This is a genomic window from Spirosoma areae, assembly GCF_054781775.1.
Window position 1 is genome coordinate 1 of record NZ_BAAGTT010000033.1, and the last position, 113,295, is coordinate 113,295.

The 113,295-nt window shown below is 52.2% G+C and carries 111 protein-coding genes and 5 pseudogenes (1 of these 116 only partly in view); 76 read left to right on the top strand and 40 right to left on the bottom strand.

Going from position 1 to position 113,295, the window contains the following annotated elements; all coding sequences use genetic code 11:
- Positions 1–220 precede the first annotated feature (220 nt).
- The 5 genes from ACYVI1_RS17905 to trmD all read left to right on the top strand — a co-directional run bounded on the left by ACYVI1_RS17905 (position 221) and on the right by trmD (position 4,282).
- Positions 221–583: a hypothetical protein gene (locus ACYVI1_RS17905; RefSeq protein WP_460912109.1), complete on the top strand. Its 363-nt coding sequence runs from the start codon at positions 221–223 to the stop codon at positions 581–583.
- The gene (locus ACYVI1_RS17910; RefSeq protein ID WP_460912110.1) at positions 580–1,536 is read left to right on the top strand and encodes a vanadium-dependent haloperoxidase; all 957 of its coding nucleotides are present in this window, start codon (positions 580–582) and stop codon (positions 1,534–1,536) included. Before ACYVI1_RS17905 ends, ACYVI1_RS17910 begins: the two co-directional genes overlap by 4 nt.
- 452 nt (positions 1,537–1,988) lie before the next feature.
- On the top strand, positions 1,989–2,870 hold the full coding sequence (locus tag ACYVI1_RS17915; RefSeq protein WP_460912111.1) for a 30S ribosomal protein S16: 882 nt from the start codon (positions 1,989–1,991) through the stop codon (positions 2,868–2,870).
- A 145-nt stretch (positions 2,871–3,015) separates the two neighbouring features.
- Entirely contained in the window at positions 3,016–3,615 is a 600-nt protein-coding gene (gene rimM / locus ACYVI1_RS17920; RefSeq protein ID WP_460912112.1) for a ribosome maturation factor RimM, read from the top strand.
- Entirely contained in the window at positions 3,605–4,282 is a 678-nt protein-coding gene (gene trmD / locus ACYVI1_RS17925) for a tRNA (guanosine(37)-N1)-methyltransferase TrmD (RefSeq protein WP_460912113.1), read from the top strand. Before rimM ends, trmD begins: the two co-directional genes overlap by 11 nt.
- An 11-nt stretch (positions 4,283–4,293) precedes the next feature.
- Here trmD and ACYVI1_RS17930 read toward each other — a convergent pair whose 3' ends face one another.
- The 4 genes from ACYVI1_RS17930 to ACYVI1_RS17945 all read right to left on the bottom strand — a co-directional run bounded on the left by ACYVI1_RS17930 (position 4,294) and on the right by ACYVI1_RS17945 (position 8,623).
- Positions 4,294–4,662 carry a hypothetical protein gene (locus ACYVI1_RS17930; protein WP_460912114.1) on the bottom strand — a complete coding sequence of 123 codons (369 nt, stop codon included), beginning with the start codon at positions 4,660–4,662 and terminating at the stop codon, positions 4,294–4,296.
- A gap of 2 nt (positions 4,663–4,664) precedes the next feature.
- A complete protein-coding gene (locus ACYVI1_RS17935) occupies positions 4,665–6,911 on the bottom strand; it encodes a transglycosylase domain-containing protein (protein WP_460912115.1) in 2,247 nt (748 codons plus the stop codon).
- Positions 6,912–7,013: 102 nt separating this feature from the next.
- On the bottom strand, positions 7,014–7,508 hold the full coding sequence (locus ACYVI1_RS17940) for a GNAT family N-acetyltransferase (RefSeq protein ID WP_460912116.1): 495 nt from the start codon (positions 7,506–7,508) through the stop codon (positions 7,014–7,016).
- 83 nt (positions 7,509–7,591) lie between these two features.
- On the bottom strand, positions 7,592–8,623 hold the full coding sequence (locus tag ACYVI1_RS17945; RefSeq protein WP_460912117.1) for an RluA family pseudouridine synthase: 1,032 nt from the start codon (positions 8,621–8,623) through the stop codon (positions 7,592–7,594).
- A 73-nt stretch (positions 8,624–8,696) separates the two neighbouring features.
- On the opposite strand from ACYVI1_RS17945, the gene ACYVI1_RS17950 reads away from it, so the two are divergent.
- On the top strand, positions 8,697–9,650 hold the full coding sequence (locus ACYVI1_RS17950; protein ID WP_460912118.1) for a 1-aminocyclopropane-1-carboxylate deaminase/D-cysteine desulfhydrase: 954 nt from the start codon (positions 8,697–8,699) through the stop codon (positions 9,648–9,650).
- 5 nt (positions 9,651–9,655) lie between these two features.
- Here the strand turns inward: ACYVI1_RS17950 and ACYVI1_RS17955 are convergent, their stop codons facing one another.
- Positions 9,656–11,182, bottom strand: coding sequence for a sensor histidine kinase (locus ACYVI1_RS17955; protein WP_460912119.1), 1,527 nt, complete (start codon positions 11,180–11,182; stop codon positions 9,656–9,658).
- 40 nt (positions 11,183–11,222) lie between these two features.
- Positions 11,223–12,758, bottom strand: coding sequence for a D-arabinono-1,4-lactone oxidase (locus ACYVI1_RS17960; protein ID WP_460912120.1), 1,536 nt, complete (start codon positions 12,756–12,758; stop codon positions 11,223–11,225).
- A 356-nt stretch (positions 12,759–13,114) separates the two neighbouring features.
- Between ACYVI1_RS17960 and ACYVI1_RS17965 the strand changes: the two genes are divergently transcribed.
- The 3 genes from ACYVI1_RS17965 (at position 13,115) to ACYVI1_RS17975 (ending at position 16,499) form a co-directional block, all read left to right on the top strand.
- Entirely contained in the window at positions 13,115–14,377 is a 1,263-nt protein-coding gene (locus tag ACYVI1_RS17965) for an acyl-CoA dehydrogenase family protein (RefSeq protein WP_460912121.1), read from the top strand.
- A 158-nt stretch (positions 14,378–14,535) separates the two neighbouring features.
- Positions 14,536–15,327, top strand: a complete 792-nt coding sequence (locus ACYVI1_RS17970) for a porin family protein (RefSeq protein ID WP_460912122.1) — start codon at positions 14,536–14,538, stop codon at positions 15,325–15,327.
- A gap of 98 nt (positions 15,328–15,425) precedes the next feature.
- Positions 15,426–16,499: a phosphotransferase family protein gene (locus tag ACYVI1_RS17975; RefSeq protein WP_460912123.1), complete on the top strand. Its 1,074-nt coding sequence runs from the start codon at positions 15,426–15,428 to the stop codon at positions 16,497–16,499.
- Between the two features lie 13 nt (positions 16,500–16,512).
- Here the strand turns inward: ACYVI1_RS17975 and ACYVI1_RS17980 are convergent, their stop codons facing one another.
- The 4 genes from ACYVI1_RS17980 to ACYVI1_RS17995 all read right to left on the bottom strand — a co-directional run bounded on the left by ACYVI1_RS17980 (position 16,513) and on the right by ACYVI1_RS17995 (position 18,784).
- Positions 16,513–16,737, bottom strand: coding sequence for a DUF6169 family protein (locus ACYVI1_RS17980; RefSeq protein ID WP_460912124.1), 225 nt, complete (start codon positions 16,735–16,737; stop codon positions 16,513–16,515).
- A gap of 246 nt (positions 16,738–16,983) precedes the next feature.
- A complete protein-coding gene (locus ACYVI1_RS17985) occupies positions 16,984–17,175 on the bottom strand; it encodes a hypothetical protein (RefSeq protein WP_460912125.1) in 192 nt (63 codons plus the stop codon).
- Between the two features lie 60 nt (positions 17,176–17,235).
- A complete protein-coding gene (locus ACYVI1_RS17990) occupies positions 17,236–18,189 on the bottom strand; it encodes an L-threonylcarbamoyladenylate synthase (RefSeq protein ID WP_460912126.1) in 954 nt (317 codons plus the stop codon).
- A 127-nt stretch (positions 18,190–18,316) separates the two neighbouring features.
- Complete coding sequence (locus tag ACYVI1_RS17995) at positions 18,317–18,784, bottom strand: FKBP-type peptidyl-prolyl cis-trans isomerase (protein ID WP_460912127.1); 468 nt, start codon at positions 18,782–18,784, stop codon at positions 18,317–18,319.
- Positions 18,785–19,120: 336 nt separating this feature from the next.
- Here ACYVI1_RS17995 and ACYVI1_RS18000 point away from each other — a divergent pair, with 336 nt between their 5' ends.
- The 9 genes from ACYVI1_RS18000 to ACYVI1_RS18040 all read left to right on the top strand — a co-directional run bounded on the left by ACYVI1_RS18000 (position 19,121) and on the right by ACYVI1_RS18040 (position 27,243).
- The gene (locus tag ACYVI1_RS18000) at positions 19,121–19,474 is read left to right on the top strand and encodes a YciI family protein (protein ID WP_460912129.1); all 354 of its coding nucleotides are present in this window, start codon (positions 19,121–19,123) and stop codon (positions 19,472–19,474) included.
- 92 nt (positions 19,475–19,566) lie between these two features.
- On the top strand, positions 19,567–19,974 hold the full coding sequence (locus ACYVI1_RS18005) for a DUF1761 domain-containing protein (protein ID WP_460912130.1): 408 nt from the start codon (positions 19,567–19,569) through the stop codon (positions 19,972–19,974).
- A 112-nt stretch (positions 19,975–20,086) separates the two neighbouring features.
- Positions 20,087–20,722: a lysostaphin resistance A-like protein gene (locus ACYVI1_RS18010; protein ID WP_460912131.1), complete on the top strand. Its 636-nt coding sequence runs from the start codon at positions 20,087–20,089 to the stop codon at positions 20,720–20,722.
- Positions 20,719–21,975: an RNA polymerase sigma factor gene (locus tag ACYVI1_RS18015; RefSeq protein WP_460912132.1), complete on the top strand. Its 1,257-nt coding sequence runs from the start codon at positions 20,719–20,721 to the stop codon at positions 21,973–21,975. The genes ACYVI1_RS18010 and ACYVI1_RS18015 overlap by 4 nt, the downstream gene beginning before the upstream one ends.
- Before the next feature lie 42 nt (positions 21,976–22,017).
- Positions 22,018–22,143 carry a hypothetical protein gene (locus ACYVI1_RS18020; RefSeq protein ID WP_460912133.1) on the top strand — a complete coding sequence of 42 codons (126 nt, stop codon included), beginning with the start codon at positions 22,018–22,020 and terminating at the stop codon, positions 22,141–22,143.
- Between the two features lie 168 nt (positions 22,144–22,311).
- Complete coding sequence (locus ACYVI1_RS18025) at positions 22,312–24,690, top strand: gliding motility-associated C-terminal domain-containing protein (protein ID WP_460912134.1); 2,379 nt, start codon at positions 22,312–22,314, stop codon at positions 24,688–24,690.
- A gap of 139 nt (positions 24,691–24,829) precedes the next feature.
- A complete protein-coding gene (locus ACYVI1_RS18030; RefSeq protein ID WP_460912135.1) occupies positions 24,830–25,423 on the top strand; it encodes a fasciclin domain-containing protein in 594 nt (197 codons plus the stop codon).
- 221 nt (positions 25,424–25,644) lie between these two features.
- Positions 25,645–25,893, top strand: coding sequence for a hypothetical protein (locus ACYVI1_RS18035; protein WP_460912136.1), 249 nt, complete (start codon positions 25,645–25,647; stop codon positions 25,891–25,893).
- 126 nt (positions 25,894–26,019) lie between these two features.
- Positions 26,020–27,243 carry a L,D-transpeptidase family protein gene (locus ACYVI1_RS18040; protein WP_460912137.1) on the top strand — a complete coding sequence of 408 codons (1,224 nt, stop codon included), beginning with the start codon at positions 26,020–26,022 and terminating at the stop codon, positions 27,241–27,243.
- Here ACYVI1_RS18040 and ACYVI1_RS18045 read toward each other — a convergent pair.
- On the bottom strand, positions 27,213–27,932 hold the full coding sequence (locus ACYVI1_RS18045) for a murein L,D-transpeptidase catalytic domain family protein (protein ID WP_460912138.1): 720 nt from the start codon (positions 27,930–27,932) through the stop codon (positions 27,213–27,215). The genes ACYVI1_RS18040 and ACYVI1_RS18045 overlap by 31 nt on opposite strands.
- Before the next feature lie 108 nt (positions 27,933–28,040).
- On the opposite strand from ACYVI1_RS18045, the gene ACYVI1_RS18050 reads away from it, so the two are divergent.
- Positions 28,041–28,781 (top strand): EcsC family protein, encoded by a 741-nt coding sequence (locus tag ACYVI1_RS18050; protein ID WP_460912139.1) that lies wholly within the window; start codon positions 28,041–28,043, stop codon positions 28,779–28,781.
- A gap of 84 nt (positions 28,782–28,865) precedes the next feature.
- Here the strand turns inward: ACYVI1_RS18050 and ACYVI1_RS18055 are convergent, their stop codons facing one another.
- The 3 genes and pseudogenes from ACYVI1_RS18055 to ACYVI1_RS18065 all read right to left on the bottom strand — a co-directional run.
- On the bottom strand, positions 28,866–30,356 hold the full coding sequence (locus ACYVI1_RS18055) for a pyridoxal phosphate-dependent decarboxylase family protein (protein ID WP_460912140.1): 1,491 nt from the start codon (positions 30,354–30,356) through the stop codon (positions 28,866–28,868).
- A 280-nt stretch (positions 30,357–30,636) separates the two neighbouring features.
- The gene (locus tag ACYVI1_RS18060) at positions 30,637–31,071 is read right to left on the bottom strand and encodes an EF-hand domain-containing protein (protein WP_460912141.1); all 435 of its coding nucleotides are present in this window, start codon (positions 31,069–31,071) and stop codon (positions 30,637–30,639) included.
- A 295-nt stretch (positions 31,072–31,366) separates the two neighbouring features.
- Positions 31,367–31,678: pseudogene (locus tag ACYVI1_RS18065) on the bottom strand (IS701 family transposase); the annotation flags it as partial.
- A 428-nt stretch (positions 31,679–32,106) separates the two neighbouring features.
- On the opposite strand from ACYVI1_RS18065, the gene ACYVI1_RS18070 reads away from it, so the two are divergent.
- The 3 genes from ACYVI1_RS18070 to ACYVI1_RS18080 are packed head-to-tail and all read left to right on the top strand — an operon-like array spanning position 32,107 to position 34,801.
- On the top strand, positions 32,107–32,820 hold the full coding sequence (locus ACYVI1_RS18070; RefSeq protein ID WP_460912142.1) for a GntR family transcriptional regulator: 714 nt from the start codon (positions 32,107–32,109) through the stop codon (positions 32,818–32,820).
- A gap of 37 nt (positions 32,821–32,857) precedes the next feature.
- A complete protein-coding gene (deoC, locus tag ACYVI1_RS18075) occupies positions 32,858–33,655 on the top strand; it encodes a deoxyribose-phosphate aldolase (RefSeq protein WP_460912143.1) in 798 nt (265 codons plus the stop codon).
- A 6-nt stretch (positions 33,656–33,661) separates the two neighbouring features.
- On the top strand, positions 33,662–34,801 hold the full coding sequence (locus ACYVI1_RS18080) for a hypothetical protein (protein WP_460912144.1): 1,140 nt from the start codon (positions 33,662–33,664) through the stop codon (positions 34,799–34,801).
- A 63-nt stretch (positions 34,802–34,864) separates the two neighbouring features.
- Here ACYVI1_RS18080 and ACYVI1_RS18085 read toward each other — a convergent pair whose 3' ends face one another.
- The 4 genes from ACYVI1_RS18085 to ACYVI1_RS18100 form a co-directional block, all read right to left on the bottom strand.
- Positions 34,865–35,647: an AraC family transcriptional regulator gene (locus ACYVI1_RS18085; RefSeq protein WP_460912145.1), complete on the bottom strand. Its 783-nt coding sequence runs from the start codon at positions 35,645–35,647 to the stop codon at positions 34,865–34,867.
- 550 nt (positions 35,648–36,197) lie between these two features.
- Positions 36,198–36,650: a nuclear transport factor 2 family protein gene (locus ACYVI1_RS18090; RefSeq protein WP_460912146.1), complete on the bottom strand. Its 453-nt coding sequence runs from the start codon at positions 36,648–36,650 to the stop codon at positions 36,198–36,200.
- 53 nt (positions 36,651–36,703) lie between these two features.
- Complete coding sequence (locus ACYVI1_RS18095) at positions 36,704–36,907, bottom strand: hypothetical protein (RefSeq protein WP_460912147.1); 204 nt, start codon at positions 36,905–36,907, stop codon at positions 36,704–36,706.
- A gap of 89 nt (positions 36,908–36,996) precedes the next feature.
- A complete protein-coding gene (locus tag ACYVI1_RS18100) occupies positions 36,997–37,593 on the bottom strand; it encodes a Crp/Fnr family transcriptional regulator (protein WP_460912148.1) in 597 nt (198 codons plus the stop codon).
- A gap of 370 nt (positions 37,594–37,963) precedes the next feature.
- Here ACYVI1_RS18100 and ACYVI1_RS18105 point away from each other — a divergent pair, with 370 nt between their 5' ends.
- Both ACYVI1_RS18105 and ACYVI1_RS18110 read left to right on the top strand, forming a co-directional pair.
- Positions 37,964–39,715: a sulfatase-like hydrolase/transferase gene (locus ACYVI1_RS18105; protein WP_460912149.1), complete on the top strand. Its 1,752-nt coding sequence runs from the start codon at positions 37,964–37,966 to the stop codon at positions 39,713–39,715.
- A 9-nt stretch (positions 39,716–39,724) separates the two neighbouring features.
- On the top strand, positions 39,725–41,410 hold the full coding sequence (locus tag ACYVI1_RS18110) for a ChbG/HpnK family deacetylase (RefSeq protein WP_460912150.1): 1,686 nt from the start codon (positions 39,725–39,727) through the stop codon (positions 41,408–41,410).
- Between the two features lie 448 nt (positions 41,411–41,858).
- On the opposite strand, the gene ACYVI1_RS18115 is transcribed toward ACYVI1_RS18110, so the two are convergent.
- Together ACYVI1_RS18115 and ACYVI1_RS18120 are read right to left on the bottom strand one after the other, a co-directional pair.
- Positions 41,859–42,194, bottom strand: coding sequence for a transposase (locus tag ACYVI1_RS18115; RefSeq protein WP_460912151.1), 336 nt, complete (start codon positions 42,192–42,194; stop codon positions 41,859–41,861).
- A 159-nt stretch (positions 42,195–42,353) separates the two neighbouring features.
- Positions 42,354–42,866, bottom strand: coding sequence for an IS110 family transposase (locus ACYVI1_RS18120; RefSeq protein ID WP_460912337.1), 513 nt, complete (start codon positions 42,864–42,866; stop codon positions 42,354–42,356).
- Positions 42,867–43,531: 665 nt separating this feature from the next.
- On the opposite strand from ACYVI1_RS18120, the gene ACYVI1_RS18125 reads away from it, so the two are divergent.
- From ACYVI1_RS18125 to ACYVI1_RS18155, 7 genes are all read left to right on the top strand, one after another.
- The gene (locus tag ACYVI1_RS18125) at positions 43,532–44,146 is read left to right on the top strand and encodes a TetR/AcrR family transcriptional regulator (protein WP_460912152.1); all 615 of its coding nucleotides are present in this window, start codon (positions 43,532–43,534) and stop codon (positions 44,144–44,146) included.
- 50 nt (positions 44,147–44,196) lie between these two features.
- Positions 44,197–44,616 carry a DUF2147 domain-containing protein gene (locus tag ACYVI1_RS18130; protein ID WP_460912153.1) on the top strand — a complete coding sequence of 140 codons (420 nt, stop codon included), beginning with the start codon at positions 44,197–44,199 and terminating at the stop codon, positions 44,614–44,616.
- A 22-nt stretch (positions 44,617–44,638) separates the two neighbouring features.
- The gene (locus tag ACYVI1_RS18135) at positions 44,639–45,448 is read left to right on the top strand and encodes an SDR family NAD(P)-dependent oxidoreductase (RefSeq protein ID WP_460912154.1); all 810 of its coding nucleotides are present in this window, start codon (positions 44,639–44,641) and stop codon (positions 45,446–45,448) included.
- 13 nt (positions 45,449–45,461) lie between these two features.
- A complete protein-coding gene (locus ACYVI1_RS18140) occupies positions 45,462–46,226 on the top strand; it encodes a hypothetical protein (protein WP_460912155.1) in 765 nt (254 codons plus the stop codon).
- A 482-nt stretch (positions 46,227–46,708) separates the two neighbouring features.
- The gene (locus ACYVI1_RS18145) at positions 46,709–47,020 is read left to right on the top strand and encodes a hypothetical protein (RefSeq protein ID WP_460912156.1); all 312 of its coding nucleotides are present in this window, start codon (positions 46,709–46,711) and stop codon (positions 47,018–47,020) included.
- Between the two features lie 111 nt (positions 47,021–47,131).
- A complete protein-coding gene (locus ACYVI1_RS18150) occupies positions 47,132–47,461 on the top strand; it encodes a hypothetical protein (protein WP_460912157.1) in 330 nt (109 codons plus the stop codon).
- A gap of 355 nt (positions 47,462–47,816) precedes the next feature.
- On the top strand, positions 47,817–47,975 hold the full coding sequence (locus ACYVI1_RS18155; protein WP_460912338.1) for an integrase core domain-containing protein: 159 nt from the start codon (positions 47,817–47,819) through the stop codon (positions 47,973–47,975).
- Positions 47,976–48,490: 515 nt separating this feature from the next.
- Here ACYVI1_RS18155 and ACYVI1_RS18160 read toward each other — a convergent pair.
- Positions 48,491–50,674, bottom strand: a complete 2,184-nt coding sequence (locus tag ACYVI1_RS18160; protein WP_460912158.1) for an alpha-amylase family protein — start codon at positions 50,672–50,674, stop codon at positions 48,491–48,493.
- Positions 50,675–51,139: 465 nt separating this feature from the next.
- On the opposite strand from ACYVI1_RS18160, the gene ACYVI1_RS18165 reads away from it, so the two are divergent.
- The 3 genes from ACYVI1_RS18165 to ACYVI1_RS18175 all read left to right on the top strand — a co-directional run bounded on the left by ACYVI1_RS18165 (position 51,140) and on the right by ACYVI1_RS18175 (position 52,829).
- Positions 51,140–51,457, top strand: a complete 318-nt coding sequence (locus ACYVI1_RS18165) for a helix-turn-helix domain-containing protein (protein WP_460912159.1) — start codon at positions 51,140–51,142, stop codon at positions 51,455–51,457.
- A gap of 32 nt (positions 51,458–51,489) precedes the next feature.
- Positions 51,490–51,843 carry a transposase gene (locus ACYVI1_RS18170; RefSeq protein ID WP_460912160.1) on the top strand — a complete coding sequence of 118 codons (354 nt, stop codon included), beginning with the start codon at positions 51,490–51,492 and terminating at the stop codon, positions 51,841–51,843.
- Positions 51,844–52,340: 497 nt separating this feature from the next.
- On the top strand, positions 52,341–52,829 hold the full coding sequence (locus ACYVI1_RS18175) for a DinB family protein (protein ID WP_460912161.1): 489 nt from the start codon (positions 52,341–52,343) through the stop codon (positions 52,827–52,829).
- Positions 52,830–53,127: 298 nt separating this feature from the next.
- Here the strand turns inward: ACYVI1_RS18175 and ACYVI1_RS18180 are convergent, their stop codons facing one another.
- Positions 53,128–53,721 (bottom strand): dihydrofolate reductase family protein, encoded by a 594-nt coding sequence (locus tag ACYVI1_RS18180; RefSeq protein WP_460912162.1) that lies wholly within the window; start codon positions 53,719–53,721, stop codon positions 53,128–53,130.
- Between the two features lie 199 nt (positions 53,722–53,920).
- Between ACYVI1_RS18180 and ACYVI1_RS18185 the strand changes: the two are divergent.
- Positions 53,921–54,163: pseudogene (locus ACYVI1_RS18185) on the top strand (SRPBCC family protein); the annotation flags it as partial.
- A 282-nt stretch (positions 54,164–54,445) separates the two neighbouring features.
- On the opposite strand, the gene ACYVI1_RS18190 reads toward ACYVI1_RS18185, so the two are convergent.
- Positions 54,446–56,872, bottom strand: coding sequence for a TonB-dependent receptor domain-containing protein (locus ACYVI1_RS18190; protein WP_460912163.1), 2,427 nt, complete (start codon positions 56,870–56,872; stop codon positions 54,446–54,448).
- 172 nt (positions 56,873–57,044) lie between these two features.
- Here ACYVI1_RS18190 and ACYVI1_RS18195 point away from each other — a divergent pair, with 172 nt between their 5' ends.
- The 14 genes from ACYVI1_RS18195 to ACYVI1_RS18260 all read left to right on the top strand — a co-directional run bounded on the left by ACYVI1_RS18195 (position 57,045) and on the right by ACYVI1_RS18260 (position 69,440).
- A complete protein-coding gene (locus tag ACYVI1_RS18195) occupies positions 57,045–58,109 on the top strand; it encodes a sensor histidine kinase (RefSeq protein ID WP_460912164.1) in 1,065 nt (354 codons plus the stop codon).
- Between the two features lie 96 nt (positions 58,110–58,205).
- Positions 58,206–58,952, top strand: a complete 747-nt coding sequence (locus ACYVI1_RS18200; RefSeq protein ID WP_460912165.1) for a LytR/AlgR family response regulator transcription factor — start codon at positions 58,206–58,208, stop codon at positions 58,950–58,952.
- Between the two features lie 625 nt (positions 58,953–59,577).
- The gene (locus ACYVI1_RS18205; RefSeq protein ID WP_460912166.1) at positions 59,578–60,570 is read left to right on the top strand and encodes an aldo/keto reductase; all 993 of its coding nucleotides are present in this window, start codon (positions 59,578–59,580) and stop codon (positions 60,568–60,570) included.
- A gap of 84 nt (positions 60,571–60,654) precedes the next feature.
- Positions 60,655–61,614 (top strand): helix-turn-helix domain-containing protein, encoded by a 960-nt coding sequence (locus ACYVI1_RS18210; RefSeq protein ID WP_460912167.1) that lies wholly within the window; start codon positions 60,655–60,657, stop codon positions 61,612–61,614.
- Between the two features lie 246 nt (positions 61,615–61,860).
- Positions 61,861–62,190 carry an aldo/keto reductase gene (locus ACYVI1_RS18215; protein WP_460912168.1) on the top strand — a complete coding sequence of 110 codons (330 nt, stop codon included), beginning with the start codon at positions 61,861–61,863 and terminating at the stop codon, positions 62,188–62,190.
- On the top strand, positions 62,184–62,381 hold the full coding sequence (locus ACYVI1_RS18220) for a hypothetical protein (RefSeq protein WP_460912169.1): 198 nt from the start codon (positions 62,184–62,186) through the stop codon (positions 62,379–62,381). Before ACYVI1_RS18215 ends, ACYVI1_RS18220 begins: the two co-directional genes overlap by 7 nt.
- Before the next feature lie 178 nt (positions 62,382–62,559).
- Positions 62,560–63,462 carry an NAD(P)H-binding protein gene (locus ACYVI1_RS18225; protein WP_460912171.1) on the top strand — a complete coding sequence of 301 codons (903 nt, stop codon included), beginning with the start codon at positions 62,560–62,562 and terminating at the stop codon, positions 63,460–63,462.
- 20 nt (positions 63,463–63,482) lie between these two features.
- The gene (locus ACYVI1_RS18230; RefSeq protein ID WP_460912172.1) at positions 63,483–64,220 is read left to right on the top strand and encodes an SDR family oxidoreductase; all 738 of its coding nucleotides are present in this window, start codon (positions 63,483–63,485) and stop codon (positions 64,218–64,220) included.
- 119 nt (positions 64,221–64,339) lie between these two features.
- Positions 64,340–65,167, top strand: a complete 828-nt coding sequence (locus tag ACYVI1_RS18235) for a helix-turn-helix domain-containing protein (RefSeq protein ID WP_460912173.1) — start codon at positions 64,340–64,342, stop codon at positions 65,165–65,167.
- 219 nt (positions 65,168–65,386) lie between these two features.
- The gene (locus ACYVI1_RS18240; RefSeq protein WP_460912174.1) at positions 65,387–66,361 is read left to right on the top strand and encodes an NADP-dependent oxidoreductase; all 975 of its coding nucleotides are present in this window, start codon (positions 65,387–65,389) and stop codon (positions 66,359–66,361) included.
- A complete protein-coding gene (locus ACYVI1_RS18245) occupies positions 66,358–67,266 on the top strand; it encodes a helix-turn-helix domain-containing protein (protein WP_460912175.1) in 909 nt (302 codons plus the stop codon). The genes ACYVI1_RS18240 and ACYVI1_RS18245 overlap by 4 nt, the downstream gene beginning before the upstream one ends.
- Before the next feature lie 17 nt (positions 67,267–67,283).
- On the top strand, positions 67,284–67,724 hold the full coding sequence (locus tag ACYVI1_RS18250; RefSeq protein WP_460912176.1) for a luciferase domain-containing protein: 441 nt from the start codon (positions 67,284–67,286) through the stop codon (positions 67,722–67,724).
- Positions 67,725–67,745: 21 nt separating this feature from the next.
- Positions 67,746–68,636 carry a helix-turn-helix domain-containing protein gene (locus ACYVI1_RS18255; protein ID WP_460912177.1) on the top strand — a complete coding sequence of 297 codons (891 nt, stop codon included), beginning with the start codon at positions 67,746–67,748 and terminating at the stop codon, positions 68,634–68,636.
- Between the two features lie 66 nt (positions 68,637–68,702).
- The gene (locus ACYVI1_RS18260) at positions 68,703–69,440 is read left to right on the top strand and encodes an SDR family oxidoreductase (RefSeq protein ID WP_460912178.1); all 738 of its coding nucleotides are present in this window, start codon (positions 68,703–68,705) and stop codon (positions 69,438–69,440) included.
- Between the two features lie 90 nt (positions 69,441–69,530).
- On the opposite strand, the gene ACYVI1_RS18265 is transcribed toward ACYVI1_RS18260, so the two are convergent.
- From ACYVI1_RS18265 to ACYVI1_RS18275, 3 genes and pseudogenes are all read right to left on the bottom strand, one after another.
- The gene (locus tag ACYVI1_RS18265; RefSeq protein WP_460912179.1) at positions 69,531–70,412 is read right to left on the bottom strand and encodes an SDR family oxidoreductase; all 882 of its coding nucleotides are present in this window, start codon (positions 70,410–70,412) and stop codon (positions 69,531–69,533) included.
- 105 nt (positions 70,413–70,517) lie between these two features.
- Complete coding sequence (locus tag ACYVI1_RS18270; protein ID WP_460912180.1) at positions 70,518–71,447, bottom strand: helix-turn-helix domain-containing protein; 930 nt, start codon at positions 71,445–71,447, stop codon at positions 70,518–70,520.
- Positions 71,447–71,650, bottom strand: a pseudogene (locus tag ACYVI1_RS18275) (winged helix-turn-helix transcriptional regulator); the annotation flags it as partial. The pseudogene ACYVI1_RS18275 and the gene ACYVI1_RS18270, both read right to left, overlap by 1 nt.
- 17 nt (positions 71,651–71,667) lie before the next feature.
- Here ACYVI1_RS18275 and ACYVI1_RS18280 point away from each other — a divergent pair.
- Positions 71,668–72,240 (top strand): Fic family protein, encoded by a 573-nt coding sequence (locus ACYVI1_RS18280; RefSeq protein ID WP_460912181.1) that lies wholly within the window; start codon positions 71,668–71,670, stop codon positions 72,238–72,240.
- A gap of 65 nt (positions 72,241–72,305) precedes the next feature.
- On the opposite strand, the pseudogene ACYVI1_RS18285 reads toward ACYVI1_RS18280, so the two are convergent.
- The 4 genes and pseudogenes from ACYVI1_RS18285 to ACYVI1_RS18300 all read right to left on the bottom strand — a co-directional run.
- Positions 72,306–72,425: pseudogene (locus ACYVI1_RS18285) on the bottom strand (IS3 family transposase); the annotation flags it as partial.
- Positions 72,400–72,621 carry a transposase gene (locus ACYVI1_RS18290; RefSeq protein ID WP_460912182.1) on the bottom strand — a complete coding sequence of 74 codons (222 nt, stop codon included), beginning with the start codon at positions 72,619–72,621 and terminating at the stop codon, positions 72,400–72,402. The gene ACYVI1_RS18290 and the pseudogene ACYVI1_RS18285, both read right to left, overlap by 26 nt.
- A gap of 26 nt (positions 72,622–72,647) precedes the next feature.
- A complete protein-coding gene (locus ACYVI1_RS18295; protein ID WP_460912183.1) occupies positions 72,648–73,628 on the bottom strand; it encodes an alpha/beta fold hydrolase in 981 nt (326 codons plus the stop codon).
- 419 nt (positions 73,629–74,047) lie between these two features.
- The gene (locus ACYVI1_RS18300) at positions 74,048–77,881 is read right to left on the bottom strand and encodes a sigma 54-interacting transcriptional regulator (protein ID WP_460912184.1); all 3,834 of its coding nucleotides are present in this window, start codon (positions 77,879–77,881) and stop codon (positions 74,048–74,050) included.
- Positions 77,882–78,353: 472 nt separating this feature from the next.
- On the opposite strand from ACYVI1_RS18300, the gene ACYVI1_RS18305 reads away from it, so the two are divergent.
- The 12 genes from ACYVI1_RS18305 (at position 78,354) to ACYVI1_RS18360 (ending at position 87,746) form a co-directional block, all read left to right on the top strand.
- Entirely contained in the window at positions 78,354–79,058 is a 705-nt protein-coding gene (locus ACYVI1_RS18305; RefSeq protein WP_460912185.1) for an SDR family NAD(P)-dependent oxidoreductase, read from the top strand.
- A gap of 65 nt (positions 79,059–79,123) precedes the next feature.
- Positions 79,124–80,038 (top strand): SDR family oxidoreductase, encoded by a 915-nt coding sequence (locus ACYVI1_RS18310; RefSeq protein ID WP_460912186.1) that lies wholly within the window; start codon positions 79,124–79,126, stop codon positions 80,036–80,038.
- Between the two features lie 17 nt (positions 80,039–80,055).
- On the top strand, positions 80,056–80,892 hold the full coding sequence (locus tag ACYVI1_RS18315; protein WP_460912187.1) for a sugar phosphate isomerase/epimerase family protein: 837 nt from the start codon (positions 80,056–80,058) through the stop codon (positions 80,890–80,892).
- A 33-nt stretch (positions 80,893–80,925) separates the two neighbouring features.
- On the top strand, positions 80,926–81,417 hold the full coding sequence (locus tag ACYVI1_RS18320) for a nuclear transport factor 2 family protein (protein WP_460912188.1): 492 nt from the start codon (positions 80,926–80,928) through the stop codon (positions 81,415–81,417).
- Positions 81,418–81,492: 75 nt separating this feature from the next.
- Entirely contained in the window at positions 81,493–82,131 is a 639-nt protein-coding gene (locus tag ACYVI1_RS18325) for an NADPH-dependent F420 reductase (RefSeq protein ID WP_460912189.1), read from the top strand.
- 148 nt (positions 82,132–82,279) lie between these two features.
- Positions 82,280–82,858: a Crp/Fnr family transcriptional regulator gene (locus ACYVI1_RS18330; protein ID WP_460912190.1), complete on the top strand. Its 579-nt coding sequence runs from the start codon at positions 82,280–82,282 to the stop codon at positions 82,856–82,858.
- Positions 82,859–82,982: 124 nt separating this feature from the next.
- Positions 82,983–83,642, top strand: a complete 660-nt coding sequence (locus tag ACYVI1_RS18335; RefSeq protein WP_460912191.1) for a hypothetical protein — start codon at positions 82,983–82,985, stop codon at positions 83,640–83,642.
- 10 nt (positions 83,643–83,652) lie between these two features.
- A complete protein-coding gene (locus ACYVI1_RS18340) occupies positions 83,653–84,432 on the top strand; it encodes a DUF4386 domain-containing protein (protein ID WP_460912192.1) in 780 nt (259 codons plus the stop codon).
- Between the two features lie 46 nt (positions 84,433–84,478).
- Entirely contained in the window at positions 84,479–85,315 is an 837-nt protein-coding gene (locus ACYVI1_RS18345; RefSeq protein ID WP_460912193.1) for a Crp/Fnr family transcriptional regulator, read from the top strand.
- 77 nt (positions 85,316–85,392) lie between these two features.
- Entirely contained in the window at positions 85,393–85,752 is a 360-nt protein-coding gene (locus tag ACYVI1_RS18350) for a hypothetical protein (RefSeq protein ID WP_460912194.1), read from the top strand.
- Between the two features lie 53 nt (positions 85,753–85,805).
- Entirely contained in the window at positions 85,806–86,267 is a 462-nt protein-coding gene (locus ACYVI1_RS18355; RefSeq protein ID WP_460912339.1) for a DoxX family protein, read from the top strand.
- A 582-nt stretch (positions 86,268–86,849) separates the two neighbouring features.
- Positions 86,850–87,746: a helix-turn-helix domain-containing protein gene (locus tag ACYVI1_RS18360; RefSeq protein ID WP_460912195.1), complete on the top strand. Its 897-nt coding sequence runs from the start codon at positions 86,850–86,852 to the stop codon at positions 87,744–87,746.
- 9 nt (positions 87,747–87,755) lie between these two features.
- Here ACYVI1_RS18360 and ACYVI1_RS18365 read toward each other — a convergent pair whose 3' ends face one another.
- Both ACYVI1_RS18365 and ACYVI1_RS18370 read right to left on the bottom strand, forming a co-directional pair.
- Complete coding sequence (locus tag ACYVI1_RS18365; RefSeq protein ID WP_460912196.1) at positions 87,756–88,499, bottom strand: SDR family NAD(P)-dependent oxidoreductase; 744 nt, start codon at positions 88,497–88,499, stop codon at positions 87,756–87,758.
- Positions 88,500–88,541: 42 nt separating this feature from the next.
- A pseudogene (locus tag ACYVI1_RS18370) lies at positions 88,542–89,657 on the bottom strand (epoxide hydrolase family protein); the annotation flags it as partial.
- A 701-nt stretch (positions 89,658–90,358) separates the two neighbouring features.
- On the opposite strand from ACYVI1_RS18370, the gene ACYVI1_RS18375 reads away from it, so the two are divergent.
- The 12 genes from ACYVI1_RS18375 (at position 90,359) to ACYVI1_RS18430 (ending at position 104,849) form a co-directional block, all read left to right on the top strand.
- A complete protein-coding gene (locus ACYVI1_RS18375; protein WP_460912197.1) occupies positions 90,359–91,264 on the top strand; it encodes a helix-turn-helix domain-containing protein in 906 nt (301 codons plus the stop codon).
- Between the two features lie 194 nt (positions 91,265–91,458).
- Positions 91,459–94,314 carry a TonB-dependent receptor gene (locus ACYVI1_RS18380; protein ID WP_460912198.1) on the top strand — a complete coding sequence of 952 codons (2,856 nt, stop codon included), beginning with the start codon at positions 91,459–91,461 and terminating at the stop codon, positions 94,312–94,314.
- A 55-nt stretch (positions 94,315–94,369) separates the two neighbouring features.
- Positions 94,370–95,587: an MFS transporter gene (locus ACYVI1_RS18385; protein ID WP_460912199.1), complete on the top strand. Its 1,218-nt coding sequence runs from the start codon at positions 94,370–94,372 to the stop codon at positions 95,585–95,587.
- A gap of 42 nt (positions 95,588–95,629) precedes the next feature.
- The gene (locus ACYVI1_RS18390) at positions 95,630–96,706 is read left to right on the top strand and encodes a sugar phosphate isomerase/epimerase family protein (RefSeq protein ID WP_460912200.1); all 1,077 of its coding nucleotides are present in this window, start codon (positions 95,630–95,632) and stop codon (positions 96,704–96,706) included.
- Positions 96,707–96,760: 54 nt separating this feature from the next.
- Positions 96,761–97,132, top strand: a complete 372-nt coding sequence (locus tag ACYVI1_RS18395) for a C-glycoside deglycosidase beta subunit domain-containing protein (RefSeq protein ID WP_460912201.1) — start codon at positions 96,761–96,763, stop codon at positions 97,130–97,132.
- Between the two features lie 41 nt (positions 97,133–97,173).
- Positions 97,174–98,733 (top strand): GMC oxidoreductase, encoded by a 1,560-nt coding sequence (locus ACYVI1_RS18400; protein WP_460912202.1) that lies wholly within the window; start codon positions 97,174–97,176, stop codon positions 98,731–98,733.
- Between the two features lie 222 nt (positions 98,734–98,955).
- On the top strand, positions 98,956–101,808 hold the full coding sequence (locus tag ACYVI1_RS18405; protein ID WP_460912203.1) for a PQQ-dependent sugar dehydrogenase: 2,853 nt from the start codon (positions 98,956–98,958) through the stop codon (positions 101,806–101,808).
- Between the two features lie 75 nt (positions 101,809–101,883).
- Positions 101,884–102,750: a formylglycine-generating enzyme family protein gene (locus ACYVI1_RS18410; protein ID WP_460912204.1), complete on the top strand. Its 867-nt coding sequence runs from the start codon at positions 101,884–101,886 to the stop codon at positions 102,748–102,750.
- 42 nt (positions 102,751–102,792) lie between these two features.
- Positions 102,793–103,491 (top strand): 3-keto-disaccharide hydrolase, encoded by a 699-nt coding sequence (locus tag ACYVI1_RS18415; RefSeq protein WP_460912205.1) that lies wholly within the window; start codon positions 102,793–102,795, stop codon positions 103,489–103,491.
- Positions 103,492–103,911: 420 nt separating this feature from the next.
- Complete coding sequence (locus tag ACYVI1_RS18420) at positions 103,912–104,250, top strand: beta-galactosidase (RefSeq protein WP_460912206.1); 339 nt, start codon at positions 103,912–103,914, stop codon at positions 104,248–104,250.
- Positions 104,234–104,464 (top strand): beta-galactosidase trimerization domain-containing protein, encoded by a 231-nt coding sequence (locus ACYVI1_RS18425; protein WP_460912207.1) that lies wholly within the window; start codon positions 104,234–104,236, stop codon positions 104,462–104,464. The genes ACYVI1_RS18420 and ACYVI1_RS18425 overlap by 17 nt, the downstream gene beginning before the upstream one ends.
- A 166-nt stretch (positions 104,465–104,630) precedes the next feature.
- Positions 104,631–104,849 carry a hypothetical protein gene (locus tag ACYVI1_RS18430; protein WP_460912208.1) on the top strand — a complete coding sequence of 73 codons (219 nt, stop codon included), beginning with the start codon at positions 104,631–104,633 and terminating at the stop codon, positions 104,847–104,849.
- Positions 104,850–105,546: 697 nt separating this feature from the next.
- Here the strand turns inward: ACYVI1_RS18430 and ACYVI1_RS18435 are convergent.
- The 8 genes from ACYVI1_RS18435 to ccoS all read right to left on the bottom strand — a co-directional run bounded on the left by ACYVI1_RS18435 (position 105,547) and on the right by ccoS (position 112,374).
- Positions 105,547–105,957, bottom strand: coding sequence for a hypothetical protein (locus ACYVI1_RS18435; RefSeq protein ID WP_460912209.1), 411 nt, complete (start codon positions 105,955–105,957; stop codon positions 105,547–105,549).
- Between the two features lie 14 nt (positions 105,958–105,971).
- Complete coding sequence (locus tag ACYVI1_RS18440; protein ID WP_460912210.1) at positions 105,972–106,694, bottom strand: sulfite exporter TauE/SafE family protein; 723 nt, start codon at positions 106,692–106,694, stop codon at positions 105,972–105,974.
- Between the two features lie 6 nt (positions 106,695–106,700).
- On the bottom strand, positions 106,701–107,126 hold the full coding sequence (locus ACYVI1_RS18445) for a FixH family protein (RefSeq protein ID WP_460912211.1): 426 nt from the start codon (positions 107,124–107,126) through the stop codon (positions 106,701–106,703).
- Between the two features lie 134 nt (positions 107,127–107,260).
- On the bottom strand, positions 107,261–108,715 hold the full coding sequence (gene ccoG / locus ACYVI1_RS18450) for a cytochrome c oxidase accessory protein CcoG (protein WP_460912212.1): 1,455 nt from the start codon (positions 108,713–108,715) through the stop codon (positions 107,261–107,263).
- Positions 108,716–108,727: 12 nt separating this feature from the next.
- Positions 108,728–109,573 (bottom strand): cbb3-type cytochrome c oxidase N-terminal domain-containing protein, encoded by an 846-nt coding sequence (locus ACYVI1_RS18455; protein WP_460912213.1) that lies wholly within the window; start codon positions 109,571–109,573, stop codon positions 108,728–108,730.
- A gap of 15 nt (positions 109,574–109,588) precedes the next feature.
- Positions 109,589–109,840: a hypothetical protein gene (locus tag ACYVI1_RS18460; RefSeq protein WP_460912214.1), complete on the bottom strand. Its 252-nt coding sequence runs from the start codon at positions 109,838–109,840 to the stop codon at positions 109,589–109,591.
- A gap of 30 nt (positions 109,841–109,870) precedes the next feature.
- Positions 109,871–112,099 (bottom strand): cytochrome-c oxidase, cbb3-type subunit I, encoded by a 2,229-nt coding sequence (gene ccoN / locus ACYVI1_RS18465; protein ID WP_460912215.1) that lies wholly within the window; start codon positions 112,097–112,099, stop codon positions 109,871–109,873.
- Between the two features lie 62 nt (positions 112,100–112,161).
- Complete coding sequence (ccoS, locus tag ACYVI1_RS18470; protein WP_460912216.1) at positions 112,162–112,374, bottom strand: cbb3-type cytochrome oxidase assembly protein CcoS; 213 nt, start codon at positions 112,372–112,374, stop codon at positions 112,162–112,164.
- Between the two features lie 203 nt (positions 112,375–112,577).
- Between ccoS and ACYVI1_RS18475 the strand changes: the two genes are divergently transcribed.
- Together ACYVI1_RS18475 and ACYVI1_RS18480 are read left to right on the top strand one after the other, a co-directional pair.
- Positions 112,578–113,000 carry a hypothetical protein gene (locus ACYVI1_RS18475; protein ID WP_460912217.1) on the top strand — a complete coding sequence of 141 codons (423 nt, stop codon included), beginning with the start codon at positions 112,578–112,580 and terminating at the stop codon, positions 112,998–113,000.
- 41 nt (positions 113,001–113,041) lie between these two features.
- A protein-coding gene (locus tag ACYVI1_RS18480) for an acyl-CoA desaturase (protein WP_460912340.1) crosses the window boundary here: on the top strand, positions 113,042–113,295 show its 5' end (the start). 496 nt of this gene lie beyond the right edge of the window; 254 of the gene's 750 nt are visible here — the first part of the coding sequence; its start codon is at positions 113,042–113,044; its stop codon lies off the right edge, out of view.

Consider the following 113,295-nt stretch of genomic DNA (forward strand, 5'->3'; position numbering starts at 1 on the left):
TCATCAGCGTCGGTTAAGGGTGGATTATGAACGTTCGGTAAAGGTCTCCGAAGCGATGATCCAACTGGCAATGATTCGTATTATGATTCGACGTTTTTAATTTTTAGACAGCCTCTTAGAATACTGAACTTTTTTGACATATAGTTGAACCCCATAGACATGGGGCGGCTTTTTTATTGTCTCAATTTTGTCATATCATTTACACCTAAAATCTTCAGACATGAAAAAGTTACTATCCTCGCTGATGGCACTTGCTATTACTCTGGCAATTTCCTGCAACACCGACCATAGAGTTCCTAACCCAAATTCCGCTGAAACCAGCACCTATACATCGGAAGTAGCGCTGAAGTGGATGGATATGCAGTTGCGTTTATTTAGAACCAACCCCACCTTCATCGGTGGTTTTCCACCGCACCGTTTCATGGGCTATACCGCCATCGCCTTATACGAATCGGTGGTTCAGGGTATGCCCGCTTATCAAACCCTTGCCGGGCAGCTAACCAATATCCCGCCATGCCGCAAATTTCCGCTCAGGATACCTATCACTGGCCTACCTGTGCCAATGCAGCACTGGCCGCCATGAACCGAAATTTTTTCGTAACCACCACCGATGCCAATAAAGCCGCGATAGACTCATTGGAAAATGCCTTTACTGCTACCTATCAAACGCAGATTAACGATACAGGTACGTTTAACCGGTCTGTTGCCTTCGGTAAAGCGGTGGCTCAATTAATTTTTGACTGGTCAAAAGCAGATGGGGCTTCCAGTGCCAATGCCGCTTATGGGCCACCCGTTGGGCCTGGTCTCTGGGTGCCAACCCCGCCCGCCAATGCCGCACCGTTCGGGCCTTATTGGGGAAATAATCGCCTGCTGTTTCCGAACAGCCTTAATGGATCTGCTCCACAAGCACCACCTGCTTATTCGACGGATACGGCTTCGGAGTATTATAAGATGATGAAAGAAGTATATGATGTGTCCCAAGCGCTTACACCTGAACAAACAGCTATCGGTCTGTATTACCGGGATAATCCTGGCTTCGGTGGAGGGCATTATTTATCGCTTATCAGGCAAATAGTATCACAACAAAACCGCAGTTTAGATTTCTCGGCTTATTTATATGCTAAGGCAGGAATAGCCGTGGTAGATGCGGCCATTGGTACCTTCAAAAGCAAATACCAGTACAATCAGGAGCGTCCCATAACATACATAAGGAATGTACTGGGGTATTCGTCGTGGAATGCATTGTTTGCCACTCCTAATTTTCCCGATTTCCCTTCGGCACATTCGGTCATATCGGGTGCTTTTGCGGAAGTATTGAAAAAGGATTTAGGCAACAATTATCAATTTACCAATCATGCCTACGACTATTTAGGTATGGCTCCCCGTACCTATAGTTCTTTAGATGCTATGGCAACAGAAATAGGATTATCGAGATTGTATGCTGGCATCCATAATCGGATAGCCATTGATAGAGGCACTACAATGGGCAATAAGATTGGACAAAATATTAATAATGGGGTTAAATTTTTGAAATAAATTAGTAGCCTTTTCAACAAGTCCGCTCGTCAGAATATGGGGATTGCGGACTTGTTTAGATTCCTCGCCTGGCTGCTTACAAATTATGAACTGTTTATATAGCCCTTTGTATAAGTAAATATAGAGACCTTAAACAGGCTCAAAGTAAATTTAGTACAGCTTTTAAATTATTCAATTTTTATTGTTCAGTTAATCAAACTGGTTCACGATACTCTCGATCATTCGGTTGCTGACGTGCGTGTACTATCACGTTTTTGAGCAGATAGAGAAACTGAGCAAATTTACTCACGGTTGGATATGGCTGATTTCACTTCCAGCCCGCTCAACAGGCAAAAGTTGAAACCTCTAAACTATTTATAACCCTCAACAACCAGTGCACAAAGTTTTTTCGTACCTTTGCGGCCACGTTTTACGAGGGGGATGCGTCCCCCATCAAAACCAAACAAGCACAAATGGCTGTTAAAATTCGTTTAGCGCGTCGTGGACGCAAAAAAATGGCGATGTATGACATCGTGGTAGCTGAGTCAACCTCGCCACGCGATGGCCGATTTATCGAAAAAATCGGTTCGTACAACCCCAACACCGACCCTTCGACGGTCGTATTGAAGTCGGAACGGGCCGTTCACTGGCTCATGGTAGGCGCTCAGCCGACCGATACCGCGCGTTCGGTATTGTCGCACGAAGGCATCATGTATCGCAAACACCTGCAGGTGGGTGTCAACAAAGGCGCTATCTCGCAGGAGCAGGCCGATGAGAAATTCACGACCTGGCAGGAAGGAAAGCAGAACCGCAAAGCCGACACGGCCGACACCAAAACGCAGACCAAAGAGCAGGCTCGTGCCGCTCGTCTGGAAGCGGAGAAAAAGGTGAACGAAGCCCGCGCTGAAGCAATTTCTAAGAAAAACAAAGTAGAAGAGCCCGTAACGGAAGTTGCAGCCCTGGTAGTTGAGACTCCGGTAGTTGATGAAACTCCCGTAGCAGAAGCTGCTGTGGCTGAAGAAACGGCTCCGGTTGTTGACGAAACGCCGGTTGTTGACGAAACGCCCGCAACGGAGGCTGTTGCCCCGGTTGCCGAAGTAGCGGCTCCGGCCGTTGATAAAACGCCGGTACCTGAAACAACCGCTGAGGCTGTTGACGAAACGCCGGTAGCAGACGTTGCACCGGTAGAAACGCCGGTTGCTGAGGAAGCTCCTGCTGTGGAAACTGCACCCATCGCTGAAATGCCGGTTGCTGAAGAAACGCCAGTTGTTGACGATGCTCCCGCAACGGAGGCTCCTGTTGCTGAAGCAACTACGGACGAAAAACCTAAAACGAACGCTCCGGTTGCGGAATAGTTTTTCGCTTTAATTTGTTGAAAAGAGCCTGTTCGTTTCTGGACAGGCTCATTTTGTTTACGATTTATGAAACGGTCCGCCGTTGCGGTACGAAGTACGATCTGATGGTACGGTACTAAATCGTAAACTGTAAATCGTAAATACATTGACCAAAGACGATTGTTATCAGGTAGGCCATATCACCAAAACGCATGGCGTTAGTGGTGAGTTAGTGCTTTTTTTAGATGTGGATAATTCCGCCGAATACGCTGACCTCGAATCCGTGTTGCTGGAGGTAAGAGGAGAGTTGATTCCATACTTCATCGAGTCTATCGCCATCGTGAAAGGTAGTCGCGCTATCATCGCGTTCGAGGATGTGGACACCATCGAGCAGGCCGAACGACTCATCAACTGCGGGGCTTTCCTGCCCTTGGCTGAGTTAGAACCCATAACCGACGAAACCCGATTTTATTTTCACGAAATTGTTGGCTATCAGGTTATTGATGCCGAAGCGGGCGAACTGGGCATTGTTCGGGGCGTGTATGCCATGAACGCGCAGGACCTCATTGCGATGGATTATCAGGGCAAAGAAGTGCTGATACCCATCAACAGCGATATTGTCAGAACAATTGATCGCGCCAGCCAGAAACTTAACGTCGCCCTGCCCGATGGCCTGCTGGCGATTTATATGGCAGACGACAAGGAGAAGCCAGAAACAGACGGCGACGAAGCTGACCACAGCCCAGACGATACGGATGAGAATTGACATCATTACCTGTCTGCCACGTCTGTTAGACAGTTTTTTCGCTCACTCTATTCTACAACGGGCGCAGCAGGGCGGCTATGTGGAGGTAGTAGTGCATGACCTGCGCGACTTCACCGCCGACAAACACCGGCGCGTCGATGATTACGCCTTTGGTGGGGGCGCGGGGATGGTCATGCAAATCGAGCCAATTGCCCGCTGCATCCGTTCGTTGCAGGCCGAACGGGTTTACGATGAGGTGATTTACATGACGCCCGACGGTGTGCGATTGAATCAGCAAACCACTAATGCCCTCTCCTTACGGCAGAACCTGATAATTCTCTGCGGGCATTACAAAGGCGTTGACGAGCGCGTTCGGGAACTGTTCATCACCAAAGAAATCAGCATCGGCGACTACGTGCTGAGTGGGGGTGAACTGGCAGCCTGTGTGCTGGCTGATGCGATTATCCGTCTCTTGCCCGGCGTATTGAACGACGAAACCTCAGCCCTGACCGACTCGTTTCAGGATAATCTGCTGGCCCCGCCCGTGTACAGCCGCCCGGCCGAATTTGAAGGCCACCGCGTACCCGACATTCTTCTGTCGGGTCATGAAGCCAACATTGACGAGTGGCGTCACGAACAGGCGCTCGAACGGACGCGAACGCGACGGCCGGATTTGCTGGACGAGTAGCCGTTGGTTTCTTATTGCGGATTTGAACTCACTATTTCGCAGTCGCAGCGTTTTGTGCCCGCCGGAAGCGTAACGGGCTTGTCGAAGGCACTTTTGGGGGCCAGCGTTCGGGTAAATGTGGTGTATTTTTCCTTGAGCACATTCCCCGCTTCGTCGAACGCGGTAACTTTTACGGACACGTCGCTGTGGGAACGGGACGACAGATTCCGGACCTCTACATCGACCGTTGAGGTGACCAGCACATTGGCTAATTCGGTACAGTCAACGGCCAAATCAATTGTTTGTGGGGAAAACGACGTATGGTTTCGCTTCGAAACGACGTAAAGCACACCCCCCACAACGACGAGTATAAGCAACAAAAGTCTTAGTAACGATTTCATAATCAGGGGTTACCGGTTTCTTTTTGTAATTCCTCCGCTTCCCGTTCCCGACGCTTTTGTTCGCGCCGTTCCTGCCGGAGTTGTTTGCGGGTTTTGACCGTATCAGCCGGGGCCTGTTCGCGGGCGGGTACCTGAACGGGGTCGGATTGTTGAACTGGCTGTTCAGCTTCGGTTCGTTTTTCGTCGGCTTTCTTACCGTTAAACAGCCGCCGGAAAAAATTGCCGATGCCGGTGCCTTCGTCGTTGTCAACGTCGTCGCCGGGTTCGGTCATCAAGCTATCCGATTGAAACAGCGTGTCGATCGGGGCCACCTCCTGGCGCAACCCTTCGCGCAGCCGAACATCATAGAAGCCATACGCGCCCGAATCGGGCGTTGTCAGGCCGCGCCGGGCCATAATGCGGCCAATCAGTTTGAAGTAGCCCCGCACATTACGAGTCTGGAGCGTTCCGCCGGGAATGAACCAGTCGAGTGCCCGTTTGGGACGGGGGACCACGAAGGCCAGAAAAATACTCTCACCCAGGTTGAGGTTAGCCGGGCTTTTGGCAAAATAATACCGGGATGCCTCCCCAATGCCGTAGACGTTGCGGCCCCACTCGATGATGTTCAGATAAACCTCATACATCCGGCTTTTGGAAACGATATGCTGGTTTTCGATCAACCAGACGATGAGGATTTCCTCGACCTTGCGCGACAGGGTTTTGTTGCGGTTCAGAAATGCATTTTTAACCAACTGCATCGACACCGTACTGGCACCCCGTTTAAAGGATTTCTCCTTGAAATTGGTAGCGATAGATACCCGGAATGCTTTTTCGTTGAAGCCTTTATGCGTAAAGAAATTATAATCTTCCGAGGTTAGCAGCGCATTCCGTAGATCGGGCGAAATCTGATTCAGGGGGGTGTAGTCGGGGTTTTCGGGGCCAACGACGATGTCGCGAACGGGTTTGCCTTTTTCGTAGGGTGTGTACACGAATGGCTGGTTGATGGCGGCAAAATCGGTTTGTCCCATTTTCAGAATTCGGAAGCCGTCGGCTGTCAGGCCCGAGTTGAATTTAACTGAGTCGGGCAGCGAGGTGTCTAACTGAAACGCCAGGTCATACCGGAGTTTACCCACTACCTGCATGCCTTCGAGCGACTCGAACAACCCGTGCGGAAACGAGTTGAACAGGGCCTGGGCATTCATCGGGTCCGTGTGCAGTTGCAACTCATACATTTTCGTCGGCTTGAGGGTATATTTCACAAAAGGCCTGGCGCTGACTTCACCTAAGCGCAGGACCGACGAACTATCGATGCCGATGTAATTTTCGCCTACAAACAGATTCGCTTCCATCGAAGCCCGTGGCACCAGTACGTCAGTTCGGGCAATGGCGGGGTGATTGATTCGTAAATTTTTAACCGAACCGGCCCCTTCGAGCCGAAACTCACCACCTGATCGGTCTACATCCCGAAGTTCGGCCCGGAGGGTGTCGGCCTGCACCTTAAGCTTGTACTTTTTCTGGATGTAGGGCACTTCAATCGGTTTGGATTGGCCATTCTGCCCTTCTGCATACAAGGCCAGATTATATTCGCGGTCGCTGGGGTCGGCCGTACCTGTTATGTGCCAGGTTGCCTGATTGCCATTCAGTTTAATGGTCGAGGATACCGCTTCGTCGCTAATAACTGCCGTTTGGGTCAGCAGGCTTACTGTATCGGTATTGTCCAAGGCTCTGAACTCCAGATTGCTGATATTCAGGTCGTCGGGAATTTTGGACAGAATATTGTCAATCAGATTCTCGGTTAAGTCGGCGAGATTGGTTCGCTGGTTTGTTTCGGAAGCCGGGTCTGACACCACCACCGTCGCGTCGCGTTTACGGTGGAGCAGAAAGTCGATATTTGTCAGTGAATCATGCTTAACGACCTGAATCAGCCCGTTTTCGAGCCTCATACCCGACAGCCCGATTTCTCCCGCCAGCAACGGCCAGAACCTGACCGCCAGTTCAACCCGCTGAATACGGGCCAGGCTATCGCGTTTGGCAGGCACCACCGAAATGTCGGTAAAAGCCAGCGAACTAAGACCCGTAAATTTTGCCGAACCAATCCGAACATCGAGATCATAGTCTCGTTTGGCGATGCGGATGCCTTTGGCCAGGGCGGTTTGCAACAAGGTTTCCCGTTTGGAATAAGCAATGCCTACACCCACCAGCGCCACTAAAAATAAACTTAAAAATACCCAACCCGCTATGCGGAGGGCTTTCTGTTGACGATACGTCATGCCTGGTAACTATTCGCGAAAGCGCAAAGATAGGGGTTTTAGGCAAGGGGCAAGGAGCGGGGCGCACGGAGCAGGGCGTAAAAGCAGAAAATGCACCGCTACTTATTCTCCGCGCTTCCGGCCCCGCGCTCCCGGCTTCACGCTCAAAAAATCCAAATGACAATTTGTCCAGCCATCGTCGAAACGGGTGCCAAACTGTTTGTAAAAGCCAATCGCAGGCTCATTCCAGTCCAGCACCTGCCACATCATGCCGGTGCAGTGAGTTTCACCAGCCATGTCGATGGTTGCATCTAAGAGTAATTTGCCAACGCCGTACCCCCGAAACTCTTCCGTTACGATGATGTCTTCCAGATACAGCCGTTTGCCCTTCCAGGTGGAGTACCGAAAGAAATACAAGGCCATACCAACGATTTTCTGACTGTCGGAGTCCTCCGCCATAATCATCCCGAAAAGGGGAGTGGGGCCAAACCCGTCGATGGCCATTTGTTCGGCCGTGTTGGTGACCTGATCGGCTGCTCGTTCATAGACAGCTAATTCAGTAACTAAAGCGAAGGCTTCCGGTATATCTTCCAGGGTGCCGGGGCGGATGGAAATCATTTTTGAATGAATAATGTAGAATGAACCGCACGGGCGGCCCCGAATGAATAATGGTTATGAATCAGTTGACAATTGTACAGTATTCATTGTACATTATCCATTAATCTCCGCCATTTATTAAGTGCGGACTGAAAATCGGCGGGTAACTCCGAATCGAACTGAAGCCACTGACGGCTGCGCGGGTGCGTGAACCCCAGCGATTTAGCGTGCAGCGCCTGCCGGGGTATGAGTTTGAGGGCATTCTCAACAAATGCTTTATAGCTGCCAACGGGGCTGCCCCGCAGAATTCGGTCGCCCCCGTACATGGCATCGTTGAAGAGCGGATGGCCGATGTGCTTAAAATGCGCCCGAATCTGATGGGTGCGGCCCGTTTCCAGCTTGCACTGCATCAGCGCAACGTAGCGCAGGGTTTCCAGCGTTTTATAATGCGAAATCGCCCATTTCCCTTTGCTCTCATCGTCGTAGATCGTCTGCACTTTCCGATCTTTCAGACTGCGGCCAATGAAGCCCGTAATAGTGCCGTCGGGTGGGTTTGGAATGCCCCACACCAGGGCGTTGTAAGTGCGCTCGATGGTGTGCTCGAAAAACTGCCGGGCCAGATGCGACATGGCGTATTCGGTTTTGGCAATCACCATCAGGCCCGACGTGTCTTTGTCGATCCGATGCACCAGACCGGGCCGGATGTCGCCGTTGCGCGAGGTGGGCAGGTTCTGGAAATGATACACCAAGGCGTTGACTAAGGTACCGTCCCAGTTGCCATGTGCCGGATGAACCACCATGCCCGCCGGTTTATTGAGCACCAATAAGTCGTCGTCCTCGAAGACAAGGTTGAGTGGAATGTTTTCGGGCTTGATGTCGGTTTCGCGGGGCGGGTGCGGCAGCGACACCGTAATGACGTCTGACGGTTTGATTTTGTAGCTCGCTTTCGTAACGTTACCATTCACCCGAACCGACTCCACGTCGATAGCGGCCTGAATTTTGGTGCGCGTGGCGTTTTGCAGCCGGTCCATCAGAAACCGGTCTATCCGCAGTAAATTCTGGCCTTTATCGACCACAATGCGGTGGTGTTCGTATAATTCGTCGTCTTCGGGTAATTCGTCTTCTGTTTCTGCCACTGTTTTCTCTTGCTCTTTAAACCTAAAAAATTTTGAAAACCGTTTAGGTTTGTGTACTGCAAAACTACGGATTATGACTGAACTTGTCCGGCACCTCTTAGATTTGGCCCGCCACTCGCCGGTCCACTTTCTTGACGATCCGTTTCCGGAACGGGTACCTATCCGTCTGTTTCTGAAACGTGACGATTTGCTGCATCCGCTGGTATCGGGGAATAAATGGCGTAAACTCAGGTACAATCTGCTGGCGGCTCAGGAGCAGAGATTTACAACCTTACTAACCTTTGGCGGAGCGTATTCCAACCACCTCTACGCTACGGCTGCGGCTGGACAGGAGTTTGGTTTCCGAACCATCGGTATTGTGCGGGGCGACGAATTAGCCAGCCAACCCCTGAACAAAACCCTGACTTTCTGCCGATTGGGCGGAATGTACCTGCATTTCGTGAGCCGAAACGACTATCGCCGAAAAGACACGCCGGATTTTCTGGATGAGCTAACCACCCAGTTTGGCCCTTGCTACGTTCTGCCCGAAGGCGGCACCAACGCCCTGGCTATTCAGGGCACATCTGAGATTATCCCCGAAATCATCGCGCAGTTGGGCCATGCACCTGAGTATGTGTGTTGCCCCGTCGGCACGGGCGGCACAGTGAGCGGACTGGCACAATCGGCACCGGCAGGGACAACCGTGCTGGGGTTTGTTGTTCTGAATACTGTTTCAGGTTCGGTGTTTCAGGGTCCAGGTTTACGCTTAGCTAACCTGGACCCTGAAACACCGAACCTGAAACGCATAGTAACGTATCATTTTGGCGGCTATGCCAAAACCACGCCTGAATTACTCCGGTTCATCCGGGCCTTTGAACAGAAAACCGGCGTTTTGCTGGAGCAGGTTTATACCGGCAAGATGCTCTACGGCATTTACGACCTCGCCCGGCAGGGATATTTCCCCAATGGCGCAACCGTTGTGGCCGTGCATACGGGCGGCTTGCAGGGGCGGAGTGAGGAACTGACGCCACTAATTACCACAGAGTGAGACTTCTAAGCCGCGACTGGCTGGTTACTGCTGACGGGCAGGTGGATAATGAACTCGGTTCCCTGGCCTTCGACCGTCTCCATACTGAGCGTTCCGCCGTGCCCTTTCGTCACCATGTCGTAGCTCAGCGACAACCCCAGCCCCGTACCCTGACCCGCTGGTTTAGTCGTAAAGAAAGGCTGGAAAATTTTTTGTTGAATACTTTCCGGTATTCCCATCCCGTTGTCACGAACCCGAATTTCCACGAACCCACCATCGCGCCCGTTGGCTATGGCCGGGCGTTTCTGGTTGGAAGTATTGCCAGCCTGGCCGCTCTCGTTGGTAGCCAGCAGCCGGGTGCTGACGGTAATCGTCGGCAGGAAATCGGCAGGCTGCTGTTTTTTCTTATCCGAAAGGGCGTAGAAGGCATTGTTGTAGAGGTTTAGCAACACCCGGCCCAAATCCTGCGGCACCGCGTCGATAAGGCCCACTTCCGGGCCGAAGTGGGTAATAAGTTCGGCATTGAACTCTTTATCTTTAGCCCGCAGGCCGTGATACGCTAATTTCAGGTACTCGTCGGCTAATTGATTAAGGTTGGTTGGGCGTTTCTCGCCGGTGCTGGTTCGCGAGTGTTGCAGCATTCCCCGCACAATTAAATCGGCCCGACCGCCGTGATGATGAATTTTCTGCAAGTTCTGCGTTAGATCGTCCACCAGTTCGCCAGCGTATTCTTTTTCGGCAGCAGGCAATTGCTGGAACGGCCCTTCGGTCAGTTCCTTCAGGAGTTCGATGCTTAGGTCCGAAAAGTTATTGACAAAATTGAGTGGATTCTGAATTTCATGGGCAATACCGGCGGTCAATTCCCCCAGCGACGCCATTTTTTCGCTTTGTATCAATTGCACCTGCGTGGCTTTCAAATGGTCGAGCGACTGCTGAAGCTGCGCGTTCTGCTGGCTCAGCAAGCCTTCCTGCCGGTAGTTTTGGGTGCGGAAATAATACACAATCAGAAACAGAATGCATATCGACAAAAAAACATTGACGTTATAGACATCCGTACTGTAAGGGTTATGCAGGAACGGTGGGATAACCGTCATGGCGTAGCGGACGAAAAACAGGGCTGCCACATTGAGCAGGAATAAACTAATGACAGGCCAGGCACCCCGAAGAAACAGCATAGGCTGGATACCATTGGCAATCAGGAGGTATTCGCTGCCGTCGTTTTTCTTGGCAATTGGGGTAAATACATACAGCAGGGTCGTGAGCAGAATGTAGTAGTAGGCGGCTGCATTGTAGCGACGAAGATAGCTGAACAGCAGGGTCGGAGCCGTTAGGAAGGCATAAGCCAGACAAAGGTAAAACGTAACATAATCCGGCGAATTAATCAGCGTCAGCACGTATAACAGGTACACGACTGTGGCCATACCCGCAATGCCGTTCAGCAGCCGAACCCGTTTGTAATCCCAGGGACTCATGCCGTCGTAAACCCCAATCGTAACGATGCGCTCCCAAACCCGCATCACGGGACGCCATAGTCTCTGAAAACGTGTTTTCATGGCTATTAAGTGGTAAACAAGGTGACTCAGCCTGAATTCATCAGGCCGGAAGCGGTATGCCCAGATGCTCCCGCCAGTAGTCACTGACAAACACCTGGTGCGGGTCCAGTTGGGTTCGAAGATCCAGCCACCGGTCGAAATTCGGGTATCGGTTACGCAGATAGCCAACTCCCTGGGCACTGTTGCCATCGGGCAGGAACTTACCCCAGTGGGGCCGGAAATTAAACGGTTGCAGTAGATTCCAGAAGTTAGGGTAGAACGAATCCGTCGGGCTACCCGTGTTTTTGGCGAACCAGAACACGTCGATCCGGATAACGTCGGTCTGGTAGGATGGGCTTAGCCAGAATCGGCTCGCTTTGGCCGCATAAATCTCGCAACTGAACGTACCCGTGTTGTCTAAGCCGCCCGCATAAAAAGTACGCAGCGTTTTCATTACTTCGGTCGCCTGCTCAATCGGAATCCAGAGTTCGGTAAACCAGACCGGCATCAGGTCGTCGTCCATCTGATTGTCCATTGGAATGCCGTTGTACCAGACATCCTGAAACTTCTGCGGCCCTTTGTCGCCGTCTAACTGAACAAACGCTTTCAGCAAGACCGGTATGATTCCATTCAGAATCGGAATGGGCTTCACCCAATCGAGCACCCTCAACACCCCATCGGCCAGTATCTCCGCCGGAATCGGCGTATCCATGTTTATCAGCGACATGATGTCAAGGCGGGCATACGGTACTTCCTGATATGGGATGGGAACAAAATCGGGGTCGTTGCCAATGTTATGCGCCTGCCAGACAACCATCCGTTCGAGGCCGTGCTGCGGCCACCACATCAGCCGCGTGTACTGGGTTTGTTGCAGATACGCTTCAAACCCGATGCGGCCGGGCGTTTCCCCGAAGAGGTTGATGGGGCAGTCGGCCACCTCGGTTGTGGCTTCCTGACCCGCAATATTGAATTTATCGACGCAGCTAAACGTGGCCGACACGATGACACCAAATAGCCCCAGGGCTACCCCGGCAGCAAAAAACGGGTTGTCGGCGTCGCTAAAGCTGGGGTCATTCTGGCTGAAGGTTTTCAACTGCGCTCCATTGGGGCCACCCGTCACGAGGGTCAGACTCACCAACTGGTCATCAAACGAATACTGGGTCGAGCCGCCCGATGAGCCGGTCGACAAAAATCCACCGACGGTTTGGTGGCTGATGCCGCCCAAATCGGGAATGGCCCAGCCGTGTTGATCCAACTGGTAGAGCAGCGAATTTTCCAGCGTTGAGGTATGGGTCGGGTCATGCGGATCGAGACCTAAGTGACAACCGCCCTGTACGGTCACCTGCCGGGCCGCATCGTCGAACGTGACAGCAATCATATTGGTCAGCATCAGGTAGATGCGGGGTCGGGACGAAGGCCCTGTTTCAAGGTCGCCGATGAGGGGAAAGGAGTGGGCCGACCCCCGCATACAGATAATGGCTTTCTGCTGATGGGCTACATTCACTACGGCCATCACCTCCTCGCTGGTGGCGGGCAGGTGGTAGGTTACGTTGTCGATTTGCGTTGTTTTGATGGTGCTAATGGAGGGCGCTTCCATGATAATAAGGGTTCAGAAAGAGGGTGAACGGGCAGGAAAAAACGACGTGGTATCACCGGAAAGGGGGCTAAGCGGCCGTTTCCAAAGCTAACGGATAGTTTTATTTGAAGCAAGAAAATAACTGACTGCCTGAAGGTTAACGTAAGGATTGCGTAGCTGAGCTACTTGCATAAAGAAAGAAGGTTGTTTATAGTGAGTAACTGCTGTTACGTTGGGGTGTAGATGCCATGCCTGCGGGCAACTTGCCGGGTTGAGTTCGACAGGAGTACAGATTTTAATCCTGTCGGAAAAACTTGTTCTGTAGCCTTGAAGGCTGTGTGAAACCCATTCTCCGAATAATTCTATAACTTGCCCGCATGGAAACAATTTTCACCACCGACCGCGTCAGACCCCTGCTGGCACAGGTTAAAGCCTTTGTTGAGACTGAACTCATACCGCTTGAAGACGGCTTCTCGCATCATAACCTTAGTGCCCTCATCCCAATTCTGGACCAGAAACGCCAATTGGTCAAAGCCGCCGGTTTGTGGGGCCTGCACCTGTCTGAAGAGGATAATGGACACGGCCTGACACTCTGCGAATTTGGACAAATCAGCGAAGCGCTGGCCCACGCGCCGTTTTTCGGGCATTACGTATTTGGCTGTCAGGCACCCGACATCGGCAACACCGAACTACTCCACCGGTTTGCGTCCGCCGAACTGAAGGAGCGGTATTTAAAACCCCTGATGGCGGGCGAAATCCGTTCCTGCTTTTCCATGACCGAACCCGATTTTGCCGGCTCAAATCCTACCCGGATGGCGACAATGGCCGTTCGGGATGGCAACGAATACGTTATCAACGGGCGAAAATGGTTTACCTCCTCCGCCGATGGCGCTGCCTTTGCGGTAGTCATGGCCGTAACCAACCCCGACGCGGCACCCCACCAGCGTGCCAGCATGATCATCGTTCCGACCGATACGCCGGGTTTCAAAATAGAACGGAATATTCCCGTATTTGGCGAACCGGGCGAAGGCTGGTTCAGTCATGCCGAAGTGACGTATACCGACTGTCGGGTGCCGCTCTCAAACGTGATTGCGGGCGAGGGCATGGGCTTCCGGCTGGCGCAGGAACGGCTCGGGCCGGGGCGCGTGCATCACTGTATGCGCTGGATTGGCAACGCCGAAAAAGCCCTTGACCTGATGTGCAGGCGAGCCGCCACGCGCGAGATCGAAGACGATGTGATGCTGGGCGAAAAGCAGTTTATTCAGGATTTTATTGCCGAAAGCCGGGCCGAAATTGATGCCTCCCGGCTGTATGTGCTCAACACGGCGTACATGATCGACACGGTGGGCGTGAGCAACGTGCGCGATGCCGTGTCGGCCATTAAATTCTATGTGGCTAATGCGTTCCTGCGGGTACTCGACCGCGCCATTCAGGTGCATGGCGCATTGGGCGTAACGGACGACACGGTGCTGGCGGCCATGTATCGCCATGAGCGGGGCGCACGCATCTGGGACGGTGCCGATGAAGTACATAAGCAGAATTTAGCGGCCAGCATTCTGAAAAAATATGGGTTGGATATCAAGCAAAAAGCCCGCGAACTGCGGCAGTTTCGGCAGATGATGGCGGCTGAACAAGAGTAATGATGAATGATGAAATGGCTCCGTTCTCGCTCGGCTTAGTCGGCTGCGAACGGAGCCATTTCATGGCGTAAAATAGTTAATACTAACTATTGAATGATCGGGTAGTGGAGGGGAAATTTGAGCAATCGTCTCATCTCTCTTTATGCCGCCTTACGCTCATGAAAATAACTCCGTTCGTTCGCGCTTTATTTCTATTGCTGGCTGGGTTGCTGGCTCAATCCTGTGAAACGTTTAAACCCACTATAGATGCTTCATTTGAGGATACCCAAATATATCAGGGGCAGACATCCTACTATGTAACCAATGATGAAAAAGGGCCTGCATTGGGGTTTAATATTGTATTCTCTCATTTTATTGGCTTGGGGGCGTCGAATAGTTCAACTCTATACAGCAACCCGCCAGCCACCAAAACCTTAATGGCCAGTACCAGTAATCGCTTATCGTTTGGGTCGGGCTATACACCACCCAAACCCACTTCATTCTTTACCAGCGACCGTTTTGCGTTAATGCCCGCTTTGGAACTGGTTCAAAAGGGGGGCAAAACAAAATATGCCGGTGGTAGCGATGTTACCCGCCTGCTGTATCTGGAATTGCCGGTCTATGCTATTTATCGCCACTATTTACCTGACAATAAAGGCGAACTGTTCGGAGGGTTAGGGCCTTACTTCGGCTATGGCCTTTCGGGTACATTTAAATCTACCTTCAACGGCCAGGCCTTTAGTTCCCCTGCCTTTGATGCGACGAACGGTGGTCTCAAGCGTTTCGATGCTGGGTTGGCTTTCACCGTCGGCTACCAGTTACCCAGCAGCCTGCGTATTCGGCTGGGCTACGAATTGGGGCTGGCCAATATTGAATCAGGGTCAGGATATGAAAAATCCTACAATCGGGCCTTTAGTGTAAATGTGGGGTATCCGCTGGGCAAGATTGTCGATAAACTGAAAAAGCGATAGACGATGGCAGTCTGGATTAATTTAAAATTAGTGAAGAGTGAAGAATGAAAAGTGATGAATACAACCTACTTTTCACGCATCATTCTTCATTCTCCTTTATGATTGCTTCCGATGCGCCCCGCGCTGTTCGTTTGGGCGAAGAACTTGATTTGATCGCCCTGAATGAATACCTGCATACACACGCGCCCGACATGGGCCATGTGATTGAGGTTCAGCAGTTTCCGGGCGGCTTTTCCAACCTGACTTACGCTCTTAAAACCGCTGATACTAATTACGTGCTTCGCCGGCCACCGGTTGGGGCCAACATCAAAGGCGGGCATGACATGGGCCGTGAGTTTCGTGTGCTTTCATTGTTGAAAGGGCATTACGACAAAATTCCTGACCCGGTTGTTTACTGCGAATCGTCCGACGTACTGGGGGCACCGTTCTATATCATGAAGCGGATTGCGGGCCTGATTCTGCGGGCATCCATGGCTCCCAGGCTGAATTTGTCTCCCGAACGGATGCGTCAATTATCCGAAGCATTAGTCGATAATCTGGTTGCCATTCACGCGCTGGACATCGATGCAACGGGCCTGATTCAACTGGGCAAACCCGAAGGCTACGTGCAGCGGCAGGTGGAGGGCTGGCGCAAACGCTACCACAATGCCGAAACCGACCCAATTCCGGCTATGGACCGTGTGGGCGAGTGGCTCCCGCAAAATTACCCATCCGAACAGGCACCGGCTTTTCTGCATAACGATTACAAATTCGACAACGTCTTGCTGGCTCCCGATGAAACCACCGGCGAACCATTGCCGGTAATCAAAGGCGTTTTAGATTGGGAAATGGCCACCGTCGGCGACCCGCTCATGGATTTAGGGGCTACCCTGGCCTACTGGTCCGAAGCGACAGACAGCCCCGCTTATAAGAATTTCAATCTGACCTGGCTCGCCGGCAACCTGACCCGGCAGGAAGTCGTGGCCCGCTATGCCGCCCGAAGCGGGCGCGAGTTGACCCATATCCTGTTTTATTACGTATTTGGGCTGTATAAAAACGCCGTGATTGCCCAGCAGATTTACGCCCGCTGGAAGCAGGGCCACAGCCAGGATGCCCGTTTTGGCCACCTGTTGCCCATGATTGTTGAACTGGCCAACAAGGCGGCTGGAGCGATTGAGAGCGGGAGGATTTGAGGGAAATGTAAGCTTACTTTCTATAATCTGTTACTAAATCATCGAAAGCCAGCAGCAGGCGACGACGGTAGGGATTATCGAGTCTGACAATCAGCGATACAAAATAGATAATACCGGCTTCGTCAACGATAGAGTCGCTAAACTGCGTGTATTCAAGGCCCTGATAGTAGCTGAACCAGTACGTGAACTTCCGCTGCCTTGCTTTGCCACGCTGGTCCGACATATCGCAGACATACACAACAACACGCTCGTGCTATTCAAAAAAGTTACCAAATATTCGGGCAATTGTTGGTGTATCAGGGAGTCTCCGGGCTGGCGTTTGCCCGTAGGATTTTCGATGACAACAATGCTTATTTCAAAAACAGATGGCTGAATCTCAGGGTCATTGGCGAAAATATAACCGCTCGGCTTGAATCTTACTTCGTAAAGAATTCGGTTGCTCGTCCTAAATAGAAAAGCATTCTCCTTCTCGTTTGTGAATTCATCACCTAACAACAGGCGTCCCTCGTTCTGCATTTTTACGATCAAGTTCAGCAACCAGCGCTTGTTTTGCCGGATTGTTTTTATAGTCTTCAATGGCCTCTTGCTCAGCGGCTTTCTTGTTGGCTACCATCTGCCGGACAATGGCTAAGGCCCGTTCGTGTCGCTCACCTTTTTTTGATTCTTCTGCTGTCATGACCGATGCGTATTAGGTTTTTAAAGCTAAAACCAATTTGGGGATAAACAGTTGCCGCCCTTATGCCTGCACACTGGCCCGGCGGAGTCGGTCGTTCATGGCCCAGCCCAGCCCTTCGTTGGGCAACGGCTCGGCGTAGATAACGTCGATGGGCAGCGCATCCAACGCCCGCAGGTGAGCAAACAGGTTTTTGGCAGCTTCGTTCAGGTCGCCGGTGGGGGAGAGGACGCGCTGATTTTCAGGTCGAAAGCCGCCGAACGGTTCCCGGAATGCCAACGCTCCGGCCCGCTCGTGTGGTTGCGGACTCTGGCCCGGCGAGAGCAGAATCAGTGGTTTGCGGGGAGCGTAATGGCTGCTTAGCATTCCCGGTGCTTTCGGGTTGGAGGTCGAATGGGTTCGCACCGATACCGGGCCAATTACCTGTTCAATCTGGTCTAAGGCCATGCCGCCCAGCCTATACACTGTAGCCTCGTTCTTCTCAAAGCCAATAATGGTCGATTCGATGCCGACACCGGCGGGACCACCGTCGAGAATATACGGCACCTGATCGCCCAGTTGATCGGCAACGTGCTGTGCGGTGGTTGGACTGATGTAGCCAAAGGGATTGGCACTCGGAGCCGCCAGCGGAAAATCGAGCGAGCGCAGTAAATCGAGGGTGAGCGGGTGGTTCGGAACCCGAACCGCCACTGTTGGCAGACCCGCCGTAACGAGGTCGGGAATCAGGTCTCGTTTGGGTAGGAGCAGGGTGAGCGGCCCCGGCCAGAACAGTTCGGCTAACTGACGGGCGGCTTCGGGAATCTCTGTAACGAACTGGTCGAGTTTGGCGAGCGAGTCGGTATGAATAATGAGCGGATCGAACGACGGGCGATTTTTAACCCGGAAAATCGTCAGTACGGCATCGGGATTGAGGGCGTTAGCGGCCAGCCCATACACCGTTTCGGTGGGAATGCCCACTACTTGCCCCGCTTCTAAAAAGGCCTTTGCCGCCTGCCCGTCAGTGCCAATTTGTGCCATAATTTCGTGGCGCAAAGATAGGGCCTTTTAGTGAAGAGAGCGGAAATAGCCTATAGGACAAGTTTATCTTTTTCGACAGGATTACAGGATTACATCAACGTAGAAATCCTGTAATCCTGTCTATTTTTTAGTGATGCCCGCCGGGGCCATGAACATGGCCATGCGCCAGCTCGTCGGATGTGGCATCGCGCACGTCAATAACCTCGACATCGAAATGCAGGTTTTGGTCGGCCAGGGGGTGATTTGCATCGACCGTTACGGTTTCGGGGCCAACATTCGTGACGGTGATAACCTGCCCTTCGTTGGTTTCAAACTGCATACCCACTTCCACGGCCGCCCCGCCAAATGCCCGGAGCGGCACTTCCTCCACAAGGTCGGGGTCGTGTCGGCCATAGCCTTTTTCAGGGGCAACGTCCAATTTAAGCTGATCGCCTTTGGTGCGTCCTTCCAGCCCTTCCTCCATGCCCGGAATCAAGTTATTGGCACCGTGCAGGTAGTAGAGTGGATCACGGCCCTCACTGGAATCCACGATGTTGCCGTTGCTGTCGCGCAGCGTGTAATGGATGGCTGCCACTTTGTCTTTGGTGATATTCATATCAAATGCTTCGGTTGCAGAACGTTTTTTTCTAAAACAAGTGAAGCACAAAGTTGCTTTTATTTTGTCAAAAATTGGTAGCTGACCGTAAAGAGACGAAGCATTCCAGGTATTGATATATGCTGGACGGATGCCGGTTCAGTCATGAAACAGCCCGTAATCTGCGGGGGTGTTAGCAAGCTATTCGTCTACTTCTATCCAATCAATTGGCTGATAACCAAATCACTAAAAGAAATAGAAATTATTTTTCACTAATTTGTCCGATTTGGGGCAGGTAGTTCGTCTTAGTGTTGGTAATCAAATTTATAACCATCTAAAACAAATCAGACAACGATCATGGAAAAATTCATGCTCATTTTCCACTCGCCTTATTCGGCAGAAATAGCTTTGCAGCAGCAGTCGCCCGAACAGATTCAGACCGAGATTCAGAAATGGAATCAATGGATAGGCGGCATTGCCGCTCAGGGTAAAATGCTGGGAACAGAGGGTCTTGTGCCAGCCGGAAAAATCATGACAAAAGGCGGGCAGGTTGTTACGGATGGGCCGTATACGGAAGGCAAAGAAATTGTTGGCGGCTATATGGTGCTCACAGCCGCCCACGAAGAGGAGGCAATCGCTTTGGCTCAGGGTTGCCCACTATTTGATAGTGATGGCACAGTAGAAGTGCGCCAGATTATTAACTTTGGGTAAAGCACGCTGTCCTCCCTTTCTCCAGGAGAAAGGGAGGATTTTTAGTTACTGCATTAACGTGTAGAGGATAGCGAACTTATTGAAAAATTCTTATGGATATTTCAACCCTTAACTGGCTGGCTATTTTTGTGGCCACTCTGGCAAACTTTTTAATTGGTGGACTCTGGTATTCAGCTTTATTATTTGGCAACTCCTGGATGGCTGAAAATAATTTTTCAGAAGCTGAACTGAAGAAAAGTAACATGCCGAGGTTATTTGGACTGACTTTTCTTTTTTCACTGGTGATGGCCTTTAATCTTGCCCTGTTTTTAAATGATAGTAAAACGACAACAAGCTGGGGAGCACTGGCAGGCTTTTTAGCTGGCTTTGGCTGGGTAGCCATGTCCTTATTTGTTATTGGGCAGTTTGAACGAAAAACAACCCGCTACATGCTCATTCACGGTGGTTATGTGACAGTTAGTTTTGTTGTTATGGGCTTAATTTTAGGCGCCTGGAGGTAGATGCAGGATTTGAGGATTATAGCAGCTAATTTATAGTATGTTGATTGATAGCGCTTTAGCCTTATCGGATTGTCCATTTACGTAGACATTAAGGAAGTAATAATCCCTGTAAATGAAAATGACAGACCTACTAAATCAGTGCATTTCAGCCGTGCTTCAGGTTTTTCTGTTTGCCTTAATTCCGTATTTATTTTTTCTTTTTAGAAAAGATAAACGGGTATTGTTTAGGCACTATATTGGTCTGTATCGACCGACTAGCCAATCAATCCTATATACGTTTTTAACCTTACTAGTATTCCTCGGTATAGGGATAGGTCTGGCATTTTTTGATAGTGATATAAAGCGGGCTGTGCTATCGCCTAAAAGTGTTACGGGGCAATTACACCTAATGGGCGTTAACGTATATTCAATAACCATACTCTTACTTATCGCGCTGGTTAAAACATCCCTATCTGAAGAAATACTCTTTCGGGGGTTTATCGCAAAACAGCTTATTGTTACATTCGGGTTTACTTATGGGAACCTGTTACAGTCGTTTGTATTTGGGCTTGTTCACTTGATCTTATTTTGGCTTATTGGTAAAGCATCCCTGTTTGCGATGCTTTTCATTTTCATTTTTTCGGGCTTCGCAGCCTGGTCAATTGGTTATATAAAGGAAAAATTTGCGAATGGAAGTATTATTCCTGGCTGGATAGCTCATGGGCTTGGAAATACCCTGTCATACGCAATAATTGCCTTTTTAATGTGACGCATAAATTTGACGATTCAAACCAACTACTGGCCCACCTGTTTCGGCACGAAGCAGGCCGGATAGCCTCGGTACTGACCTGTATGCTGGGGTTCGACCGGATTGACCTGGCCGAAGACATCGTGCAGGATACCATGATGCAGGCGTTGCATAGCTGGTCATTCCAGGGCATTCCCGACAACCCGCGTGCGTGGCTCTACAAGGTCGCCAAAAACAAGGCATTAGATGCCGTTCGGCGCGAAACCCGATTCCGGCAACGTAGCCCCGACGTTGCGTATCCGTACAAGCAGGAAGATGACGAAGCGATGGAGAAGGCTTATTTCTTCGATGATGAACTGACCGACAGCCAATTACGAATGTTGTTTGCCATTTGCCATCCGGCCATTGGGGTTGAATCGCAGATGGCCATGTGCCTGAAGATTCTGTGCGGTTTGACTGTACGGGAAATTGCCGGGGCGTTTCTGACGACCGACGAAACGATCACCAAACGCATTTACCGGGCAAAAGAGAAGATCAGGCAGGCGGGTATCCAACTCGAAGTGCCGGCGGGACCACACCTGGCCACCCGCTTAGATTCGGTTCTGAAAAGCATTTATTTACTGTTCAGCGAAGGCTACAATTCATCGCACCCCGACCAGCTCATCCGGCAGGATTTGTGCGAAGAAGCCATGCGGCTCTGCCTGCTGCTGACCCAAACCCCGCGCACACAACGCCCGGCGGTGAATGCGCTGCTGGCCCTGATGTGTTTCCAGGCTGCCCGGTTCGATGCCCGCACGGATGAGCATGGGGCTATTGTCCTGCTGGCCGATCAGGACCGAAGTTGCTGGAATCAGGACCTGATCCAAAAAGGTCATACCTACCTGAACCGTTCGGCCGAGGGCGACGCACCGAGTGAATACCATCTCGAAGCCGGAATTGCGATGCTCCACTGCATCGCGTCGTCGTATGCAACCACCGACTGGCCAACGGTCTTGCTTTACTATGATTTGCTGCTGGAGCAAAAACCTTCGCCCGTTGTTGCCCTGCACCGGGCCGTAGCGGTAGCCCACGTAGCGGGACCGTTGCAGGCGCTGACTGAAGTGGCAAATTTATCAGGATTGGATGCGATGCATCATTACCATGCTGTGCTGGGTGATTTATACGAACAGAACCACGAGCCCGATCCGGCCCGCCGGCATTACAGGCGGGCTATTCAACTGACACCCTCTGCCGCTGAGAAAGAATTGCTGGAGCGAAAGCTTGAGAGATTGTAAGGACCGAAAGCCCCAACAACCGAAAATCCCTATCTTTGCTCTATGAATGAGCGGTTCAGATATTGGCTCAAACGAGCAGGCTGGGGTGGGTTTTTCTTCTTCCTCATTAAAGGGTTGCTGTGGCTCCTGATTCCCTATTTGATTGCCAAGGGCATTCTGTCGAAATAATTACTGAATAGGCTACATATTGCCCGTATAACCCCCTGTAAATGACCATATACTAACAGAATGGACCCCGCCGGTGCTCTGTGCCGGAAGTCTGATTATATTCCGGACTAATTTGCCTTATTACCTGGTAGATTCGGTTGATAATCTGGCGTCGGTATCATGCATGTGGTGAGTATAGGAAGGGGAGGATTGCTGCTGATAGTCGCTGTGCTGCTATCACTGGGTGTACGGGCAACCCACATCATTGGGGGCGACGTAAGTATGCAGGCGGTTGGGAAAACGCCCGGCCTTTTTCGGCTACAGTTAAATCAATACTGGGATGAAGTCAAAACCGGCACCGGCAACCGGGACGGGTCAGTAAAACTGCTGATCTTTCGTAAACAGAATCCTGTTCTGATCGAAAGCGTCGAGCTTGACCTACAGGAAACGCTTCCCCTTACGTTCGATAATGCCGCCTGTGCTATGCTTCGGCAATTAAATTTTACGGAAGCCCGATACTACAAAACCCATCAGTTCGACCCCAAACTCTACACTGACCCTGGCGGCTACTATATTGTTTGGGAGCGATGTTGCCGCAACGACGATCTAACGAACGTCAATAGTGCCATACCGGCCGGGCTGGCCATGGTGTTTTACCTTGAATTTCCACCAATGCTGAAAAATGGAGCGACGTTTCAAAACTCGTCGCCCGATTTTCGCGTCCCCAACGGCGACTATATCTGCATCAACAAACCATTCACCTTTAATGCCGGAGCGACGGATGCCGATGGCGACCAACTCCGTTACTCGCTCGTGACCCCTCTGAATGGCTATACAAACCGGACAACACCCCTCATGCTGACCGATATTGCCCGAACCAGCTATCCACCAATTACGTGGGCAACTGGTTACAGTGTGGCAACGAGTATTCCCGGCAATCCGCCCCTGAGCATCAATCCGAACACTGGTCAGTTGACGGTCCGGGCCAATCGGGAAGGGTTATTTCTCTTTACGGTGCAGTGCGAAGAACTGCGGAACGGCGAACGGATTGGCGTTGTGCGCCGGGATTTCCAACTGCCGGTGGTTGACTGCTCTAAAAATACGCCCCCGCCGGCGGTCGTCATGGCGAATGGTAAAACCGCATCAGAACTGGTTTGGTGTGGGAGCCAGCCACTGGTGCTATCCATCGAAAAAGACCCGCTATGGGCCTATCAGTGGCAAAAAGATGGGGAAAACCTGCGTGGAGCCATCACCGACACATTACAGGTGCGGGCAACGGGGGTATATACAGTTGTGAAAAGCCAGGCGAACGCGTGTGCCAGTGATACCACCTCGCAGGCGGTGAAGGTCCAGTACGTGACGGCTCCGCCAGTAAAACTGACCGTAACGGCTCCCCAGCCGTACTGCGCGGGTGATACGGTAACCCTGCGGGCCGAAGGTCAGCCGGGCTATCAATACCGCTGGCGACGCGATCAGAAGGAGTTGACCGGTGAACAACAGGCAACGTTGCGGGTCGTTCAATCGGGTCAGTATGACGTGCTGGCCCGGCCAAAAGAAGCGGTATGCGAAGGACAGGATAGTTTACGTGTACGCTTCAATCCACGGCCATCGGCTCAACTGAACGCTTCGGCACAAACATTTTGCCCGGACGAATCCGTGCAGCTCACGGCTGAAAATGGAACGGGCTACAGCTTTGTCTGGCAGCAGGACGGTAACAAACTGGGCGAAACGACCAATCCACTAACGGTACGTCAGGGCGGGACTTATCGGGTAACTATTACGGCTCCAACAGGCTGCTCGGCCACCTCGAACAGTGTAACACTCACCCAGCATGACCGCCCTGCCGCCCTATTGGATTCAATTGCGGCCGTTTGTGTTTCCAGCAATAGCGTGCTGACCTTAGGCGGGCAACCGGCTGGTGGTGTTTATGCCGGACCGGGTGTGCATGGCAATCGCTTCGACCCTGCCCGTGCGGGTGTTGGCCGGCATCAAATCACCTATACTGTTACGTCCGACAACGGTTGCCGGGCCGAACAAAGCCGGTGGGCCGTTGTATCGGCAGGCTTAACGCTGACGGGCAAAACGTCGTATCAGATCGTGAAGGGAGCCAGTGTGGAGTTAACCACGCAAAGCAGCGAACCCATCAGCCGTTACCACTGGGACCCGCCTGCGTCGCTGAACCGAACTGATGTGGCAAACCCCCTTGCCAGCCCCCTCGAAACAACGCCCTATCAACTCACGGCTGTCGGGGCGGGAGGCTGTTGGAGCACGTTATCGATTCTGGTCGAAGTAACCGAACCGATGTATGTTCCGTCGGCTTTTTCGCCCAATGCCGATGGTCAGAACGATGTATGGATTATTCCGAATATCACCTCGTTTCCCCAATGTGAAGTATCTGTTTTTAATCGCTGGGGCGAACTCCTTTTTTCCTCGCGCGGGTATACCCAGCCCTGGGACGGCACCTACCAGACCGAACCGGTGCCAGCGGGCCTGTACACCTACCAGATTCGCACCGGCAGCGGTCCGCTCTCGGCTACCTATCGGGGGCAGCTAATGGTTATTCATTAACCTATTGTTTCCCTTTCGCTCAGATTCTTTCCTGTCAGGCAATTTATTGATAGAGACATGCCGTTTAATCAATAAATTGGAGCGATTGCTTCGGGCCTGCCAGTTGGCAGGTCGTTCTTCCATCTCAATATTATTTATTATGAAACGCAAATCTTTTGTCGGCTGGGTGCTCGCATCAGCCCTGTTCATTGGCTCGTACAGCTTTGTTCTGGCCCAGAATCAGAACGCAACAAGCCCGGTTACAACGGCAAACACAACGTCGGAAACGCCCATGAAGTCGGGTGGGTCGACGGGGCGGGATTTGGCGATCAGTGCGGCCAAGTCGGCCAATCACACAACCCTGTTTCGGGCGTTGCGGTTGTCAGGGCTTACAGAGCAGGCCAGTGGCAAAGGCCCATACACCGTGTTTGCGCCAACCAACGAAGCCTTCGATAAACTGCCTGCCGGCACCGTCGATGCCTTGCTGAAGCCCGCGGCCAAAGCCCAGTTAGTGAAACTATTAGCCTACCATGTGGTGAAGGGCAGCTTCACCGCCGACCAGTTACAGGACGGTCAGAAACTCAAAACCGTAACGGGGGGCACACTAACCGTTGGCAGGCAGGGCGATGCCATAACCATTACGGACGGTGCGGGTAACACCGCAACCATTAATTATGCTGACGTTCAGGCGACGAATGGTACCATACATTCAATTGACACGGTGTTAATGCCTGTTTCGGGAGGTGGGAAGTAGCTGATCAGCAAAACAATACCACAGCAGACCGGTTAAGAGCGTAGGTAGTCAAGCTGGATCAGTCAGATTGTGGTATCGGTTTGGTCTCTGCAAGGTCAGGTGTTTATAGCGCGAATAATAGCTGTAAACACCTGACCGCACAGGGGTCTGCCCGATGGCCTGATTTAAGTTGATGCTGCAGGATTACGTAAACGCCTGTTAACAGTAGACACGTAAACGTTATGGAAAATCAGGAGAAAGAAGACATCATACGGGCCAAACAGGCCATTTCACCCGCTGGGCTGGGTGATCAGTCACCCGAAGGAGCCAGCGGGGGGCCAGGCAACCAAATCGATCCCGAGGAGTTGGCTCCCGATGCGCTGGAAGATGAGTATATGGATGGGGACGAGCCAGCGGCCAGCCTGCCCATGAGGCATCCGAACCGCAACCCGAATCCTAAACCGGATATTGATAAGCCAGCTTATAGTTAAGCAAGTGAAAGGGCAATCCAAAGGGTTGCCCTTTCACTTGTAGAGTCGGGCCAGATGACATACCCCACTTTATAACCAATGGTGGCTCCACCGCGTTATTAGCTACACTACACAAACTACATCAACATGGATAAACGAAGAATTGGCATTGGTGTCGCGGTGGTTGCGGGCCTCGTCGTTCTGTTCTTTTTAGGTAAGTGGTTTATGGCCAGGCAGTCAGCTAAGCGAGAGCAGGCAACGGGTGAAGAGGCCAGGAAACGAATCGAAAAACGGGCTAAAGAGACCGTAGTGACGCTGCATAAATTTTGCCGGTATGCCGATTCAGTTGGGGTTGATACGACCCGGTTTGCAGGCCTGCCGAATGCCGATTTATCGGCAACCGATAGTAAACTCAGCCAGTTGCTGCTCGAACTTCGTTATGGAAAAAAACCGTCGCGGCTACAGTTTAGCGGCCTGCGGGAAACGATAGATACGGCCTGGGCGACCAAACAGGCGATGGCCGCTAAGCCAGAAGATGTAGCTGCTCTTTCCTCGTTTGTGCCCTATAATCAATTGGTTGGCCATTATAACCGGCTCCGAAAGCTGGCTAAAACGACCCCGGCTATCACCGACTCGTTACGATTGATTCGGCAGACGCTCAATTTCTATCGGTACGTCAATCGGTTCGATGCCGAGCAGTTTGTGCTGGTCAACATTCCAGCGGGCGAACTGAACGTATTCGACCGAACCGGCAAACGACTGCTGCCGATGCAGGTTATTACGGGCAAGCCCGACCGGCGCACACCCTGCATGACCACCTACATTCAGGATATCGTCGCCTATCCATACTGGAATGTGCCCCGTGGTATTGCTCTGGAAGAAATGCTGCCCCGGATGCAGCGGGATCTGTCGTATGTATACAACCAGAACCTACAGATTCTTGACGAAAAAAATCACGAAGTCGACCCTGAAGAAATTGACTGGGATGGGCTCTCGACCACAAATTTTCCGTATCGGGTTCGGCAGGCATCGGGCTGTGAAAACTCGCTGGGGCTATTGAAATTTAATCTGGCCAATCCACTGGCGATTTACCTGCACGACACTAACAGCCGCGACCTGTTTACCCTCACCGCCGACCGCTGGCGGAGTCACGGTTGTGTGCGGGTGCAGAAGCCCGTTGAACTGGCCAATCTGGTGCTGGGAAAACAGGTGTTCGACGCTGCGTTTATGAACAAGTGCCTGATTGACCAGAAGCCCCGGACGCTCCCCATTCCGAAACCGTTCCCGGTTTTCATCGCCTACAACATAGCAGATGTCGATGCGGCCGGGAAGCTTCGGTTCTACAAAGACGTGTATGCGCTGGATAAGTAAGTCGACTGTTTCAGGTAGTCGGGGTTAGGCGCGTACACAAACAGGCAGGAGCCGCCTTTAACCGCCTGAATAATATCCCTGGAAACGGCATACGGAACAGCAGGACAACCCTGGCTGCGGCCTAACCGACCTGTTTTGCGGATAAAATCTTCACACACATAATCGGCGCCATGAATGACAATATTTCGGTTTTGTACCTGGTCGTTGAACCCTTTTTCCAGTCCTTTGAGTTGCAGCGACAGGCCATGTTTGCCCATGTAGGGTTTAAGCGTCTGATAAAAGCCCAGGCTGCTTTGGAACGATGAATTCGTGTTAGAGAACCGATTCGCCATGAGTTCTCCGGAATTGCGCCCGTGTGAGACATAGGTATTGAAAAGCAGTTTTTTATTGAGCAGATCGACAACGTACAGGCGTTTCCGGCTGGACGGCTGACTGAGGTCTACGATGGTCAGCAGAGCCTTAGCGGTGTCTATCTTCTGCCAGCCGCGCAGGGCATACTCAAAAACGGTCTTCTGCAACCCGGCCTGGCTTAGGTTTAGCTGATCGTATACATCAAGGTGAGCGCTGACGTTGACTTTTTCAAGGGCCGATAGGGGCAATACGGCTGCAACGTTACGGGGAGATCTGGATCCGGTGCTGACAAAATAAACGATGGACAGCGTAACCAGAAGCAAAAGAATATTCTTCATACCTGCGAACGAGTACTGTTAGGGGTTTATGAGGAGTATGTAATTAAAACACCCGTCAGGCTGTTTTAATTCGATGAAGATACCACTTTTTCGTCAAAATTATAGGATATGACTTTGTATGAACAAGCCGTTTGGACCGAATTGAGTCGCTGGCAGCACAGTATGCAAAAGCCGCCCTCGGCCTTTGGGCGACTCTCAGCTTCGGTGCAACGCCGAATAAACCGCATTATTCCGCAACGAATTCACGCCGTCATTACGGCGACCATCAAGCAGATGACGCGCGCCGTTTTACTCGGGGCCGATTTTCTGACCCGGGCACCCGTACAAGGGCAAACACTGACCCAGCGCGATGCGGCCGTTGCCAGACGCATTGAGTTCTATAAAAAAACAAGTGCTGCCGAAGGGGGCGTTGCGGGGGCGGGCGGTTTTCTGCTCAGCTTAGCCGATTTCCCGATTCTGCTCAGCCTGAAAATGAAAATGCTGTTCGAGATCGGCAGTTTATACGGTTTTCCCGTCAGCGACTACCGCGAACGGGTATATATCCTGTATATTTTTCAATTGGCTTTTTCGAGCCAGGAGCGTCGGCAGGAGGTGTATCAGTACATAGCCAACTGGCCCGAACACAGCCGCCAACTTCCCGACGACATCAACCAGTTCGACTGGCTAACCTTTCAGCAACAATACCGCGACTACATCGATCTGGCCAAACTGGCGCAACTTATTCCGGGCATCGGGGCTGCTGTCGGCATTGTGGTCAATTATCGGCTCGTCGATCAGTTGGGTAAAACCGCGATGAATGCCTATCGGATGCGACTTCTGGAAGACAAACGGCCCCTGGCACCGGAATAGCACACTCAATTTGCGCTACGTTGTATAGGCTACGGGCGTAAATACGTTTGCGGCAACACAATAATACTTTATTCCCTCAACAGGTTAGTTTAGTTGAAGTTTTTGATGCGTTTTTCGGCCTTCTCTAACGATTATTTCTATGATTTCGTCAATGTCTTTTGGCGACGTCCTGAAATTCACGATACAACCCCTTAAACAATAGCTTCCATGTACTACCGCATTTGATAAAAATACCTCACCACCCTGCTGTAGTGCATTCAGTAACGTTTCATTTAATGTATTTAAATAGGCTTCCTTGTATTCACTGTCACCACTATACGTTAAGGGCACGTAGCGTACTGTTGTAATGCTTAAGTTTTGTGTTATGGCTTCAAGTTCTAAATGGCTTTTCGCTTTATCGAATAATAATTTCGATAGTTGAATGTCTTCTTTAATCAATTTTATGTAGCCGTTTCGGCCGACCTGTTGCAGGGCGAGCCATACTTTTAAGGCTCTGAAGCCTCGTGAATTCTGAAGGCCGTATTCGTAATAATTTTGAGTCAGGGGTTCGTTTTTATTACTGAAATTATAATAGACAGGATGAGAGCTAAAAGTATCAATCAAATGATTTGGGTTTTTTACCAGTGTGCAGCCAGCTTCAAGTGAACTGTACAGCCATTTATGCGGATCGAGAGCAATAGAATCGGCTTCTTCGATACCGTCAAACAGGGTTTTAAGTTCTGGAATAACTGCCGCCGGTATACCATAAGCACCATCTACATGGAACCATAAGTCGTATGTCTTGCACAGAGAAGCAATCACCCTAAGGTCATCAACCACGCCCGTGCTAACGTCTCCAGCGGTGCCAATGATCATGATTGGTTTGCAGCCCTTGTCAAGATCATCGTTTATGGTCTGTTCCAAAATTTCATTATCCATTTTATTGGTGCTATCTGTCTCAATCCAACGGATCGCTTTGGAGCCGAGACCAAATAACACGGCTGCTTTTTCAACCCACGTATGCGTTGTTTTTGAGCAGTAGATCACCAATTTTGCCGTGGTAGTTGAGATGCCCTCTTCTTTTATGGTTTTGGGGGCTTTCGCCGTTCGTGCGGCTAAAAAAGCCGTAAAATTCGCCATGTTGCCACCGCTTACCAATAGCCCCCCATAGTCTGGAGAAACGCCAATAAACTCGGCAAGCCATCTCACTGTTTGTTTTTCAATTTCAGTGGCTATGGGACTTAATAGTTGAGCGCCAACATTTGGGTTGACGGTAGCTGCCAGCAAATCGGCCAATGCACCAATTGGTGCTGCTGAAGAAGTGATATAGCCTAAAAATTTGGGGTGGCCATTCAGCAGGGAATGGTTAAGAATTAATTCAGATGTTTGAGCAAGCAATTCTGCTACGGGTGTACCCGTTTCCGGGAGCGATGAGGTGCCAATAATGGCTTGCAATTGTTTAGGCGACTCAGCGGTTGTTACAGGTCTCTGGTCAATGGTATCCATAAAGGCAGCAAGGGTATCAATGAGTTGATACCCCATTTTCTTGAACTCCTCTTTACTGATGTCTATTGGTGATTCCCGATTGGTTGCCATCCTGTAATTTTTTTGAGTACTGAGTTGTAGCCCTGGCCAGGCGATGATGGTGCGTAAGTTAACTATTCTGAACAAAGTCGCCCTGACTTTTTCACCGTTTCAACAGGTAGGGGTGGTGTAGGCCTAAAAAACCCTGGGGCTGTCAGAGCGGTGAAACTCCAGTCGATAAATACCGCGTTGCAGACTCAGTAAAACGCTGGATGACTATATATGGAAAAAGGCTATCTATCAGATAGCCTTTTTCTAACGCACAGTTCGTAGAGTAGATTCGTTGATGCAATTAAGGGAACTGCGCGTTTCGGCGTTTTAACGCTTCTTCAACGAGTACTTCGAACTCGCTATATTCTATAAACCCATTCAGGTTTGTATCGTACATGGTAATGAGCTGCTGAACATGAGTCGTCGTGACTTTGACACTGTAAGGATAGTTATTCAGACCAGTAAATAGTTCCACATCGGACAGTTGCCCATTTTTGTCCGTATCAAAATCCTTGAATCCTGCCAGAACTTGCGCCGGTGTGAGTGTAACTTTTGCCACGCCTTCGCGTGCATTTGGGAGATCAGCGCCAGATGCCCTTACATTGTCGATTAGTTCAGTAAGGATAGTATTGACAGCGGCATTGGTGGTCACTGGCTCGACATCACCCGTTTGCTGACAAGCGGTGAACGTTACTGTCATGGCTACAGCCAGGAGCGGAAGAAAGCGTTTTTTCATAAAATTCGATTTGTTAAACTGGTGGAAAATGAAATTGATACTAATTTGAGAGAATAACATACAGTGTACTTCTTTTACTACTCAGAGGGATGGTTCTTGCTGATTGACAAGAAAATTATCTTTATGAGTAGAATTCCTAAGTAATAATAGGGAAATGTCTATAAATGTTATTGTCAGAAGGTAAATATTTATTAAAAGGTTAAAATTGATGTATATTTTTCTTAAAAAATGTAAATAAATTATAGGAAACAAATTTAAGTCGTTGCTAACCGCCCCCGAAACGGCATAAGCTACAAATTCCTTTGATAATGGCATGGGCATTGCCACTATATTGTCGGCGAACCACCGGGCCGCCGGAGCGGTTCGATTTTGTGGCTATACTCTTTGTTTAGCACCGTATCATCAACAGAACATAGCCAGCAGCACCGAGTTGAATCGTGTGTCGAACGTGCTGCCAAACTTGGCGAGGGGTAAACTGACTCGCTTTGAGGAAGTACTGCACGTTATCGTGAGTAAGCCCCTCAAAGTGATCAGCCAGATAAGTGCCTGTATAATTAATCTGGCTGCTCAATAGAAACTGACCGTAAAGTTGTGCGCTGACCTTCACGTTCTTTGTTCAATTTAACACTTTTGCGTAAGTCCTATATTTTTTATTTACACCCACAGGGCGTGAAAATACGGTTCATGGTAAATAGTGGATATCTGGTTCTATAAGCCACTCCTTTGAGTCCTGGCATTGGTTCAGTTATTTTTGACCGTTGAGGTGTCTTGTTCTTTTTTACTAAGTGGACGCTGTCTTACACTCAGTCAGGCTGGTCCTGTGAATCCTGCCTGGTAGAAAACAGGCACTCGGCCAAACGCTGCCGTTAGTTTTTACTGATAACAATGTGTCGTGTAAGCCGATTGACAGGAGTTAACCCGGTGTTAAAATTCATTCAGAGTATCTTCGCAAACGTTTCGTTATTAACAAAATCAGTATAAAAATTAATTGCCTGACTTGTCTATACAAGTTAGAGTCAATACCTTTGTGTTACCATGGCCCGACAACCCCAGTATGCGCTTATTTATGAATCAGTAAAGCAACAGATTCAGAATGGTCTGTTTCCGAAGGGGAGTCTATTGCCTTCAGAGAACGAGTTAAGCACCCAGTTTGCAACAACCCGCATGACCGTGCGGCAGGCCCTGACCGAATTGGTGCGTGAAGGGTTTATTGAACGACGCCACGGCAAAGGCAGTATCGTCACCTCGGAGCGGCAATCGCTGGGGCTGCTCTCGTTTCACGGGTTTTCGGAAGTAGTGGGTCAGGCCAACCACACCGTCCAGACCCGCCTGCTCGAACCACCCACACACACCAACTGGCCCACCGATTTCTTTTATCAGCTAACCGACGCCGAACAGTCAGCCGGTTCCCTGACCCTCAATCGGTTACGTTATGCCGATGAGACACCGGTCATGCTGGAGCATACCTTTCTGCCCGCATTGGGCATCGAAACGCTTTTTGAGCAGGAATTACTGGATGGTTCGCTGTTCAAAACCCTCAGGATGCGCTACGGCATCGACATCCGCAACCTCGAACAGACCGTGCGGGCCGTCGGGGCCGATGCCACGCAGGCGGGCATATTCGATTGCGTTACCGGTACGCCCTTACTCGCTATCGAACGCAGGTACCTCACCAACCGACCCGATTTCTTTATCTACAGTAAGCTCTATTGCTATACTGAACAGTTTGCAATCAGTAACATCTTTTAACGCTCATTCGGCAACAACCGACTGTCCCCTTAAACCAATGAATACCACCCTGATTCACGAGCTGGCCAAGATGATTGACCACTCGCTGCTCCACCCGACCATGACCGATGCCGAACTGCGCGATGGTTGCCAACTGGCCCTCAAATACAATGTCGCGTCGGTATGTGTTAAACCCTACGCCGTCAGTATGGCCCGCGATATGTTGGCGGGTTCCGACGTATTGGTTGGTACAGTTATCGGCTTTCCGGCGGGCAACAGTGCCACGAACATCAAGGTGGCCGAAACCACGCAGGCTTGTCAGGATGGAGCGGTTGAAATTGATATGGTGGTCAACATCGGTAAGGTGCTGGGCGAAGACTGGGCCTACGTTACGGATGAAATCCGGGCAGTAAACGAAGCCTGCCTGGCTAACGGCGCCATCCTGAAAGTGATTTTCGAGAATGACTACCTGCCCCAGGACAGCCACAAAATCCGGCTCTGCGAAATCTGCACCGAAGTAGGAGCGGCCTTCGTGAAAACCTCCACCGGCTATGGCTTCGTGAAAGGCACCGACGGCAAATACAGCTACGAAGGAGCCACCGAACACGATTTGCGGCTGATGCTGGCCCACGTAGGGCCGGGTGTGCAGGTGAAAGCAGCCGGGGGCATTCGTACCCTCGATGGACTGCTGAAGGTGAAAGAAATGGGCGTTTCCCGGCTCGGTGCATCGGCCACGGCCACCATCATGGAGGATGCCTACCGCCGGTTCGGCGAAGCGTCCGGTACGCCGGAGCGGCCCGGCGCCGTTGCCGCCGACGTACCTGTTGGCCCAATTGCCGAAGCCAACGGGTATTGAGGTCTAATGAAAAATTCGCTGCAATCGCTTATCTCCCGGCTGGAAACGGTAGAACCATCGGCTCGTGCATTCGTGGGCTTCGATGGCTATATGGACCGTATTCAGAAGGTAGTCCGGTCGAAAAGCCCAACCGGAAGCCAGTATTTCGACACCATTGATGAAGTCGCCGACCTGATGCATACACTGGCGGGGAAAAGTGGCCAAATCGAAATTGTGACCCTGGCAACTAAAATCGGTGGGAACGCCCCGATTCTGGCCAACGCTTTAGCCGCTTTGGGTATTCCCAACTGCTGTGTGGGGCCACTCGATGACCCGATTTTTGAGCAGATGCACACCCGCTGCGAACGGGTATCGCTCGGCCCGCCTGCCACCACCAACGCGCTCGAATTTAGCGATGGTAAAATCATGCTGTCGGAAGTCGCCCCGTTTGAGTTATTGCGCTGGACGTACCTGGCGGAACAGATTGGATTGGAAAGGCTGCGGCAGCAGTACGTCGATAGCCAACTGCTGGCCTTTGTGGACTGGGCCAATCTGCCGCATGGCAACGAGCTTTGGAGAGGCTATTTGACAAACATCGTACAAACCACACCGGTTGCTGCCACGCCCCACTTTCTGTTCGACCTCTGCGACCCGACCAAACGGTCGGCTGAGGAAGTCGTTGATTGTCTGGACATCGTCGCGGCCTATGCGCCCTACGGTTCCGTTACACTGGGCATGAACGAGAACGAAGCCCGACGAATTTACCTCGCCCTCAACGGCCACAGTCCAGCCGATGCCGTCCGGCTGGCTCAAACGCCTGATTTGTCTACGATTGCTACCTGCATTCGACAACAAATGGGTCGGTCCGCCGGTGCGGTTCCGGCGGTGCTGATTCACCCGACTGCCAGTTCGCTGGTGGCTACCGAAAGCGGCATCGAGCAGCAAACCGGGCGGCTGGTGCCCATTCCGAAAGTGCTGACCGGCGCGGGCGATAATCTGAACGCGGGTTACTGCTGGGGCCTGCTCAACGGCTTCGGCGCTACCGACTGCCTGTTGCTGGGCATGGCCGCATCGGGCGCGTATATCCAGAATGGCTACAGCCCCACCGTAGCCGATTTAATCGCGTATCTTGACAACTGGCAGCACGAAATCGCGCAGTACGACTGAGGATGGAGGCAGATAGGGTAACGGCTGGTTTTGAGGTCTTAATAACATGCATCATCCACAACGTTACCCCAGGCTGAAGTCCGAAACTGTCTGGTCCGTAAAGGCCAATAACCGCTTGGCTTTCAGTATACTACGTGCCCGAATGACACGGGTAGCCGTTTTTCCGGTCACCCGTTTGGTTACGTAGTTCAACTGGTGCTGCGAGATGCTGAGCCGGGCTGCATAGTCACCAACGGTATGGTTCTCCGCGAAATAAGTATCGACCAGCTTCTTGAAATTCTTATAGACAACCAGGTATTTTTTGGAAATGGGCTGCCCCCCGGTTTGCGTATCAATCGACCGCTGAACCTGCTGAAGCAGGATGTGCAGCAGCGACTGGCAAATGGGCCCCAAACAATCGGCCCGGCGGTGTTCGGCAGCCAGCAGGTCGATGGTGTGTTTGATGTCGGCGTAGCTCGTTGGGTCGGGCTGAAGGCAGGGATTGGCGTAAAAATTATCTAAGAAACTCAACTCGAACAGCCGGTCGGGGTTGTTGTGATTCAGCAAAAAAAAGTCGGCCGTGAACATAATCGTGCTGCCTGTCACGGGTTTCCACTGGTCAAAAGAGTGAAGCTGTCCGGGGGAAATAAAGAACAGCGAGTTTGCCCGGATTTCGTACTCTTTATAATCAATGACCTGTCGGCTTTCTCCGCTCTCGATCCAGATGATTTCGTAGAAGGTATGCTTGTGCAAATCCTCAACGTCTGGCTCGTCCATGGTGTCGAACCGGGTAATTTCAAACTCGGTCTTGTTAGTCGGCTGATTGATGAAATGGCCAATGGAATAAAAAGGAAAAAGCACCCTCATCGTATCGACTATAAATTACTGATGTTACGCCCAATTGCTACCAAACCAGACGCCCCTACGGGGCTGCGGAATGCTGCTGGTTCAGCCCCGTAGGGGCGTCTGGTTTGGTAGCCTGTCTTCAGCCCCGTCGGCTTCAGCCCCGTAGGGGCGTAGCAATAGACCGGGCGTAACATCAGTAAATTAGTTGGATGTTCTGATTCAGTCGTAAAAAAAGGAAGTCGGCAGGTGTTCGGTATATACGGACAGCTCTACACGCCCCGCAAAGACCAAGTTACGTTAATTTCGCGGACAGGCAGGCATGGGGCGAATCGGCCACCCGTTGCAAAAGCGGGGTGTATGGGGACAAATCAGGCTTTGTTTTGTTTATCAGCTATAACGATTACTCCCCGATGAACCAGTCCGCTATACCCATTCTTAACCCGGCCTCGTTTGTTGAGCAGTTCATCAGCCCGGTTCTTCAAAAACCATACCGGACTGAATCCCACCGACCTACCGGCAGCAGGCATAAGCTGTCCCGGTGGTATGAGCGTCACATTATCTGGTTGTCACGCTAATCCTCAATCGGGTCAGCCAGGGCTTCGCTGATGCCGTGAGCAGCCAGCCGGTCACACATCGCCATGGTCAACTGCGTGTCTAAGTAAGCGTGCAGATAGACTACTTTGCCCCACCGCATTTTGATGATGTGAACCCCTTCGTTCACATAGTCGGAACCGTCGGCGGGGGTAGCCCGGTCAATCCATTCCACGGCAACGGTGGTGTTCCAGGGCCAACCCTGAACCGCTATGTTTTTGATGTCAAAGGCCAGTCCCGGCGAGAGCCGGAACAACCGTTCGAACCACTGCCGCATGGCTCCGATGCTGTGACGAGTGCCGCCTAAAGCATGATTACCGCTGAAGGTGTGGGTGATGGACGGGGAGATACTTTTGAGTACCGTTTCGTAATCGCCCCGATTCAGGTTTTCGAAGCTTTGCAGAGCCAGCTTCCTGACGATGGTATGATACATGATTATGTGTTGTTTTAAATGGCTTAAAAATAAGGTACTTAATAGTCAGATAATCAAGATGTTAGACTCCTTCGGCGCAGTAAATGCCCTTTCCACATCCATACGCCGGTCAGGGTCAGGAGAGGAATAATGAACAGTTGCATCAGTAGGGTAAACCAGGCTGCCTCCCGCCAGGGAGCATAAACATACGTGCCGATGGCGGCTGCACCAATCAGGTGAACCCACCGCATCAGATTTCGGAGCTGGGCTGTTTTCATGCTGTTGTATTAGTTTCGTTCAGTTGACTAATACAAAGGTAGCGGGGCCTCAAGGCCGGTGCATTGATGTAGGATAAGAAGCAAACGGGCTACTTGCCTAAGCGGGCAACCTGCTGTTTGATGCGGCTCAGGCTTTCGGGTGTTACGCCTAAATAGGTGGCAATGAGGTGTTGCGGTACGCGCTGTAGCAGCTTAGGCTCTTCCTGCAACAGGGCCAGATAGCGGGTTTCCAGATTGTGAAACTGGAAATGGCTCATCCGCCGATCCATCATCAGGTAGGCGTATTCGGCCATTAACCGACCAAATTTCTGCATTTGGGGATAGCGTTCGTAGAGAGCGTAGATGTCGGCTCGATAAAACGTAGTTACCCGGCAGTCTTCGATACATTCGAGGTAATACTGCGTCGGTTGCTCGGTTTTGAAGCTGGAAAAATCAGTGGCAAAGGCAAATGAATCGGGGAAGTAGAAGAAGTACGTCACATCGATACCATCCAAAATGCGGTATAGCCGCATGGCCCCCTGATGGAGAAACAGCATCCGGTCGCATACCTGACCCGGTTCCAGCAGAATTCGTTTCTTTTCGTGCGTACCCGCGTGAGCGACAGCTAAAACCGCATCCCAGGTCTCGTCCGACAGGTCGACCATCTGGCTGAAATAAGTCCGCATAGCTATCCATTCCTGTTCCATAGTAATCAGGGAATAGGGTTGCGTGAATGACGCAGAAGCCTTTTTTAGTGGCCGAAACTACGACTTTTTGCCACACGAGCCTAAACGGCCCAACCCCGATGCAACAAGCATAACTTGTGCAACCATTGCCCCGATTTGTCTTACCAGCAGTCCAGGCACACCGGCGACTTTTGTGCTGTCGCTTTGGCATAGTGGCGGCACAGGAGTTATGAAAACGACATCATTCAGGAAAATAAACCTGCACACAGCGCGGCAGACCCAAAAAGCGACAAATGGAACGTATTGGCTTTCTTTTCTATTGGTACGTTGGTGGTTGGGATGCTGACCGCTTACATCAGCTTCGCGCTGTTCCCGGTAGACCGTAAATCCAATGATACGAAACCTGTTTTTAGGACTGTCGGTAATGAGTCTGACTGGCCTTGTGGGGCTTACCATTCCCGTAAGCATTTTGTTCGAAAACCCGGATTCCGTGGCCGTTTCGGTGGCTCCGAAAACTAAACCGAATCGCAACGGCGAACCGGCGACCCGCCGGAGTGCCGTACCACCCAATATTCTTTTCCTGTCGTGCGAGGATATGTCGCCCCACCTCGGCTGTTACGGAGATACGACCATTCCAACGCCCAACATCGACCGGCTGGCGTGGGAGGGAATCCGGTTCAGCAATGCGTTCTGCACGGCCGGGGTGTGTGCACCCAGCCGCAACGCCATGATTACGGGAATGTACCAGACCAGCACCGGAGGCCATAATATGCGGACGCTCTACAGTACGCAACCCGAAAAAACAGGTCTGCCGAAACAATATTCCATCGTACCCGCCCCCGACGTGCGGGCCTTTCCCGAGTACCTGCGGCAAATCGGTTATTACACCACCAACAACAGCAAAACCGACTACCAGTTCGAGGAACCGCCGACCGTCTGGAATGAGGTGAGTGCGAAAGCCCACTACCGCAATCGGCAACCCGGTCAACCGTTCTTTGCCGTTTTCAACAACGTCGTCACCCACGAATCGCAGGTTTGGGTGCGGAAGGATTTGCCCCTGCGGGTTGACCCGGCCCGGATTCGGGTGCCGCCTTATTATGCCGATACCAAAACTGTGCGGCAGGATATGGCCCGGTTTTTCAGCAACATCCGCGACATGGACGATTGGGTGGGCCAGATGCTTGACCAACTTAAAGCCGATGGCCTGTTAGACAACACGATTATTTTTTTCTGGTCGGACCACGGCGACGGGCTGCCATTTGTGAAGCGCGAAATCTACGACCGAGGCATTCGTGTTCCGCTCATCGTGCGCTTCCCGGATGGGCAGGGTGCCGGAACGGTGCGTTCGGATTTGACTTCGATGATTGATTTGGCCCCAACAGTGTTATCATTGGCGGGTTTGCCAACACCAAAACAGATGCAGGGCCGGGCGTTTCTGGGGAAATACGCGGTAAAAAAGCCCCGGCAGTATGTATTTGCTGCCCGCGACCGACTCGATGAAGTTTATGACCGGGTGCGTTCGGTGCATGACGGGCGGTATCAGTACATCCGCAATTTTTACCCCGACCGACCCCTGTACATGGATATTGCCTACCGCAAGCAACAGCCGATGATGGCCGAAATGCTCCGGCTCCGCGACGAAGGCAAGCTCACGGCCGTGCAGATGAACTGGTTCCGCCAGACGAAGCCTGCGGAAGAACTTTACGACATTCAAACCGACCCCTACCAACTGACCAACATCGCCGACCAACCCGCCCAGGTCGCGAATCTGAAGCGGTTGCGGCAACAGTTAGATAACTGGTTAGTTGAAACAAAAGACCTCGGCGGTATTCCCGAAAAAGACCTTATCCGGCAATGGTGGAATGGTCGGGATGAGCCTCCTGTTACGGCAATTCCGCAATTCCAAAAGCAGCGTGGCAAACTCTTGATAAGTTGCGCTACGCCGGGCGCGTCTATTGCTTACAAAACCACCAGTGGCCAGGACTGGCAGGTGTATAGCCAGCCGCTCGCGCTTTCCGGCCGGAATCGCTCGGATTGCCGCACCACCGGCGAACCGGCCGGACCACCGGCGAGCGTGACGGCAGTGGCCCGGCGCATCGGGTACGGACTAAGTGCAGAGGTTGAACACAACATACAGAACTAAAGTAGCCTAATGAAAAAACACCCCAACGCCCTTCGATTAACCACCGCTTTCGGTTTCTTCTTCCTTACACTGATGCTATCCAAACCGGCTAAGGCGCAATGGCCCATCGGGATGCAATCATCGAGCATGAAAGGCAGTAAATCTCCGGCATCCATGCTGGCCCAGCTTCGGCAATGGGGCGTAACAGAACTCGAAGGCGGCTGGCCGCGAACGATGCCCGTGAAGGAATACCGTAAACTGTTGAAAGACAACGGTGTGAAACTGGTTGGCATCGGGGCCGATTTTCGGCTGTTGCAGGACAGTGTTGCCCTCGTGGCTGACCGCGCCCGGCAGTTGGGAGCTGAGTATGTGGTTTGCTACTGGATTCCGCATCAGGGTGATTTCGACTCGTTCACCACCGCCGAAGCCGACAAGGCCATTGATGTGTTCACCAAAGCCGGGCAATATCTTCGCAAAAAAAGCATCACGCTTTGCTACCATAATCACGGCTACGAGTTTATAAAACACGGCGACGGCACCCTCTTCGACTATATGGCCGAGCGAATGCCCTCTGATGCCGTGCAGTTTGAACTGGATTTGATGTGGGCTAAACACTTCGGGCAAGACCCCACGGCCCTGCTTAAAAAATATGCCGGTCGATTTCCATTGGTGCATTTAAAAGACCGCCGACCGGGTACACCATCTACGTATCGGCGGGCTACCCTGCTGCCCCACAACGTCGCGCTGGGGCAGGGGGATATTGGCCTGAGCCAGTTTTTGCAGGAAGCCCGGCGGTCTGGCGTAAAGCACCTGTTTATTGAAGACGAGTCGCTGCAACCGATGGTGCAGATTCCGCAGAGCATCCAGTTTTTGCGGAATTGGGAGAGCCACAACCGGGTCGCCGGAGCGCCGGAACGCCGGCCGGGCGAAATTCGGTTGCTGGTCCGGGCCGACGACCTGGGTATGTCGCATAGCGCGAACCGGGCCTGTCTGGATGCCCTAAAAGACGGCATTGCCCGCTCGGTGGAGGTGATGGCGCCCACGCCCTGGCTTCCCGAAGCCCTCGCCGAGCTGAGCAAGTTGCCTGACGCCGACGTGGGCGTTCACCTCACGCTCACCAGCGAATGGACCACGCTCCGCTGGCGACCCCTCACCAACGCGCCCAGCCTGACCGATTCGGCGGGGTATTTCTACCCGACCTGCTGGAAAGGCACAACCCTGGGCCAATCATTCACCGAACATCCGATTAATTACGACGAAGCCGAACGCGAACTGCGGGCGCAAATCGAGCGGGTGCGGCAGGCAGTACCCCGGCAACTCTCGCACCTCTCCATGCACATGGCCTTCGACCGGGCCGACCTAAAACTTCGTGAACTTGTGGAGAAACTGGCAACAGAATACGGTTTGCCGACCCTCGAACCGTCCACCGCCGAGCCATTTCCGAAGTTTGCCGGGCAAAACGCCACGAACCCTGCCGACCGCGAAAAAGCCTTTGCTACCGCATTGGAAACGCTGCAGCCCGGAACGTACCTGCTCGTGACGCACCCGGCCTACAACACCGACGAAATGAAACCGCTGGGCAATAATGAATCCGTAGCTACGGCCCGCGATGCCGATGCTACCATGCTTAAGAGTTCGGTGGTGAAAGCAATGATTCAAAAACGCGGGATTCAGTTGGTCAACTACCGGGCAGTAGTGGGTAAAGTATCGAACTAAGAACATACGTAAATTATTATAGGCTTAGTCTTACGCTGAAGCAGGGGCATGCCGACACTATCAAACCGTTTAATAGAACCGCACCGGCGGCCCGGGCTGATTTTTATGATTGATAAGATTTGTCATGATTTAATACAGCCCAATTGCTACCAAAGCTGACGCTCCTACGGGGCTGAACCCGATGGGGGTACGACAGCTACCAAACCAGACGCCCCTACGGGGCTGAACCCGATGGGGGGGGTACGACATGCTACCAAACCAGACGCCCCTACGGGGCTGCGGAATGGTGCCAGTTCAGCCCCGTAGGGGCGTAGCAATAGGCCGGGCGTAACATAAGTTAATTAGAATAATCTAAAAAAATCAGTGAAAATCATACCTGTCATAAAAATCAGCCCAGGCCGATTTCTATGGTTCAAACAAGGGCGGGCGTATAATTTTGTTATATTTTTTACCCCGCTTGACCACTGCATAGACCCGATGGATGACCGGGCCGCCGGTGCGGTTTGTTTCTTAGCGCGTTGATAACCAAAATCTTATTCTTTCCTTCGTTGACTTTTCGCTGATAATAATCCTGTAATTCACCCGTCACCTGTAGAGCCGACATTGCGGCCAGATGGAGTACCGTTTTGAGTGATTTTCGGGCGTGGTGGTTTACGCGGGTCTTTCCCCGCACACTACTGCCCGAGGAGTGTTCAAAAGGCGCTACGCCAGCATGGCAAGCTAATTTTTTGGGGTCGGTAATCGCTTTGAATTCATCGCTGGCCAGAATCAGTTCAGTAGCCACGACTTGACCAACACCAGGTACAGAGCCGGGGCGCCGGAGCGATGACCAACTCAAACCGGGCCGCCGGAGCGGAGTGATTTCAGAGTAGGATCATCTGCAATAAGCTGTTTGATTGCTTTTTCAACCCCTTTTAAATCACTCAGTAGGGCCTTTAGTGAGCTACTGCAATGCTGCCCCAGTTGGGTAGTAAGGGCTTTTGTCGCCGAATCGTTTTTGCTCGGTTAAAGGCACCTTCAACTGGCTGGTCATACTCTGCAAGCGTTGCCGAAGACGAGTGGATTCAGCCAGCTTTTTCATCACTGGCCGTGCTGGTTGCCAGAGCCGGATACGATCTTGAAAGCGATAGGCATACTCAGCAATGCGCTGAGCGTCAATACTATCGCATTTACCTCGTTGCAAACCACCAGCTTGTTTAATCTGTAAGGAAGCTTCCATCCAAATTGGTAATTGAGCCTGAAAAAGCACCTCTAAAGCATGTGCATTGTAAAGTCCAGTATGTTCCATGCAAACTATGCAGGTTGAGAGCCCAAAATCAGGGAGTTCCCGGAGTCGCTTGGTTACCGCTCGTATAGCAGCCGGTGAGTTTTCAGATTGGGTTTGCCAGATGATGCCTTTATTGGCATAAACAGCCCAATCCAGGCCGGGCGGCCGGTGCCGTGTTCTTAGAAACATCAATCCCGATGAAATGGCGAATGTACATTGAAGTGCTTAATTTTATGCAGGGCCGCCTGTGCGGTTCGACAACCAGACTGCTTACTCCTCACTCGCTACCGCTCCGGCGGCCCGGCTTGCTAATGGGCCACAACGCCCTAATTTCTATCGCTCCGGCGACCCGGTCGAGGTTGGGTAAGAAAGACCGAGCGGAACCTGAATCGGCCCGCACAGGCGGCCCCGCATAGGTTGCGAGCCTGGCCGGAGACGGTAGGGAAGCCCGCTCGGTTGTCTGTCTGGCAAGCTACCTAAATCTTGGTTTCTTACCAGCTCTCAAACCTAAAGGCCGGAGCGGAGTCCTGCTGGTCACGATTGAAGGCAGAGTTGTTCGAGAATGGTGTATTCAGATCGTTGGCAGATGCTCGTACTGAGTTAGTTGAGTACATCGAGAGTTAGTACAACCGGAGACGGCGGCATTCGTCGCCGGGCAACATCAGCCCTGAGCAATTTGAGCAGACGTAGTACTTAAATTTGAATCAAAACTTGCATAGTCGACTATCCGGCTTAACAGGACCACCCCACGTTGCCTGAAAATAGGCACACACCCACCTTGACCAAGAAAAATAATGGGCGTTCTCTTTTTATTTGAACATTGTTCATTATGTTTGTAACGAAGATAGACCACTATGGGTGTTGCCGAGCGAAAAGCCAAAGAAAAAGAGGAATTGAGGAGCCTGATTCTACAGGGAGCTAAGGGGCTTTTTGTCCAAAAAGGAATTGAGCAAACCACAATTCGTAGCATCGCTGAGACGATCAATTACAGCGTCGGCACCGTCTATGTCTATTTTAAGGATAAAAGCGCCATCCTACACGCTTTGCACACGCAAGGCTTTCAGGAACTGAGCCGCCGGTTTGCCGTATTAGCCAGTGTGGGCAATTCCATGGAACGGTTAAAGGCCATGGGCAAAGTGTATATACACTTTGCCCTGGAAAACCCGGATATGTATGACCTGATGTTCAGTCTCAAGGCCCCGATGGAGTTTCTGAACGTACTAAATGAAGAATGGATGGAGGGCAAAACCACCTTCAATATGCTCAAAACAACCGTTAACCACTGTATGGATACCGGCTACTTCGTCGGGCACAAGCTCGAACCACTATCCTTCATGATCTGGAGCGTCGTCCACGGCATGTGCAGTCTCCACATTGGTGGGCGGGCAAAAGGGGTAAGCCTGCAAGACCCGGTTGGTATCGTGGATCAGGCCTACGATGAATTTTTGATGATGCTCGACAAGCAATAATTTTTTGCCCCTTATGTGAACAATGTTCAAACTTAAAACCATGATCAGTTATGCGTTTTTTAAGTCTACTCGGACTAGTCCTGGCGTCAGTCACGACCACCCTCGCTCAACCCAAAGCGGACGCTATTCTCGGCGAATGGCTCTCGTCCAAAAAAGATAGTCGGGTGCTAATCTACCAGCAGGGGGGTAAGTACTTCGGTAAGATCACCTGGGGCACGGGAGGGTCAGCAAAAGACGTGAAGAACCCGGACCCAATTCTGCGCAACCGGGACGTGATTGGCTTGGTCATTCTCAACGAGTTCACGCACGACGGAAACGGCGCCTGGGCAAACGGTACCATCTACGACCCCAGGGAAGGCAAAACCTACGCCTGTAAAATGACCCTCAAGGACGCCAGCAACCTGAACATTCGGGGCTACGTCGGTGTATCCCTGTTCGGCAGAACCGAAGTCTGGTCAAAAGTCAAGTAACTCCCAAAAAAACAAAGCAGCTATGAAACTCACTACCTCTGAAAAAGAGCGGCTCCGGCAGAAGTACGGACCCTGGGCCATCGTGACGGGTGCGACCTCCGGCATTGGCCTCGAACTGGCCCAACGGTTGGCCGAAGCCGGGTTAAACATCGTTATCAATGCACGAGGGGCAGCGGCTCTGGAGCAGTTGGCCCATACGTTGACCGGAACGAATGGCATCGAGGTCCGGGTCGTACCGGCGGATATGTCCGAACCGGCCGGTGTTCAGAAGTTGATTAATGAAACCCGCGAGTTGACCATTGGCCTACTGGTGACCTCGGCCGGGTATGGCACCTCCGGCTTGTTTGTAGAATCAACCTTGACCGATGAGCTGAACATGCTGAGGGTAAATTGCGAGGCTGTGTTGGCCGTGACGCATCACTACAGCCGACTCTTCGCTCACCAAAAACGAGGAGGCCTAATTCTGCTCAGTTCGATGGTGGCCTTTCAGGGTGTTCCCTTTTCGGCAAACTACGCGGCTACCAAAGCCTACGTACAGTCACTGGCCGAAGCGTTGGCCCGGGAGCTTAAACCAAGCGGGGTAGACGTACTGGCGGCTGCGCCCGGCCCGGTCGCAACGGGGTTTGGGCAACGGGCCAACATGACGATGACTATGGCCTTGACGCCCGGGCAGGTGGGCGTTCCGATTCTGCGGGCGCTGGGCCGTCAGACCACCGTGCTGCCCGGCTTTTTGACCAAACTGCTGGTTTACTCGCTGCGGACGGTGCCACGCTGGGGCAAGGTGCGCATCATGCAGCAGGTGATGGGCGGCATGACGGCCCATCAGCGTTGAACTGCATAGTCGCATGAAACCATTTTTCGATATCCTCCGCCAACGCAATGAGCCGCTCTACTACTTCGGCTTGTTGTGCCTGCTGGCCGCTCTGCTGTGTTTAGCGCTTACCCGCCTGACCCAGACGCAGGTGATGGGTACCAGCGCCTGGTACAAACCGTTCAAGTTCTTTCTCTCCACGACCATCTTCGTCTGGTCGATGGCCTGGTACATGCAGTATCTGGGCAACCTCCAGGCCATCGTCTGGTACTCGTGGGGACTGATTGTCTTGTTTGGGTTCGAAGACGGGTACATTGCCCTTCAGGCGGCCCGCGGGCAACTATCTCACTTCAACCTCAGCACGCCCTGGTACGCCGGGCTCTACAGACTCATGGCGCTGGCGGCCGTGGGTATATCCTTGTGGACGGCCTACATCGGCCTATTGTTCTTCCAGACGGACTTACCGGACCTGCCACCGGCCTACCGCTGGGGCATTCGATTGGGCATCATGCTGTTTGTCATTTTCTCGATGGAAGGCTTAGCCATGGGCTCTCGCCTGACGCACACCATGGGCGGACCTGACGGCAGTCCCGGCTTGCCCGTGGTGAACTGGAGCAAAACGTACGGCGACCTACGCATCGCTCATTTTATGGGTATGCACGCCCTGCAGGTAGTGCCTGTTTTGTCATTTTATGTGTTGAAAGATGTGAGGGCAACCCTAATGCTGGGGTTGGTTTACGGCATTGGCACCACACTATTATTCATACTGGCCCTGCAGGGAAAGCCGTTATTCCGATAAGTTGGGTACGGGGTTGGGGAATTCATTTCCTTTCCCATTCCAGGCTTTAATTCAGTCATACCCGCCCTACATCAATGCGGAGATAGCTTTCTGAAGTAAAGCATCACCATGGTTCCCTAAATAGCGTAATCCCTGTGACATCTACGGTCGCTTCCTGGTCATTCCGGAAGGAAACATCGCCTTTCCATTGGTTGAAGTATTAATAGACGGCCTACTAATGGGGCCAGACAGGGGTAAATTCCTCCACTTATAGACATTGCACAACAGGTATAAATAATATCCATCACAAAGATCTTGGCTACGCTTGCGCTTGAGGTCAAAAAAAGGCGAAATTGCTGCATACTAGTAGTCGCCGGGCGGCCGGTGCCGTCAGTGAGTGCCACTGAGTGGTCATTACTTTACTTCTTGGCCGATGCAAAGTTGACCCAATACCGGCCCTTTTTAATTCCACAACACGTTCAAAGCAAGAACCTATTTTGAGTTTGCTGCAACGAGTCCAGGCCTCCGAACTGGAAGAAAAGCTGGGCATCTATAGGACGGAACTGCACCGTCTCAACCGCTGGTATTATAGAGTCCGTTTACTTCCCCTTTTACAGTTTGAACATCCTTCTAAAGCTATGAAACAGGACTCTGCCCATGTCAAGTTGTTAGAACGTAAACTGGCCGAAATGGAAAAAGAGAACCAGTTCTTGCGCCTGCAAGCCGAAGCCTATCAGACGGTTATCCAAATTGCCGAAGAGCAATTTAAGATCCCAATCACAAAAAAGCCTGGCGCCAAGCCGTTGAGAAGCTAACTCGTCGCTACCCCCTCGTGGGGATGGAGTTGCTTTGTAAACTGTTTGGCCGCGTGCGTCAAACCTGGTATGCGGCTTCCAGGCAGGAAGAAAGAGTGATCTTTCAAACGGATGCTATCCTGCAGCGGGGCCGCCGGAGCGGAAGTCAGACGGATACGGCGTGAAGTGCCCGGTATGGGTATCCATAAACTGCATCATGAATTAAACGTGTTTCTGACGCGTCACCGCATAAAATTGGGCCGGGATCGCTTGCACGTGTTACTGAAAGAGAATGGGATGTTGGCCAAAAAGAAGGCTAGCAAAGTGGCGACGACGGAGTCAAATCACCCGAATTATAAGTATCCCAATAAAGCTAAAGATGTAAAGCCAAGCCGAATTAATGAACTCTGGGTGAGCGACTTGACCGCACCGGCGGCCCGGCTACATTTCAGTGGGTGTTAATTACGCTTACCTGTACGTGATTATGGACGCTTTCTCCCGGAAGATAGTGGCAGGGCCGCCTGTGCGGTTGGTCACTTCACAAAACGATGCATGCTAAAGGAGCTTCGGAGGCTCTAAATATGGCATTGCTGGCTCGTAAAGACATTAGCTAGCCCTTGTCCACCATTCTGATCGGGGCGTGCAGTAGTGCTCGTGGGCGTATGTCCAGCGATTACTGCACGCGAATGCCACCATTAGTATGACGGAGTCAGGTGATCCCAACGAGAATGCAATGGCTGAACGGGTGCTGCGTTCGCTGAAACCGGGCCGCCGGAGCGGATGATTGTAAATTAGCTCGTAGTTTTATTTCTTTTTTATCAGCAGAAGAAGCAGTCGCCAGGCGGTCAACGCTTATAATACGGTTCGACCGCATGCATCATTGAATTATTTGACTCCGCATCAAATGCATCAACGTAAGCGAAAACCTAAGCTTCGCTGGTATCTGTACAAGAAGGTGAGGTACGGAAATGTCTAATATGAGGGCCTATTTCGGTAGTTTTAATAACTGTCCAACTCAATCAGTAGCATACACCGGGCGAACCGTTTACACTCAGTAAGCTTAAAAGACCGGAAAACAAGTAATCGTCATCAAGCAATGAAAAACATTTGTTACTCACCAGTTTAAAGGTGCTTTCCCTTAATACTGTCTTGTACCTGACGTAATCCGAAGGTTTCGTGAACGATTTAGATGCACAATTAATACGACACCAAACAGCTAATATACAGGCTAATACATGTTCCATAAATGGAAGCGTTTGACATTTTATTAGTCGAAATCATATTGACAAAACCCACTCAAAAGTGTCTATCAAAAAAGTTGGTAAGGGCGCCAAAATGGTATGAGAATTGGGGCTTATAGCCGTTGAAAAGAGCTTTGCTCACCTTTTATTTCTATGCGTGACAGAAACTATCGTGCTCCGGTAATCACCACTTTAGCGTGGTCCAATTTAGTGACAGGAGGTCATCTATGACCTCACATCAACCCGTCGATTATGCCAAATTTAAGGCTACAATCTCGTGATCGAGAATTTGGGGCACTATCACGGTTATCTTGTCCCCCTTCAGCTCGAATGTAGGGACCTGACCACTCATGAGCAGTTTTACACCCGTTACTTTCGAGTTAGCTAACACCCGAATGGTAACCTGTGCGGCTACCGGTATCAACTCCCGAAAGGGTCCCTTCATCATCATCGGATTGGTTAGGTTTACTAAGTGAACTGTCATGGAATTGGCCTGCCGCCACACGTTGACGTCGATTACCCCCGGCCCTGTTACGGCAACAAGGGGTTCTTCGTCGAGTGCCCACTGAATAATGTTGCTCAGCAGTTGGCCGTGATCGGTGCTCAATAGCTGCCAGAAAGTCCGGTCCAGATCGCCGGGAATATAGGCGACCCGACCCTGGCCCACCTGCCGCAGGTACAACTCCCGCGTATCGGTTTCGGCTACGCGCGGGTACACGTCCTCCATCGGTAAATCGGGGTAGGTAGGAATGAGCGTAATTGGGCTGGGAAAAGGGACGGTTGGCTTTACCCCGACTTTGTAAATGGCGTTGATGATGCGGGGGGTATCCTTCAGCCCTTTCAGAATAAGCTGCGTCTGGCTATTTTGGGCATCGTGCCGCAAGTGCAGGTAACTATTCCGCATAGGGCCTTCCACGTTCTGGTCATACGACACCCCGAACAGAGTAGCCAGGCCAAAATCCGGTCGTTGCTTACCTGCCTCATCGTAGAGTGATGTTTCAAAGGTGGCTATCAGACTGCCGCCGTTGTCCACAAACGCCCGCAGTTGCCCGCACTGAGCGTCGGAGAGGGCGGCAATGTTGGGCAGGATGAGCAGCTTGAACCGCTTGAGGTCTTCGGTCGTCAGCAGGCGGTCGTTCACCATGTCGAACGGAACGCGGCTTTCCACCAGCGTGTGGTAGATGCCGTCCAGGTGATCCCCGCTTTTCTGTTGCCACAGTTTACCACCGTAATGGCGGTCAGTCTGTTCGGAATAGACCACGCCAACGCGGGCCAGCGAAGCCGTGTTGCGTAGGTATTTCTCATTTTTGTAATAGCCTTCGTAGAGGTTGGCTACGGCTTCCATCCACCGCTTGTCGTAGATATCGCCCCCGAATTTAACGAAACAGGGCCGCATCCCATTGGCGGTGCCTTCGGCCACCCAAATCCGGATTTCGGCATCGCTCTGTACAGAATCTTTCCAGCGAAATTCTTCTTCTACGCCAACGCTGAATATACCGATCAGCGGCTTGAGGCCCAGCGTCGCCCGCAGTTCTTTAGCCCCTTTGCCGTTCGCCCAGGGAGCCATCAGACCACGTCGGGCCTGTTGATCGGCAAAAAAGAGGTCAGCCTCTTTACCCGTCAGCACTTTGTCGGGGAAACCGTTGGGAATAAAGCGCGACATGGGCCGTTGTTTGCGAATCTCCGAATCCCACAAGGCCCACAACTCCCGCAGCCGCTTCACCCGCCACGCTCCGTATTGGCGGTACGTAAGGTCAAGTTTGTCGGCTTTTCTGGGCAGTTCCAAACCGGAGTCCGCCCTGAAATTACGCGTACAGTGTTCGCAGTAGCAAATATCGTGACCCGCCCAGCGGTTTGAGAAAATACCTTCAGGCTGATACCGCGCCATAATTTCGCGGTTCACCTGGGTCATGAACTCGAAATTGTAGGGTCCCAGGGCGCAGGTCACCCACAAATCCGGATTTGCCCAGTGACGGCGTTTTTGTCCGTCAACCGTGACGGCAATCCAGTCGGGATGCGCGACGTAGACGTTCTGCCGGGCGGCATGGGGGTCGGTGCGGAGCATGATTTTCATACCCTGCTTTTTGCAGCCGGCAACCAGATACCCCAGTGTATCGGCATTACCCAGATAATCGCTCCGGTGATGCAGGGGAATCTGAGTCGGGTAAAAAGCCACTACCCCTCCGGCACTAAGCAGTGCCCCATCGGCGTGGATGCGTTTGAAGTAGCTGAGCCAGAAATCGGGGTCGTAATGACCGGGATCGCGTTCCACAAAGGCAAGCTGCGCCCACCGCATCGGCCCATCGAGCCAAAACGGTTCCGCCGGCATCACGCCTTCACCAATTATCGAGGGATTTGCCAGCGCAACGGGAACAGCGAGGGCATAAGCCCCCCCCATGAGACTGGTGGTTTTAATAAAATCTCTTCGTTCCATATATCCGGGTGAGCATAGCAGCGCCCATTAAGCATCCACCTGCTTTGGGGGTGGATGTCAAATTTAGTTTGTAATGCAATACAACTAACGCTTGAGTCCCATGCTGACGGGCGAGCACCTGGGTCTACAAGCGTGGTCAGGAGACTGGCCCGGAACAATAACCATAGCGGTGTACTTGGTCACTTACTGTGTTTTTACTTTTTAACGATACGGTCTTCCTGGCAGTGAGGTTATTGGTATATAGTTAAGCGGTGTTGTCTTTTCTTGTCTCTTCCCAACTACATCCCCTAATGGCCCTCCTGGATTTGAATGATCACATTTTCAGGAGAGTTGGCTTACTTTAATTTTCCGATTTTCCAACCACCCCCAAGTCAATGCACACTTACCCTTTTACCAGCATGGTTTATCCACTCTGTTTTCAGATTTTTTAATAGGTTCAGGGTCAAATCCTTCAGCCCCTACTTCATGAAAGCCTTATTTTTAGTGGTAGTTAGTTTGATTTGCTTACAAAGTGCTGCCCAAAAGCCCGTTAGGGTGGCCTTGAGTGAAAAACCACGCCCTGGTCAACCCAGCAAGTTTGATAAAGCGACTCAAGCCCACCTGACGGCCTTGGTCTGTAGTGAAGCACCCGATGGCCGCAGCCGCTGGACACTGCGGTTGCTGGCTGAGCGCTTGGTCGAACTGCGCCTGGTGGAATCGGTTTCCCACCAGGCGGTTGGTGAGCAGCTCAAAAAAACCAGCTTAAACCCTGGCTCAAGCAGCAATGGTACATCGCCAAGATAGACGGTCAATACATCGCCAGAATAGAGGCTGTTTTGGACTTTTATGCCCAGCCTGCCAATCCACAAAATCCGCGACTCTGTTTTGATGAGTGCCCCTGCCAACTCTTAGCGGACGTGATAGCGCCCCTACCGGCTCAGCCTAATCAACCACGTCGAGAGGATAATGAATACAAGCGAAACGGCACAGCGGTAGTCCTGTTAGCCTATGATTTGGACACAGGCCAACGCTATGTGCAAGTGCGAAAACAACGCACCAAGCGCGATTATGCCGAATTTATGTACCATCTGCAATTGCATCACTACCCTAATGCTCAACAGATGCATGTACTCCAAGATAATGGCACCGGCCACCCGGCTAAACACCCACCAAGCCGGGAGCTTCTATGAACGCTTTGATGCCTTAACCGCTCATCAACTCAGCAATCAGTTCGTGTGGCACTATACACCTAAGCACGGATCTTGGTTAAACATGGCCGAACCGGGTGGCCGGAGCCATTGAATTTGCTGCTCTGGCCAAACAGTGTCTCGACCGCCGGATTGGGGATATCGTAACGTTGGAAAAAGAGGTACTGGCTTGGGTAAAGGAGCGTAATTAAGAAGCGGTTAGGATCAACTGGTTATTTGATAGTCCCCAAGCTCGGAAGTAGCTCAAACAACATTACGTCAAGATCAATTCGGAGAATAATACAATTATTGATTCTACCCATCAAGGTTACAAACCACCAGCATCCTACATAGTGTTGCTGAGGTTGATTAGTTACCGTCGACTGGCTTCACTACTGACATACCGCTGTCACTCCCATGTCTTTTCTTTGTGTTGTCAATCAATCGACAACGTCAACCAATTACAGGTCATGGAAAACACAGCGCAGTTTAGCCAAACGATGGATCCGATCGTTCTCTCACCCGAGCAACTTCTTGCCCATTGGCAGGGACACCGGGGACTCACCCGCCGGTTGATCGAAGCCTACCCCGACGAGCACTTCTTTTCGTATATCCTGGGCGGCATGCGACCTTGCTCGGCGCTAATTGATGAAGTCCTGCAAATGGCCGACCAGAGCATGCAGGGCGTTATTTCGGGCAAGTGGCCTTCCTTTGGCGAGGGGGCGGAGGAACCCCCCAAAGCAACGACGAAGCAGCAGGTACTGGCGCAGTGGGATCGGGTAACCGAGACGATTAATGCCTATTGGCCGCAGATTCCACCCGCTCGTTTCCAAGAGGTCGACAAGGCGTTTGGTCTGTATGAAGGACCTATCTACTGGTTTCTTTTCTACCTGATCGATAATGAAATTCATCACCGGGGTCAGGCGTATGTCTACCTACGCACCCTGGGGGTAGAACCGCCCGCATTCTGGGATCGCCCCCAGGTATAATCCGTCGGTAAGCCCCAAGGGGTAAGCCGTTTTACAAAAGCCTTTGCCACTATACAGATTGGCAAAGGCTTTTATGTATCGTGCTGGTGGCTATCCATTCCGTGATACCTATTCTTCCAGAATTAGCTATTTTTTTTTAGTACTTGATGCGTGTAAAGGTCTGGCTGGTTCGGCTTCCCAGGTTGTGCCATTCTTGGAAAAACTTCCTCTATCCAACTAAACGAGGATTATGAAACTCTCCTGGGTGAGACGAAGTAATTTTCATGTATGTGCTTCAAAAACAAGATGATTAGCTCGTTCAACTACTCAATACAGGATAACGCAGATGAGTGACACCAATCCCCGAGATTACAGTTGGGTTGCCAAGCGCATACGGGGTGTTGGCCAGCTGGTCGAAGAGCCGAATGCCAGAACCGAGAAGAACGGCAGCCATGTCAATCTGTAGTTCATCGAGTAGACCCGCGTTTAGGCATTGTTGGATAATATCCGCACCATGAACGCCAACGGCCTTGCCTGCGGCCGCAGCTTTTGCTTGCCTGACGGCCGATTTCAGACCATCCGTAACGAAGTGTACAGTCGAGTTCGGCTGTGGCCAGCCATCAGGAATAGTGTGGGTCAGTACGAAGGCTGGTCCCCACCCATGCTTTCCACCCCATCCATGGGCAACCTCGAAGGTCCGTCTGCCGGTTAGTACCGCGCCCAGTTCATGGACAAGACTTTTGTAATGTTGGGCACTGGGAGGGGATAGGTGGAAGGTCATGGCATCCGCTCCGCCAGCCGCGATTTCTACCTCGCCTGAGGAGTACCAATCAAACACCTGGGCTACACCATCCTGCTTATCGGCGACATAGCCGTCAAGCGACACAGACATGATTGCGATGACTTTTGACATCGTTTGTTGACAGTAGTTAATCTTGATAAAGGTAAAAAAAGGCCATTTATAACTACCCTATATACCAATCGCTTAATTTATTGTAGGCTATGCGATTGGTATTGAACGCGTTTTCGACGCTCCTATAGACCGCCTTTGGCGAGCGCTAACCGAAACGGAGTCCATGAAAGAATAGTATTTCGCCCAGGTACAGCAATTCGAACCGATTGTTGGCTTTGCGTTTTGCTTTAGCGATGATGGTTCGGCCTATCAAAAAGAATGGAAAGTTGCCCAGGTCGTGGAGAACCAAAAATTAGCGCATACCTGGGCGTATAAGGGCTATACGGGTCGTTCAGAAGTGATTTTTGAACTATTTGGTGAAGGGGATAAAACGAGACTCAGGATCACGCATACCCGTTTGGAAACCTTTCTCCGTGATGCCATTTTGACAACTTGTTCATAATCTGCTTCAAACGTACCATGTACGATTCGGTAAAAGCAGCCGATCGTTGGCAGCAAGAACTACTGCCAGCGATTGGCCTGCTAAGTGGTTTTGGGGAACCGTTGTCATTTAGCAAAAGCGTTCTTAACTAACCTCTACCTGGTAGAACAGCCGCGTTTTGTTTAGTGGATCAGCGTGTTATGGGGAATTGATCGATATACTCATCCAGCCGACTGAACAAAAACTAATTGTTCATCTCGAAAATCCTACCATTGCTTAACAGGCAATGAAATAAGAAGGCTATTATAAACGCCCTTTTTCGTCTTCCAGGCCTGTTTTGCGCTGGCGGGCGGCTTTCACCTGACTGCTTCCGAAAGCATAGGTGAAATTTACTCGAATCTGGCGGCTTTCGTAGCCCCCGCTGGCATCCATATACAAGCCCCCGAACTGACTGATGCCCCGCCACTGCTGCCGGTTGAAGGGGTCGGTCACGGTCATGACAAGGCTTCCCCGATCAGTCAGAATCTTACGTTGTACCCCCACATTGGTGCCCCAGTACCGGCGGTTTTTGAAGGTTCCTCCCCAAATTGAGGGTGAAGTATAATAGCCCGAAAGCTCCAAAATCCACTTGTGGGGCAGCGTAATGGTGTGTTGCATATACAGGCTCAGCACATTGGCAGTCAGGCCGATGGTGCGTCCTGGCCCGAAGTTGGCCCGGTTAGTGGAACGGTACGCGCTTAGCGTACTGTATACGCTCCACCACTTTGCGAGGCTAAATGGATAGCTAACGTTGAGCGACAGATTCCGTTGATTAGCGAGGTTGAGGGTGGTAATAAAATTTTGCGGGCGACCATTGCTGCTGAGTTGGGTGGTGTCCGTAATTTCGGTGAAATAGTCCTGGGTATCGCTGTAACTGAGCGAGGTGGTCAGCTTATATTTGTACGTGTGCGATAGCTGAACGGTGTTGGTGTATTGGGGTCGCAAAAAGGCGTTGCCTTTCCGGTAAGTTAACTCGTCGGTTTTCGACTCAAATGGATTCAGGCTCTGGTACGAAGGTCGGTTGATTCGCCGGCTGAAGGAGGCATTCCAGCGGTTATTCTGGTTGGGCGAATAGGTCAGGCCCGAGCTTGGGAATAGGTTCAGATAGTGGCGGCTCACGGTTTGGTCGGCCTGTTTGATAGCGCTGGTGAGTTGCCCCTTGGAACGGGTGTCCTCCAACCGAAGGCCAAGTTGAGCGGTCCAGTTGCCACGTTGTTTCTCGAACGACGCATAGGCCGCGTTCACGTTTTCAATATAAACAAACTGGTTACTGCGGCCCGTGTTCAGCCGGTTGCTACCCTCAACGATGTCGTAAAAGCTGAACCCGTTGTCCGTCTTCACCGACGATAACTTGAACCCGACACTCAGCTTCCCCCCACCTAATTTCTGGCTATAATCGGCCTTCAGAGTGTGCAGGATAACGTTTGTCGCCGTCAGCATTCGGTAATTTCGCTCGAGTAATAGTTGGTTCGTCGATGGGTTCAGATACTGGTTGGGTTGGAAGGCATTATTGTTTGAGTTGTACCGTCCCAGGTCGGCATCCACGCTCAGTTCTCGCCCGGTGGTGTCGGTGTATCGGTAGTTGAGGTTGGCGTTGCTGTTGGCCCGCTCATACTCGTTTTGATTATTGGCAATGAGCAAACTCGTGGCGGGTTGCCCCAGCTGGCCAATGGGTGTCCGGCCAAACGTCATGCTGCTGACGTCGTTCATTGACCCATCGAGCAGCATGCCGAGGGTGCTTTTACGGCTCAGAAAAAAGTCGGCCCCAGCGCGGGCATTGTGACTTACCGAACGTGAACGGCTTTCGCTTTTCTGATCAAAAAACTGGCCCGATTGCTGGCGGTAAAAGTTGACAAACGACCAGTCGCGGGCGTTACGCTGGCTATAACTCATAAACAGGTTCGCTTTTTTGGTGCGGTTATTGAGCGAAATCGAGCCGTTGAATTTGGGATAGTAGCTGCCCTGGGCAAAGCCGACCGTCGCGTTGCCGTTGGTACCGAAGTTTTTGTTTTTCTTCAACCGGATGTTGATAATCCCGGCGTTGCCCTGGGCGTCGTAACGGGCCGAGGGTTGGGTGATGATCTCAACGGCCTCAATGTCGGTGGCCTGCAGGGTTCGCATGTAGGCGCTTAAATCGCTGGGACTGAGGGGTGAGGGTTTTCCGTCGATAAATACACGAACACCGTTTTTTCCTTGCAGAATCAGATTGTCGTTGGGATCGAGCAACACGCCCGGTGCTTTCTGGAGTACCTCCAGGGCCGAACTCCCCGCCGAAGTCAGGCTTCCCTCCACGTTCAGAACGAGTTTATCTGGTTGCACGTCGATGAGTGGTTTGCGGGCCGTAACGGTTACGCTTTTCAACGATTTGGCGGCTACTTCCAGCACAACGGGGGGAACGGTCATGGCCTGCCCATCGGTCACGGCTATAGCTGCCGAGGTCCAGGTGCCGTACCCAACCCCCGACACCCTTAGCCGAAAACTCCCCGACCGAACACCCACCACAGCATACGCGCCCGAGACATCGGCCACTGCCGCTTTGGCAAGGGTAGAATCGCTCGTGCTCAGGAGTGTAACGGTCGCAAACGGAACCGCTTGCTGACGGGCATCGATCACCGTGCCGCTCAGGGTGGTGGTTTGGGCGAACAGGGGCGTGGACAGCAGCGCGAGGTACAGGAAAAACAGCTTTTTCATGGCTTCGGTAGATTGATGGGTCAAAAATAGGGTGGTGCCAAGCGGTGAACCAGCCGCAATCGGTGAGTGGGCAAAAGCGTCGGTGAACTGACAGGGGATGCCGTTGGACGACGTATTCGTCGTTTCGTCGCAAAAAGATCCAAAGAAATGAGGGAAGCAGGTATGTTTGTATATGAGTTGGAACCGAACCGCTTTCTGGGGAATCACGTACCGCCAACTATTCTTGGTGCTTGGGCTGTATTTGCTCTCCGCCCTGCTGTACGACGGGGCCTTGTCGATCAGCCAGCGGCCCTGGTCGAAACAGTCGTTTAATAGTGATTTTTTGCAGGGTGGTCCTCGGATTCTGCTGGATTATGGCTTGAAATTGCTGGTTACGGCCCCTGTATGGTATCTGTTGTTCATCCGATTGAGGAATCACTCACTGGCTCGGCGGGTGCTGTTACATGTTGTTTTGTTACCTCTGTTCCTGGTGGTTTGGCAAGGCATATACTACCTTATTTCTGATACCATTGGCATTGGGCGTCTTCGCGACAGCGGACAGATTTGGGATACCTACATTGGTGCGTTGTTTTATTTGGTTCAATTCGGGATTTATCATGCCTACGCCTATTACCGCGACTACCAGCGGCAACAGACTCAGGAAGCCGAACTCCGCGAACTGGCCGTAAAAAGTGAACTGACGGCCCTGAAAGCTCAGTTGAATCCCCATTTCCTCTACAACGTCTTCAATACGATCAGTGCCACCGTCCCCTCCGAACTTGAACACACCCGCGAACTCCTGGCCGACCTGGCCGACCTGTTTCGTTACCAATTGCAATCCTCCAAAACCGACCTGGTAACCGTCCGCGATGAGGTGGCCTTTTTACAGAAATACCTCGATCTCGAAAAGGCCCGCTTCGGCGACCGGCTCCGAGTGGTTTTTGAGGTTCCGGAAGCCGTGCTGGAAACCAAAATTCCGCCGATGCTGCTCCAGCCACTCGTTGAAAATGCGGTGAGACACGGCATTGCTCCCCTGATTGAAGGGGGAGAAGTACGGATTCGACTGAGGCAGCAAAATGGTCAGTTACACGTTACGGTGGCCGATACGGGCGCGGGGATGAACGGTAAATCGGTGAACGGGGCGGGGGTTGGGCTGGCCAACACGCGCCTTCGATTGGCAAAAATGTACGGCAACGAGTTGGTTATGGAACCAAATACCCCCCAGGGTGTGCGGGTTGATTTTGTAATACCAATGTAAAGATTTGGGACGCAGAGTTTTGCCCAGATACGGTGGGTTGGTATTTTGACATCCCGACGCAGGAAGAATGACAAAAAATTCGATGTTCTCATTTTTATGCAAAAAGTAATTATCATTGACGATGAAGCGGCTGGCCGGATGCTCATTCGGCAGTACTTGGAAAACTACCCCGCCCTAATTGTGGTGGGTGAGGCCAACAATGGCGTGGATGCCGTGCGCCTGATTAATGAGTTTCACCCCGACCTGATTTTCTTAGATATTCAAATGCCCGGCCTGACGGGGTTCGAGGTGCTGGGGCATTTAGATGAGATTCCACAGATTATCTTCTCGACCGCTTACGACCGATATGCCCTGCAAGCTTTTGAAGTTCACGCCGTTGACTACCTGCTCAAACCATACACCCGCGACCGTTTTGCCCAGGCCGTGCAGCGCGTAACTGACCCGCGTACCAACAACCTACAAAAGATTCAGCCTCTTGCCGAAAGCCTGATGATCACAGCTACCGCATCGGCAGATCACTACCCCGAAAAGATCCTGGTACAAACCGGCAACCGGCTCATCACAGTGGCCGTATCCGAAATTCTCCGCATCGAAGCCGAGGGTGATTATGCTACGCTTGTGACAGCTAAGACACATCATCTTAGCAACTATGGCATTAGTGCCCTCGAAGCCAAACTCGATCCTCGCCAATTTATCCGGGTACACCGCTCCAACATCATCAACCTTCACTACGTCCGCGAAATCCAGAAATACCCCTCCAGCTACGATGTAATTCTGCACAACGGTAATGTAGTGCGGGTTAGCCGATCGTATATGGACAAAATTCGGGAGTTGACGTTTTGAAAGACATCTACCAAGGACACTGCGAGCACAAATTACAGAGGAAAACAGCGAGTCTAAATTTGCAGTGCTGCCTTATCAATCATATCAGCTTCCGGCTAAGAAACTAAGGGTACTTTAAAGAATCGTACAAAAATCGTCACGCCTATGCTACTGATTGAGTTGGACAGTTATTAAAAGTTCTTTCAGGTGAAGGATCCTTTTCGTGGACGAAAACGGCCAGTTGAGTAGGAGGGGAGCTTGTACGGATATAAACAGGTTAGATGCGTAAACCTATACCAGAAGCTTGCCGAGGAGTTATTGAGCAATTTTTGCCTGAAGGAAACTGAGCAGTACTGTTCTTGTAAAATCACGTAGTTTTAACGGTGCAACTGTTATGAGCTACGGCTCTATTCAGAATTAGCTTTTTCTTCAGCGTATGCGGGTGAATCAGCAGCGAGAGGTTCACAATAGGGCCTTCACGAAGCCGGTTTAGTTCTCGCCAGACACTTGAGCGGTATAGTACTGGTCAGTTTGTATTGCAGAAACTGCACTTTGTATACCTGCGTCCGGGTGTGGTGTGCAGACCTTTGTGGGGTGATCAACACGGATCACCCCAAACCGCTCCGGCAACCCGGTGCAACAACGCATGAACACCATTAAACGAGTAGCTTTAGGCAGTCAGGGCCTGCACGTATCGGTTGAAGGACTCGGCTGCATGGGTATGTCGGGATACGCAGGCGGCACTATCTACGGAGCCACCGACGACACGGAAAGCATAGCTACCATTCACCGCGCCCTCGAACTCGGCGTAACCATGCTTGATACCGCCGACGTGTACGGCCCGATGCACAACGAACAGTTGGTAGGCCGGGCCATCGTCGGCAAGCGCGATCAGTTTACCATCGCCACTAAATTTGGCTTTGAGATTGACGACAGCGGGACCTGGACGATGAACTTTAACGGCCGACCTGAGTACGTCAGAAAAGCCATCGAGCGGTCGCTCCGAAACCTCGGCACCGATTACATCGACCTGTATTACCTGCACCGGCTGGACCCCAACACGCCAATTGACGAGACGGTGGGCGAGATGAGCCGCTTAGTCGAAGAAGGTAAGGTTCGCTACCTCGGCCTGTCGGAAGTCCCAGTCGATATTATCCAGCGTGCCCACGCGATCCACCCGATTTCGGCACTGGAAACGGAGTATTCACTTTTCGACCGGGGCGTGGAAGAAAACGGTATTTTGCAGGCAACGCGCGAGATGGGCATCGGCTTCGTGGGTTATTCGCCCTTAGGCCGGGGCTTTTTGTCGGGCGAAATCAAATCGCCGGACGATTTCGACCCGACGGATTCGCGCCGGATGTTCCCGCGCTACCAGGGTGAAAACTTCTACAAGAATCTGGAGTTAGTGGAGAAACTGACCGAACGCGCTGCCGACAAAGGCGTTATGCCCGCACAACTGGCCTTAGCGTGGGTGCTGGCGCAGGGTGTCGTGGCCATTCCCGGTACCAAACGCCGGTCGTACCTCGACGCTAACGTAGCAGCCGCCGACATTAGCCTGAGCCAGTTGGAACTGGACGAATTAGATGCCGTTTTGCCCGTCGGCAGCACGGTCGGTTCAGCTTACCCAGTGTTTGACTAATACGTTAGTTGGCTTTGCCGTCATTCATTAATATTTGTTAGTTATACGACGAACGATCCTGAGTCACCACCAATAGAATTTCCTATGAAACAATCCGCCAACGGTTTTCACCTGCTGAACACCGTCACCGAGTATACCCGGTTTTACGGTCTGCCTGCCCCGGCGCATCCCCTGCTGACGGTGATTGATCTGGCCAGTCTACGCTACCTGCCCAACGATTCGGTGGCGAAGTCGGTGGTTACGCCGGTGGTGCAGCAGTTTTATATGGTATCGCTGAAGCGGAATCTACAGGGAGCCGCCATTCGGTATGGTCATCAATCGTATGATTATAATGAGGGCGTACTGAGTTTTCTGGCACCGGGACAGGGGTGCTGGTGGGCGGGAGCCGGGCGGGAGCTTGCCCAGGCGGTCAATTGGGAGGAGGTCAGTGGCTGGACGCTGCTGTTCCACCCCGACCTGGTGAGTAAATACCCGTTGGGCCAGAAAATGAGTCAGTACGGCTTTTTCACCTACGAAGTCCACGAAGCGCTGCACCTGTCGGCCGATGAGGAAAGCCGGTTAGACAGCCTGGCCGACAACATACGAAGCGAAAGCCAACGGCCTATTGATGCCTTCAGTCAGGATGTGATTGTGGCGCAGATCGACCTCCTGCTCACCTACGCCAATCGGTTCTACCACCGGCAATTCCTGACCCGGCGCAGCGTTGAGCATAACCTGCTGACCCGGTTCGAAAATCGGCTAACGGCCTGGTTCGCTCAGGAAACGACCAGCCAGACGCTGCCGACGGTCCAATTTTTTGCCGACGAACTGAACGTATCGCCCGCTTATCTGAGCGATATGCTCCGGTCGCTGACGGGCCAGAATACGCAGCAACACATTCATCAGGCCCTGATTGAACGGGCTAAACGGCTGTTGCTGACCACCTCGCTGACGGTGAACGAAACGGCGTTTCAACTCGGCTTCGACTACCCGCAATATTTCAGCCGGTTGTTCAAAAGCAAAACGGGCCTCTCACCGATGGCCTTCCGGCTGTCGGCCCAATGAGGACGCACCCCTACTGTATGAACCAACGTACCACGATGCCACTTGCCCGATTCGCCCGACGGTCGATACGCCATTACCAATGCCATGTACTAAGGCTCAGACATTTCGGGTACGTCGTCGGTGCCGGCACCGGTGCTGTCGGTGCGGCTGGCGGCTGATACGGCGACCCGGCCCGTGCATCAGATTGTGGACCGGGTAGTATCGAGTAACCTGCAGCTACCCAAAATAAACCTAACCAATTTCGTTATGAAACTGACAGACTATCGCCCCCTGGGCCGCTCCGGCCTGATTGTCAGCCCTCTGTCGCTGGGAACCATGAACTTTGGCGCCGAACGCTGGGGAGCCGCCGATGATGCGGCCCAAACCATCTTCCATAACTACGTCGATGCGGGCGGCAATTTCATCGACACCGCCGATGTGGACGTCAGTGGACGCAGCGAAGAACTCGTCGGGCAATTTATCGCCGACCGCAGCCTGCGCGACCGGGTGGTATTGGCTACGGACAGTAGCCAAAGCGATGGACCGCCCCGTAGCGCAGGTGGCATTGGCGTGGATTCTGGCGCAGTTCGGTGTTGATCGGCGCCAGCAAAACTGAGCAATTAGCCGACAACATCGCGTCGCTGGCCATTCAGTTTACGTCCGAACAACTCCAGACACTGAACCAGCGCAGTGCGCCCGCTCCGGTGAGCGTGTACCCCATTTTCCAAACCCAGATTCTTAAAAACGCCGTCTTCAACGGTACCGATGTACAGGGCTGGCAAGGGTAAGCATCCCGCCCCTACAATAAGCGCAGGGGCGGGTTAAAGCAGTCGTTCAACTGATGGCAAGCGGTTGGTAGCCCCCACCAGCAAGCCGACATACTCATTTCGGTTACGTAAATCCTCAATTCGGTTAAAGCTGCTTTTCAACGGTTGCCCACCTTTGCAACAACAAAAAAGCAGCATTATGAACATCGTATTAACCGGTTCTTTAGGGACCATTGGCAAACCACTCACCCAGGATTTAGTCCGAAAAGGGCATTCGGTTACCGTTATCAGCAGCCGGGCCGAACGGCAAACCGACATTGAAGCTTTAGGAGCGAAAGCCGCGATTGGTACGTTTGAGGACGAAGCGTTTTTATCGGCCACGTTTGGGGGGGCGGATATCGTTTACCTGATGGAAGCCTGGGAAGGCATCGGCAGCATCTTCGACAAGGACATGGATTTTGTGGCTGCGTTCAGCCGGATCGGCCATACTTACAAGCGGGCGGTGGAGCAGTCCGGGGTCAACCGGATTGTACACTTAAGCAGTATCGGCGCCCACACCAATGAAGGAACCGGCAGTCTCTACCTGCACCATACCGTAGAGACCATTCTGAACCAACTGCCTGCTGAGGTCTCTATCAAGTTTATGCGCCCCGTTGGCTTCTACACCAATCTGTTCCGGTACGTGGAAACCATTAAATCGCAGGGCGCGATCATCCAAAGCTACGGCGGTGACCGAAAAGAACCCTGGGTATCACCGTTGGACATTGCCGCTACCATTGCCCTGGAAATGGAAACCCCTTTTAATGGCCGAACCATTCATTACATCGCCAGCGATGAAGTGTCGCCCAATGAGGTGGCCCAAATCTTAGGCGAGGCCATCGGAAAGCCCAACTTGACATGGGTAGTAATTCCTGACGAGCAAATGCTAACGGGTATGCTGTCGGCAGGCATGAATGAGTGGATTGCCAGGGGTTTCATTGGCATGCAGGCCAGTCAGGGTACTGGCCTGCTGTACGAAGACTATTACCGAAACCCGCCAACCTTAGGCAAGGTGAAACTGACCGACTTTGCTAAAGACTTTTCCCTTGTTTATAACCAGTAAATCAACCAAAATACGAAACCGTGAAGAAAGCACTCATCACCGGAGCCAATAAAAGTATTGGTTTAGAAACGGCACGCCAGTTATTGCAAAAAGAGTATTACGTTTACTTAGGCAGTCGTACATTAAGTAACGGTGAAGAAGCGGTAGAACAGCTTAAAGCAGAAGGCTTACGCAACGTGGAAGCCTTCGAAATAGACGTTAGCAATGCCGAATCGGTCAACGCGGCCCGTGCCGAAATAGGCAGGAAAACCGATGTGCTGGATGTATTGATCAACAATGCCGGTATCACCGGTGGCTTGCCACAAACGGCATTGGGGGCAGGCATCGAGCAGTTTAAAAAAGTTTTCGACACCAACCTGTATGGTGTGATACGAGTTACACAAGCGTTTATTGATTTATTGAAAAAGTCGCCCGAACCACGCATCGTGAATGTAAGCTCAAGCCAGGGTTCGCTTACCTTAGCCAGCGATCCAGCCAGTCCGTATTACAACCATAAAGGAGCTGTGTACCAGCCATCGAAAGCCGCACTGAACATGTACACCATTATTCTGGCTTATGAACTGAAGGACACACCAGTAAAAGTAAATGCAGTTGACCCTGGCTTCACGAAAACGGATTTCAACAATCACCGTGGAACCGGTACTGTTGAGGAAGCCGGGGCGCGTGTGGTTAAATACGCCATCATCGACAAGGACGGACCAACCGGAATGTATTTTAGTGAAGAGAGCAACCCAGAAACCGGCGAGATACCCTGGTGAAAAACTGACTAAGCTTATTGGAGATCGACCAGATGAAAAGGAACGAGCATTTACTTCGGAAATTTAACTCTCTATCTGACGTTCATCGGGTGTTCGGGCTACCTAAGCCCCTGCACCCGATGATCAGTTTTATAGATATCAGGAACATTACCATTCAGAGCCACGAAGTAGCCGATTCGTTCGCGCTGAATTTTTATAAGATTGCCTACAAAACAAATCTTTGTGGCCGAGCGAAATACGGCCAAAACTATTATGATTTTGGCGAAGGCGGGTTAATATTTACTGCGCCTAATCAACTCTTTGAAACGCCCGATGATACGGTGAAATCTGGCTACCTGTTGCTCATTCACCCCGATTTCCTGCTGTCGTATCCGTTAGCCACGAAAATCAAACAGTATGGCTTTTTTTCCTATGCTACCAATGAAGCCCTGCATCTGTCCGATCAGGAGAAGACAACCATTCTCTCAATTTTTACTATAATTGACGACGAATTAAAAAGCAGAATCGACGACTTCAGCCATGATGTCATGATTTCGCAAATTGAGTTATTACTGAATTATTGCCATCGTTTTTACAAGCGTCAGTTTATTACGCGGAAAGCTGTTAACAATGATTTATTACAAAAGTTAGAATCGTTACTGGACGATTATTTCAACAACGAAAAGGCAGTATTACAAGGAATTCCGACCGTTCAATTCCTTTCCGACAGCCTGAATTTATCGCCAAGTTATCTAAGCGATATGCTGCGTTCCCTAACCGGACAAAATGCTCAGCAGCACATCCATGATAAGCTGATCGAAAAAGCGAAGGAGAAGCTCTCTACAACGGATTTATCGGTCAGCGAGATTGCGTATGCCTTAGGTTTCGAGCACGCGCAGTCCTTTAGTCGATTATTTAAAAACAAAACCAACCTGTCGCCGGTAGCCTTTCGGCAATCGTTTAACTAATAAAAAAAGCAAATCAGGCACTAAATCGGTATTAAAGGCAGCTACAAATCAGTTGCCTTCCGATTGCCGCGCTAAACTTTAAGCCGTTTGACAACTTGCGATTGGGTTTAGGCCAATGCTGACTGGCTGTTTTGGCTAAAACAAAAGGCATTTTGGCTAAATCCCCTTTTGAATGAATGATGACCTTTGCCTCATCAATCAAATAAAAAACGGTTTAGTATGAAAGCAGTCAGAATCTACGAATTCGGGGGACCAGAGGTGATGAACGTAGAAGAGATAGAACGCCCTGTGCCAGCCGCCGATGAAATTTTAGTGAAAGTGTATGCCAGTGGCGTGAATCCTGTCGACTGGGTAATTCGCAATGGCGCAAATGACAATTTGAGACCTTTTCTGTCATTGCCTATGACCTTAGGCTGGGATGCGGCAGGCGTAGTCGAAGAAACAGGCAGCGAGGTAACTGGATTTCAAAAAGGCGATGCCGTATACGGTGTTCCCAACTTTCCGGGTGATGGCAGCTACGCCGAATATTGTGCGGCCAAAGCAACTCAGTTTGCCCTTAAACCGAAGAGTCTAAGCTTTAATGAAGCTGCGGGTGTGCCGTTGGCAGCCCTTACGGCATGGACGGGTATGTTTGCCCATGGGAAACTACAGGCGGGGCAACGTATTTTAATTCAGGGTGCATCCGGTGGTGTGGGAAGTTTCGCCGTACAGTTCGCCAAAGCGAAAGGAGCCTACGTGATCGGAATGGCTTCCACAACGAATGTTGAGTTCCTCCGGCAACTCGGTGCCGATGAAGTGATTGATTATAAAACCCAGAAATTTGACGAGTTGGTACACGATGTTGACGTTGTCTTAGAGGCTTCGCCACTTCGTGACAACAATGAGCGACTGAAATCGGTGAGCGTATTAAAAGAAGGGGGGATATTGGTCAGCGTGAATACAGATTTCGCGTTTAATGATGAATTGATGGAAGCCCTTGCCAGGAAAGGCGCAACCGGTGAACTGGCGCCTAACCAGCCTAAGCAGGAGTGGTTGCAAAAGATGGCCCAGTTAATTGATGAAGGCCACGTGCAGGTGTTTATAAACAACGTGTTTCCATTAGAACAGGTGGCTCAGGCACACCAGGAAAGTGAAAGCTGGCATGTGCGTGGCAAGCTTGTCCTGGAAGTCGTTAAAGAGGATGAACAAGTATGAAGCTTTTTAAATCGATAAGTGAATTTCACCGGTTCATAAATCTGCCGACACCACAGCATCCGCTAATCAGCGTGGTAGACGTTGCAACTGTGCCGCATGTTGATCGTGATGAGCCGATGAATATGGTATTGGATTTTTATTCCATTTCTGTAAAAAGAATGAGCAATATCAACGTAACATACGGTCAACAACCGTTTGATTTCAATGAGGGCATCATGTCTTTTATGTCGCCCAAACAGGTCTTTAGCATGGCGGTTGACAACAAAAATGAAGAGGTAAAAAAATCAGGGTGGGTAGTTTACATTCACCCTGATTTTATATGGAATACGCCGTTCGCTAAAACCATAAAGCAGTATGATTTTTGGGATTATTCGCTCCATGAAGCCTTATTTCTTTCAACAAAAGAAGAAGCGGTTATTACCAATATCATCCTGAATGTTAAACAGGAATGTGATGCCAACATCGATACATTCAGCAAGCCAATCATCATCTCGCACATTGAAAGTTTACTGAATTATGCTGACCGGTTTTATCACCGTCAGTTTATCACCCGGGAAAAAGCGGCTCATCTGCTGCTTGACCGTTTGGAAACGTTACTGGATGACTATTTTAATAGCGCCGACATGATGAACAGGGGTTTACCAACCGTTCGCTATGTTGCCGAACAGCTAACTATTTCGCCAAAGTATTTAAGTAATCTATTGCGCCTGTTGACCGGGCAAAACACCCAGCAACATATTCATGAAAAACTGATCGAAAAAGCCAAAGAAAAATTATCAACTACGAATCTGACAATCAGTGAAATTGCTTACGAACTGGGTTTTGAACATTTGCCATCCTTTAGCAAGTTGTTTAAGACAAGAACGAAACTGTCACCTTTGGCATTCAGAGCTTCGTTCAATTGATTCATAACCACCAACGCATGAAACTCAACCAAAAAGGCCCCATCAAACCCCCTCCCGTACTGACTGGTCCGGGTCAGAAAACCGCCGAAGCCATTCAGTCGTGGCCGGCCATTATCTCAGCTACCCACTGGGATTTATTCAACCGGTCTCGCGTGGACGGAGCCGATTTCTACGTCAACGACGCTGAACTGGGTCATATTCACCTGAATGGGGAAGTGCATTTAGCCGCCACTAACGGACTGGGCGTAGCGCTGTTGCAGCGGGGAATGGCAAGCCCACTGCCCTACGGCAAGGCGCATGGCGATTGGGTCTCGTTCCTGATCCGCACCGATTCGGATGCCGACCACGCCGTCTGGCTGTTCCGGCTTAATTATGACCGACTCCAGGGTGTATCGATGGCCGCGCTGACCGAGCGCATAGCGGTTGGGTTGAATCCGGTCAGCTCAACGACCTTATAAAAAACCACGTAGTTTTGGCCCATGAATTTAGTTGCCAATGAACAGCCAGTGCCGGTGTATCCGTTGGAGCCGGACGAGGTAACCGGTAGCAAACTGTTTAGAGTGTATCAATACGAAGGCACTTTACCGAACCAGTCCGAACTGCTGATCCCGCACCGGAAAGATCATTACCTGTTTGTTTTTGTCAGACACGCGGGCACCCGTCAATGGATCGACATGAGGCCCTATGTGCTAAAGGATAACACGATTTACTTTTCAGGACCAGACCATATCATCGTAAAGGAAGAATTCAGGCAATTGTGGAGCACGGGCATTGCATTCACGCCTGCGTTCCTGTCACTCCCGGAAAACGCTTCGCTGAACAGGCTGCCGCTCATTCAAAATCCGCAGAACGGGCATGAATTGCTGCTTACGGAAGCAGACGTGTGCTTTGTCGAAGAGCTATTGAGCAAGATTCGCCGGGAATATGAACAGCCCGGCGAATGGCGGCAACGGATGCTGAGCGCTTACCTGACGGTGCTGCTAACGTACCTGAGCCGCCTGTACAGCGAGCAGTTTACGGGTGACGTTGCCCCGGTCGATACGCTGTTGCTCAGGCAGTTTCAGACGAAGGTCGAGCAGTGCTTCCGCGAATTGCATGAAGTGGGCGCGTATGCATCGCTGCTAAATCTGTCGGCCGGGCATCTGAGCGAGGTGGTGAAAGCACAAAGCGGCAGACCGGCCATCAAACATATCCATGAGCGATTAGTACTCGAAGCCCGGCGTCTGCTGTTCCATACCTCCCATTCGCTGAAAGAGATCACCTTTGACCTCGGTTTTTCGGACGCTTCCTACTTCAGTCGCTTTTTCAAAAGGGAGACTGGCCTAACCCCTGCCGACTACCGGGCCAGCATCCGTAAAATGTACCAGTGATGCCGCAGAATGTGTTCCAGCCGAACGCACGATGTGCGGTAACTTTGTCCTGTTAATAACTTAATTATGAAAACAGTACTGATAACAGGAGCCAACAAAAGCATTGGTTTTGAAACCGCCCGGCAATTACTACAGCAAGGCTATTACGTGTACCTCGGCTGCCGCCAACTACAGAAAGGTCAGCAGGCCGTCGACCAATTGAAGGCAGACGGGTTGACCAACGTCGAGCCAATTGTGATCGACGTAGATAACCTTAACTCCGTAAAAGCCGCCCGTGAAGCGCTTGGTCAGAAAACGTCTGTACTGGATGTGCTGATTAATAATGCCGGTATTAGCGGAGGAATACCACAAACGGCACTCGACACGGATATTAATGTGTTCAGGCAGGTATTGGAAACCAATTTTTTCGGAGTAGTTGAAACAACCCAGGCGTTTATCGACCTGCTGAAGCAATCTGCCGAACCTCGAATCGTCAACGTTACCTCGGGTCTGGGTTCGCTGACGTTGCAGAGCGATCCGGCCTGGAAGTATTATCCGGTTAAGGCAGCCTGTTACGTTTCGTCTAAAGCGGCCCTGAACGCCTACACCATCGTGCTGGCGTATGACCTGCGCGATACCCCGTTCAAAGTAAATGCCGTAGATCCGGGTTACACCGCTACTGATTTTAATCACCACAGTGGTCCCGGTACGGTGCCCGATGCCGCTGCCAGGGTAGTAAAAGCAGCCTTGTTCGGGTCAGACGGGCCAACGGGTCAGTTTTTCAGCGATGACAACGCACCGGAGACGGGAGTTAGTCCGTGGTGATCAATAGCGTACCGAGTAACAGAACGACCGCTGCGTGTTAAATCAGCGGTCGTTCTGTTACTCGGTACGTTGACAGGGCAGACCCACGTTTCAGTTGTCAAAATAGTGTCCCTGTTCAAGATCAGCCAGGAGCGATACATGACTGGGGTGCCAGTCCAACTGCTGCTGCGTCAGGGCACTGGAAGCCTCTAAGTCCATGCCAACGAAGCGCGCCATCCAGCCAAAATGGTCGGTGGCTTCGTCGGGTGATTTGGAAACGACCGGCAGGTTCAGTTGCCGTCCAATTACGCCCGCAATGTCACGCATGGGTACGCCCTCGTCGGCAACCCCATGATAGCGCGCTCCGGCGGCTCCTTTCTCTAAGGCCAGCCGGAAGAGGTGAGCCGCATCGCGTCGATGCACCGCAGGCCAGCGATTATGGCCGTCGCCCACATAGGCGGCAACACCCTTCTGGCGGGCAATGGCAATGAGGGTCGGAATAAACCCGTAGTCGCCGGTATCATGCACCGACGGCGACAGGCGGATCACCGACGTATGCACGCCCTGTTCTGCCAGTTCCATCGCCGTCTGCTCCGACATACGGGGTGAGTCGGCGGGTTCATCCGTTTCGGTTGCGGGGCGCCCCAACGTAAAACCAGCCAGCCCGGTGGTAACGATAAGGGGGCGGTCTGAGCCAACAAGCGCACTGCCGAGTGCCCGGATGGCGTTACGGTCTGTTTCACCAGCCGCTGCATAGGCGGCAAAATCATGAATAAAGGCTAAGTGGATAACTCCATCCGAAGCCGCTGCCCCGCGTTTCAGGCTCTCAAGGTCGTCGAGTGTTCCCCGGTGTACGTTGGCACCTGCTGCGGTAAGGGCCTGAGCTGATTGGTCGGAACGGGCGAGGCCAAGGACCTGATGGCCCGCTTCCCGTAATGCCTGAACGATGGCCGAGCCGATGAAGCCCGTTGCGCCCGTGACGAAGATACGCATACGTTTGTTGTTTTGTGGTTGTTAATGACACCACAAAGGTCTGGCAGGCGGGGTTGATTCGGTTGCGCGGATCAAACCATCTACTGACTAATTCAAACAATTGCCCTATTCCCGAAAGGCACCCGGAACCAGGCCCGTCTGCCGCTTGAAGAAATGACAAAAATGCGCGACGTCGGCAAAGCCGAGGCTGTCGGCGATTTCCGAGACGCTCCAACTGGTTTGCTTCAGCAGCAGTTTAGCTTCCTGCGCCACCCGGCTGCTAATCAAGGCAGTGGTGGTGTGGCCGGTCGTGTCTTTGAGGACCCGGTTGAGGTGGTTGACGTGTACGGCCAACTGGCTGGCATAGTCGGTAGCCGTGCGAAGGCGCACTGTTTGCTGTGGGGTGGCGAGGGGAAACTGTCGTTCCAGCAGGTCCGTAAACAAAGCGGTCAGCCGGGCCGACGCATACTGAGGGTGTGCCAGTACCGGAGTCGGCTGAAGCTTCTGACCTACGTAAATCAACTCCAGCAGGTAGGCTCGCAGCAGGTCGTATCGAAACGTATAGCCGGACATAATTTCCTTCATCATCTTCTCGAAAATTACCTCAATCGCTTCGTATTCAGCCTCCGTTACTGGCAGTGCCGGGCAGGAGTTAGGTTGAAAAACTGGCAGTTGGCTTAAGATTGCCCCGCCGTTGGCGGGTAGGAGAAACTCGTCGGTGAAGATACAATAATACCCCGCCTGTGCCCCGTCGTGGGGTAGCCACCGGTAGGGTACCCGCGAGGTGGCAAACCACAGGCCCCGCTGGTCAATCTCGGCAACCTGGTCGGCGTACTCTATCCGGCTGCGCCCGCGAAGCAGGCAGATTTTGTAAAAGGCCCGGCGGTCAAACGTCATGGGTGGTTTGTGTTGATAGCTGTGCATCAGGTCCGCTACCCGGAGAACGTTAAAGTGGCCGACTTGCTGCGGTATGGCTGAGGGTTGTGCTGTACGGGGTTCAGGATTCACTACAGGAGCTAACTTAGCGTAAAGTTCTTCGAGCGGGCGGGGTTTCATCACGGAGCGTTGTAAAAATCAAAGATAGGTGATGTTGTCGTATTATTCGGACCAGCTATGCCTGTTACGGGACGAATGGCCTCCACTTGACTATCGTATACGCTACGCAGCATTAACTCATTTTGTGCAAATTCCTTAAGTTCTTTAGAGAGCAACTTGGGCGTAACATCCCCAATTACTCGCTGTAACTCTCTAAAACGGCTTGGACCATTACGAGCTTATGCCGCCAGGATACCCAGTTTCCCAAAAGATACTGGCTATAGCCAGCCAGCACCAACCCCTGAACCGAATCGCCTTGCAAGACGTAACCGCTACACTAATGCGCCAGACCGGAGAGCTAACCTACTCCTTACTGAATAGCTTCGATACCCGGAAAGGAGAACTCGGCATAGACAGTGCCCTATCTGGTCGGCGTGCGTTGGTGGCGGCCCATAAGTTACCCGCTGCCATCGATGAGCTACTCAAAGCCATTAACACCCGTATTGGCCATCTTAATACTCCCCGACAGATCTATGATCTGAGCTTCGAGGCTTACTTTCAGTTATTAACTCTTCACCCCTTTGGAGCGGGCAACGGTCCCATGGCCAGGTTATTAATGACCTACACTCAGTACTACCACTACTTACCGCTTAGTCAAGTCTATGTTGACCACCGACCGGCCTACCTCACCAGCCTGGAAAGCAGTTGGAGCCAGAAAACGACGGTGCCCATTGTGGGTTTTCTGCACAGCCAGTTGCTTAAGCTGTTGGCAGAAGGCCTTGCCCAGCCGCCTGATGAGCAGGATTTAGATTGATCCAGTTCGGCCTGAGCTATCAGTTAAAATGGGAATATAAAACCATTTGTCATTCCCCTTTCCCAAACTCGTTCGGCGATGGCATTTTCATAGAGGTCCCCTTGCTGAGTCATGCTAATCAAAATATTGGCTCCTTTCAGCTTGCGAACATAGTCAAAACTACAATATTGGCTCCCTCGATCTGACCAGGTGTGAAGTTAGCAGGCTGGTCTGCATCTTCTGGCGATAGAGTTGCACCCAGCTACGAATCGTGTATCCACTGTGAATACCCAAATCAGCCATCACCTGGCTTACGTCTTCTTCGCCGAAGAGGATTCGAAAAACGGCGGTCTCTCGGAGGTGTTCGCTGTACTGAAAGCGGCCAAAAATCTCCTCTCTCATGTGTCTACTGAAAAATGCGTAGTAGTCTATTCGGCCAGAAAGGGCAGCAACTGGTCCAGAAACGCCTGTGGCTGTTCCTGCACAATCCAGTGGCCACTGTTGGCAATGGTGCCGCCCCGTACGTTGGTGGCCAGCGATTGTACCATCGGCAACACGTACGGCCCCGAAAATTCACCCCCCAGCGCCAGTACGGGCATTGTTAGTTTCTGCTGAGCGTACAACTTGTTTTGAGCAATATCGAGGCTATACACCGCTTTGTACCAGTCGAAACTGCTCCGTAATGCCCCCAACTGCGAATATGCCCGAGCGATTTCATTGATTTCCCCGGTCGTAAACGCGTTTTTATTGGCGGCAAACTTCTGAATAAATTCTACCAGATACGGCCGAATGGTTGATCCGATGGTGTGCACAGCCGCGTCGCCGTCGGCGGCATAAAATCCGAAATGCCACGAGCGCGCATCCTGCAACAGGCCCGTCCAGAACGGCTCAATGCCGGGTAAGGGGGCATCCATCAGCACTAATTTACGCACTTCGCCCGGATACTGCGCTGCGTAGGTATAGGCCACCATCATCCCGATGTCATGGCCAACGAGACTGATGCGCGGGTAGCCCAATTGCTGAACCAGCCCCCGCAGGTCGGCGGCCAGCGTTTTTTTGTCGAATCCATTCGGGAGCAGGGTTTTATCCGACTCGCCAATACCCCGCAGGTCGGGAACGATCACGGTGTATCGCTGCGCCAGGGCGGGCATCACCCGGTGCCATTCGTACCAGGTTTCGGGCCAGCCGTGGAGTAGTACCAGCGGCTCGCCCTGCCCCCCAATTACGTAATGCAACCGAACGCCATTGACGGTGGCCGTTCGGCTGGTAAAGCCGGCGGGCGGCTGGGCGGCTGGCAACAGGGCGTCCTGCTGGGCCTGAGTCTGGGGCGTCATTTCGCTTCCATTGTCAGTGCAGGCAGTCAACGTGCTGATGAGGGCAAGGATGGCAAAAAAGTGGCGAAGTTTCATCCGTATGTTTCTTTAGTTGACAGATTATTAATATTGATTGCATTGGCGCTTAACGAAGCAATGCTGCCCGTACCCTATCCTCGATGGCGTGACGTGTAGTTAAGCCGTTGATATCGCTATGCCAAAAGCAATGCCAGGAATTGGCAGCGCACCATAACGTCAAGCTAAAAATGCTGACTAATAGGTAGTTAATGTGTATTGATATCCGGGAAGGGGCGGATAATTAATCGCAATTCCTGCGATATATCGTAGTTAGCAGGAGTATACCTGAAATATCGGATGGGCGTATGCAGGGGCGAAGTGCTGGGGTCAGGCGGTGAACTCGCCTTACTTGAGTGCGTAACTGGCCCCTAATTCAGCGTTGACGCTGAATTAGGGGCCAGTTACTGTTTATTATGATGGATACCTTGGTTACTCTGCTACAGCACAAACGCTTTTTGAATACCCAGCTTTTGCATGCGCGATTCCAGCGTGTTGGGATGAATACCCAGCAATTCAGCCGCCCCACCAATTCCGCGAATGCGCCCACCCGTGTGTTTCAGGATTTGCAAAATATAATCCCGCTCATGATGTTGCAGGCTTTTGATGGTCAACACATCCGAGCGGCCTAAGCCCCTGGCTTGACTGGTGGCCGCCAGCGGCCTGCCCAGGTCAAGGCGGTTGCCTTGCGATAGAATTACCGCGTGTTCAATGATGTGTTCCAGTTCGCGGATGTTGCCGGGGTAGTCGTACGCCATTAATTGTTGCAGGGCCTGTGGAGAAAGGCCCGTCACCTTTTTACCCATCTTCCGGGTAAACTTCCGGGCAAAGTGCGTAGCCAGTAACGGAATATCCTCCCGTCGCTGCCGCAAAGGGGGCAACAGGATCGGAAACACATTCAGGCGGTAATACAAATCGGTACGAAACGTACCCCCTTTGCTTTCCTGCGCTAAATTCTTGTTCGTAGCGGCTACAATACGCACATCAATCCGAATCGTGGTTTTGCCACCGACCCGTTCGATCTCGCGTTCCTGAATGGCCCGCAGCAATTTTGCCTGTAGCTCCAGGGGCAATTCCCCAATTTCGTCCAGAAAGATCGTGCCGCCATTGGCCAGTTCAAACTTACCCAACCGGCGTTCGAGGGCTCCCGTAAAGGCCCCTTTTTCGTGACCGAACAGTTCGCTTTCGATCAGGTTGGCGGGCAGGGCCGCACAGTTTACTTTGACCATAATGCTACTCTTGCGGGGCGAGTAGTTATGAATTGCTCTGGCGATGAGTTCCTTCCCCGTACCGGTTTCGCCCTCAATCAACACGGTGGAATCGGTGGGAGCCACCAGTCGCACCTGATTGAACACCTGATCGAGGGCGGGGCTTTCACCCACGATTTCATCGAAGTTATAGCTAACCTTCAGTTCATCCTGCAAATAAACGTTTTCCTGTTCGAACTGCCCCTTTAACTGCTCGATTTCGGCAAAGGCCAGCCGGTTTTCCAATGCCAGGGCCATCTGCAGGGCGGCTTCCTGCGTGGTTTCCAGGTCGGCAGGGGTGTAGGCATACGCCCGCCGACTGCCAATTACCAGCGTAACCGTCTGCCCGCCCCGAACGACCAGCGGTTGGCAGATTAGCGACTTAATACCTGTTTTCGTAGTCAGTGCACTGGCCAGCGGGTGCCCGGTGAGTAGCTGATCGAATGACTCCCCCACGTACAGGTGCGGAGTAGTCGGCTGGACCAGTTGAGCCGACACCTGCTGCTGATAGGCCTCTTCGGATAGTCCCGCCTGTTGCAGAAACTCCTCGCGGGCGACCGGCATAAATTGCTCACCAGACTTAACAGCCCCCCAGCTCAGCCCTTCCAGCATGACGGCTTTGAGCGACGACAATAAGCAGCATAAGTCGCAGGAGAGCGACCGATCCAGCACGGCTGCTATATCCGGCAGAACCGGGGTTGGTTGTTGCTGGGTAAGCAGGATGTTGGAAATGGCTAACTGAGTCGCTTTCTGTTCATCACGCCGGTGTAAATCGTCGAACGACAGCAGGTTCTCCAACGCCAGCGACACCTGGGGTAACAAGCCGGTTAGCAAGTCGAAATGGTACGTTTTAAACCCCGAAGGCTGGGCCGACCAAAGCGCCAGGGCGGCACAGTAGCCGTGGGCCAGTGGCAGACGAAACACCAGCAGGGACTGAAACGAATAGAGTTGACTAATGAACTGGTACAACTCATGCCGGGCGCAAAATTGTCGGCATGATTCGCCCTCATACAGGCCCGACTGCGGGTCGGTTGCAGATACTAGCTGCTCCATGTCCGCCAGTTTGAACTGAGATTGCACCAGTAAGTATTGCAGGGTTTCGGTAAACTCATCGGACTCACCCCGGTACAGATACGTGTGGTAGGTGACCCCCTTAGGTCGGTAAATACGCAGGTTAAATCCCTCGAAGGGTACAATCCGGTTAATTTCGCAGGCCAGGGCCTGCGCTAGCTGATCAGGAGCTTTCAGGTTCACCAACGTATTGTTGAGCGCCAGTTGCAGCGATTTTTCCCGTTCACGCTGGTTCAGGTCCTCGCAGACCAGCAGGTTTTCGATTGCCATCGCCAACTGAGCAAACACCTCCTCAACCAGTTGAAGCTGATCGGTCGTGAAGGCCTGGGGCTGGCGGCTGGCCAAAACAATGGTACCGGCTTCTTTCCCGAAGATGCGCAGGGGCACGTACATGACCGACTGAATTCCATACGTATCGCGCGCCAGTTTGGGATTAGGATAGTTGGCACAGATGTCCGCGAAGGCCTGACCGACATAGACTCCCGGCCGACGGAACAACCCGGCCATAGGCAACTGGGTTTCGGTGAGTTGGTGCAGTTGCAGCCGCTGTCGGCTTCGGAACGATTCCCGTTCGGGAAGGGGACGGAAAATGCCCTCCTGTTTGCTGATTTCGAAACAACTGCTGAGAAAATGGAGGTTGTTGAAAAATGTGTTCGATACCAGCATATCGAAGGGCATAACCCAGTCGATTTCCTGTGCAATCTGTAGCAGGGTCGTTACCTGTGCGTCATGGGAGGAAATCGCGGGCAACTGGTTGATGAGCTGTAGCGTAGCGAGTTGGAGCGTTTTCTCCTTTGCTTTGCGCTCCAGCTCCTCATTCGCCAGGATGTTCGCAACGGCAATGGATACACCGTTGGTAACGGACTGAAAGAAGGAGAACCGGGCAGGAATGAAGAAATCTTTTTCGAGCGCGTTGATACAAAACATACCGATGGATTGCCCCCGAACCTTAAGATTAGTTGCCAGACAATCCCGATAGCCCATTTCCACCAGGCCGATATTCTCAACCTGGGGATAGTAGGGAAACATCGCGGCCAGTTCCTGAAAATCAAAAAGTACGGGACCATGTGCTTTGTCAATTTCAGCCATCATCCACTCGACGGGCGAACCTGGATGAGGAACATTTTTGGAAACGAGTGCTATCCGTTCGTTCCACTCGCTCGGGCTTACATCGGGCAGCACGGCCGCCAGGTCCGTATGGGTTTGCGTGGTGGTATTAACGATAAACAGGCCGCAGTCATGAAACCGAAACAGAGGTTTTATCTTGTCGATAATCAACTTCAGCAGATTGTCCGTTGACTTCACCTGTGCAATGGTTTCGCTGATTTCCAGCAGTTTTGTTTTCTCCTGTTCCCGTTCGAGAATCTCCTCGTTGGCCAGAATATTGGCCACTGCTACGGCCACCTGATCGGCTAAAGCCTGGTAGATAGCAAATTGGGTGGGATGAAAGTGGTTTTTCTCCCGTGCATTCAGCCATAGGGTACCGATGGTTTTGCCGCCTGATTTGAGCGTTGTAACAAGGGCCTGTTTGTACCCTCCCTCCTTTAGAATTGGAAAGAATGGATGACTGAATTGCTCAAAGGCTACTTCCCAGTCTTCAATAACGGGTGTCGTTGCCTCATCAATTTTTTGGATTACATGGGCCAGGTAAGAGTCTTTGTGGGGCACCCGGTCGAGACGTTCGGCCTGTAGTTGTTGGTTCACCTGCGAAGAGTCCCAACCTGGCATTCGTACCGCTAAATCGTAGTGATGTTGCCCATCAGGCTCAACAATGAGAATACCCGTATCATAGAACGATATAAGTTGCTGAATCTTTTCCCGAATGACGGTCAGCAGATCGGTCGCCGTTCGCGTGGACGAAATGGCCCCGCTAATAGCAAGCAGTATCGACTTTTCCCGTTCCCGTTGACGAATCTCTTCAATAACGGCAGGTGCGGCTTCGTAGTTGGTAATCATATCGTTTCATCTCGATAAACCGGCTTAAAAACCTGATTGCTACGTATTTAGTTTCCCCTCCCAACGTTCGGATGTTAGCATGGAATATCTCCGATATTTCGGAGATTGCTAACTTGCAGAAAGTGGATTTGTCATCCTCAATCTAACTAATATGTTGCTGATTATCAATGACTTATTATTAATTTATTTGTACTCAGTCGCCCTGTTCCGTTTCCGGCATACGTCTTGACTACAGGTTGTTGATCGGTCGCAGTTGTACGAACTGGTTATTCTTAAAGTATGCTATGCGTCCGTGAAGTCTGATACCGCATTCAGTTGCTTAAATCTAAAATTACGTATCCCCAGGAAATAGACAGTCAATGGACGTTCATCCGGCGTGTGTTAACAAGTTGATTAGGAACTCTCCATGTCGGCTAATGGGTAAGCGTTTGTCAATAAAGAAAAGCGTTTCAATCAGTCTACACGCACAATTATGAAAACAATTGTCATTGGGGGAGCCACCGGGGCGGTCGGTCGCGGGCTTGTCCGTCATTTCGTTGCCGGGGGGCACCGGGTCATCGCCATTGTTCGGGATGATACCCGGCGGTCGGAGCTGGAGGTGCTGCTGAGTCGTCAGGAAACAACCAAAGCCGACACCCACATCTTAGTGAACGCCTACCAGGATGAAGCCCAGATTGCCGATCTACAGGCCCAACTAACCAAACTGGGAACCATCGACATGGCCATTGCCAGTTTGGGGGGCTGGTACATCGGTCCGAAACTGGGCGAATTACCCCTATCCGAGTGGGACACGGTGGTCAACAACAGCCTTTCCTCTCATTTCCGGTTTGCCAGAGCCGTCCTGCCGCTATTGGAGAAGCAGGCAACGGGTGCCTACCTGCTCATCAACGGCGGGGCGGCCGAGTATCCGGTCCCGCATTCGGGGGTGGTCTCCGTTATGGCAGCCGCCCAGAAAATGATGGCGCAGGTCCTTCATCACGAAGCCAGTCCGCATGGGGTCCGCGTATTCGGCGTGGCGGCTTTTGCCGTTGTCAAAACTGATTTGACCGCTCACCTCGATGAGTTGTGGTTGAGTGCGGAGGCTATCGCGGAGTTTACCCTCAAGCTGGTTGATACCCCCGGCAAGTTGGGCCACTACTGGCACAAACTGCAAACACCCGAAGACCTGTTGATTTGAACGGGGGTACGAATCAACACGCACTTGCCCATCAGAACCTTAAAAAATAACGCGTAAGACAAGCCATGAAACAAACCATTCTCATCACCGGCAGCAGTACCGGCATCGGATTTTTAACGGCTAAACGGCTGGCTCAGGCGGGCCACCGCATCTACGCCAGCATGCGCGACATAGACGGCCACAATAAGCCCCGTGCCGATGAACTCCGGCAATTTGCCCAGGCCAACGGCCTGGCTATCAGTCCCATCCAACTGGATGTTACCAGCGATGCCTCCGTTAACGAGGCCGTTCGTCAGTTAACCCAGCAAGACGGCCGGATCGACATCCTGATCAATAACGCGGGTATCTGGGGGCCGGGTATGATGGAAGCCTTCACCCTGGACCAGTGGCAGCACTATTTCGATACGAATCTATTCGGATGCATCCGAACGCTGAAAGCCGTTTTACCCCTGATGCGGCAACAGCAGCGAGGCCTGGTTATCACCATATCCTCATTGCAGGCCCGGTTTATTCTACCCTACGGTGGCCCCAACCTGGCCACAAAATGGGCACTGGATGCGGCCTCCGAAGCGTACCGGTACGAACTGGCCCCCTTCGGCGTCGAGTTCAGTACGCTGCAGCCGTTCGATATGATGACCGAAATGAAACAGAAAGCTCCCGCCAATCAGGCGCAGGACCAGACCGTTATTGACGGGTATGGCCAGCCAACCTGGGACTATATCAAAAACGTATACCTAACCCCCGATCCCACCCGGGCGGGCGATCCCAACACCGTGGTCGATGCCATTGAGCAGGTCATCGGGGCGCCAGTAGGGCAGCGCCCGTTTCGGGTCACGGTGGCCAACCCCTTTCCCCAGATTGAGCAGATTAACACGTTGCAGGCGGACATGCAGACTAACCTGTTCGGCTGGATTGGCACCGCGCATCTGCTGACGCCAGTCGTGAGCGATTCGCCTGCCGTTGATCGAACTCAGTCTTAATTAACTCGTTAAGAAACATGCCACAACGACGCGTATTCTGGGCGGCTAATGTCCGTACTAAATCTTTTGCTGACCGATTGGCTGCGGCTGCTGCGGGCAACTTCGGCGAAATGTCCATCTTCCCGAATGACGTTAAAACCTTCACCGAGGGCGGGATGTCATTGAACCAGCTTAGACAAACGGCAGCCGATCAGGGTGTCCGTATCAGCGTACTGGACCCGTTTGCGTTGTGGGTGCCCGACACAACTCCCGCGTCCTGGGCCACAGCCACTGATTTGGCGTTTGTGAACTTCACCGAAGATGACATCTTCCGCATGGCCGAAGGATTGGGTATCGAGTCCATCAACCTGATCGAAACCTACGGTAATCCGGTCGATACCGAAGCGGCTGCCGACCGGTTTGCCAACTTAGCCCGGCGTTGTGCCGACTACGGCTACCGCCTGCAACTCGAATTTATGCCTTTCTCAGGGATCAATGACCTGGCCAAAGCCTGGGACATTGTCCGGCTGGCCGATGCCCCCAACGGGGGCCTGACCTTCGACGCGTGGCACTACTACCGGGGTACTGTTAACGACGACCTGTTGCGGACCATTCCGGGGGAGAAGATTTTTCAGGTCCAGTACGCCGATGCCAAACGAGAACTCAACGGGACGCTGGTCAACGACCTGCTGCACCACCGATTGTTTCCGGGCGAAGGGGATTTTCCGCTGGTCAGCTTAGCCAGTTTGCTGACCAGCATCGGGGGTCAATCGGCGGTAGGGGTAGAGCTGTTTTCCGACCGGATCGATGCGATGGATGCTGTTGAGGCTGGTAAACAGGTTGCTCACCATTTAGATAAACTGCTGGCTGGTTAGCCAGTCATTTCGACAAAATCAATAAACAAGGTGATGGACGAGAAATCAATACAGCCACTGGTCGATGAGATGGCCATCCGTTCGCTGGCCGACAAATTCAGTGACGCAGCCAACCGCAAAGACGGGGCCATGTTCCAGTCGCTCTGGGCAACCGACGGCGCGTGGCTCATTGGTGAGCCGATCAACCGGCAATTTTCCGGCAAAATCAGTATGGGCGAATCGCTCGTGCATATGCTGGGTCTGTGGGATTTCTTCGTACAACTGACCGGGCCGGGTGTGGTACTGGTAGAGGGAGAGCGAGCTTATGCGCGTTTTTACGTGAACGAAATTGCACGGGGTAAAGACGGGACGGGCAACTACAACCTATCGATGTACGAAGACGAACTTATCAAAGAAGACGGTCAGTGGCTGTTCCACAAGCGCACGTACCACACCATCTACCAGGACGCACCTGATTACCGGGGAGTAGTGCTGGGTGTACCGGAAATCCCCGCACACATCCGGGCGAAATCGTTGAATCGTTAATGCAACCTGATATCCTACACCTTTACTGAGCGTGTTCACGTTTGTTTTGTTCCATCATTTAATCTCACACCGATCATGAAAATAGGCATTATTGGCGCTGGTAATATGGGGGCGGCCCTCGGCAAGCGTTGGGCCGCCAGCGGGCATCAGGTGCTGTTCAGCTATTCTACCGATGCAGAAAAGCTGGCCCGGCTGGCCCGGTTCAACGAGCATACCCAGTCGGGAACGGTTGCCCAGGCCGCTGCCTTTGGTGAGGTCATCATGCTGGCTGTGCCCCCGCCGTCGCTGACGGAGGTGCTGGCCAATCCAGAACCGTTTGCCAACAAACTGCTGATTTCCTGTGTGAGCGGCCTGCGCCCAGATTTTACGGGAAGCACCGTTGGTCTTCCCACCGATCTGATACAGTCCGTGGCCGAGCAGATCGCACAACGGCTACCCGATACGCGGGTGGTGGAAGCCTTTAACATCACATTCGCTCAACTGATCGAGGAGCAAACCTTCAGGGATCGGCAAGCCAGTGTTTTCTATTGCAGCGATCATTCAGACGTGAAAGAGACCGTGTGCCGCCTGATTCATGATGCCGGGTACGTACCCGTCAACGCTGGTCCCCTGCTGACGGCCCGCAGTCTGGAAACGCTGGCCTCGGCCTGGGTGCAGTTTGCCGTCGTCAGTGGGATGTTTCCCCGGCTGGGAATCAACGTATTGAAAGGGTAACCGGCCTACTCTTTTACGACTTCGTTTTTCAACCAATGAATGATGAGGGCGGTTTTCGGGGCAAATTCCGCAAAGTGCTTATTTTTCGTAAGTTGATTCTTTATTGATCACCTAAATGGCTATCTTTAGTGGCTGACGTGATTACACCATGTTTGACCGACTTAAAGCCAGTTTAGACCGTTTGCTGCCCCTTACCCCCGAAGAGTTCGTCCACTTCGTGACCCTGCTGACGCCCCGCAAACTGACCAAATACGAACACTACCTGCGGGCCGGGGAGGTGTGTACGCATATTGCCTTTATTAACCAGGGCTGCCTGCGCTACTATTACCTCAAGGATGGCAGTGAGTTTAACGGCCAGTTCTTTTTCGAGGGGTCCTGGATCGGCGAATACCAAAGTTTCCTGACGGGTAAGCCATCGATCCAGTATTTTGACGCCTTAGAGAATGCCGAGTTGTTGGTTATGCAACACCGTGACTTACAAAAACTGTATACGGACCTGCCTAAATTCGAGCGGTTCGGGCGCGTTCTGGCCGAAAATGTGGTCATCGGCTCTCAGTACCGAACCGCGTCGCTGCTCTTCGATACACCCGAGGAGCGGTACCTCAAACTAATCAGCGACCGGCCAAAAGTAGTCGAGCGGATTCCCCTGCACCACATCGCTTCTTACCTCGGCATCAAACCTGAAAGCCTTTCCCGGATCCGGAAACGACTCGCCGATAACCGCTAAGATTTTTCTTTCTTAACCCAGGTCAAGATCTTTCCTGTCGTACTTAACCCAGGTCAAGGCATGGGGCCGGACGCGGCTGCACCTTTGTTGGGTAGTTCAGACACAAACAAACTACCCGATACGGATGAAAACGACTCCTGTTTTTTTAGCTTTTGGCCTGGGAGCCTTACTGATCACGGTTGCCGTTCAGGCGCAGGATACCGAGCCGACGCCAACTAAGCTGCCCATCTATGCCAATGTCAGCATCGGCTACGGCAACACGTTTTTTTCGGGCACCCTGGCCCAGAAAGAAACCGTCAATGATGGCCGGGGCTATGGCCGCAACCAGGGCAACACCCTAACGACCTGGTTTTACGCGGCCCCCAACCGCTGGAAGGGACTGGGCGTCGGCACGGGCATCAAAGGATTCTTTGCCACACCCAACAACGGCGGCAACAACGAAACCTACCTGTTCAACTATTACCATGTGGGCGTGGGGGCCAAATATTACCTGCTTTCCAGAACGTTCAACAAAGGGCTGTGTCTGAAAAGCAGTTTCGGCATCGGACAAATGACCGAGAAGACCAAGTTTAACAACTCCCGCACCTACGAGCATCAGTTTGCTGTCGGTACGACGCTGCTGGCGGGTCTGGGCTACTCGATTCCGGTGTTCAAAAAACGGTCGGCTCTCAACATCGACTTCGATTACGAAACGTCCAACCGACGGGGCGACGTGAGTAGCATCGGCGAAGATCAGCCGTTCCGCAACAGCCACGTGAGTCTGAACATTGGTCTTGGCTTCTAAACGTACTTCCATGCAAACTGCCATTGATGTATCCAGGCAGGCCGTCCCGTATGGTCGTCCCTCTGCCAAACTGTGGTTGATTTGCCTGCTCATGGCTGAAATCAGCAGCGTCGTTGCCCCCGTCGGCCTACTCTCGGCCTACTTTCGCTTCCCGGACATTCTGCGCGAACCCGCGTCGGTTGCCCTGCCCCTGTTTGCCGCTAACGCGTCGGTAATTGTCCCGGCTTACTACGTCTTCATGCTATCGGCCCTGCTGTTTTTACCCTTGTCATATGCCTTCAGTGCGGTTCTTAAACCGGACGGGTCGTCGGCTTTACGAGGGGCACTGATTGGAACGGGCGTGGCAACGGCCATTTTTCAGGCGATTGGGTTTAGCCGCTGGGTGTTTATCATCCCATTTCTGGCTGAACAATACGGCCAGCAACCGACCCAACAGCCAACGATTGCGCTGCTGTACGAAACAATTAACCGCTACGCCGGTATGACCATTGGCGAACATCTGGGCTTTCTGGTCATGGGTTGCTGGACCATCCTGCTGGCCCTGCTGCTGCTGCGGAGCCGTGTGGTGAAACGGTGGTTTGCCGTGCTGGGTCTGCCCATTGGCGCAGGCCTGCTGGTGAGCACCGGGGAACACTTCGGTGGGCCATTAGCGGAGTTATACGGCACGATCAATTTTGTGGCCAACACCGGCTGGTCAGTCTGGTTGCTGGGGATAGGGGCATGGCTGGCCTTCTACCGCCCTGTTCGTCAATTACTTAAACCTTTGGTGATCGTCGATGCAGTGCACTAAACCGCCCTTCCGTTAGTTGGCCAACCCGTCAGGGAGACTATCCACAATGAATATAGTGTTCTGGCCTTGTGCCGACGAAGGTTTTATTTTCACCTTATTCAGCCCACAACAAGGTCTGAAAAGTTGTTTCGGATGGCTGCTCCTTTTCAACCGCTTTGCCTCGGTGTCCCGACGCTTCACGCAGGCTGAGCTGGAGCAGCACCCGACTCATTACCTTAAACCGGGGCATCAAATTGAGCAGGACCTAACCTCATGTATGATGAAAGCAGGCAACGGACAGTCCAATAACGAGTTTGTGAAAATGAACACGGAACCTATTATTGCTCATATCAATCGGTATGTTGACTTGAACGATGGGGATGCCACCCTGATTCGTGCCGCCTTACGGAGTAAACATCTTAAACGAAAAGAATGGCTCTTACGGGCAGGCGAAGTGAGCACCGATGAGAGTTTTATCGTTAAAGGCTGCTTTCGGACCATCGTCACCAATCAGGATGGATTTGAACATGTGCTGTTTTTCTCGGTCGAAAACTGGTGGGCCGCCGACATGGCCTCTTTTCTAACTCAGACTCCCGCAACGTTATCCATTCAGGCGCTCGAAGACAGTGACATCCTGCAGTTAAACAAGAGTCAATTCGATGCCCTAAACGCGCAAGTCGTCCAATTTGTGCAGTATTTCCGGGTGTTGCTTCAAAATGCCTTCGTGGCTCAGCAACGCCGAATCGTCCAGAATCTATCGCTGACCGCCCAGCAGCGGTACGAAACTTTTTTGGCAACCTACCCCGCTTTGGAGCAGCGCGTGGCGCAGAAAGAGATTGCTTCGTATCTGGGAATTACGCCCGAGTTTTTGAGTATGATTCGCCGGAAAATGGCCGGGCACTGATTTCTTAATCTAGTTTAAGCGTCTGCCAGATTAGTTGCCTGACCTTTGTGATGTACTATCACCAACCAAAAAACACAATGCAACCAACTCCAATTGAGCATCTGCTCCACGAACTTGTCGCGATGGTCGAGGCCGGTCAGGCCGTTGAAGCAATTGATCGGTTTTATCACCCCGATGTGGTGATGCAGGAAAACCACACCGAACCCCGCGTGGGAAAGGCCATCAACCGGGCCTACGAAGTCGAATTTCTGGGCAAAATTACTGCCATCCGTGAGTACAAAGCCCTGAACGTCACGGTCGGCAGTGGCGTATCGGCCATTACCTGGGCCTGCGATTTTGACCATGCCGACTGGGGGCCGACGAGATTTACCGAGATCAACGTGCAGGAATGGCAGGAGGGGCTAATTATCCGGGAGACTTTTTTCTATCAACTGTAACCGACCGTCGCCATGTTTAGCAAAATCATTTCAACCAACAATGGCCTGACTGGCTGTTACTTCGCCTGCCACTCGGTATTGTCATGCTTTCGCACGGTCTCCAGAAAGCCTTTGGCTGGTTTGGGGGCTATGGCTTCACGGGCACCATACAGTTTTTCACCCAAACGATTGGCCTGCCGTGGCTCCTGGGTTTCCTGGTTATCGTATTTGAAACGGTAGGCGCACTGGCCCTGATTCTGGGGGTACTGACACGGGTAAACGCTCTGGCAACCTTTTTCATTATTCTGGGGGCGGTGTTAACGGTGCATCTACCGGTTGGCTATTGGATGAACTGGACTGGAAAACAGGCTGGGGAAGGGTATGAAATGCACTTGCTCCTGCTTAGTATGAGTTTGGTGCTGCTTTTAGTCGGTGGTGGCCGCTACTCGATTGACCAATTTTTGAGCAGGCAATCCGCCAATCAGGTTCGACAAACAGCCCTATCCATCTCAACCGTCTTAATCAGCATCGTATAGTGCGCCGGGTAGTTCAGAAGCTGGGTTATTTGCCGACTTTACCTATCAGCAAATGGATAATTAACACCCAATTTTTACGTACATCCAGCGACTGAAGCTGAGGCCGAATTGTTTGAAAAAAATCGCCCCCAAACACCTATGGAATAGGGTGATTTGATGAGCACAGAGATTTATAGGATAAAACCGCGTCCAGACTCAACTGGCGCGGCTTTTTAGATGGATGATTCTTTCGGTACAGTCAGTTGGAAAGGGAATAAAAATCGTGCTTCATTCCCCATTCACATCCTGGACAGTTCCGATTGGGATGAACTACCCATAATGCGATTAGCGAGAACCAAACACTATTTGGAGAGCCTGTCCCAACGTATAATTTGCCATTGTTGAGAAAGTACAACGCCGGGCTAACTTATGTACGTAGTTCGGCGTTGTACTTTTGGAAGAGGTGTTTACTACCTGTTTTTATGGCAGTCCCCGGTAACGCCCAGGGTATATCCCGGCGGCTGGTTTCGCACACCGGAGGAGCGCGGCAACTGGATAAACTACCCGACCGCGTTGGCTTTATCGAAGGCAAATAACAGAGCTATGACTGGCATTCCGCTGTATGAAGACATCAACCAACTGCATCGGCTGACGGGCGCGACACTGTGCACCCGCAATCCGCTCTTTCATTGCTTCGACATGGCCGAAACGAACAATCTGGTTGTGACCAGGTTGCCTCCTCACCGGGCCAATTTTTACACGCTCGCGCTTAATCTGAATACTCAGAACCTCCATTTTACGCTTAATCAGACCGAGTTTCACGACCCACGCTCTTTTATCGTTTGTGTGGCACCCGGTCAGGTCGTTCGGTGGTCGAAAGAAGGGAATTGGTTTGGCTACTGTCTGTTTTTCAAGAGCGAATTTCTGAGCGTATCGACGACGGTCAATTTCCTGCAACAGTACCCGTTTTTTAACATCAGCGAAACCAATCTACTGCCGCTCCAGCCCGGCCAGGAGACGCTGTTATTGCCCAACTTTTACCAACTGCTGGCCGAACAGCAAACCGACTCGGCCTTTAGCCAGCCGATCATGCAGGCCACCTTACAGGCCTTACTCTGGCAGGTTAGACGTATTTATGAGGAGAGCCAGCCCATGACGCCTTCCCGGAAAGCACAGGCTATCATCACAGCTCAATTTCAGTATTTGGTCAACGAACACTACCTGACTAAAACAACCGTTGATGACTACGCCGACCTGCTCAGCATAACGGCCAATCACTTGAGCCAAACCGTCCGTGACGCCACGGGCCAGCCCGCCAAACGATTCATTACGCAGCGTCGGCTGGCCGAGGCCCGCTACCTGCTTCAGTACATGGATAATACTATCGCCGAAATTGCCGATCACCTCCGCTTCTCCGAGCCAACCCATTTTGTGAAGTTTTTCAAAAAAGAAACCGGCTTGACACCTCTCGCGTACCGAGCCAGCTTGCGACCGGTGTGACGGTACGACTTACCAGTCAATCGGCTGTTTGTCTTCAAAAAAACCACCCGTCGGGCCGTCGTCGGGTAACGTAGCGGCCCAGATAATACCAGCCACGGAGTCGGCTACCGACCGCGCTCCCATAGTGTCCATGCCCGGAGCAGTTGCCACAAAGCCCGGATTGACGGCATTTATCAGCATACGCTCGGGTTTAAGTTCGCGCGCCAGTTGCACTGTCAGGCCGTTCAGGGCGAGCTTTGAGAGGCCGTAGGACGTCATTAGCGCCGGATGGACGGGCATCCCAAAAATCGGGTGGCTAAACGAACCCGCTCCGCTGGAGATATTGACAATACGTGGCGCAGGTGCCTGTTTCAGCAGCGGATGCAAGGCTTTGATGACGCGCCACGTACCGAACAAGTTGGTGTCCAGGGCGGTTTTGGTGGTGGCGAAATCGGTTTCGAGCGGAGCTGTACCGTAGTCAAAGCCACTACCCGCATTGTTAATCAATATGTCCAGTCGCCCGAAGCGGGCCTTCACAAACTCAGCTAACTGATCGATGCTTTCATCGCTGGTGATGTCAGCCGCTTCCCCCAATAGGGTTTGCCCACCGGTCGCCAGTTTGCTGGCCAGTTCTTCGGCTTTGTGACGGTCGCGGGCGGTGATAATGACGGTGAAGCCCTGCGCTGACATCGCTTTCGCTAAACCGAAACCAATTCCTTCTTCCCGACTTACGCCCGTAATCAGGGCAATAGTACTTTTTTTAGACTGTGCCATACCAATAAATGATTTAATATTAATGTGCTGATTGACTGTTGGTTAATGTTTTATTAAGTCGTTTCGGAATGCCTGCATGTCTTGTGCAATCACAGCGGGCTGCTCCCATTCACCAAAGTGGCCGCCCGCCGGATTGACGTGCCAACGCACGATGTTATACGTGCGGGCTTCCCACTCGCGGGGGCCAACGGCAATGTCGTGCTGGAGCATCATAAAGGCGGTCGGGACCGTCACTCGCTGCCCGGCGTGGGGGCTGGGGACGTGGGCGCTTTCGTAGTACGCCCGCATCGACGGGCCGATGGTCTGGGTAAACCAATAGAGGCTGATGTTGGTCAGCAGTTCGTCCTTGCTGAACACGCGCTCAAGTTGGCCGCCAGTGTCGCTCCACGTCCGAAACTTTTCGACAAGCCAGGCGGCTAAGCCCACTGGTGAGTCGTTCAGGCCATAGGCCAGTGTTTGCGGCTTGGTCGACTGTTCCATGGCGTACGCCCCTTCGGCCTGCATAAACTCCTGCCCTTTTTGCAGGTACGATTTCTCGGCTTCGCTCAGGTCGGCCGGGACACCGAATGTGTACGGATTTGACCCCGACAAATGCAGCCCCAACACGTTGGTCGGGTGCGCCAGCGCCCACTCTTTGGCAACACCTGCCCCAATATCACTGGCGCGCAGCATGAACTGGCCGTAACCCAGTTTATCGGTCATCAGCTTTTGGAACAGTTCGGCCATGCGGCTCACCGTCATACCGGGCTGGGTGGCTCCCGGCGAAAAACCGTAGCCAATCAGTGAAGGCACGATGACGTCGAACGAACGCCCCTCGGCGTCGGCCTGGGTCAGCAACGGAGTAATTGCCGCCATCTGGACAAACGAACTGGGCCAGCCGTGCAACAGAACCACCGGCGTGGATTGCTTGCCCTTACCGCGTTCGTAGAGAAAATGAATGCGCTGCCCATCGACCGAAACCACATACTGATGAAAGCGATTCAATCGTTCTTCCTGCCCCTTCCAGTCAAAGCGGGTTTGCCAGTAGCGGGTCAGTTCCTGCACATAAGTTCGGCTTGTACCGTAATTCCAGTCGCTGTCGGCTACCTCATCGGGCCAGCGCGTAGCCGCCAGTCGTTGTTTTAAATCCCGCAGGGCATCGGCTGATACGTTGATGCGAAACGGTTTGACGTCTGGACTTAGCCGCTACGCCCGTAGCGGCATGAGGGCCGATAAAAAAAGAAGTAGTCCGGCCAGCGGAATCTTTAGACGATGAATGGATTTGTGGTATATGTTCATGGCCCTGTACTTTGTTCGGTACTGCTTGAAAATGAATGGAACAAAGGTGGCGATTGGGCAGGGCACAGCGATAATCCAGATTCGGGTTATGGTGGCAAAAATCTTGGTACTCTACCGATGGGTATAATTAAAAAAGGCACAAAAACTGTCCCGACTTGGGTATATGTTAGGCTAAGAAATACCCCATTAAAAAAAATTCCGATGAGCGAACGCCTTAACCGACTACGCCCAATAAGACGTCGGCCCGCCCGTCTCGATAGAAGGAATGCTTTGTTAGCAGGCCGAATTGTACGAAGCACTTAATATTTTTATAAAATTCTTCGAGCAATATCAGCCATGGACGAGCATAGTTGTAGGGATCCTTAAAGAGAAGTACTTTGCAAATAGGTTAACAATCAATGTGTTTCGTTACGGGTTGCACCCGTTGAGAGGAATCACGCTACTGACTTGCTTGCTGTTCATTTCGTGGAATGGATTTAGTCAATCTGCTTCCTCGGTCGGGGGCTTTCAGGCTCAAAGAGTCGGGATTGCTGGGGCCGTTGCTGCTCAAATCGGTGCAATGAAGACATATTAGGTAAGCCATGCCCCGAACAAACCACCCCGACCAGCAGGATTTTCTGCTGCTTCAATTAGAAGACATCAACGCAACCTTCCCCCAGGGGATGATGCGGCCCTACTACCAGGCTTTCCACATCAATCGGCTTGAGGGTGTTCGGCCACACATTTCGGGTAAGCAGTTCCCATATCGCAAAACCGTCACGGAGTTTTTGTTGGTGACCCAGGGGAGCACCGTTCGGGCCAAAGGCATTGATCGGCATGAGATTTCGGCCAATACATTCTTTTTCGTACCGGCCTACCAAATTCGCACGGCAGAGTCGATGAGCAACGACATCCGGGGATTCTTTTGCCACTTCCAGACCGATATCTTCAAGAACTGTTTCCTGCAAAATGATGTACTGGATGAGTTTCCATTTCTGCAATACATTGGCAATCCATTGATCCGGGTGCCGGACGAAGCCATGCCGCGTATTATGCACCTGATGGAACGGCTCGAAGCGGAATACCAAAACACGAATCCGAATGAATTTAAACTGTTTGCTACCTATCTGCTTGCCCTATTCTTCGAATTAAACCGCTTTATAGGCTTAGACGCGAAGACCAAAGATGCGGCTTCGCTGCTCACCCAGCAATACAAAAATGCCCTGATGCAGCATATCTACGACATCCATACCATAGCCGGGTATGCCGCCCACCTGTCAGTGTCGCAGACCTACCTGAACCGATGCTTACAGACGACAATGGGTAAAACTGCCCACGACATGCTCAATGAGATGCTGCTGCTCGAAGCTAAAACCCTGCTCAAACAAACGGCCTTAAGCATTAGTGAAATAGCCTACAAAATCGGTAAACAGGATCATAGCGATTTTAGCCGCTTCTTCAAACACCACACGGGATCTACCCCAAAGGAATTTCGGAAAGGAGAATGACTTCAGAATAACCCATCCGGACCCATAAAATCCAAATTTCCCTCTCTAAAATCCTCTTGTTTGATTTTTGCATAGTCTGTATTGAAATTGCCTAACTCCCTTTTTTTCAGGCAGGTAATTTTGTTGTGTCTTATTTATGCGGTATTAATTCTTGAATTAGTTCTGCAAAACCGAAGCCAATAAAACCGCTTATCATGAAAAAAAATACGGTAACTGCGCTCTGGCGCATCATCCTGCTGGTAGGGCTATGGCTGCCGAATTCTACATATCTATTGGCCCAGAGCACCCCAATCTCGGGTACTGTGAAAGGGGCAAAAAATGAAGTCATGCCTGGGGTAACGGTCGTGCTTAAAGGGGCAAATAAGGGGACAACTACCGATCAGAACGGCACCTATAGCCTTGAAGCACCGGTGGGCAGCACGCTGGTGTTTTCGTTCATTGGCTACCAGACGCAGGAAGTGGCCATCAACGGCAAAACAACCATTAGTGTAACGATGAGTGAAACGTCTGCCAGTCTGGATGAGGTCGTCGTGACGGGGGTGTTTGATAAACGAACGGCCCTGGAATCGTCGATTGCCATCAGCACGCTCAACAGCCGAGCCATTTCCCGATTAGCCGCCAACAGCGCAGCCGATTTATTGAGTTATACACCGGGGGTTTACGTCAACTCGTCGGTGGGCGAAATCAACAACACCGTTTATTCGCGGGGTGTCAATGCCAACCAGTTTGGCGCATCGGGCGGCAACGGCTACTATTATGTGGCCCTGATGGAGGACGGCCTGCCTGCATCGAATATATCATCGGGTAATATCGTAGCCGATTATTTCTACCGCGCCGATGCCACACTTTCCCGCCTGGAGTCGGTCAGGGGTGGATCGGCCTCCATTACCGGCAACAACTCGCCGGGGGGAATTTTCAACTATGTATCGAATACGGGCCAGAAACCGGTCAACGAGGTGGGGTACAAATTCGGACTGGAAGGCAACGGGCGGAATGTGTTCAACCGGCTCGATGCCAACCTCGGCGGGAAGCTCGGGTCGTCGGGTTGGTTTTACAACGTGGGCGGTTTTTATCGGGCTTCGGAAGGCCCGCGCAACCCCGGCTATCTGCTCAACAAGGGGGGACAGATTAAAGCGAACTTGATAAAACCGCTCGCCAATGGAGGGTACTGGAAGGTGTACGCCAAATACCTCAACGACAGAAACGCCCTGCCTCAGGCATTGCCCGCCCAGAATTATGATAACCCCGGCATAGCCGCCGGGTTTACGAACTACGATTCGTATATGTTGCCCAAAGGAGCGTCGGTTCAACCACTTTGGGGGACGAGCAATACCTACACGTTCGACCCGGCTAAATTAGCCCACAGCACCGACATCAGTTTAGGCACTGAACTCAGTCTGAACCTGAAAAACGGCTGGACGCTCAACAACAACATCAAATATTCGCACAAAACCGTTGAGCAGGATCTAACCATTCTCTCCACACCGACCTCCCTGACCAGCCTGCTGACCTATGCGTTAATGGGCTTTGTTACCCCCGGCAACATTTCGTTGAACGACCGGGCTACCGGTCAGCAACTGGCCGAAATCAATGCCGATTTTTCGAGAGGGCCAAGCTGGGCAGTTACCAGGAACAACCTGCCTAACCAGCAAATCATGGCTAACGGGGTGTTGTTCAACTTCACCAGTTACAGCCAGTCGAAAGTCGATGAAGTGATCGAGCAAATCAGCCTCAACAAAAAAGCCGGGAAGCATTCGCTCACGTTTGGGTCGTATCTGGCGTTTTCGCACCTGGCTACCGACCCCAACGGTACGGCTAACACCTCGTTGAGACCCATCGAAAACAAAGCCAGCCCGCTGGATATTACGTTGACCCTGCCGGGTGGTGGCCCAAAACTACAGGTGACCAACCCGCTTGGGTATGCCGGGCTGTCGGGCGGGCGGTTCTCCTTTACTGCCAACGATATCAATCAAAATCAGATTGCTTTCTACGTGGCCGACGGGATTCAGGCCACCGACAGGCTAACGATTGATCTGGGAGTACGCTATGACAACATCGGGGTCAATGGCTCAAACACCGTCGGTATTGAAAACCCGGCGGCTGACAAAGGCGGTGTTGACAATAACCCGCTGACGCTGTACGACAATTATTATTTCGTGAAAGGCCCCGTGATCCCGTACCGCAGCAGCCTGAACCTGATTTCGTATTCGGCAGGGGTTAATTACAGACTCAACAATAGCTCATCGGTCTATACCCGCTTTTCGAGCGGGCAGAAAGCACCCGATTTGCAGTTCTACTTTGATAATTACCGGGACCAGACGGCCATTCCACAGGCGAAAGCGCAAACCGTGACCCAAGTTGAAGTAGGGTATAAAATCAAAACGGCAACGGTGTCGGGCGCCCTTATTCCGTTCTACAGCCGGTTGAGCAATGTCCCGGTCTCGACTGTGGGGCAGGATACGGACGGTACGTCATATTTTACCCCGATTGTGTTCAACACCCTCTCCACATTTGGACTCGAAGCCGAGGCCAATGTCAACCTGTCCGCTAAATTCAGCATCAATGCGAATGCTACGGTTCAGAAGGCTACCGCAACGGTATGGCAGGCCTGGGTGATCGGCAATAACGGCAAAGCCGATGATCAATTGGTGAACTACAACGGGAATACAGGGGAGAACGTACCTGCCCTGATGCTCAACATCTCGCCGGTTTATTCAGTTGGCAAAGGGTATGCCATGCTCACTTACAAGTACCTCGGCGCCCGGCAGGCCAATATCGCCAATGTATTTACCCTGCCGGGTTTTGGACAGTTCAACCTGAGTGCCGGGTACACTATCAGCCCAAAAATTTCGCTGACTGCCAATATCAACAACCTGGCCAATACGGTAGGGGTGATGAACTGGCAACCCTCGACCCAATTTTCGCTCGTGGATGCGTTTGGTCACGACAGCTTTACGGTTGAAAAACGCAACGCAGCCCCCAATTCGATATTTCAGATTATACCTATTCAGCCCCGGGCGTACTTCCTGACGGTGAAATACAGATTCTAACGATGTCGGATTTACCTCGGTCACGGCTCACCCTATACCTCAACTCATGTTGGTCATGAAAGGAAACGTTAGTATCAGTAGGCCTTTATCTACGCAGAGGAAAGCGGGTCCTGTTCAGGCATGGACATTGATCATGGCCATGTTTTTGCCCATCATGGCCATTATTGCCCTGGCACCCGCCCTGCCGACCCTCATGGCGCATTTTCGGTACATTCCTAATTTTCAGGTTTATGTGCCCATGCTGCTCACCGCGCCGAGCTTTTGTATCGCCCTATTATCGCCATTTGCGGGCCGGATGAGCGATGTGTTCGGCCGACGTCGGTTACTGCTGATAGCCATGTTTTTATATGGCTTCGGCGGTATTGCGCCATTCTTTCTGGATAACTTCTGGGCCGTTATGGCTGGTCGGTTGATACTGGGCGTAGCCGAAGCTTTTATCCTCACCATCGGCAATGCCCTGTTAGCCGATTATTTTGCCCCGGAAGAACGGCCCAAGTGGCTTTCCATTCAGGGGATGGTTGGCCCTTTTCTGGCCACCCTGGTGATTTATGGCAGCGGGTTTCTGGCGGGCAAAGGATGGCAATGGCCCTTCGTGGTGTATGGGCTGGCCTTCCCTATTTTCGTGTCGGCCCTGCTGTTTCTATGGGAGCCGGATAAAAAGCAGGCGGCCGAAAAAGTGATCGTGAACAGGAGCGCGTTTCCCTGGCGAACGGTGGGATTCGTCTACCTGGTTACCCTCGGCACGTCGGTTATCTATTATGTTTTCATCATTCATTTTTCGCTGGTTTTAACTGCCAACGGCATTACCAGCGAAAGCAGGATCGGTATCCTCAGTGCCATTGCCAGTATCGCCGTTCCGGTTGGGGCTTACGTGTACAGGCAACTGTCGGGTCGCTCTATTTTTTACCTCTTACTGCTGGTGTATGGGCTGATGGGCGTGGGTTACATTGGGATAAGCCTGGCCCACGATGAGCCGTGGATAATGGCTACGGCCTTGATCCAACAATTAGCCGTGGGAATGACGATACCCACCTTAGTCGCCTGGGCGCTGAGCAGCCTGCCGGAACAACACCGTGGCCTGGGTATGGGATGCTGGTCGGCCAGTTTCTTCCTGGGTCAGTTTGTCAACCCAATCGTTATAGGATTTATCAATCAGGTTTCGGGCGGTATTGTCTCTACCGTTATGGTGATCGGTATTGGCTGCCTGCTGATCGCACTTACTGTATGGCTCCCCTTATTGTATCGGCAAAACGGAAAATTTAAAACAACCTGATCCTCTGTGGAATCAAATCAACGTCAAAAACAAACAATAGCTATGGCTGCTGAATCGTCAATAAAACGGGCCGTTAGCCTGTATAGCTACCAGGAAGAGTTTTTCCTGCAAAAGATGTCGCTCGAAGACTGCGTAGCGGCTGCGGCTGCGACCGGAGCCACGGGCATTGAACTGATTGGCGAACAGAGCATCTGGGACTTTCCGAAGCTGACCGATGCCTTCGTGGACCAATGGTTTGGCTGGATGGATACCTACGGCGTGACGCCCGTTTGCCACGATATGTTTCTGGATTACACCCGGTTTAAAGGCAAGTACTTTACCACCGACGAGGCTCTGCAATCCATCATCCGCGATTTGAAATTTGCCAACCGGCTGGGGTTTAAGGTGATGCGGATTATCGTGAACACCACGCCCGAACTGATGGAACTGGCCGCCCCCTACGCCGAAGAATACGATGTAAAAATGGGTATCGAGGTTCATTCGCCCTGGCACATCAACAGTGCCTGGATGGAACGCCATTGGGAAGTGATGGAGCGTACCGGCTCCAACCATCTGGGCTTCATACCCGATTTTGGATCGTTTACCAAACGGCTCGCCCGCGTCATGACCGACCGCCTGATTCGTCAGGGAGCCGACCCCGACATTGTCGCCTTCGTGACCGACCAGCATGAGCAGGGCGTAATGGCCGAGTACATCATCGCGCAGGTGGCTCAGCGGACGAGAAACCCGCTCGACATTGCGGTAGCTGAATTGGCGCGGCACAACATCTACGTCAATCCCAACAGTTTGCTGCAACACATTCCGCGCATTGTCCACGTTCATGGCAAGTTCTACGAGATGCTCGACGACTATACGGAGTACAGCATCCCTTACGATAAGATCGTTCCGGTGCTGCAAAAAGGCGGCTACGACGGCTACATAGCCAGCGAATACGAAGGCAACCGCCACATTCAGGACGTGCAGGAGGTAGACAGCGTTGAGCAGGTACGTCGGCATCAGGTTATGCTTGCTAAATTGGGCTGTGGGAGCGGTCCACCGTCGCGGTCGGATTTGGGATTCGCTCCATTATCCGGCGATCCGTCGGAGGTCCAACCCCTGCCTGCCTCAGCAAAGCAATAAATGCCAAATCAGAAATCCCCAGTCTAAAATCCAAAAGCTGTGTTTGAAAAATATATGATTGTCGAGACCGACGTGGAGAACGTAGTCGAAGACGGAAAAATAGTCGGCGTCCGGTTCGGTGCCCGATTGCCCTACTACCGGGGTATCTCCCTGTCGTTGCTTGAGGAAATCAGTCTGACGGTTGATGGTGCTGAAATTCCCCGCGACGACCTGCGGCTGACCCTTCACGGGAACACTTATTCGCTGGCCGAACTGGCAACAAAGGCTGATGACCGGTGGAACATGGGCGAGGTAGCGCACATCCGCTTTACGCGAGAAAACGGTCTGTCTCCCGGCGAACATACGCTGGGTCTGATGATGAATCTCCGGATTGCTTACATGCCTTTCCCCTCCATCCGCAAGTCGGAAAAAACGATTCTGATTTAGGCTCGGTAAGTTGCTCAATGGCTGACACTTCCTCTATTATCATGCAAACCGACGTATTAATCATAGGCAGCGGACCGGTAGGGGCTACTTATGCCCGCCTGATTTCGGAACAGGCTCCGCAGGCAACCATCCTGATGGTCGATGCCGGACCGCGTTTAACTCAACAGGCCGGGCAACATACCAAAAACATTGTCGACGGGGCAGCACGGGATGCCGCGCAGGTACGTTCGCAGGGGAATCATCAATCGCCCTACCCCCTGACAACGGTGCATGAGCGGGCCGCAGCCGCCCAAAGTGGAACATTAAGCATCGAGTTACTGGCCCGCGCCGGGGTGCATTTAGTAGCCGAAACGGTAGCCGATCTGAGCCAAAGTGGGATGCCTGCTGCCGCCTTGTCCACCAATGTAGGGGGCATGGGCGCGCATTGGACCTGTGCGTGTCCGAGCCTGGGGAACGGCGAAAAAATACCCTTCCTGACCGATACCGAGTTAGCTGCGTACTACCAGAAAGCCAGGGCGTTACTACACGTCACGCAACACGCTTTCCCGGACAGCCCCGAAGCCCTGGCTATTTTGAACGTACTGGGTGATTTGTTCAACCCTATTTTGTCGTCCGACCGGCAGGTAGACCGTATGCCACTCGCCTGTCAGACCGATGCGTCGGGCGCCCGCTACTGGACTGGACCCGATGTAATCCTGGGCGAACTGGCTGATCAGGCTTATACAGGAAACTTTACCCTACGCAGCGATACGATTTGCCGCCAGTTGCTGCATATCAACGGTCCGGGCCATGATCGGCATGTAACGGGAGCCATCGTGGAGCATTTACCCACAAATCAGCCAGAGCAGATTGACGCAAAAATTGTCATCGTTGCCGCCGACGCGCTTCGAACCCCCCAATTACTCTGGGCCTCTCACATACGCCCGAAAGCCCTGGGGCATTACCTCAACGAACACCCGTTTATTTTTTCATTTGCTGAACTGAAGGAAGAGTTTATTGACAAAAGCCTGGCCAGTGCTTACAATCCAGCGGGGCGGACTGAGCCTACCGTTGGTGTATTTTGGGTACCCTTCGATGCGCCCAATCATCCATTTCACGGGCAGGTAATGCACATGGACGTATCTCCCCTGAAAATTGAAACGCACGGTAATCCCCGGCACATTGTTGGCCTCGGCTGGGGTGCCTTGAAAGAAATGCGCTACGAGGACTGTGTTGTTTTCTCGGAAACAGAAACCGATTATCTGGGTATGCCCAAAATGGCGTTTCAGTATCAGTTAACCGAACAGGATTTAATGACTATTGCCGGTGCTAAAGCCGCGCAGGCCAAAGCGTTAACGGCCTTTGGGAAAGTGATTCAGGAAGGCGAACAGACCCTGATGCCCCCCGGCTCATCGCTTCACTATGAGGGTACTACGCGTATGGGTGTAACCGACGATGGCACGTCCGTTTGTGATACGTATTCACAGGTCTGGGGCTTCGATAACCTGTTTGTTGGCGGCAACGGGGTTATTCCTATCGCCACTACATCTAACCCTACCCTCACCAGTATAGCCATGTCCATACGAGCCTTTGAACGAGTCCTGGAGCAGCTTGCTAAATAATTGGGACCTTTAACTGAACGCTGAGTCAGTGGGAGAGAGGATCCTGACACTAACTCGGCCTTTTCCGTATCATAACTCAGCAATGCTGAGCTAACCAACAGTAGTCAAGCCGGGTACCCGGCTTATCAACCTGTTTCGGTAGGGTCTATTCGGTCAAGTGCACCGTAACCGGGGCAGGTCAGGCAACCCGATTTATGAGAAAAGCAAAAGACTATCCTTAGTATGAGTAAAAAACAAGTTATTACCCTGAGTGTCCTGCTGGTAATCGCCATGAGCGCAGGCCTCTCCTCCTTTGTGGATCGGGACGAAGATCCAACCAGGAAACCAGAGGCCAATCGGTTTACACCCGTCGTGCTAACGCCGGAAGCCTCCCTGGATGAACCTATGATGTTTCAGGTACTAAAAGACGGTACCGTCTATATCATTGAGCGCAGGGGAGCCGTTAAAAAATTCGATCCGCTGACCCGGAATGTAAGCCTGATTCATCAATTTTCGGTTCATACGGGTAGTGAACAGGGGCTGATCGGGCTGGTGACGGACCCCAATTTTGCCCAAAACCACCTGATTTATCTACTTTATTCGCATCCCGTCGAGGCCAAATTCGTACTTGAACGCTATGAACTCCTGGATGATAAACTCGTTGTAAGCTCAAAAAAACAGCTGCTTGAATTTCCCGTTGATCGCGAAAATGTCAATCACACGGGTGGAGGCATGTGCTGGGATGCAAGAGGAAATCTCTTCATAACCACGGGAAACAACTCGGGTAACCAGTACCTGGCTCAGGTAGACGAACGCCCCGGCTTTTTCAAGCGTGACGACCAGCGTACCTCGGCCAACACCAATGATCTACGGGGTAAGATTCTCCGAATTCATCCAGAACCAGACGGCACGTATACCATTCCGGACGGCAATCTGTTTCCCAAAGGCACGGCCAACGGGGACACTACCGGCGGGGAACCGCGCCGAACCCGCCCTGAGATTTACACTATGGGCCACCGCAACCCCTGGCGGGTATCCATCGACAGCCAAACCGGTTATCTGTACTGGGGCGAAATCGGGCCGGATAAAGATAGTGATGGAGAGGATGCCCCTCGGGGATACGATGAGTTTAATCAGGCCAAAGGGCCTGGCTTCTTTGGCTGGCCTTACTTCATCGGTAATAACACTGCCTATCCTAAGTATGATTTTGCTGCTAATAAACCAGGTCCTAAGCAGGATCCCATGCATCCGGTCAATAACTCGCCTAATAATACCGGACTGAACCAATTACCCCCCACGCAGCCCGCCATGATCTGGTATCCGTATGCGGTTTCGGAGGAATTTCCCCTGATGGGGTCGAGTTCCCGCTGTGCGGTAGGAGGCCCTATCTATCATCGGGCAGATTTTAAGAATCCCGCTCGTCCCTGGCCGGCCTATTACGAAGGGAAATGGATTGCCGGCGAGTATTCCCGGTTTATGATTTTAGCCATCACCATGGATGAGGCCGGGAATTATAAATCCATGGAAAAAGTGGCTCCTGACTACCACCCGGTCCAGCAGATTGATCTCAAATTCGGCCCCGATGGGGATTTGTATGTGCTGGAGTATGGTGGCAATACGGCTAAGTCGGCGCTGGAATCCCGGCTGATTCGGATTGAGTACAATGCGGGAAATCGCAAGCCCGTTGTTCAGGTTTCATCAACCAAAAAAGGCGGTGCCATTCCCTTTCAGACTACCCTCTCTTCGGCCGGAACCAAAGATTATGATGGCGATGCGCTGACGTATGCGTGGAAAATAACGGGGGGCGGTTCTGCTGCCAGGGTTTTTAAAACGGCCAATCCACGCGTTCGTTTTGATAAAATGGGTGTTTATACGGCTACACTAACGGTAACCGATTCCAGGGGATCAAAAAATAGTTCTTCCCTACGAATCGTTGCGGGTAATGAACCTCCCCAAGTAGCCATGAACGTGGTGGGAAACAAGAGCTTTTTTTTCGATGGCAGCCCAATACAGTATTCCGTTGATGTCCGGGATAAAGAAGACGGCACGCTGGCGTCGGGCAGGATAACTCCGGCGCAAGTGGCTGTTAGCGTTGATTATGCCTCAGAAGGGCTAGATTTTGTCGATATTACCACGAGCCATCAAACCCTGGATGCCTCCACCCAGCATTCGCTGGCGCAAACGCTCATGAGCCGGAGTGACTGCAACAGTTGTCATACGATCGATACGAAAGTACTGGGACCAGCCTTTGCCCAAATTGCAGATAAGTACAAAACCGATCCGGACGCGGTTGATAAACTGGCCAGGAAAATAAGGAGCGGTGGTAGTGGCGTATGGGGCGAGGGAAATATGCCCGCTCATCCCTCCATAAGTCTCAACGATGCGGGCACGATCGTTAAATACATTCTGGCCATCAAGAACAAAGCGGTTAAAACCTTACCCATTCGGGGCTCGTACTTAGCAAAGATACCCGACGCGGATAATGGCCGGGGAACCTACATTCTGCGGGCAGCCTACAAAGACAGGGCGACTTCGGTTCCCTCACAACCCACCGAAGCTGTCGTGATACTGCACAGCCCCACTTACCTGCCCGTTAAAGCGGATGTGATTGAAGGCGGAGCCGTGCGCGATCAACTGGATGATTATGTGTTCCTGACGGCTAAGAACAATTCATTCATGGCCTATAAGGAGCTTGATCTGACGGGCGTGAAGCAGATAGAACTCAAACCCAACTGGCACATTTATGACATCTACAAAGGGGGTACGGTTGATATCCGACTGGACTCGCCAACGGGTGAGTTGATTGGGTCAGCCGAGATTACTCCCGATCAATTCAATCTCCGGCGTCTTGGGTTGTTTGGTCCACCGCCAGGTCCTCATGCGGCCCCATCAGGCGCTCCCGCTGCCCCCCCCGTGCAGCGCCCCCGGGTTCTGCCCCCAACGGACAGAAATACCAGTACTAAATCCGCAAAAGCCAAGATTAAAGAAACTACGGGTGTGCATGATCTGTACTTTGTGTTCAAAAATGAAAAAGTAACCGGACCGGAAGCCTTATTTCCTTTATTCAGTGTAAAGTTTTCTGATGAAGTGCGGTAAGGTTTATGCTCAGCAGGAATTCAGAAGAAGCCAGTAAGTCAACGAATCGGTAGTTACCTTTATTAGAATCCGTCTATGTCTCTAAACCGAATAAGTCTTATCCTACTGGGTGTACTTTCGGGACTTACCCTGTTTGCACAGGAACCCACCTATACCAGTCCGCAGGGCATTGAATTTATCCTGATTAAGCCCGGCAGCATGGTGGTCGGCAAATTTCAGCCAACGGTCAACCGGGGCGGTATGAGTGGTTTTGGCGGACCTCCGCCCGGCCAGGGAGGAGCGCCATCCGTGCCACGACCTGCCCCGGTCCGACTGCCCGAATCAGATTATAAGCTGGCTGAAGAACTGGCCAAAAAAGACGCCATGCCCGGCTTTAGGGTAACCATCAGCAAGCCCTATTACATGGGCAAGTTCGAGGTTACCCAGGCGCAGTGGAAAAAAGTGATGGGGTCAAATCCATCGACCTTTCAGGGTAGTAAAGTCAACGATGATGCCGATATGCACCCGGTCGAGAGTGTCTCCTGGCAGGATGCTCAGGCTTTTGTTAAAAAGTTGAATGCGCTTGATAAGGGGCACAAGTATCGGTTACCCACCGAATTTGAGTGGGAATATGCCGCCCGGGCCGGCGCTCAGGACGATATTTCCTGGAGTGATATCCGCGCCAGTGCTGTCATCGCCACCCAAACGACAAGCCCGGCAGGCACCAAAAAGCCGAATGCCTGGGGGCTGTACGATACGCTGGGCAATGTCTGGGAATGGGTGCAGGATAGGTATAATGAAAAAATCTTTGCCGATTCCACCCCCCCTAAATCGGGCAGGCAACACGTCCTGAAAGGCGCTCCTTTTTATGGCGATGTGAAAAATGCCACTTATATGACCCACGCGGGTGGTCCGGGCAGCGGCTACGATGTGGGGTTCCGTTTAGTAATGGAAGTGGAGTAAATCAATTCCTGTAGTGAAGTAAAGTTTTATCCCTCCTGAACCATGCACCGTCAAGTCCTAACACTCCTGTTGGCCCTCGTGCTACTGAGCAGCTTAGCGAAAGCCCAGGTGGGTAAAATCCCCGATGGCTTCAAACCTATTTTCAATAAGAAAAACTTAAAAGGCTGGCACATCAGTCGGACGACTCACCAGGGCACCACTCCCAGCTTTACCGTAGAAGACGGCGTCATAGTGGGAAAAGAAAAACCGTATGGGCAGGGCGGACTTTTATTGACCGATAAGCGGTATAAGTCCTTTGAGTTTTATGCGGAAGTAAAGCTGGACTCCTTCTGCAATAGCGGTCTGTTTTTACGCTCCAACGAAGGGGGTTCCGCCTACCAGATTGAATTGGTCCTACCGGGCAATACGGGCGACTTGTTAGGTGAACGAATCAACCCCAGCAGAGGGGCTAAGGCTACAGACCGGGAAAAGGTCTGGCGAGCCAATGATTGGAATTCCTTTCGTGTCAGGATGGAAGGGGAAATCCCTCATCTAACGTTATGGATCAATGGCGTACAGATGTGGGATGTTGAGCAGCCCAGGAATGACTTTATTGCCGCGGCTACCGAAGGCATGATCGGTTTGCAATGCCATTGGACGGCGCTGTATTCGGCGTCTGCAGGCAGTGGTATGCCCTTAACTTCCTGGCGACCGGACGCGGCCATTAAATTCCGTCATCTTGCCATTAAAGAATTGCCGTAATAGCCCATACCATCAAACTGCGTATGTTCGAGGACTGAGGTTGACAGAAATCAAAATAAAATGGGAGATTTTGTCAGCACATTAACCGGCACTAAATAGCCTCGTTCAGATTCAACTAAAGCGGCTTTAGTGATATCTGATTAGTTTGGTGCCGTCGGTTGGAATCGGCTCCGCGACGGCGTCGTAGTGGCCGGTGCGCCGGTGCGACACTACCCGGGCCGAAGCCAGGGAATAAAAACTAAGCTTCACTCCCCATCTACATTCTAATCAGTCCTGGCCGTAATCGGAGATTTTCGTAAACAATTCAGGAAAACCACCCAAACAAGTTTACATATCTACCGCTGACCTTTAACATGGTCATCAACCCAGCCAAAAAGTCCACGGTCCATTTATTAACCTGTTTTGCCAAACTAAAATCAAATGAAAATAACGCTGGCGACCTTCCTCTTCCTCAGGTTGTTGACTCAGCCCATCCTAGCCCAGATGCCTGCCGACCAGCTTTTGTTTGGAGTGGCCTACTACGACGAGTATATGCCCTATGAGCGGCTCGACAAGGACATCCAGATGATGAAGAAAGCGGGCATCAATGTCGTTAGGATTGCCGAGTCTACCTGGAGCACCGTCGAGCCTCGGGATGGTGTATTTGATTTTACCCACATCGACCGGGTACTCAACGCCATGCACAGGCCGGGCATCAAGGTTATCCTGGGCAACCAGCCTCAAAAAGAGCAATCAGGTAGCCATGCTTTTCAGCAATGAAGCCCTGACGGGATTCAATGCCTTTAGTTTTGGGTGGGGATCCCGAGAAGCGTACAACGACATTCTGCGACCGATGTACGATGCGTTATACCAGCTGAATATCGGGGTTGATTTTGTTGATCCATCCAGTACCAATCTAAGCCACTATAAGGTGCTGGTGGTGCCGGCCTTGTATGTCGCGCCGACCAGCCTGCTGGGTCTCGTTGAAAGGTGACCCGTTCGAGGTCGGTAAGGAAGAGAACCGGGTAAAAACCTGGATGGAACTAATTACCCCGACGACAGCCAGTGTACTGGTCTAATACGATCATCCGGCTTGGGGCCAGTACGCGGCCATTACTCAAAATAAGTATGGCAAAGCCCTGGCTACCTATGTGGGCTGCATGACGGGCGAGAAAGTGCTGGGCAAGTTCATGGTCGATGTCGCTAAGAAAGCAGGCCTATGGGGCGCTGATCAGGCCATAGCGTTTCCCCTCATTACTAAATCAGGAGTAAACCGGCAGGGGAAAGTGGTTCATTATTACTTTAATTATTCAGACAAAATCAACTCGCTTACGTACCCCTATCGCGCCTGGGGTATGAAGATTGTGGTAGAGAAATAACTTCTTATCCTGATTTATTGGGACGTTTAAATGAACGGTGGCTGGGCAGGGGGAAGTGGTAGAATTTGGATCTTTTGGCGGCTGGACAATGCTTGCGGCCAACAGCCTAAGCAACTGGCAATGCATAAAATGCACGATGGGCACCGTCGCCTTCTGAACCGTCATCAGTGCCCCCGGATTGGAGTTGGACACTACTGTTTATGCCGCGTTTCTTTAGTACTTTAATCAGTTGCTTTTTGAGTCAATTACCCTGACTTAAAAAACCAGCTTGATGTCAAATTAAACGGAAAAAGGCTATAGTTTGCCTTGCTCTTGATAGCAAAACTGACCAAGTTCATAGCCTGCTCGTTTGTACTGACTCAGAAGTAAGTCAAATTGATGAAGCGATAGGGAATTATCAGGTAGTTGGTTCTCATTGTGCAGAAAAATGGTTCGCTCATCAACGTTTACGTTTTGCCACAATAACCAGTCCTGGATCGACAGATGCCGTTTTAGGTAAACGTCAATTGATTCACTCGTGGACGGGTATAGGCCTTTGGTTCTTTGGTAGCGGTAGATCCGACAAAAAATACGATCTAAAGCGTTTAACTCCTCGGTAGAGCGCATTGATCTGAGATTTAGGGAGTAGCTTGACCGACAGCTTGAAATGCGGGGGACGGGGAAGGGACTCAGTAAGCAGTGATTCGCCTAAAGGTAACTAAAGTACAGTGGTACTTCCTAAACCAGCCAGCCGACATAGCTTTGCAGTAGTCTGATTCAAGATAGTAGTTGCGGGCAAACCAAATGGTTGATCGTCAACCAGCAGATAATTGTAAGGGCGCAGTAATAGATAAATGGTTACGGCCAGTTCAGGAGATGCCAGCAGGGTCTCCGTTTTGAGTTCGCCCGGCCACGACGGAGGTAATAAGGCCAACCAGTGCTCCAGCCGGACTATAGCCTGCTGCTTAGCCACCCGGTAGCTCTCTTTATTGAGGGTAATACCTGCTTCAATGACGTAAGGATGTACCACCGTTACCTGAATGGCCTTCAGAGGAGTAGCGACCAGCCAGCGTTGTAGGGCAAGGGCTGAGTCGACCGAGCAGTCGGTGGGAAAAAAGGCCGTTTTCATGGAGTTGCCATCACTTATTGAGTACCCTGGATTACGTTCAGATGACTGCCATGACAAACTGGTATTTCGTGTCCCTGCTTATCCGTGCCGGTCGGATTATAGACGCCCCGAACCAAGAGCAACAAGGCCAGCCCAACGGTAACAACGGGCATTACGACGGTAAACCGCCGACGCAGTGCCACTGGAAACAGGTTAGGTAAAAAGCGGACCAGAAGCAGGGCTGGCACGGTACCCATCCCAAAAAGCACCATGTAAACCGCCCCGGTGGTCGCGCTGCCCGTCGTGATGGCTCCCGTCAGGGCTACGTACACCAACCCACAGGGTAACAACCCGTTCAGGAAACCCAGTCCGGTAAAGGCCCGCAGGGAAGGTTCGCGAAGAAAGCGGGTCATGGGCTGAACGACCCAGCGTGTCGCCCGGCCAGTGGTCAGACCTGGCAATTTTCCCCGGTTTAGCAGCGTCCAACCCAGTAAAAACAGACCAGCCGCGATGGACACTGGCCGTTGCAGACCCGCCAGCAACAGCCCCTGACCAACCGTGCCCATCAGCAGGCCAAGCCCGGCATAGGCCGTTATCCGCCCGGTATGGTAGAGTCCCAGTGCCAGCCCGCGTTTTGGGCGGGGTAACCGCCCAATCGGCAAGGCCATCGCCAGCGGCCCGCACATGCCCACGCAGTGCAGGCTGCTAACGACGCCCGTTGTCAGGGCGGCTGTCCACCAAAGTAGGTACAGATTCACAGGCGTTTATAAAAAGATATCCTCTTCAGTGTAGTAGCCGTGCTGCCCATCGGACCAGGTAAACTGAACCCGCCAGTACCCTTTGGCCAGTTTGACCGTTGACACAACCTGCTGACTGGTATGGGCCGCTGGAATGCGTACCACAAAGTCCAGTTGCCGATCCGCAGGTCGGTAAAAGTGAATCTCGCCCTTGAGCAGCGTTGGGGGCAGGGCTACAGCGAGTTGCTGGGTTTTGGCCTGATAGATCATACCCATCGGTTTTTCATGACGGGCATTCGCCATTCGGTCGATCTGCTTCTGATACACAATTTCGGTTTGGTAATAGTCGTCCCGCACCAGATCAACGCGTTCGCGGTGCATCCAGAACACCATAAAGCCGATAAACCCGGCAAACAGGATGAAGGTGAGTACAATGGCTTTTCCCCAGTTCATATGCATAAGGAGTAAAAGAGTAAATGAGTGATTGTCTTGTCGTGGTGTCGGGTTCTTAAACCCGACATAAGGGTGGACGAGAGCGGGTCGGGTTTGAGATGGCACCGCTCCGGCGGCCCGACACCACACTCACCTCACTTCACCGGCCCTAAAAATGTTGTTTCGATTTGATCGACTACCTTATCGCCGACCAGCACGTCGAGCCGGAGCGGGGTGCTGTTTTGGCGAATGGTTTTTTCGGGCAGGGTGATAAAAAATATACCCTTGGTCAGTTCTCCGGCGGGCAGAACTGAAAACGGCTGCACGAAGCGCAGGCGGGCATCGGGGCGGCTCAACCGGAACCGAACGGATATCGACCGGTAGGTTTTGTTGATCGCTTCGACCAGATACAGATTCGATACGGTGCCTCCCCTTTCGCGCTGAAACAACTGCCCCGGTGCCCGCAGCACGAGTACGTCCGCAACCGGGCGGCTGACCAGCATAAACCCCAATATCCCCACTAACAGCACCAGAATGCCGGTGTAGGCCAGCGTCCGGGTCGATGCGTTGCCACCGATAAACCGTACTGGTTTTCGATCTTCGATGCCCTGCTGCGAATCCAGCCGGATGAGTCCGGACGGGCGGTCGATTTTAGCCATGATGCTGTCGCAGGCATCCACGCAAAGGGTGCAGTTAACGCACTCTAATTGCGTACCGTTGCGAATGTCGATCCCCACCGGGCAAACCTGAACGCACAGGTGGCAGTCGATGCAGTCGCCTTTTGGGGCCGGGTGTTCTGCCGTAGCAACCGATACCGGGGCATGCACCAATTCCGCTTTGGTCAGCTTGCCGCGTGGTTCGCCCCGGATGTAATCATAGGCGACGACCAATGAGTTTTTATCCAGCAAAACGCCCTGTAGTCGTCCGTAGGGGCAGATGGTGGTACAGACAATTTCCCGCAATCGGGCAAACACTAAATAAAACATCCCCGTGAACAGCCCCATCGTTGCCAGGCCCGTTAAATGCGCGGCCGGGTTATCCATCACGAGCGTCAGCCAGCCGTCGCGACCGATGATATAGGCCAGAAACGTGTTGGCAATGGCAAACGAAATCAGGAGAAAGGCCCCGTGTTTCAAACTCTTTTTGGCCACTTTTTCGGCCGTCCACGGTCCGGCGTCGAGTCGTTTTTTAGCCGTGTAATCGCCCTCGATCCAGGTTTCGATTTTGCGAAAAACCATCTCCATGAAAATTGTCTGCGGGCAGGCCCAGCCGCAAAACACCCGCCCATACACCACCGTGAACAGGGCAATGAACACGATAAACGTAACCAGCCCAAAGGCAACCAAGTAAAAATCCTGCGGCCAGAACGGCACCCCAAAGAAGACAAACCGGCGTTCAATCACGTTGAATAAAAACAGCGGGTGCCCGTCGACCCACACGAACGGCCCGGCAAACAGGGCGACCAGCAGCACGACCGCCATAGCCTCCCGCCACCGCGTAAACCGACCCGTGATGCCGCGTGGATACAGCCACCGCCGACCGCCCGACGCATCGGCCGTTGGCAGGGTATCGCGGAAACTGGGGATGGGTGGAGTTACGTGGGTGTTCATCAGCTTGTTTAGTTAACGAATGGCTACCGGAGCGACGGCGGCCGATACGTTTGCCGGTTCTTTCTCGCCCTGCGGTTCCTTTGCCCCGGCGGGGTTTGAGCCTTGCAGCGACATCACATAACTGGCTAATTGTTGAATTTGAAGCGGGTTCAACTGTCGTTTCCAGGCGATCATACCTTTTGCCGGTACGCCTTCGGTCAGGGTGTGGAAAATGCGTTTGACGCTGCCGCCATGCAGCCAGAATGCATCCGTCAGGTTCGGGCCGACTTTCCCCTCGGCGTTGACCCCGTGGCAGGCGGTGCAGTTTTGTGCGAAAAGTACCTTGCCAGCTCCAATGCCCTTTAAATCAATTAGTTGGGTTACCGTGTTTTCGTTGATGCCCCCCGCTACTTTGGCGATGTATGCCTCACGTTGTTTATCGGCAATGGCCATTTCCCGGACGTATTCGCTGCCCATGATGTCGCCCGAACCGACCACATGGAAGACGATCATGTAGGTTATCGCAATGGCAATACTGCCATAAAACAGACCCATAAACCAGGGTGGCGTCGGGTTATCGAGTTCGGCGATACCGTCGTAAGCGTGTTCCATCATCAGCTCTTTCTCCTGACTCAGCAAATGCAGACCCGCCACCCGTTGCCACAACGAACGCGGATCAATGGGTTTGGTAACGGGTATCGGCTGGGGATCCAACGCTTTTTTGAGGATGATCAGCAGGTATAGCGCCATCACCCCAACCCCGATTAGGCCGATCAGCAGCATTAGAGACAGCAGGAGCCATACCAGTTCCTGACCCGATGCAACGTTCCAGATCGATTGGGCGGGATCACCCGATAGCAAGAGTAAGAGGAGATTCATAGATGGAAGGTGGGTTTAATCAATTGTCGAATCATCGGGCGTCGAATCATCGAGCGGCATTTGGCCCATTTGCTGGATGTATTTCTTATCGACTACCAGCAAATACACACCGACCAGCACGAAGAATATTAGGAACGTCAGGAACGAGCCGATCATAAAGACGTCCGCACCGGGGATTTTTGAGATGAATTGTCTGAACATGCGTTTGATATTTTTGTAGAGCCGCAACCCTTTGCGGCTCATGACCGGATGGTTTTGCTGACGCATAGGAGCCGCAAAGGGTTGCGGCTCTACACATTATTCATTCTTTTTAATATCCGTGCCCATTCGTTGCAGGTAAGCAATCAGGGCGACGATTTCACGGTCGGGTGCCACGCGGATGCCGTCTTTGGCTAAGTGACTGCTTATCAGTTTCGCCTGCTGTTGCAGGTCAGCGTTGGCCGCGCGAATCGTCTGGTCATCGTAGGGAACACCCACCTTTCGCAGGGCACTCAGCTTATCAGACGTATTCGATATGTCGAGTGGCTGGTCCAGCAGCCACGGATACGGCGGCATAATCGACCCCGGCGACATCGACGTTGGGTCGCGCATGTGGTGATAATGCCAGGCGTCTGGGTATTTGCCGCCGATGCGGTGCAGGTCGGGGCCGGTGCGTTTGCTGCCCCACAAAAACGGGTGGTCATACACGAATTCGCCCGCTTTGGAATACTCACCGTAGCGTTCGGTTTCGCTGCGGAACGGCCGCACCATCTGACTGTGGCAGCCTACGCAACCCTCGCGGATGTACAGGTCGCGGCCCTGCACTTCAAGCGCAGAATAAGGCTTAACGGCCGCAATCGTGGGTACATTCGACGCCACCATGAACGTCGGCACTAATTCAACCATTGAACCAATCAGGATGACGACCAGCGAACCAATGAGCAGCGGAATAGGACTGCGCTCGAACCAGCGGTGCCAGTACGTATCGCTCCCCGTCGGCACGTAGATTTTCACCAGCAGCGGAGCCTCGGCGGCTTCGTTACGGACTAATTGTCCGGCCGCCATCGTTTTGAACAGGTTGACCGCCATCAGAATCGCGCCCAGCAGGTAGAACGTACCACCCACTGCCCGCATCATGTGCATGGGCAGCAGTTGCAGCGTCGTCTCCAAGAAATTCGGGTATTTCAGGACGCCTTCGGGCGTAAACTCCTTCCACATCATCCCCTGCGTGAAGCCCGAAATGTACATCGGCACGGCGTAGAACAGGATGCCCAGCGTACCGAGCCAGAAGTGCGTACTCAGCAATTTTTGGGAATACAATGGCGTGCGGAAGATGCGCGGAATGGTCCAGTAGAGGATGGCAAAGGTCAGAAAACCGTTCCAGCCCAGCGCCCCAACGTGTACGTGGGCCACAACCCAGTCCGTGAAGTGGGCAATGGCATTGACGTTGCGAAAAGCCAGCAACGGCCCCTCGAACGTCGCCATGCCGTAGGCCGTGATGCCCACAACCATGAATTTCAGGATGGTATCCTCCCGCACTTTATCCCAGGCCCCGCGCAGGGTCAGCAGCCCGTTAATCATCCCGCCCCAGGACGGAGCAATGAGCATAACCGAGAAAACAACCCCCAGCGACTGCGCCCAGTCGGGCAGGGACGTATAGAGCAAGTGGTGCGGTCCGGCCCAGATGTAGATAAAAATTAACGTCCAGAAGTGCAGAATCGACAGCCGGTAGGAGTAAATCGGCCGGTTCGCCATCTTGGGCAGAAAGTAGTACATCATGCCCAGAAATGGCGTCGTCAGAAAAAAGGCCACGGCATTATGGCCGTACCACCACTGCACGAGGGCATCCTGCACCCCGGCGTAGAGGTAGTAGCTTTTGAACAGGCTGACCGGCATCTGAAACGAGTTGACGATGTGCAGCACGGCCACCGTCACGAACGTGGCGATGTAGAACCAGATAGCCACGTACAGATGCCGCTCCCGGCGTTTGATGATGGTGCCGAACATATTTATTCCGAACACAACCCAGATTAGGGTGATGGCAATGTCGATGGGCCATTCGAGTTCGGCGTATTCGTGGGAGGTTGTCAGGCCCAGCGGCAGCGTAATCACCGCCGATACAATGATAGCCTGCCAGCCCCAGAAGTGGATTTTACTTAGCAAATCGCTGAACATCCGGGCCTTGCAGAGCCGTTGCAGGGAATAATAAACGCTCATGAAAATGGCATTGCCAACGAAGGCGAAAATGACCGCGTTGGTGTGCAGCGGACGAATGCGCCCGAAGGTCGTGTACTGGTTGCTAAGGTTTGCGGATGGCGCGAATAACTGACTGGCAATCAGTACGCCCACCAGCATTCCGATTACGCCCCAGATGATGGTAGCGACGGCGAAGTTGCGGACAATCGTGTTGTCGTAGGCAAATTGTTCGGCCACGGGTTCCTCCCCCGGTGGGGGCTGGCCAATAGCGGCCGTGCTGCGTTCAATGGTGCCGGGTGTGGTTACCTCGAACGGTAGTAAATTGACCGGTATTTCTGGAGTTGCTTTCATAAGGTAATGGTGGAAGGTTCACTAAACGTTGATGTCACGGGGCGATGTTCGCTGGGCCACTGTTACGCCGGGTTGCGCCGGGTCGCCGTTGCGCCGGGCCGCCGTTGCGGTTTGTCGGGTATTCGGTCGTCCGGCGGTGCGTCATCGAGCAGCATTCGGAGCGCGGGCGTGTATAAATCGTCCTGCTGACCGGTACGCATCGACCAGATAAACGCGCCCAGGAAGCCGAGCGCCATTAACAGGCTGACGCCAATCATAAAAAAGATAATGTGCATAACCCGTATCCGTTGTGACGGGTCAAAAGTGGAGGTAATCCGGTAGGTAAGACATGATTTTCGTCAGCCGGATGGATGATTAACTTCAGGCGACAGGAAGGACTGACAAAAATCACCTGACCAATTGACGATTATCAGGAATGGAGTAGGACGACGCGGCTACTTTTGCCGCCATACGTTTCTCTGTTCTCTTTTTTTAGACCATGATTAATCGGCTCACCCCCAACCTGCCCCTGCAGACGCTTCCTCCAGGGATTCAGACCTGTCGGCACCAAAACCAACACTGGGCGGCAACACTTGCCCAGAATGAGCAGGAAATCGACCAGCTTCTGAGCTTGCTGGCCAATCTGCCGGAACACCACAGCTACCGGAGTCTGCACCATCCCGCCGTTGATTATAGTGGAAGCCTGAACTTATTGAAAATGAGCTTTCAGCAGTTACGGCTCGATATGGTCTGTGAAGGGATGACCTGTACGCTTACCGAACGCCAAACCTGCCAGGAGCCACGCTTCGGGGTCTATACGCTTATTGAGAGGCATTGTCGCCCCCTGACGGATGAGTTTAACCGGGTCAGGGATGAGTACTACCAATTTCTGACCTGCCTGATGACACTCAATCTGATTTAACTTACGGGTTGGCACCGCCCGTATCGGTGCCTTATTTCCTGATGATTATTTTGATTTTCTTTCTCACCCATTGGTACCTGTCGGTGCTGATGCAAACCCTCTTTCTCCACCGGTACGCTGCCCATCAGATGTTTACGATGAGCAGCCGCTGGGAAAAAGTCTTTTACGTACTGACGTTTGTCGGGCAGGGTTCTTCGTTCCTGAGTCCGCACGCGTATGGCATCATGCACCGGCTCCACCACGCGCACGCCGATACCGAGCAGGACCCGCATTCGCCGTCGTTTTCCAAAAACCT

What these genes read in the sequence shown, in the direction of transcription:
- ACYVI1_RS17905 (WP_460912109.1), top strand. Translation starts at nt 221, where the DNA reads ATGAAAAAGTTACTATCCTCGCTGATGGCACTTGCTATTACTCTGGCA.
- ACYVI1_RS17910 (WP_460912110.1), top strand. Translation starts at nt 580, where the DNA reads ATGAACCGAAATTTTTTCGTAACCACCACCGATGCCAATAAAGCCGCG.
- ACYVI1_RS17915 (WP_460912111.1), top strand. Translation starts at nt 1,989, where the DNA reads ATGGCTGTTAAAATTCGTTTAGCGCGTCGTGGACGCAAAAAAATGGCG.
- trmD (WP_460912113.1), top strand. Translation starts at nt 3,605, where the DNA reads ATGAGAATTGACATCATTACCTGTCTGCCACGTCTGTTAGACAGTTTT.
- ACYVI1_RS17930 (WP_460912114.1), bottom strand. Translation starts at nt 4,662, where the DNA reads ATGAAATCGTTACTAAGACTTTTGTTGCTTATACTCGTCGTTGTGGGG.
- ACYVI1_RS17935 (WP_460912115.1), bottom strand. Translation starts at nt 6,911, where the DNA reads ATGACGTATCGTCAACAGAAAGCCCTCCGCATAGCGGGTTGGGTATTT.
- ACYVI1_RS17940 (WP_460912116.1), bottom strand. Translation starts at nt 7,508, where the DNA reads ATGATTTCCATCCGCCCCGGCACCCTGGAAGATATACCGGAAGCCTTC.
- ACYVI1_RS17950 (WP_460912118.1), top strand. Translation starts at nt 8,697, where the DNA reads ATGACTGAACTTGTCCGGCACCTCTTAGATTTGGCCCGCCACTCGCCG.
- ACYVI1_RS17955 (WP_460912119.1), bottom strand. Translation starts at nt 11,182, where the DNA reads ATGAAAACACGTTTTCAGAGACTATGGCGTCCCGTGATGCGGGTTTGG.
- ACYVI1_RS17960 (WP_460912120.1), bottom strand. Translation starts at nt 12,758, where the DNA reads ATGGAAGCGCCCTCCATTAGCACCATCAAAACAACGCAAATCGACAAC.
- ACYVI1_RS17965 (WP_460912121.1), top strand. Translation starts at nt 13,115, where the DNA reads ATGGAAACAATTTTCACCACCGACCGCGTCAGACCCCTGCTGGCACAG.
- ACYVI1_RS17970 (WP_460912122.1), top strand. Translation starts at nt 14,536, where the DNA reads ATGAAAATAACTCCGTTCGTTCGCGCTTTATTTCTATTGCTGGCTGGG.
- ACYVI1_RS17975 (WP_460912123.1), top strand. Translation starts at nt 15,426, where the DNA reads ATGATTGCTTCCGATGCGCCCCGCGCTGTTCGTTTGGGCGAAGAACTT.
- ACYVI1_RS17985 (WP_460912125.1), bottom strand. Translation starts at nt 17,175, where the DNA reads ATGACAGCAGAAGAATCAAAAAAAGGTGAGCGACACGAACGGGCCTTA.
- ACYVI1_RS17990 (WP_460912126.1), bottom strand. Translation starts at nt 18,189, where the DNA reads ATGGCACAAATTGGCACTGACGGGCAGGCGGCAAAGGCCTTTTTAGAA.
- ACYVI1_RS17995 (WP_460912127.1), bottom strand. Translation starts at nt 18,784, where the DNA reads ATGAATATCACCAAAGACAAAGTGGCAGCCATCCATTACACGCTGCGC.
- ACYVI1_RS18000 (WP_460912129.1), top strand. Translation starts at nt 19,121, where the DNA reads ATGGAAAAATTCATGCTCATTTTCCACTCGCCTTATTCGGCAGAAATA.
- ACYVI1_RS18005 (WP_460912130.1), top strand. Translation starts at nt 19,567, where the DNA reads ATGGATATTTCAACCCTTAACTGGCTGGCTATTTTTGTGGCCACTCTG.
- ACYVI1_RS18010 (WP_460912131.1), top strand. Translation starts at nt 20,087, where the DNA reads ATGAAAATGACAGACCTACTAAATCAGTGCATTTCAGCCGTGCTTCAG.
- ACYVI1_RS18020 (WP_460912133.1), top strand. Translation starts at nt 22,018, where the DNA reads ATGAATGAGCGGTTCAGATATTGGCTCAAACGAGCAGGCTGGGGTGGG.
- ACYVI1_RS18030 (WP_460912135.1), top strand. Translation starts at nt 24,830, where the DNA reads ATGAAACGCAAATCTTTTGTCGGCTGGGTGCTCGCATCAGCCCTGTTC.
- ACYVI1_RS18035 (WP_460912136.1), top strand. Translation starts at nt 25,645, where the DNA reads ATGGAAAATCAGGAGAAAGAAGACATCATACGGGCCAAACAGGCCATT.
- ACYVI1_RS18040 (WP_460912137.1), top strand. Translation starts at nt 26,020, where the DNA reads ATGGATAAACGAAGAATTGGCATTGGTGTCGCGGTGGTTGCGGGCCTC.
- ACYVI1_RS18045 (WP_460912138.1), bottom strand. Translation starts at nt 27,932, where the DNA reads ATGAAGAATATTCTTTTGCTTCTGGTTACGCTGTCCATCGTTTATTTT.
- ACYVI1_RS18050 (WP_460912139.1), top strand. Translation starts at nt 28,041, where the DNA reads ATGACTTTGTATGAACAAGCCGTTTGGACCGAATTGAGTCGCTGGCAG.
- ACYVI1_RS18055 (WP_460912140.1), bottom strand. Translation starts at nt 30,356, where the DNA reads ATGGCAACCAATCGGGAATCACCAATAGACATCAGTAAAGAGGAGTTC.
- ACYVI1_RS18060 (WP_460912141.1), bottom strand. Translation starts at nt 31,071, where the DNA reads ATGAAAAAACGCTTTCTTCCGCTCCTGGCTGTAGCCATGACAGTAACG.
- ACYVI1_RS18070 (WP_460912142.1), top strand. Translation starts at nt 32,107, where the DNA reads ATGGCCCGACAACCCCAGTATGCGCTTATTTATGAATCAGTAAAGCAA.
- deoC (WP_460912143.1), top strand. Translation starts at nt 32,858, where the DNA reads ATGAATACCACCCTGATTCACGAGCTGGCCAAGATGATTGACCACTCG.
- ACYVI1_RS18080 (WP_460912144.1), top strand. Translation starts at nt 33,662, where the DNA reads ATGAAAAATTCGCTGCAATCGCTTATCTCCCGGCTGGAAACGGTAGAA.
- ACYVI1_RS18085 (WP_460912145.1), bottom strand. Translation starts at nt 35,647, where the DNA reads ATGAGGGTGCTTTTTCCTTTTTATTCCATTGGCCATTTCATCAATCAG.
- ACYVI1_RS18090 (WP_460912146.1), bottom strand. Translation starts at nt 36,650, where the DNA reads ATGTATCATACCATCGTCAGGAAGCTGGCTCTGCAAAGCTTCGAAAAC.
- ACYVI1_RS18095 (WP_460912147.1), bottom strand. Translation starts at nt 36,907, where the DNA reads ATGAAAACAGCCCAGCTCCGAAATCTGATGCGGTGGGTTCACCTGATT.
- ACYVI1_RS18100 (WP_460912148.1), bottom strand. Translation starts at nt 37,593, where the DNA reads ATGGAACAGGAATGGATAGCTATGCGGACTTATTTCAGCCAGATGGTC.
- ACYVI1_RS18105 (WP_460912149.1), top strand. Translation starts at nt 37,964, where the DNA reads ATGATACGAAACCTGTTTTTAGGACTGTCGGTAATGAGTCTGACTGGC.
- ACYVI1_RS18110 (WP_460912150.1), top strand. Translation starts at nt 39,725, where the DNA reads ATGAAAAAACACCCCAACGCCCTTCGATTAACCACCGCTTTCGGTTTC.
- ACYVI1_RS18120 (WP_460912337.1), bottom strand. Translation starts at nt 42,866, where the DNA reads ATGTTTCTAAGAACACGGCACCGGCCGCCCGGCCTGGATTGGGCTGTT.
- ACYVI1_RS18125 (WP_460912152.1), top strand. Translation starts at nt 43,532, where the DNA reads ATGGGTGTTGCCGAGCGAAAAGCCAAAGAAAAAGAGGAATTGAGGAGC.
- ACYVI1_RS18130 (WP_460912153.1), top strand. Translation starts at nt 44,197, where the DNA reads ATGCGTTTTTTAAGTCTACTCGGACTAGTCCTGGCGTCAGTCACGACC.
- ACYVI1_RS18135 (WP_460912154.1), top strand. Translation starts at nt 44,639, where the DNA reads ATGAAACTCACTACCTCTGAAAAAGAGCGGCTCCGGCAGAAGTACGGA.
- ACYVI1_RS18140 (WP_460912155.1), top strand. Translation starts at nt 45,462, where the DNA reads ATGAAACCATTTTTCGATATCCTCCGCCAACGCAATGAGCCGCTCTAC.
- ACYVI1_RS18150 (WP_460912157.1), top strand. Translation starts at nt 47,132, where the DNA reads ATGCTATCCTGCAGCGGGGCCGCCGGAGCGGAAGTCAGACGGATACGG.
- ACYVI1_RS18160 (WP_460912158.1), bottom strand. Translation starts at nt 50,674, where the DNA reads ATGGAACGAAGAGATTTTATTAAAACCACCAGTCTCATGGGGGGGGCT.
- ACYVI1_RS18165 (WP_460912159.1), top strand. Translation starts at nt 51,140, where the DNA reads ATGAAAGCCTTATTTTTAGTGGTAGTTAGTTTGATTTGCTTACAAAGT.
- ACYVI1_RS18175 (WP_460912161.1), top strand. Translation starts at nt 52,341, where the DNA reads ATGGATCCGATCGTTCTCTCACCCGAGCAACTTCTTGCCCATTGGCAG.
- ACYVI1_RS18180 (WP_460912162.1), bottom strand. Translation starts at nt 53,721, where the DNA reads ATGTCAAAAGTCATCGCAATCATGTCTGTGTCGCTTGACGGCTATGTC.
- ACYVI1_RS18190 (WP_460912163.1), bottom strand. Translation starts at nt 56,872, where the DNA reads ATGAAAAAGCTGTTTTTCCTGTACCTCGCGCTGCTGTCCACGCCCCTG.
- ACYVI1_RS18195 (WP_460912164.1), top strand. Translation starts at nt 57,045, where the DNA reads ATGAGTTGGAACCGAACCGCTTTCTGGGGAATCACGTACCGCCAACTA.
- ACYVI1_RS18200 (WP_460912165.1), top strand. Translation starts at nt 58,206, where the DNA reads ATGCAAAAAGTAATTATCATTGACGATGAAGCGGCTGGCCGGATGCTC.
- ACYVI1_RS18205 (WP_460912166.1), top strand. Translation starts at nt 59,578, where the DNA reads ATGAACACCATTAAACGAGTAGCTTTAGGCAGTCAGGGCCTGCACGTA.
- ACYVI1_RS18210 (WP_460912167.1), top strand. Translation starts at nt 60,655, where the DNA reads ATGAAACAATCCGCCAACGGTTTTCACCTGCTGAACACCGTCACCGAG.
- ACYVI1_RS18215 (WP_460912168.1), top strand. Translation starts at nt 61,861, where the DNA reads ATGAAACTGACAGACTATCGCCCCCTGGGCCGCTCCGGCCTGATTGTC.
- ACYVI1_RS18225 (WP_460912171.1), top strand. Translation starts at nt 62,560, where the DNA reads ATGAACATCGTATTAACCGGTTCTTTAGGGACCATTGGCAAACCACTC.
- ACYVI1_RS18235 (WP_460912173.1), top strand. Translation starts at nt 64,340, where the DNA reads ATGATCAGTTTTATAGATATCAGGAACATTACCATTCAGAGCCACGAA.
- ACYVI1_RS18240 (WP_460912174.1), top strand. Translation starts at nt 65,387, where the DNA reads ATGAAAGCAGTCAGAATCTACGAATTCGGGGGACCAGAGGTGATGAAC.
- ACYVI1_RS18245 (WP_460912175.1), top strand. Translation starts at nt 66,358, where the DNA reads ATGAAGCTTTTTAAATCGATAAGTGAATTTCACCGGTTCATAAATCTG.
- ACYVI1_RS18250 (WP_460912176.1), top strand. Translation starts at nt 67,284, where the DNA reads ATGAAACTCAACCAAAAAGGCCCCATCAAACCCCCTCCCGTACTGACT.
- ACYVI1_RS18255 (WP_460912177.1), top strand. Translation starts at nt 67,746, where the DNA reads ATGAATTTAGTTGCCAATGAACAGCCAGTGCCGGTGTATCCGTTGGAG.
- ACYVI1_RS18260 (WP_460912178.1), top strand. Translation starts at nt 68,703, where the DNA reads ATGAAAACAGTACTGATAACAGGAGCCAACAAAAGCATTGGTTTTGAA.
- ACYVI1_RS18265 (WP_460912179.1), bottom strand. Translation starts at nt 70,412, where the DNA reads ATGCGTATCTTCGTCACGGGCGCAACGGGCTTCATCGGCTCGGCCATC.
- ACYVI1_RS18270 (WP_460912180.1), bottom strand. Translation starts at nt 71,447, where the DNA reads ATGAAACCCCGCCCGCTCGAAGAACTTTACGCTAAGTTAGCTCCTGTA.
- ACYVI1_RS18280 (WP_460912181.1), top strand. Translation starts at nt 71,668, where the DNA reads ATGCCGCCAGGATACCCAGTTTCCCAAAAGATACTGGCTATAGCCAGC.
- ACYVI1_RS18290 (WP_460912182.1), bottom strand. Translation starts at nt 72,621, where the DNA reads ATGAGAGAGGAGATTTTTGGCCGCTTTCAGTACAGCGAACACCTCCGA.
- ACYVI1_RS18295 (WP_460912183.1), bottom strand. Translation starts at nt 73,628, where the DNA reads ATGAAACTTCGCCACTTTTTTGCCATCCTTGCCCTCATCAGCACGTTG.
- ACYVI1_RS18300 (WP_460912184.1), bottom strand. Translation starts at nt 77,881, where the DNA reads ATGATTACCAACTACGAAGCCGCACCTGCCGTTATTGAAGAGATTCGT.
- ACYVI1_RS18305 (WP_460912185.1), top strand. Translation starts at nt 78,354, where the DNA reads ATGAAAACAATTGTCATTGGGGGAGCCACCGGGGCGGTCGGTCGCGGG.
- ACYVI1_RS18310 (WP_460912186.1), top strand. Translation starts at nt 79,124, where the DNA reads ATGAAACAAACCATTCTCATCACCGGCAGCAGTACCGGCATCGGATTT.
- ACYVI1_RS18315 (WP_460912187.1), top strand. Translation starts at nt 80,056, where the DNA reads ATGCCACAACGACGCGTATTCTGGGCGGCTAATGTCCGTACTAAATCT.
- ACYVI1_RS18320 (WP_460912188.1), top strand. Translation starts at nt 80,926, where the DNA reads ATGGACGAGAAATCAATACAGCCACTGGTCGATGAGATGGCCATCCGT.
- ACYVI1_RS18325 (WP_460912189.1), top strand. Translation starts at nt 81,493, where the DNA reads ATGAAAATAGGCATTATTGGCGCTGGTAATATGGGGGCGGCCCTCGGC.
- ACYVI1_RS18330 (WP_460912190.1), top strand. Translation starts at nt 82,280, where the DNA reads ATGTTTGACCGACTTAAAGCCAGTTTAGACCGTTTGCTGCCCCTTACC.
- ACYVI1_RS18335 (WP_460912191.1), top strand. Translation starts at nt 82,983, where the DNA reads ATGAAAACGACTCCTGTTTTTTTAGCTTTTGGCCTGGGAGCCTTACTG.
- ACYVI1_RS18340 (WP_460912192.1), top strand. Translation starts at nt 83,653, where the DNA reads ATGCAAACTGCCATTGATGTATCCAGGCAGGCCGTCCCGTATGGTCGT.
- ACYVI1_RS18345 (WP_460912193.1), top strand. Translation starts at nt 84,479, where the DNA reads ATGAATATAGTGTTCTGGCCTTGTGCCGACGAAGGTTTTATTTTCACC.
- ACYVI1_RS18350 (WP_460912194.1), top strand. Translation starts at nt 85,393, where the DNA reads ATGCAACCAACTCCAATTGAGCATCTGCTCCACGAACTTGTCGCGATG.
- ACYVI1_RS18360 (WP_460912195.1), top strand. Translation starts at nt 86,850, where the DNA reads ATGACTGGCATTCCGCTGTATGAAGACATCAACCAACTGCATCGGCTG.
- ACYVI1_RS18365 (WP_460912196.1), bottom strand. Translation starts at nt 88,499, where the DNA reads ATGGCACAGTCTAAAAAAAGTACTATTGCCCTGATTACGGGCGTAAGT.
- ACYVI1_RS18375 (WP_460912197.1), top strand. Translation starts at nt 90,359, where the DNA reads ATGCCCCGAACAAACCACCCCGACCAGCAGGATTTTCTGCTGCTTCAA.
- ACYVI1_RS18380 (WP_460912198.1), top strand. Translation starts at nt 91,459, where the DNA reads ATGAAAAAAAATACGGTAACTGCGCTCTGGCGCATCATCCTGCTGGTA.
- ACYVI1_RS18385 (WP_460912199.1), top strand. Translation starts at nt 94,370, where the DNA reads ATGAAAGGAAACGTTAGTATCAGTAGGCCTTTATCTACGCAGAGGAAA.
- ACYVI1_RS18390 (WP_460912200.1), top strand. Translation starts at nt 95,630, where the DNA reads ATGGCTGCTGAATCGTCAATAAAACGGGCCGTTAGCCTGTATAGCTAC.
- ACYVI1_RS18395 (WP_460912201.1), top strand. Translation starts at nt 96,761, where the DNA reads ATGATTGTCGAGACCGACGTGGAGAACGTAGTCGAAGACGGAAAAATA.
- ACYVI1_RS18400 (WP_460912202.1), top strand. Translation starts at nt 97,174, where the DNA reads ATGCAAACCGACGTATTAATCATAGGCAGCGGACCGGTAGGGGCTACT.
- ACYVI1_RS18405 (WP_460912203.1), top strand. Translation starts at nt 98,956, where the DNA reads ATGAGTAAAAAACAAGTTATTACCCTGAGTGTCCTGCTGGTAATCGCC.
- ACYVI1_RS18410 (WP_460912204.1), top strand. Translation starts at nt 101,884, where the DNA reads ATGTCTCTAAACCGAATAAGTCTTATCCTACTGGGTGTACTTTCGGGA.
- ACYVI1_RS18415 (WP_460912205.1), top strand. Translation starts at nt 102,793, where the DNA reads ATGCACCGTCAAGTCCTAACACTCCTGTTGGCCCTCGTGCTACTGAGC.
- ACYVI1_RS18420 (WP_460912206.1), top strand. Translation starts at nt 103,912, where the DNA reads ATGAAAATAACGCTGGCGACCTTCCTCTTCCTCAGGTTGTTGACTCAG.
- ACYVI1_RS18425 (WP_460912207.1), top strand. Translation starts at nt 104,234, where the DNA reads ATGCTTTTCAGCAATGAAGCCCTGACGGGATTCAATGCCTTTAGTTTT.
- ACYVI1_RS18430 (WP_460912208.1), top strand. Translation starts at nt 104,631, where the DNA reads ATGACGGGCGAGAAAGTGCTGGGCAAGTTCATGGTCGATGTCGCTAAG.
- ACYVI1_RS18435 (WP_460912209.1), bottom strand. Translation starts at nt 105,957, where the DNA reads ATGAAAACGGCCTTTTTTCCCACCGACTGCTCGGTCGACTCAGCCCTT.
- ACYVI1_RS18445 (WP_460912211.1), bottom strand. Translation starts at nt 107,126, where the DNA reads ATGAACTGGGGAAAAGCCATTGTACTCACCTTCATCCTGTTTGCCGGG.
- ccoG (WP_460912212.1), bottom strand. Translation starts at nt 108,715, where the DNA reads ATGAACACCCACGTAACTCCACCCATCCCCAGTTTCCGCGATACCCTG.
- ACYVI1_RS18455 (WP_460912213.1), bottom strand. Translation starts at nt 109,573, where the DNA reads ATGAATCTCCTCTTACTCTTGCTATCGGGTGATCCCGCCCAATCGATC.
- ACYVI1_RS18460 (WP_460912214.1), bottom strand. Translation starts at nt 109,840, where the DNA reads ATGCGTCAGCAAAACCATCCGGTCATGAGCCGCAAAGGGTTGCGGCTC.
- ccoN (WP_460912215.1), bottom strand. Translation starts at nt 112,099, where the DNA reads ATGAAAGCAACTCCAGAAATACCGGTCAATTTACTACCGTTCGAGGTA.
- ccoS (WP_460912216.1), bottom strand. Translation starts at nt 112,374, where the DNA reads ATGCACATTATCTTTTTTATGATTGGCGTCAGCCTGTTAATGGCGCTC.
- ACYVI1_RS18475 (WP_460912217.1), top strand. Translation starts at nt 112,578, where the DNA reads ATGATTAATCGGCTCACCCCCAACCTGCCCCTGCAGACGCTTCCTCCA.